Consider the following 115,343-nt stretch of genomic DNA (forward strand, 5'->3'; position numbering starts at 1 on the left):
ACTTTGCAGCATCGCATTCATATCCTGCATAGCGAGCTGTGGTACCTGATAATAACCGTGTTTATTTTGATATAGGAAAATCTCATAGCTCATTTCAATAAAGTTTGGCACACTGTCGGCAACAACGCGGCGCAGCACGGGGTTAGTCATTTCAAGCGCCGTCATGGCAAGCAGCGTCGCAAGCCCCTTTGTTTGTCCAAGCATATAAGCCGAAAGCCCTTTGTCAGCAAGCTCATTAACGGATTGGTTTGGCTTTTTCGGTTGTGACGGTGTGATACCATATACTACGTCATGTGTTTGGGTCATTTTATAGACTTGTGTGGAAACGGACGGCTTTTGGCCGGTACGGAAACTTTCCACGATGGTGTTGTACATTTGGGTAACAAAAGCGGTTTGTCTAGTCAGGATATCTTTTAGTGCAGGATCCTGGATGTGCTGTTCGTACATTTGGTATTGGTCGAGCATACTGATGATGCCGGCAATCACTTCATGTGCGTCGTATAACTCATGCCCACCGTGATTGGTAGAAGGGGTTTGTGTGCCAGCCATATTCATATTCATGTTAGGTGGCATCTGATTTTGATTCATATTTTGCCCTTGTTGGTTGGGTTGATTTTGCATCTTCTTCATCTCTCCTTAAAATGACATTCCCTCTTAGAATGAGCAAATTTGTCCCAAACATGTATGAAAACGAAGACGGAAAAATATACTTTCATTGGTGTACAGGAGTTTCTTCTTAGGCGGTGAATAGTAATGGTGGAGGGATAAAGATGATTGAAACCCTAAAGAAGGTGCTATTACTTGTAGCTATATTGGGGCAACTGGTCGGTGTTGCCCTGCTAGTCGTCAATATTTGGCTAGGCATACTGTTTTACATATTCTATGTGATTGCCATTATTGCACTTTTTATTGTATTGATTGCGGAGCGGGCCAAGGAAAAAGAGGAGGATGATAAAAATGATTATAGTGACTACTGAGTCTGTACCTGGGAAAAAGATTCTGGGCTTGAAGGGGTTTGTGAAAGGTAGCACGGTGCAGTCGAAGCATATCGGAAAGGATATTTTGGCGGGATTAAAGACGATTGTCGGCGGCGAGATTAAGGAATACTCCGAAATGATGCAGGAGGCGCGTCAAAAAGCAATCGGCCGGATGGTGGAGGATGCGAAGAGCAAAGGGGCGAACGCCATCATTTGTGTACGTCTCGAGACCTCGAGCGTAATGACGAATGCATCCGAGATTATCGCCTATGGAACGGCGGTAACGGTGGAATAGAAATAAAGGGAAAACGCTTGGCAGGCTACATAGCATAGCTAACCAAGCGCTTTTTTACGTTATCTTTATTTTACAACTTTCACAGTCTTTGCATCCTTGCTTTCCACTCCAGTATTGGAAACAGAGGTCACGCCATATGTGTAGCGTTTTCCTTCCTCTACAGTGTTGTCCACATAAGTGGTCACACCCTCTGTAGAATAAACAACATCCACGATATTCGCAGGGTTGTTATAATCTCCTTCTTTCATTCCGTCGAAACGGTAAATGACATATTTCCTTGCATCCGAATGCTTTTTATCATCAATTGTAAGAGTGATGCCTCCGTCTGTTTTGTTAGCTTTCACTGTATTTGGTTTTTGCGGAAGCTTATCTCCGTTCCACGGAGTTGCAGGAACGAGTGCAGGCTCCGTATAGATTTCGTTCGTCAATATGTCTGCATAACCAAGGTTATTTTTGATGATTTGTCTAAGGGAGAAATGCATCTGCCCCTGCGTGTTATCATCTTGGCGATTATCCAGAATCTGACCAGGTAGCTCGTATGGGTCATACCAGTTCTGGTCAAAGTTGTCTCCAACCTTGTAGTCCGCTGTTCCGATATACAGGTTCACCGGATGGTTATCAGCATATTCTTCGACTTCATTGCTCCACCAGTCAAGCAGGATGGAGTAGTCGGCTACTGCAAAACCGCGGGACCAGTAGATTTGCGGTGTAATATAGTCGATGCTGCCGTCCTTAATCCATTGTCTTGTATCGGCGTAAAGATCATCATAGTTTGTTTGGCCAGCTTGCGTTTTGCTTCCTGTCGGGTCCATCGCTATATTTCTCCACACACCAAATGGGGAGATTCCAAACTGTACCCAGCTCTTTGTTTCTTTAATCGTGTCATTGATGGCAGACACAAGGTTATTTACGTTATCGCGTCTCCAGTCCTCGATATTATCAAAGCCGCGCGGGTCTGCTTCATATTGGGCTTGATCGGGGAATTCCTCTCCAGCTCTGCGATATGGATAAAAGTAATCATCCATATGAACCGCTTCAATGTCATAGTTTGTTACAAGCTCCTCGACAGTTGAAAGTAGATAGTCCTGCACTCCTTGAATACCAGGATTTAAATAGTATTGCGGACCATATTTAACCACCCACTCTGGATGTTCTTTTGCGACATTCTCCTCTGATAGGCTTTCTAACGTTTCAAAAGGCATCGTCACACGGTATGGATTCACCCATGCGTGCACTTCAATGCCACGTGCATGAGATTCTTCGATCATGATTTGAAGGGGATCATATCCAGGATCCGTTCCTTGTGCTTTACCGGTCACATATTTAGACCAAGGATCAATTTCAGACGGATAAAAAGCATCTGCTGTAGGTTTTACTTGATAAATGATGGTGTTAAAGTTCTTACCTTTTAGAAAATCAAGCGTCTGTTCTACCCATGCTGTATAATCTGCTTCGTTCATGCCAGCTTTCACGTCAATGTTCTGAACAGTGGCAATCCAGGCTGCCCTCATTTCATGCTTTGGTTGCTGCGTCATTTCGGCACTCCCTTTCGTTGTAAAAAGAGGAAGAGTGAAGGAGAATAATAAGACGGTGATTATTATGTACTTACATGCTTGTCCAAATTTCATTTGTAGCCCCTCGCTTTCTGTTTCGTTTTTAGTAAACGCTTACAAAATAGTGAAATAAAATTTCAATAGTTTACATAAAAATTGAAATATTACTTCTGTTTTCATTATAAAAGCAATGACAAATATGGGATATAAGACCAAAGTATTAAAAAGCAGAATATTCAAACTTATAAGCTGGTTATTTTGACTTATTTTTTGAAAAAACCTATTTACCTTTACGCTACGTCAAGGTGTACACTATGTTTGTCAGGAGGTGATCAAAGGTGGAATACACTGTACAAAAGTTAGCAAAATTGGCTGGGGTGACAGGCAGGACGCTGCGTTATTATGATGAAATTGGAATTCTCAAGCCGGCGAGAATGACTGCTTCAGGGTATCGTATCTACGGGCAGGAGGAAGTGGATAGGCTGCAGCAAATCCTTTTTTACCGAGAGCTCGAACTAGATCTCGAAAGCATCCAAAAAATCATCAACGCTCCAGCCTTTAATGAAGTCGAGGCACTTAAAGAACACCGTGACAAGCTTCTGACAAAGCAAAAGCGGCTAGAGGGCCTTATCGAAAGTGTGGACCGGACCCTAGCTGCAAAGGAAGGGAGAATGGACATGAGTGACAAAGAGAAATTTGAAGCATTCAAGCAGAATAGAATAGATGAAAACGAAGCGAGATACGGCGAGGAAGTACGAGCAAAATACGGAAACGAGACAATCGATAAATCCAATGCCAAGTTGAAAGGCATGTCAAAGGATCAATACGAACAGGGCGAAAAGCTTGGGGAAGAGGTGCTGAAAGTTTTAAACGAAGCATTCAAAACCGGAGATCCTGCTGGAGAACTTGCACAAAAAGCGGCAGACTTGCACCGTCAGTGGTTAGGATTTTACTGGGATTCCTACTCTAAGGAAGCACACGCAGGGCTTGCCCAAATGTATGTCGATGACGAGCGATTTACTGCTTTCTATGATAAAGAACAGCCTGGTACTGCTGAGTTCCTGCGGGATGCCATCTACATTTACACAGGGATGAAAAAATAGTAACAAATACCCGATTCCGACTCCTTTCAAAGGGAGCCGGGATTTTCTATTAATCTACAGATATTGACTTTACAACGAAACTATAATAAAATTTTTCTTGATAGTTTATGAGTTTAAGCTATCGCTCTGATAAAGAGCTTATAATACTCCAAAGGGGAGTAGCTGACAGTTATGTCGTCAATCCGTGACAAGAAAAGTCACCGGCTTAACTGGCAACATGTTACATGTTGTTTGCGAGACCTTTGCCATTTAGGTATAGGTTCTATAAACTTTACAAACAAAACCTCTACCTGATTTTTGGGCGAGGTTTTTTTTTATTCGGATAGGGGGAGAGTTCTAATCTAAAATTATGTGGAATAGTTAAAGGTAAAGACAAAAAATATAAGTGAAATTTTTCGGAGGTGAATCCCTCTTTTGAGGGAAACAATTGGATATTGACAGTATATTAATCATTAACTTACTTTTAGTGGCTTTGTTAATCGGTTTGACAGCATTCTTCGTTGGTTCTGAATTCGCAGTGGTAAAAGTGCGTATGTCCCGTATTGATCAATTGATTACAGAAGGAAATAAGACAGCGGTAGTGGCAAAAAAGCTGATTGCCGATCTGGATTATTACTTGTCCGCGTGTCAGCTTGGTATTACGGTAACAGCATTAGGTCTTGGTTGGTTAGGAAAGCCAACCGTGGAAAGACTTTTATACCCTTTATTTGAAAACTTTGGGGTAGCAGAGTCCGTTGCTACTGTAGTCTCGTTTGTGATTGCATTCTCTATTGTAACGTTCTTGCACGTAGTAGTCGGCGAGCTTGCACCAAAAACGTTGGCGATTCAATTTGCAGAAAAAATGACTTTGCTTCTTGCTAGACCATTATACTGGTTCGGTAAGCTGATGTACCCATTAATCTGGACATTGAACGGTTCAGCTCGATTATTACTTCGCATGTTCGGGGTACAACCAGCAAGTCATGAGCAGGCCCACTCAGAAGAAGAGCTTAAAATCATTATGACGCAAAGCTTTGAAAGTGGAGAAATTAATCAAACAGAACTATCCTACATGGAAAATATATTCACTTTTGACGAAAGAGTCGCAAGGGACATTATGATTCCGCGTGTGCAAATCGTCACTTTATCTAATAGCATGTCCAGAGAAGAGATCATTAACGTATTGGATGAACACCAGTACACCCGATACCCTGTTACAGAGGTTGGGGATAAAGATAATATTCTCGGATTTGTGAACGTAAAGGAAATGCTTACAAACTTCGCTGCGGGTAGAGCAGGGGAGATGAAAGACTTCCTTCACGAGCTTCCGCTAATTCATGAGGTGACCTCCCTGCAAGATGCATTATTAAAAATGCAGGAAGAACAAGTTCATATCGCACTAGTCATTGATGAATACGGTGGTACTGCAGGTATCATTACGATGGAAGATATCCTTGAGGAAATAGTAGGGGAAATCCGTGATGAGTTCGATGCAGATGAAGTGCCAGATATTCAACAAATTGAAACAGACCTATATCATATAAATGGCCTTGTCCTGTTGACAGATATTGAACATCAATTCGGGGTAACATTTGATGAGAAGGAAGAAATTGATACTATCGGCGGCTGGATGCAGGTAATGCTGCAGGACCTTGAAGATGAAAACGATAAACATATAGAACATGGTGAAAACATTTGGACAGTACTTGAAATGGATAACCACCAGGTCAAGCAGGTTGGTCTTAAGTTAAATGCATTATCCAAGCATCAATCGTAATAAATAGTGAAAGGGTGCCGCTCTTCCTTAGTGAGAGTGCGGCACCCTTTTTTAGTTTATTTAGCTTTTTTCTTTACCTTCACTTGCTTAATGATATTATCATCCATCTTCAAAATGTCAAAGTGGAGGTGATGATACTCAAGGGAGTCACCCTCTGTTGGAATATGACCAAGCTCTTTGAAAAGAAACCCTGCAACCGTGTCCTCTTCTTCAGGTACCTTTGTTTTGAACACTTCATTAAAGCGTCGGATGGCAATTTTTCCGTGACAGATGATTTGAGTGTCCGTTAATTCTTCAATTAGAATTTCCCCGGATTCATCCGTCTCATCCTCAATTTCCTGCCCAATCATGGCTTCAATAATATCCTCATGGCTGATGATTCCTGTCGTTCCGCCATATTCATCAATAACAACCGCCATATGTTTTTTCTCTTTGAGCATCATCTTAAACACTTTTTCAATCGAAGTAGATTCTGCTACAAACAGTGGATTGGTGTCCATGAAGTCCTTAATCTCTAAGTCCGGTCTCAAAGACCAATTCAACAAAAATTTAGCATGAAACACGCCGATAATGTTATCCATATTATCCTTGTAGACAGGATAACGTGTATAACTGCTATCCATGACAAAGCTTCTCGCGTCTTCAAAAGTAATATCACAAGGCAACCCGTGAATCTCAATCCTCGGTGTCTTCAACGCATCACGGACATCCTTGGTATAAAAATCGATGGCACCGAGAATATGCTGCGATTCTTCCTCGTAAAATGTACCCTCCGTGCGGCCGATATCCACCATCGTTCTAAGCTCTTCCTTGGAAAGTGTCGCCTCTTGGACCATCCCTTTAGAAAGAAGGCGGATGATAAAGTTAGTCAGAATGGACAGTAAAAAAATCAGAGGCTTCAGAACAAAAAGAATGATGGAAATGACAGGCGCAACAATAAAAGCTACTTTATTGGCAAAAGTTGCTGCGATTGATTTCGGTAAAACCTCTGCAAATATAATTAAAACTACGGTCAAGACAGCAGTAGCCACCCCAACATTCCAATCATAACTAATGGCAATAAGTGTCACAAGTGTCGGCAACATGATGTTGGCAATGTTATTTCCGATTAAAATAGCGGTAATAAACTGGTCAGGGCGTTCAATCAGTTTCAACAGTTTTTGAGCAGCAAGATCCCCGTTTTCTGCTCGTATTTGAATTTTCATCCTGTTAACAGCTGTCAGGGCTGTTTCACTTCCCGACAAGAAAAAAGACATGAATAAGAAAAACGCAATAGCAATAAACAAAGTATGTATTCCTCCTAAGATAAGTTAGTACTAATTTCCCCTTTTTCCACCTTCACATGCATTATCCATAATTTTATGGATTGACCTTTATGTTTTTCTCTAATATGCTTTATAGGTTATTCTATTATTAGACATATCAGTAATTTAAATAATAATATAAACCATACAAAAAGAAAAAGTTTAAGTAGAGAATGGAGAGAAAACAGTGGAAAAAGACTATAAACCTCAGTTGGATACCACGTTGATTTTTCTTATGGGGATTATGGTAGTTGCAAGCCTTTTTGCTTTGAAGAGTGTAGAACCTACGCTGCCGCCAGTACTACAAAATATTAACTTCATGGAAAAACAGCTGATGTGGTTTGTCGTAGGAGCAATTGGCATCGGGGTTTCGTTGTTAATTCATTTTGACTACTTAAGAAACCTGGCTTGGATCACGTATGGCCTTGGAGTGGTATTGTTGCTGGGCCTAGAATTTAATGTCCCGTCTTCCCTTGTCAGTACGATAAAAGGTGCAACAAGTTGGTACACGTTGCCGGGTCTTGGTAATATCCAACCATCCGAATTGATGAAAATATCCATTATTTTAGTCTTGAGTAAAATCATTGCCGACCATCGAGCACAGTTTGAAGTAGCAACATTGCGCGACAGCTACATTTTACTTGGGAAAATAATCGCAGCATCAAGCATTCCGTTATTCTTAGTAGCAAAACAGCCGGATATGGGTACAACGCTTGTTTATTGTGCAATCATTGCTGCCATGATCCTGGTTTCTGGAATTAAATGGAGTATCATTCTCTCGCTTGTCGGTGCAGCGATAGGATTCATTGCATTATTCTTATATATTTTCATTGCCCACCCAACGTTCTTCCATACCTATCTCATCCCGGAATATCAATTGGACCGTTTCTACGGCTGGTTGAATCCCTATGAATACCAGGACGTTCAAGGCTTTCAGCTGGTCCGGTCCCTGCTTGCCATCGGGTCCGGTGAGTACACAGGCTCAGGATACGGCGAGATGAATGTCTACCTGCCAGAAGCACACACAGACTTTATCTTTGCTGCCATCGCCAGCCAATTTGGCTTTATGGGGGCCACGGTTGTTATCTCCCTGTTCTTCTTTCTGATCTATAAAATTACCTTCATCGCCATGGAATGCCACGATACATACGGCACCTATCTATGCGCGGGAGTAATCGGCATGCTGACCTTCCAAGTGTTCCAAAATATCGGCATGACCATCGGACTACTTCCGATTACAGGAATTCCATTGCCGTTTTTCAGTTACGGAGGGAGCTCGCTTCTAACGTATATGATCGCAGTCGGAATTGTGATGAACGTGCAGATGAGGACTAGGAAGTATTTTTTTGAATGATATAAATAAAGTGAAAAAGCAGGTGGGTGACTCCATCTGCTTTTTTTATGTTTATGAAATTAGACAATAATCGAATTTCGGGAGGGTCTTCAGGGTAATTCTTCATAGTCTGTATGAAGACCTCGGTGAAGAGGAAAAAGGAGTAGAGAAGTCCTCATGGTCGGTACGAAGACCTTGGTGACAACAAAATAGCCTTCATTCATAAGTATTTTGGGATAAAGCTAATATACTTCTAGTAAAGCTAGTAAAGCCTTTAAAGAAGACGCTCCATGAAAAAGTATGAATGATACTGGTTGTCTGATATATAATGGGAAGTAGAGAATAGAAACGGGGGTTCAGAGATGTATATATTTGGTTTGGTTTTATTTGCAATCAGTTTTGGTCTGATCGGATTCGGTGTGTTCACGACGCTTGTGAGATCTGAAAAGAAGAAAGGGCGCATTTCGCTTGTGGTTGGGACGGTGCTGCTCATAACTACGTTTGTGATGTACACGTATATCCCTTCGGCTTCAGGTGATGAGCGAATTACGGTGGAGAGCGTGGCGGTGACAGAGGATGAGAACGGTGCATATCGATGTTCGGTAACGGAACAGGATTATGATGGACTGACTTATCATTATGAAGCGGCGAGCGAAGAGGACGCAGAAACATTCTGTGGCCAGTTTGAGGTCGGAAAAGAGTATACGATTTCTTTTGAATATGATTTGGATACTGAGGAGTATACCTTAGTCGAGTTGAAAGACCAGGAGTGATGATGAACACCTAAGAAGGCGCTAGTCGCTGCACTTGGGTGTTTTTTTAAAAAAGTGGGCTTTTGGTAACTAGGTTTTATCTTTTTGGTTTACTCTAAAACACCAAAATCAAAATTCCCCATTGACCTTGTGGTGCACCACACAGTTTAAACTAAACAAAGGAGGGCAAGAAATGTACAAAGTCAGTGAATTTTCCGAGATGACCGGGCTCAGCAAGGAAACTCTTCGCTATTATGCGGAAGTGAAGCTGATCGAGCCCGCCTTTATCGATCCCAACAATAACTACCGGTACTACGACGATGGCAGTTATTTTCTGGCGCTGCTTTTAGTGAAACTTAGGAGCTTCGGATTCACCATCCAGGAGATGATTTCGGTTATGGAGGATGAATCTTTCCAACACCTTGAAGACCTACTTATTCAAAAGAAAGAGACCATACGGCTCCAAATGGAAGAGCTGCAACAAAAAACAGAAGAAATCGATGCCTTCTTGGCGTCAGGAAAGGAGACAAAAAACCAATGATTCAGTGGAAGGAAGAACGAGTAATATCTGTCCCTATTGAAAAAGTTTGGGAGCTGTTCCTAGACAAGAACATCACAAGAACCATGCCGAAAGTAGAGGAGCACACGCTGATAGAAAAAACAGAAACAGAGGCAGGTGCCAAACACCGGCAAACATATCGGGAAGGGAAGCGGGTGGAAACGTATATCGTGGAGACGCTGGCTTATGAGGACAAGCCCGACAGGAAACATAAACAAATAGCTTTTGTACTCGGAAAGGCATTTGAAATCAATTTGTCTTTTACGCTGGAAAAGGTAGATGAGACGCATACACGCTTCATTTATGCCGGTCATAATAAGGGTGTCAATTTTGTAGGGCGGGCGATGTTGAAGCTTGGCAGCGAGAAGAGCAACAACAAAGTTGTGCAGGAGTACATGGACCGTGTGGAAACGGAAGCGATGAAATAGAATGGGAGCTGACGCTATTAAAAACGCGCAGCTCCCAGTTTTATTTTGCAGAGGTGGATGTCCTCTTGATCTCGAAGAATAAAAATGCTCCGATTAATGCATACATGATAAGACTGCTGATCCATAGTTGATTTTCTGCCGATAAGTCGGTAAAGCCCATCAAATATTCCGGAACAATATAGATGACTGGTAGAACAATCGACACAATTGTCTTACTCCAAATAGATACCCCAATCAAAAACGAGATGGCCATACTTGCGACAATCAGGTTGCCGTAATACCCAAGAATAATGATCGGTGACTCGATATAATTTGGCAGGAACATTACTCCTAAGAACAATGCCATTGATAGAAAGCTCGCCAAACCAAAGAAAAAGAACTCCTTTGACTTGGAAAAGGTATGGCTAGCGATATGCCTGAGGGTCCCCATATAGGCCAGAATCAGGATGATACACACTAGCGGGTAACCAATCAGCTCCACCAGCGAGTATTGAAACCCGCCAAAGACGATGTCCTTTAGAACGATCCCGGAAAAAGCTCCAAGAATGATGATGGGAACATACTTAGCCCAGCCCCGTACATCAAAGGCCATTTCGCCTGAGATCTGCTCCATGTATTCTTTCGGAGAGCTTCCAATGATGTGATCGACACTCTTATTCTCTTTTTCCGCCTCGTATAGATGCACTTCTAGCTCATTGGTTATCTCATCAATTTCATTTGTCTTTTTGCCACAAGAAAAAAGGTAGATTCGTAAGTTTTCGATAAATGTCTGGCTCTTTTTAGATAAAGGTAATTGGTCCATTTGTTGTGCTCCTTTCTATTAATGGGTGTTGAATTGGCGTTGTATGAACTTTCCTGAAAGGATCAGCACAAGGCCTACGATTATAGCGATCCACCATACGATTTGCACGGATGGCCCGAAGTCAGGTTTTAACCAAGCTAGAAGCATAATAAGGGCAAAAGACCCGGCTCCATATAACCCTGCTTTCCAATAAGCCTTTTTGTGGCTTTTCTTTTCTTGAAAAAGGGTGGAGCGTATTAAGGCAAAGATGATTTTTATCCCAAGGGCAACGGACAAGAGGACGGGAATGAAAATCGTTAGTAAGCTACTAATAGAGATAGAATCTTTCACCTCAACGAATTGCGAAAGCACCAAGTAAACGAGCCCGACGTTAATAGCTCCCCAGCCCAACAAGTTCAAAAGAATTGTAGCGATAAATGGAATGGTGTCTCGCTTCTTTTCTCTTGGTAATCCGTCGATAATTTCATCTGCATATGCTTTTGGATCGTCACCGAACAAATCCTTTGCAGGCCTTCCCTCATGTTGTGCTTCTAGCATATGATCGAGTAGTTCCAGTAACAGTTCTTCTCCTTCATGTTCCGCCACTCTTAAGTCCGTACGGATATATAAGAGAAAATCCTCATACAATTCCAAATTATCATCACTCAACAGCTTTCGTTTTTGGTTATTCTCTTCAATCAACTTCTTTGTATCTCTCATTTGTTTTCCCCTCTTTGCAATAATTGACTTACAGGCCCTGCGATCAGCATCCATTCACTTGAGATTCGTTCCAATTCTTCTTTTCCCTCGTCTGTTAGAAAATAATACTTTCGGTTCGGTCCGGAAGCGGAAGGACGCATTTCCCCTATGATGAATCCGTTCTTTTGGAGTCGGAGCAGGACCGGATAGATGGTGCCTTCACTGATGTCCGGTAATCCGACTTTTTGCAGCTGCTGGGACAGTTCATACCCATAGACTGCTTTCTCCTCAACAATTGCCATCACGCAGGCATCGAGGATTCCTTTTAATAGCTGGCTTCTTGCTGCCATGTGTTCACCTACTTTGGTTTTGGTAAAGGTCATTTTTGTTTTGGTATCTTGTATAACAAGGTACTGGGGTAAAATGGAGCGACTATCTTGTATTACATGATACTTACCATTATATGTTCTGCTATCTTGTATTGCAAGGTATATTTGGAAAAATTTTAAAGGACTCTCTGCGATGTTTGTAGAATTTCTAAAATATAAGGAGAGGATTACAATGACTACACAAACTAACACTATCCATACATATGAAGAAGCTGTTGCTGTGATTAAAGAAGTGGGATTACTGCCGCTTGCGCCGTTATTTGATGATTATCCATCGCTAGGGGGCATGACGCCGAAAGAGGCATGGCATTCCGACACGGAGCAAGATCCGTGGATTTGGAGGACTCAATTTGCTGCAGATGGGGTGGCAGCTTATGGGAAATTCATTAAGAAAAAAGCGGTATTCATTTCAAAGGACATTCTTCCGATGATGCTTGCTGCACTTGCTAGTCAAGAAACCGTGGAGAAACGATATGAAAAAGGAGAAGTGTCCCGTGAAGCTTTAACCCTTTTCAGCCTCATTTCACAGAACCAAGGAATAGATACGAGAGTACTGCGAGCAAAAGCTGGAATGAAGGAAAAAGAAAAAAAGAAAGCTTTCGACCAGGCATTACTGGAGCTGCAAGGCAATCTTGACATTGTGGTATCGGGGATTAAAGAAAAGCAGGATGAAAATGGGGAAAAGAATGGGTGGAGCAGTACGGCCTATGAAACGATGAGGCATTGGTGTGATAGAAATCATATTGAACCATTGCGTTTAAAAAAAGAAGAGGCAACCGAAAAATTGATGAACCATTTTGAAAGTTTTACATCAGAAGCGGCGATGAAGAAGTTGAATAAGATTTTTTAGTCAAACGTTTGTTCAAAATGAGAAACGTGCAATTCATGGAACAACCAGAATTCACATAATATAAAGGCGGGAATGTTTGATGGGCAGCAGGATTAGTTTACTTTGGGTAAAACTCTGTTTTGTGTGCGCGATTTTTTTAATCATACCGATTTACTATTCGTTAACAGGCACGCTGTTGGCTGGGTATCTTTTGGCCGCGGGAATGTATTTGGGGCTTTATTTTTCTATGCCTGTTTGGAAGGCGAAATGGGTGGCGTATTTTTTGGCAAGTGGTGCGGTGGTATTGGTGCAACACTATATCCTGCAGCCTTTTGATGTGTTGCCTTGGCTATTAGTCTATTTTTTATTGATGGATGGAATGCAATCTTCCTCTACCAAACAGGCAGTTCTCAAGGCAATGGCTGTTCTTTTGCCGGTTATGTTCACCCTTAGCGTTCTGGCGGTTTCTGATCTATTTTTCTATCATTTGTTTCTTTTCATCATGTTGATCGGGGTGGGTGCGCTTATCCATCGATACTACCGTGATAATGAGAAGTTTGATCGAGAGTGGAAAAGCCTGTTGGTGGAGTATCGTGTATTAAAAAGGCAGGTTCTTGAAAATGAGGAGGTTGCCAGAGTCGAGGAGCGGAACCGGATTGCTAGAGATATTCATGATTCTGTGGGGCATCAGCTGACAGCACTCATGATGCAAACGGCAGTGGCGGAGCAGGCAGCAGGGGAAGAGAAGGTCGCTTCCATGGTGAAGCAGTCCAAGCAGTTGGCTCGTGAAAGCTTGGATGGGATGCGAAAAGCGGTGAGGGCCTTGCAGGGAGAAGAGGAGCAGGGAATCTCATCTGTCATTCATTTGATCAGAAAGTTAGAGGCGGAAAGTCAGATGAGGGTCCAGTTGACGACTAAGACAGGCGTGCTATCGCAACCTTTAAGCAACGAGCAAAACATTGCCTTGTACCGGTTTGTACAGGAGGGAATTACGAATGCAATGCGTCACGGGAGCTCGAAGGAAATCTCCATCACACTTGAGATCATCGGAGAGCACAGCTTTCAGGCGAACGTGGAAAATAAAGTGGAGACATTGAGGATGGTCGAAGAAGGATTTGGACTGCAAAATATGCGGAAGCGAATGGAAGGTCTGAACGGACGGATGGAGCGGGAAGTCATCGAGGGATATTTTACAGTGAAGGGAATTTTCCCTTTGAAGGGAGTTACATATTAAGTGATTAATATATTGCTAGCAGAGGACCAGTCGTTAGTTCGGCAAGGAATAAAAATGATGATTGAGCAGCATCCTTCGTTTCGGGTGGTGGCCGAGGTTGCAAACGGGAAGGAAGCAGTGGATGCTTATGAGAAGCACTTGGTGGACCTGGTGCTGATGGACGTGCGGATGCCTGTCATGACGGGAATTGAAGCGACAAAAGTCATCAGGCAGCGTGACCCGAAAGCGAAAGTGTTGATACTGACGACGTTTGCAGATGATGAGTATGCATTGGAAGCGCTGAAGCTTGGAGCACTGGGTTATCTTTTAAAAGATGCTGATGCGGCGAGTCTTTTGTCCTCGATTGAAAGCTGTTTGAATGGCGGGATTTCCATTGATGCCTCTGTGGCGGGGAAGGTGTTGCCGAGGTTGATTAACCGACGATTGGAATCCACCTGTGCGGAAATGTTGGAGTTGACCAGCAGGGAGCGGTCCATTTTACAGCTTGTCGGAGAGGGGAAAAATAACCAGGAGATTGCGGAAGCTTTGCATTTGTCGATCGGAACGGTCAAGAATCATGTGACGGTTATTTTACAAAAGCTTGGGCTGAGGGATCGAACGCAGATGGCGATTTTTGCGATTCGGAATGGGGTTGTTTAGGCACAGTAATGTCACTATGAAAAGGAGGAGGATAAATGGACTTACAACAATATGAGTTGGCAAATGGAGTGAAATTTAACCGTATCAAAGAGAGAGCGGGAAGTAGAAAGACAGGTCAGTCTGAAAGTGGAGAATGGAGAGGGTGGAAACAACAGATTGACATGTGAGGGATGGCGTGAAGTTGATGAGTCTACGAAAGGGTATGAAGCAACAGGGTACTTTAATGAAACAAGCTTAAAGCTCGAAAATCCATTCGGGCTTTTTGGACGTCTGAATACCTTTAGATTCTGTCTAATAGAAGGCTCTAACCGCCCGAATACCAGGTGAAGTCATGCGTTCTGTCTAATAGAAGACGTCTAACCGCCCGAATACCAGATGAAGTCATGCGTTCTGTCTAATAGACCGCGTCTAACCGCCCGAATACCAGGTGAAGTCATGTGTTCTGTCTAATAGAAGGCGTCTAACCGCCCGAATACCAAGGGAAGTCATGCGTTCTGTCTAATAGAAGGCGTCTAACCACCCGAATACCAGGTGAAGTCATGCTTTCTGTCTAATAGACCGCGTCTAACCGCCCGAATACCAGGTGAAGTCATGTGTTCTGTCTAATAGAAGGCGTCTAACCGCCCGAATACCAGATGAAGTCATGCGTTCTGTCTAATAGACCGCGTCTAACCGCCCGAATACCAGGTGAAGTCATGCGTTCTGTCTAATAGAAGGCTTCTAGCCGCCCGAATACCAAGGGAAGTCATGCGTTCTGTCTAATAGACCGCCTCTAAACGCTTGAAACCAGATGAAATCCACCAGTTCCATCTAATAGAACCCCAAAACGCCCCACACCACAAAAAGTGACTAAAGTCACCCGCACCCCCGCAAACTAATGACCTTCTTCAGGTTAACTTTCCCCTGGCCGATAGTATAGTAGAAGTAACAAAGGGGGCAAACAGTATGCTAGAAGCCATTCAACTAACCAAAACGTTTAAAAACTCGCAAGCCGTTAAAGGCGTCAACTTATATTTGGAAAAAGGGGAAACGGTCGGGCTGCTTGGGCCAAACGGAGCCGGCAAATCCACCACCATTTCCATGCTTTCCTCGCTCGTACACCCGACAAGCGGAGACGTGCTCCTCAAAGGGGAAAGTGTCACAGATCAGCCGCAGCACCTCAGAGAAATCTTAGGTGTGGTGCCGCAAGAGATTGCCGTATTCCCGGAGCTCACTGCCTATGAAAATATGAGCTTTTTCGGGAAGATTTACAAACTGCCAAAAAGCGAACTAAAGCAGAGAATAGAAGAAGTCCTGACGTTGGTCGGCCTTGAACAACGTCAAAAAGAACCAGTGAAGCAATTTTCCGGAGGGATGAAGCGTCGACTCAATATTGCAGTGGCACTGCTTCACAGACCCGAAATCTTAATCATGGATGAACCGACTGTCGGAATCGATCCGCAATCAAGAAATTACATCCTGGAAACGGTGAAAAAGCTAAATGAAGAAAAAGGGATTACGGTTCTTTACACAAGTCATTACATGGAGGAAGTGGAGTTTCTCTGTCAGCGCCTCTACATCATGGACCGCGGCGAAGTGATCGCCTCCGGGACAAAGGATGAAGTGAAAAATATCCTTTCCTCCGAGCATACCATCGAGGTCGAAGTGGAAAAGGTCAACCCGGCATTTATTGAAAAATTGGAGGGCATCCCGGCCATTTCATCCGTAACTACGCTTGATAAGAAAATAATTTTGCTTGCTCCAAAGAAAATCAACCTACTTGAAGATGTCTTTGATGTAGCCAAGCAAACAGACAGTCCGCTTAAAGGAATACAAATAAAAGCGCCGACACTTGAGGATGTTTTTTTGCATCTGACCGGTCGCAAGCTTCGGGATTAGGGGGAATCTAACGTGTTAAGTGCGTTTATCAAAAAGGATCTCCTTCACCTGCTGCGGGATAAAAAAGAAGTCCTGATACTGCTTGCAATGCCGTTTGTGTTAATTACGATTCTTGGATTTGCCTTAGGGGGGAACTCTGACGGTGAAGTAACTCTGAACGCTCAGGTCGCTGTACTTGATCAAGGAGATTTTCAAGCAGAGTTAGAGCAATTCGACGAATGGATGCAATCCGAAAATATTCCTGACCAAGGCAGAGCACCAATTCTTGAAGCGGCCGAACAGACTTCCTTGCCGGAGTTGCTCGTGGATACGGTAATGAAAGAGGAACTTCAAGATTTGCTAAAAGTAAAAGAAGAAACAGATCTGGAAGCGACTCTTGCCAATGATGAATACGCTGGAGTTCTCCAATTCCCGGAAGGCCTTCGTTTTGAAACGTGGAAAAGTCAATTCTTTAACCAGGACACAACAAAAGAATTGGAGCTCTACTTGAACGAGGGGAAGGGACTGGAAGCCAGTGTGATCTCAGATGTGGTTGAGAATTTTACTGAACATATGCGTCTGCAATCGGTGTTGACGCGGGAAGCTCAACAAACGAATCAGGCGTACCCTAGTTTCGAAAATGTAGCCCAGGTGACTGGTGAAACAGTAACGGTGGACGGCAAGGTACCGGTGGATTCCTTTGGTTATTTTGCCGTGGGAATGAGCACGATGTTTGCTTTGTATGTCGTGTCCTTTGTCGCCGGCTATGCTTATTATGAAAAAGCCACATTTGTGTATGACCGAATCCTGCTTACCAATACAAACCCCTGGATGTACGCGTCAAGTAAGTGGTTGTCAGCGGTGCTGATTTGCTTCCTTCAATTATGTGCGATTTACGGTTTGGCTGCTCTGATTTATCAAGTGATTTGGCCGGATTTAATAGCCTTCCTGTTGATTACACTCTTCTTCAGTTTTGTGGTCGGCTCCATGTCTGTATTAATCACCGCTTTGAATTACCGCTTTGAAACGCAACGGGTCTCCACGATGTTTTCGGGATTCCTTGTCAGTGTGTTTGCTTTCTTGGGTGGAAGCTTTGTGCCTTGGAATGAGGTTTCCGATACGATGTTTACGATCGCATCTTTCACACCGAACGGAGCTGCTCTGCAGGGGTATCTGAAAATATTAAGTGGCGGTGAGCTTGCAAGTGTGACGGGTAATCTTTTCCGCTTGGCCGTGGTGAGCATCGCCCTCCTCCTGATCGCCATTCCTATTTTTCCGAAAAGGAGGTTGATTTAAATGAGGGCAATTCTAATTAACCATTTTCAATACTTAAGAAGACAGCCATTTGCAGTGATCGGAATGATTGTACTGACTTTTGTATTCGCGATTGCCTTAGGGCAGGTGAATCAAGCGGAACCGGTAGAGGTCCCTGTTTATTCAACCACCCTAAATGAGGCAGAACAAGCAGAGCTGATTCAATCACTAAATATGAAAGCGGAGAATACCGTTTTCGTTTCTGAAAAGGAATCCTCCGTAAAAGAAAAACTCGAAAAAGGCACCATCGACATGGGGTTGCAATTGGAGAGGGATAGCTACAGACTTTATCTTAGCGCGACCACTCCAAACACCACGCTGATAGAGGCTCATGTAGCGAACGTGGTGCAGTCAGAGCGTACACTTTCCGACGCAGCTGAAAGACTAAACGCTACAACTGATGAACTGAGAGAAAAGGTAGAAGAAAGCAGCGGATTGTTTTCTGTGTCGGAAAAATCTTTCAAAGAGAGCGAATTCGTCTATGATGCTTCTCTGCAGGCTTTATTCGGATTCTCGCTTTTCTTTGTCATCTTCACAGTCACCTACACGGTAAGTACCATTTTGGAGCAAAAGAGAAATGGAATGTGGAACAGGATGATCTTGTCTCCGTTAACAAAAGTACAGCTGTATTTGGGGCATGTAAGTTTCAGCTTTTTACTGGGGTACGCCCAGCTGGCATTAGTTTTCTCCTTTTTTCACTTCGTTTTAGGAGTGGACTTAAGGGGAGGGTATCCGATGATCCTGCTTGTTGTTATTCCTTTTTTGTTTGCCATCGTGTCTCTTGGTGTTCTAATAAGCGCACTTGCCACCAATCCAAGGCAATTGGATGCTGTCATCCCGTTGATATCAGTGAGTATGGCCATGATTGGCGGCGCCTACTGGCCACTTGAAATCGTTCAGTCAGAGGCATTGCTTTTCTTGTCCAAACTGATTCCGATGACATATGGGATGGAAATGCTGAAAGGCGCAACACTGTTGGATTGGTCCTTGTCGCAATTTCTGCTTCCTGCTTCGGTACTATTTTGCATGGGTGTGCTCTTTATGGGGATTGGTTTGAATCTAATGGAACGGAAAGCAACGGAGTAAATTTTTTCAAGGAAATGTGTAAAGTTACCTTTACATATTTCCTTTTTTTGTTTATATTGTATGTAAAGATATCTTTACCTTTTATGGAGGGGACGCCCGTGGCAGTAATTAATCACATTAAGGAAATTCGGCAAAAGCGCGGAATTACCCAAATCAAGATGGCCGAAGATCTTCAAATCACCAGGCAAACGGTGAATGCCATTGAGAAAAATAAATACAACCCGAGCTTGGAATTGGCCCTCAAACTGATTGCCTATTTTGATGTGCCGATTGAAGAAATGTTTTATCTAGAGGAGAAGAAAGAGGGGGAGTAGGGGATGAAGAATAAAAAGAAATGGTTCTGGTTGACATTTGGAGTCATCTTAATCTGCATGCAGACTGGCGGAGCTTTGGGAATCTATATAATCGGCCGGGAGGAAGGGGTATTTGATTATAGCCTTCTACTATCCATGTTTCAAGGTACATTGGGAGGTCTTGTTTTGGTGCTCCTAATCATGTTTTTCCGTAAAAAGAGGAAGCCGAAATTACCGGAATTTGATGAGCGCAGTATGCTTTTGATGAAACGCTATTTCTTGGGAGCCCTGTATGTCGTGTTCATAGGAAGTGGGGCAATTGTCGTGACACTAGCACTTCTTGGCGTGGAAACAGTGGAAGTAGGAATGCTGGCAGTGTACCTGAGCATATTGTTTATCGTCGTTGGAATGGGAGCACTTGTGACAGCAAGGCTTTAATTAGGATTTCTAAAAATACTGACTTCTCCTTTATTTCTTAACATTTATCATACTATGTCGATAAAATGTTTATCTGTTAAAAATAAAGGAGATACATACATGTTCCAAACATTACGAGGCAAGCTGGTTTTTTCATTTTTGCTCCTTATCGTACTGATCATTGCCAGTGTCGGTGCTATTACATATAGCCAGGCAAAGGATAAAATTGATCATGAAGTCGTTGCAGACGCAGAAGCTGCAATGAGAGATCTTGAAAAAACAATTCATATTTATTTAGATAATTATTCTAAAATTCTTAGTTCCTATGGAAGTACTTCTTTAGTGGACGATTTCCTTGTAGAAGGATCTTCTGCAAATGAAGCGACCATGTTGGAAGGGTTCAATCAAGTATTAGGGAACTTCCCTGACATGCAGGTTATATACTTGGCAACCGCCGGGAAAGAGTTCTATTCTTCTCCTGCAATGGAACTCCCGTCAGATTTCGATCCAACTACTCGAGCGTGGTATATGCAGGCTATGCAAAGCCCAGGTGAAGTCATTTTTACTGATGTCTATATGGATGCAACTACAAACGAACCAGTCATCACCTTGGCAAAAGCGGTGACCGGCGAAGGAATTGTGCAGGGAGTACTTGCAACAGACATCAATATTACTTCCTTGGAAGAATTGGTTGCACAAAAAGAACTAGGCTATGGTGGATATAGTATTCTTTTGGACAATAATGGAGTGGCATTGGTGCATCCTACCTTAATAGGGGAGAACCTATTGGATCAAGACTTGGCGTTTATTGATAACATCTATAAAGAGGAAGCAGAAGGTGTCCAAAGATATACCTTTGACGGGGATAAAAGGGTGATGGCCTTTAACACGGTCGATGAAACTGGCTGGAAAATAGGCGGAGTCTTTTTGGAAAAAGACATGCTTCAATTGGCTAATGGCATTTTGAGAACAATTGTTATAGTTGGTCTGATCGCTATTGTGGTGGCAAGTATCTCAACCATTCTATTAGCGCGTTATATTACTAGGCCAATATTGAGATTGAATTCAGAAGTTACCAAAGTTGCTGATGGAGATTTAACAGGGGATATTGAGGTTGGTTCCAAAGACGAGGTCGGCGTGTTGGCAGCGTCTTTTAAAACAATGCTTGTGAATATGCGCGAGATGATTGGAACCGTGGCCGATTCTTCTCAAAAGGTGAAGGCATCTGTGGAAGATATGAGTGCCGTCACAGAAGAGGTTTCCGCAACAAGCGAAGAGATGAACCGCGCAATTGAGGAGCTATCAAAAGGTGCAGTCCAACAGGCAACCGATTTAGAGGGAACAAGCTCCCGCACCCAAAACCTGGCTGATAATATTGAAGATGTGTTATCCAAACAAGAGGATCTTCAGGCGCTCTCTGGACAGATAATTTCTGCAAATGAAACTGGTGTGCGAAAGCTTAGTGTGCTGCAGGGCCATACAAATGAGTCAACGGAAATTGTGATGAACCTTAATGGTTTGATGACTCAGTTCACGGAGAAGATTAAAAGTATTGAGGAAATCACGCATACCATCAACGAAATTTCCAATCAAACAAATCTGTTGGCGCTGAATGCAAGCATTGAAGCGGCACGTGCCGGCGAACATGGCCGTGGATTTGCCGTGGTGGCAACGGAAGTAAGAAAGCTAGCCGAGCAAACCGCCGACTCGACCCAGCACATTAAAGAGACCATCTCGAGCATTCAGGAAGAGTCAAATGTGATTTTGGAAGAGATGGAGAGAACGAATAAGATATCAGGCGAGCAAAGCCTAGCTGTCGCGGACACTGGCGAATCATTCGAAGAAATCGCCACCAATATCCGCTCTATCGTTGGATTTATCGAGGATATCATGAGCAACATGAATGCCATGAATGATTCGAAGGAAGAGGTGCTCGCTTCCGTCCAAAGCATCTCTGCCATTGCGGAACAGTCTGCTGCAGGTACGGAGGAAATTGCGGCATCGACCGACGAGCAGGTGAAGGCAATCAGCAGTATCGCTTACTCAGCTGAAGAGCTACTTGCAATGAGCGAGGATCTAAGTGAGTTGATTAAGAAGTTTAAGTTGTAGGATTTGTTGTGGGACCCCGGCCGGGTGCGAGAGTGGATGGCCGGGGTTATTGTATGGGGCAAGTTTGGAGGTTCGGGTGTCCGGAGGTGCTGGTTGGCTAGCCTGCCGGTGGTGTTTTCTTGATATATTGCTAGATTTCTTGATATATCTTGAATTTTCTTTATATGTGGGTGGATTTTCTTGAAATAATCCATATTTTCTTGATATATTCTAAAATTAATTGATATCTACTGGTTTTTTTGCCGGTGCTTATTTTCCTTCAGTGGATATAACCACGGTTACAATGGATAAACCGATTTTACAATGGATATATAGAATTTACGGTTGATATATTTATTTTATAATGGATAAATGGTCAGTTTGGATGGATATCCCTGCAAATTCAACTTCGTGACAAAAGCCGCATTCGAGAGATGATACAAAATACATTCGTTTGAGTAAATTTACTCAATAAAAACCCACTAAAATACAACGGTCATTACTATTTTCCCTACTTTTCGCCCCACCCTAATAATTACTGACTGCTTTACGAAATATCTCTGTGATTTCGACAAAATACTTCAAACAGAAGAATATATTGGTAGAAAACGAGGGGATTATGGTGGAAAGTCAGAATATTAGGTCTCGTAAAGAGAGAATTGAGACGCAAAAAAGGATCAACAAGGGGAAACGAGATAAGAAAATTGTTAGTTATGTCCTAGCTGGAACTCTTGCAGTTAGTGCGTTTATCACAGTTAATGCCAGAGGTGAAGTGCTGGCGAATGAAGCGGTACATCAAGTAAAACCTGGAGATACGCTATTTTCACTAGCTCAAAAGTATGGGGTGTCCATCAAGGAGTTAAAAGAGTTGAATGGTCTAAAGTCTGACATCATAAAAGTGGGCCAAGTTTTGCAACTGAGTGAATCTAGTTCTAAAGAAGCGGAAACTACAAATAACATGCACACAGTGTCATATGGAGATACACTATTTTCAATAGCGAAGAAATATGATCTTTCCGTTACGGAACTTAAAAAAGTAAATAACCTGAAAACCGACCTAATCAATGTGGGACAGGTCCTAAAGGTTGGAGGTGCAATCACTTCTTATAAAGTAATGGCTGGGGATACCCTTTTCTCTATTGGTGAAAAATTTAAAGTAACGGTTGGTTCCATCCAAAAGGAGAATAACCTCACAACGGATACTATTCGCATAGGACAACAGTTAATCATTCCTCCATCTAATCATCATGTGGTGGAAAAGGCTCAGGAAAAAGTGACAAAAGCATTTTACACAGTAGCACCCGGGGAAACGCTGTGGGGTATCGCTAAAAAGTTCAATATGTCCGCGCATAAAATAAAGAAAGATAATCACATGGCTTCGGAATATGTGCTAATAGGTCAGGAATTGAAAATCCAAACCGGCGGAATGATAAAAGCCAATGCTGTCATAACTGGAGTCGTAGATCGCAATTCAGTGGAGTTTCTGATAGAAGGAGAGAAGGAGCCGGTTGTCCTGAGGGTTGCTTACGGTACAGCACCTAATTATGACATTATCTCAGGAGCTGAACTGTCTATCATTTATAAAAAGGGAATCAGCCCTGTTTTAGTGGATCTTGTGTTTGCTAATGAGGAGTTTGGATATTAGTAATTGGGAGGGGAGGATCACTAGTGGTGGTCCTTTTCTTTTTTGACAAAGGAAAGAAACGAATTCTTTAATCAAACGTTCGTTCAAAAAGATTACACCCCGCAACCAAAAGAATTCCAATCACCCATCAAACGTTTGTTTAAACCCCAAACCCGTTGGTAGACCTGACCAAACCTCAATTAGTCAAACGTTTGTTTAACCAGCCCCCCCTCGTCAAAACAACCCCAAATCCCATTAATCAAACGTTTGTTCAATAAAAAACCCCCGCTCAATCACGCGGGGGTTCTAACTTACAACACATTAAAATACCTAGCCTCCGGATGTGCAAACACAATCGCTGACACCGATGCTTCCGGCTCCATCATGCAGCCGTCCGTCAGCTCCACCCCGATATCTTCCGGCTGAATCAACTTGAACAGCTTCTGTTGATCATCCAAATTCGGACATGCTGGATACCCGAACGAGAAACGCTGCCCTTGGTACTTAGCCGAAAAACGTTCCTTCATTGTAAAGCTGACAGGGTCCGGGAAGCCCCAGCGGTCGCGCATTTGCTGGTGGACGAGTTCTGCGAGGCCCTCAGCAGTTTCAAGTGCCAAAGCCTGCAGTGCATGGCTTTCCAAAAAGCGGCCTTCTTCCTTATAAGCTGCTCCTAACTCGCGAATTCCCCGTCCGGCCGTTACGGCAAACAGTCCCACATAATCCATGACGCCGCTGTCACGCGGCTTCACATAATCGGCCAAGCAAAGGTGAGGCGCTTTTACCTGCCTTGGAAAATCGAACTGCTCAATCACTCTACTCGTGTCCTCCGGGTCATAGATGAACAGGGTGTCGCCTTCTGACTGAGCCGGGAAGTATTGATACACGGCAGCTGGCGTGATGAGTTTATTCAGCTTGACTTCGGTCAGCAGCTGATCCACCACACCTTTCACTTGCAAGGTGCGCTCGTCTTTTTCAGCAACTAACTTTTCAATCTTTCCTTTCACCCCAAGATGGTGGCCAATCAACATTTGCATGTTAATGTACGGCTCGACATGGGAGACGGATATGTTACGAAGCAGGTGTCGCTTCGTATCACTTGGCGTAAATACACGTACATCCCGCGAGACATTGGAGCGAACTTTAACTGCCGTTGCCACAGCACGGCTGTCCTCGGCAATACCAGCCGCGCTCTCTGCAGCCACCGCTGCCTCACGCAACCTCTTCTGTTTATCCGCATGTTCATTCACCAGCACTTCAAACTCTTCAGGCGAGCGCAGCTGGTTGGCAAGTGACAAGCCGTTCATCGCATCCTTCGCGTACAGGACAAGCCCTTCATACTCTTTAGAAATCTTGTTGTCTGTGAACTTCCGAGACAACGCTGCCCCTCCTACTAAAATAGGAACGGAGATGTCGGACTGTTTCATATCCTGCGCCGTTAACACCATCTGCTGGGCAGACTTCACAAGCAGTCCGGATAGGCCGACGATATCCGGTTTTTCTTTTTTAATAGCCTGAATTAAATCGGTGGAGGTGACTTTGATTCCGAGATCGACTACATCGTATCCATTGTTGCTCAGGATGATGTCGACCAGGTTTTTCCCGATGTCATGTACATCGCCTTTAACAGTTGCGAGCAGAACTTTCCCTTTAGAAGAGGAGGTATCACTTGCTTCCATATATGGCTCTAGGAATGCAACGGACGCTTTCATGACCTCGGCACTTTGCAGGACTTCCGCAACGATCAGCTGGTTATCGTTGAACAGTCGCCCGACTTCCTTCATCCCGTTCATCAATGGACCGTTGATGATTTCGAGTGGTGTGGGGTAGGCGGCCAACGCAAGATCCAAATCAGGGAGGAGTCCTTCTTTTGTCCCTTCCACCACATAGTAGGCTAGTCGCTCGTCAAGCGGTAAATCCGGAATATTGGACTTTGCCTCTTTCTTTTTGCCGCGGTAAAAATCCGTAAACACTGCCAATGATTCATCGGTTGTTTCAAACAGCAATTTTTCCGCCATCTTGATCTCTTCTGCTGGGATGGATGCGAAACGCTCCAGTTTTTCCGTGTTTACGATCGCATAGTCTAGGCCGGCCTGTGTGCAGTGGTAGAGATATACCGCATTGAGCACTTCACGCCCGACAGGTGGGAGCCCGAATGAAACGTTGCTGACGCCAAGTATCGTCAGACAGGCAGGGAAGTGTTCTTTTATCAAGCGAATCCCTTCAACGGTTGCATTCGCCGACCCAATATACTGCTCGTCACCTGTACCGACAGGGAAAACAAGCGGGTCGAAAATGATGTCAGTAGGGGAGACCTTGTACTTGTTTACCAAAAGATCATAGGACCTCCTGGCAATCTCAAGCTTTCGTTCCGCGCTAACGCCCATTCCTTCTTCGTCAATGGTGCCGACGACAAGCGCCGCCCCGTATTTATGAACCAATGGAATAATCGCTTCAAAACGCTCCTCGCCATCCTCAAGGTTGATGGAATTGATAATCGCTTTTCCTTGCGAGTATTTCAACGCGGCCTCGATGACCTGTTCGTCGGTGGAGTCGATGACAAGCGGAACCTTCACTTTTTTCACGACTTCTTGTACGAAAGCTTTCATGTCCTCGAGCTCATCGCGGTCCGGGTCAGCAAGGCAGATGTCGATAACGTGGGCGCCGCCTTTTACTTGGGCACGCGCCACTTCTGCAGCCTCTTCAAATTTTTTCTCCGCAATCAGTCTCTTAAACTTACGGGAGCCGATGACATTGGTTCGCTCCCCGACCATGATTGGGCGAAGGGATGGGTCGTCATAGATGAACGATTCTATCCCGGAGACACTATGGTGTTCTGGAACAGAGGCAGAAGCGCGAGGCTTATATTCCTTCATCACTTCCGCAATCGCGCGAATATGGTCTGGAGTCGTCCCGCAACAGCCGCCCACGATGTTCAGCCAGCCCTGTTCGGCAAAACCGCCAAGCTTGGTCGCAAGGGACTGTGGTGTTTCATGGTAGTGGCCTTCTTCATCAGGCAAGCCGGCGTTCGGATAGCAGCTAACCGCACTTTTGGACAGGTTGGAAAGCGTCCGGATATGGTCCTGCATGAATTCCGGGCCGGTTGCGCAGTTCAAGCCTACTGCAAGAGGTTTCATATGCTCCACAGATACGTAAAACGCATCAATGGCCTGCCCGGCAAGGGTGGTTCCCATCGGTTCAATCGTTCCGGAGATGATGACAGGAACCGTGATACCAGTCCTTTCAAAAGCGCGCTGGATTCCCAAGAAGGCGCATTTTACGTTCAATAAATCTTGGCTCGTCTCTACTAAAAGACAGTCAGAACCGCCGTCCAATAATCCGCGGGCCTGCCCCTCATAGGAATCGGTCAGCGCGTCAAAAGTGGTTCCGCCTGTAACGCTCAATGTTTTGGTGGTCGGACCGATGGAGCCTGCGACAAAGCGGGGCCAATCCGGTGTGGAAACACGGGAGGTCGCACGCTTGGCAATTTCCGCGCCAAGTTTATTAATCTCGTAAGCCTTAAAACCAAGCTCATACTCATCAAGTACAAGATCTGTTCCGCCGAACGTATTCGTTTCCACAATATCGGCACCGGCGTTCAAATATTCCACATGGATGCGTTCGATGACATCGGGTGCTGTGATGTTCAGGTTCTCGTTACAGCCGTCATACTCTTCGCCGCCAAAGTCATCTGGCGTTAGGTTTGCCTGCTGCAGCATCGTTCCCATCGCGCCGTCCATGATCAATATTTTCTTTTGCAGTTGTTGTTCTAGTAGTGTGATAGATTTAGACATTTTGAACCCTCCTGGATGAATGGAACGGACCGTATTTTTTTGCATAGGTGGCAAGCTCGACTGTCAGTTCATAGCGCATGAATGGTGTGATCAGATAGATGCCGTTAAATAGTTCAAGTGCCGCATCCAGCAGCCCTTTGGCAATGTTCAATCCCTCGAGAGTTGCCTGCTGTGGATCATGTTGATGACGATTCATCGCCTCGAGCACCTTTGGAGTCAGCTTGATTCCCGGTACTTCGTGATGTAGGAAGTTAGCGTTCCTACTGCTTGTGAGCGGCATAATTCCGATATAGATAGGGGCATCTATATGCTTGGTAGCCTGATAGACTTCCAGTAATTTTTCTTCGGAAAAGACAGGCTGACTGATGAAATAATCGGCACCGGCTTCTATTTTTTTCTCCAGACGTTCGACCGCCTTATCGATGACGCGGACATTCGGGTTGAAGGCAGCTCCGACAGAGAAACTGGTGCGTTCGCCAAGTTCTTTTCCGGAAAGGGATACGCCTTGGTTGAATTGTTTGATCATATTGATGAGACCAAACGAGGTGACATCATAGACGGAGGAGGCACCAGGAAAATCACCGACCTTTGTTGGATCCCCAGTGACTGCCAACACGTCATGGATGCCAAGCTGATGGAGACCCATCAAGTGTGACTGCAAGCCGATCAGATTGCGGTCGCGGCAGGTGATATGGATCAGCGGGCGCAACCCGATATCCGTTTTAACGATGGATCCCAGCGCGGTGTTGCAGACCCTTGGGGAAGCAAGGGAGTTGTCTGCCAGAGTCAGTGCATCAATGCCTGCGTCCTTCAAGGCTTTCGCGCCAGTCATAAATTTATCTGTGTTCAGTTTGCGCGGTGGATCGAGTTCCACGATGATGGATTGTTGTTTTTTTGCTTTTTCAAAAAGTGGTGTTGGCACTTCCTTCTTCCGTGAAGGGATGATGATGGTTTTCTCTTTCCGCTTTACTTGTTTTTCCTTAACAGGAACCACGCCTTGAAGCGCCTCGGAGAAAGCCTGGATATGAGCCGGAGTCGTCCCGCAGCAACCGCCGAGTAACCGTACGCCCTGGTCGCGAAAGGCGAGAGCCGTTTCTTTAAAATAATCCGCGTCACTATCATACTCAAGCTTTCCGTCCACATAGGAAGGGAGACTTGCGTTCGGATAGGCCGAAAGGTAAGCAGTCTTTGGAATCGATACCTCTTCCAGTGTGGAAATCATATGATATGGGCCAAGGCGGCAGTTCAGTCCGACAATATCAGCACCAAGCGATTCCAAACGGTTCAGGGCGTCTGTGATGTGCACGCGGTTTTGCAAATAACCAACCTCTTGGAGCGACACTTGCGCAATGATTGGCAGGTTCGTTTCTTTTCTAGCAATCTGCAGGACCGTCTGCAGTTCTTCTAGGTCATAAAAAGTTTCTAGTAAAATACCATCGACCCCTTCAAGCAGCAAACAGTAGAGCTGCTCACGGAAGGTGCGTTTAATTTCCTCGAGTGGGATGGCTTCGGGCTTGATGGCACGGATCCCCCCGATGGTGCCGACCACATGGGCATCAGGATGATCCGCCACGGCCTTTCTCGCCAGCCTAACCGCCGCACTGTTTATTTCCTTCACTTGATCCTGCAACCCATAGCGCTCAAGCTTGTGGTAGTTGGCCGCATAGGTGTTGGTCTGGATGAGATTGGCGCCGGCATTCAAATATGCCTGGTGAATATTATAGATTTGGTTTGGTTGCGACAAATTCAATTCCTCAAAGCAACAATCAGAGCCGTAAGAATAAAGGAGGGTCCCCATCGCACCGTCTGCAATCAAAATTTTGTCTTGTTGTAAACTATCTAAGATTCCCATGATATACCCTCCGTTGTTCTTGGTTTCCGCTTGCTGCTGTAATGATATGTTGAAATGCCTGTTCAAAGTCTTCTATTAAATCTTCCGCACTTTCCAGTCCTACCGACAGGCGGAGTAGGGAGTTTGAGATGCCGCGTTTTAATCGTTCTGCTTCCGGCATTGCCGCATGAGACATTTTTGCCGGAAAGGAAAGGATGGATTCTACTGCTCCTAAACTAACAGCGAAAACCGGAATTTCGACCTTGCCGACAAACTTCCTTAAATCCTCCTCGCTGTGTAATTCAAAAGAAAGGACAGCTCCAGGTCCTTGCGCCTGACGATGTTGAAGCGTAAAGCCGGGGTGTGTCGTCAATCCTGGAAAATAAACCTTTTTAACGGCAGGATGTTTTTCTAGGTAACTGGCGATTTTATAAGCGGATTTTTGGGACTGCTCAAGCCTTACATGTAACGTTTTAATTCCTCTTAAGACCAGCCAGGCATCTTGGACACCAAGCACCGCGCCGAAAGAATTTTGCAAAAAGGCTAAACGGTCGGCAAGCGCAGGATCCTTCGCCACCGCAAGGCCTGCCACGACATCGCTGTGTCCGGAAAGAAACTTTGTTGCGCTATGCAGGACAAGGTCGGCGCCAAGCTCAAGCGGCTTTTGCAACGCTGGAGTTAAGAAAGTATTGTCGACGAATGTCCATGCGCTGATTGATTTGGCAAGTGTAGAAACCGCCGTGATGTCCGTTACTTTTAACAACGGATTGGAAGGTGTTTCTACATAAAACAGTTTGGTGTTGGCTTGGGTGGCCGCTTTCACTTTATCCAAATCCGTCATATCCACAAACGTATGCTCCACACCGTATCGGGTAAGAACTTCTGACACCATCCGATAGGTGCCGCCGTATACGTCTTCTGAGATCAAGACATGGTCACCTTGTGAAAGCAGCAAGAATGCAGTCGAGATAGCAGCCATACCGGATGAAAAGGCAAACCCCCGTGTTCCTTCTTCTAGGTGAGCGATTGTTTCCTCGAGAGCTTCCCTGGTCGGATTGGCAGAGCGTCCATAGTCATATTTACCAAAGGAATCGATGTCAGGTTGATGAAAGGTGGATGCATGCTGAATCGGTACGCTGACCGCCCCATTGCTTTTATCAAACTTATGGCGGTTGTGTAACAGCTTTGTTTGAAAAGAATGGCTCATGATAGGACCTCCTTTTGAATGGAAGCAGAAGCAGCCTTCAGCGCCGCCTCTAAGTCTTGGATCAAATCTTCTGCGTCTTCAATGCCGACCGAAAAACGCAGGAGCCTGTTGCATACGCCGGTTTCCAAGCGGATTTTTTCTGGAATGTCTGCATGTGTCTGGGTGGCAGGATACGTGATGAAGCTTTCCACACCCCCAAGGCTTTCGGCAAAAGTGATAAGGTTCAAGTTTTGAAGCAGGGGATTGACCCATGCCTCGTCTTGGATGCGGAAGGAGAGCATGCCTCCCCGTCCTGGATACAGTACGTCTGTGATGGAATCATGCTGATTTAAGTATTCGGCAATCCGTTTTGCATTCTTTTCGTGTCGCTCCATGCGAAGGGACAAGGTTTTCATACCGCGGATCAACAGCCAGGAGTCGAACGGACTGAGCACCGCACCTGCCGCATTATGGTGAAGACCAAGGGATTCACAAAGCTCCACGCCTTTTGCGACAATGAGCCCTGCAAGCACATCATTATGCCCGCCAAGGTATTTGGTCGCGCTGTGGATGACGATGTCCGCGCCGAGTTTTATGGGATTTAATAGGACAGGAGTGTAGAACGTATTGTCACAGATCAGAAGGAGGCCGTGCGCTTTCGCAAGTTGTGAAACGGCTTCGAGATCTGTTTCTACCATTAGGGGATTGGTTGGAGTCTCCACAAAAATGGCCTGTGTATGTGGAGTGATGCTGTCTTCGATTTGTGAAAGGTCTGTTGTGTCCACATAGCTACAACACAGTCCCCATTTTTTATAGCCTTCTTCAAAAAGTCGGTACGTGCCGCCGTACAAGTCCTTACAAACGATGAGGTGGTCGCCGGACTTAAAGAGGGAAAGGATGGTCAAAATTGCCGCCATTCCGGAGCTGCAGGCAAACCCTTGGTCGCCGCCCTCTAAATCTGCAATCGCCTTTTCCAACACATGACGCGTCGGATTTCCTGTTCTTGTATAGTCGTATCCCGTTGATTGCCCAATACCTTCGTGTCGATAGGCAGTGGAAAAATAAACAGGTGGATTGACAGTTCCAGTGGCAGTTTCTGAACGATTTCCAATTTGCGCAAGCTTTGTTTCCGTTTTATACATGAATGGGCCTCCTATATGGTAAGTGACAATCGTTTCTTCCAGAGGGATGGGCTTTAATGCTTTATCGGATAAAAAGAAAAAGCCTTCTATAAGAAGAAGACTTTTCTATCGAAAGTTCATTCTTCTCATCTCTGCAAGCATCACAACTTGCTGGAATTAGCACCTTTTCAACGTCCGTACTGTCGGACGCTGCTGGTTGCTGAGGTGTCTTCGGGCCATTCCCTCAACCTCTCTGGATAAGAAAGTTCACTATTTAATTTTCTGAAGAATTTAATTATTTTACTAATTTACAACAGGTCAGAAGGAAATGCAATGTTTTTTTCTGGATGAATTAATTTTATGCGGTGAAGGAGTGGGGTAGAAGTTAAGTGGGGAAAGATTTTTTTTGTCATAAAATGGTCAATCTCAAAAGAGGAAATTGCATGGAGCATGTTATATAATGTTAACTATAAAGTATGTGAATCTTTTCACTAACTCACTATTTCAATCCGATTTTCATTAACAGAAAAGAGGGATTCAACATAATGAAGGACTTAAAAAGTATCGCAAAATCACATAGAGGCACAAGGATGACCTTGATTTTGATTGCTGTTTTGACAGGAGCAACGGTTATCGGGCAGGCTTATTTTTTCGTCACTATTGTAGATCGAGTGTTCCTAAGGGGTCACACGTTCCAAGAAATCCTGCCATTCCTTGGGGGGCTTTTAGCGGTATTGGCTGCACGAGCGGCTTTAACCTATTGGAGCGGCCTCACAGGTGTGAAGCTTGCTGCCAAAGTAAAACGAGATTTCCGGACTGCGTTACTGCATAAATTTTCTAACAGTCCGGTTCAAGCTTCCTTGAAAGGACAGTCAGGTCAAAAGGTGAGCGTCATGATGGATGCGGTGGATGAGATCGATCCGTATTTCAGCAGGTATGTGCCACAGGTCATCCAATCGAGCATCATCCCGATCATGATCTTGATCGCTGCATTCAGCCAGCATGTGAATACAGGATTGATTATCCTGATCACGGCGCCGTTCATTCCCATCTTCATGATCGTGGTGGGCTTGAAAACAAAGAAAAAATCAGAAGAGCAGATGGATAAACTGAATGCTTTTTCTGGAACGTTCTTGGATACCTTGCAAGGGCTCACGACGTTAAAGCTGTTCGGCCGCTCAGCCAAGCAGCAGGAAACGATCGAAAACAGCAGCTTAAGCTTCCGGGATGCAACGATGGAAGTGCTGAGGATCGCATTTTTGTCATCGTTGATGCTGGAATTCATTTCGATGCTTGCTATTGGATTGATTGCGCTTGAAGTAGGTTTACAACTTGTTGTCTTTGAAAATGTTACGTTCTTTACAGCCTTTTTCGTATTAGTATTGGCACCTGAGTTCTACCTTTACTTGAAGGAGCTCGGAAGCGCCTTTCATACTGGACGCGGTAGTATGGGAGCCGCGAAAAAGGTGACAGATGAGCTGGCAGAGGAGGAGACTCCTATCGAATGGGGAGACGCATCTTTTGAAATGGAACAAGGTCCGCCCACTATACAATTGAAAGATCTTAGCTTCCGTTATGGGGAGCAAGGCTTTGCCATAAATAATGTTTCAGTGGATGTTCCGCCTCTTACACAGCTTGCTTTGGTTGGCAGAAGTGGTGCCGGAAAGTCGACACTGCTCAATCTGATGGCAGGGTTGATTCGCCCGTCAGAAGGGGAAGTATTGGTGGATGGAAAGCCATTATTTGATTTTGAGGAAAAAGCATGGTTTGACCGAGTCAGCTATATTTCGCAAAATCCGTATCTTTTTTCTGGAACGATTGCCGATAACGTTGCGATTGGCGGGAAGGCGGAAGCAACACTAGAGGAGATAAGAAGTGCTGCGGAGAAAGCGGGTATCCTTCCGTTGATTGAATCTTTACCAGAAGGTTTTGAAACGAAAATCGGCGAAGCAGGGAGAGGATTGTCGGGCGGCGAGAAGCAACGATTGGCGTTGGCGAGAGCCTTTTTGAAAAAGCCATCGGTCATTCTGTTTGACGAACCAACTACAGGACTCGACCTGCAGACCGAGCGGATTTTACAAGCTTCCATGAAGGAGCTGGCTAAAACGTCGACAGTGATCACCGTTGCGCACAGATTGCATACGATCAAACAGGCAGATACCATAATACTCTTAGAAGCGGGCCAGCTACTTGCTCAAGGAACACATGACGAACTGGTCGAAGCGGTACCGGCTTATCGTGAAATGGTGTCAGTCCAGCAAGGAGGGAGCGCAGGATGAAAGAGTTAGCACATGTAGTGAAACTGGTCATGTTGGAGAAAAAAGACATACTCTTGTCCATTTTGCTCGGATTCTCAGCAGGGATTACGGCCGTTGGGCTGTTTGCTTCAAGCGGCTATCTCATTTCCAAAGCGGCCTTGGCTCCGCCGATTTATACCTTGACGGTCATGATTGCGGTGTTGAAGCTCTTCGGTTTCGCGCGGGCATTCAGCCGTTATGGAGAGCGGCTGTATTCGCATAGGGCGACCTTTACGATCTTAAGTAATCTGCGGGTTTCTTTTTATAAAAAAATAGAGCCGCTTGCGCCGCAGATCTTTCAGAAATATCGCAGCGGTGATTTGCTTGCACGAATTGTGGGGGATGTGGAAAGCTTACAGAACTTCTTTCTACGTGTGTTCTACCCGCCAGTAGTGCTGGTACTCGTCTTTTTAAGCACGATTTTTTTCATTTCCTTTTTCTCTATTTATCTGGCAATGGTGATGTTTGTCGGATTGATTTTGACTGGATTTGTGGTGCCGGCGTACTTTGCGCTCGGGCAACGCCGATTGCAAAATCGTGTTCGAGAAGAGAGAGGAGCGCTTTCGACAGAGGTGACGGAACTGTTTTACGGATTCCGTGACTTGAAAATCTATCAGCAACTGGATGACAAAGAGAAGATGCTTGCTGATGCTGCCGGTTCTTATGTAGCCGAGCAGGAACGAGAAGGGATACAGGCAATGTTCAATCAATCGGTGAACACGTTTGTCACCTTACTTGTTTCATGGTCCTTGCTCGCACTTGGTGCATATTTGACGGTGGAAGGGCAGTTTGAAGGCTTGTTCCTCGCCATGCTTGTGATGATTTCCTTGACTGTTTTTGAAAATGCCGCTCCGATGGCGGTATTTCCAAATCATTATGAGGAGAGTAGACGGGCGGCAGTAAGGCTGGATGATGTCGTGGGCGGAGAGCCGGTTGTAGGTGTGGCATCTGCTGAGAAAACGGTGGAACTACCTGTGCGAAAGGCATTTTCTTTTGCGATGAAGGATGTCAGCTTCCGCTACCCAAGAGAATCCCGTTTGACGCTCGATGGGGTGGATATCAGTTTACCTGCGGGATCCAAAACGGCCATTGTTGGGCCAAGTGGTTCTGGGAAATCGACGTTATTGCAGTTGCTGTTGAAGATATATGAGGCAGAGGAAGGGATTGTCTCTTTAGATGAGTGGAAGTATGATGCAGTGGAACAGGAAGACTTGTGGAGCAAGGCGAATGTAGTCTTGCAGGAAAACCACTTTTTCTACGGCACTGTCCGTGAGAATCTCTCTCTTGCCAAAGATGGTTTGAGCGATGAGCAAATGTTGGAGGCATTGGGCGCGGTGAAGCTTGACGGGTTCTCCTTGGATGATGAGGTGCTCGAAAAAGGGGAGAACCTTTCCGGTGGGGAGAAACAACGGCTTGCCATTGCTCGTGCTTTGTTGAAGGCTGAACGATTGTGGCTCTTGGATGAACCGACTTCCTCCGTGGATGCTGTTACAGAAGCGGCGATTTTTAAGAAGCTTTTTGAGGTGGCGGCAGAGGATACATTGGTGCTGGTGAGTCACCGCTTGACGGGCCTTGAAAAGATGGATCAAATCATTGTCATGGAGAATGGCCGTGTCGTGGAGGCAGGGACATATGATGAGTTGATGAGGATGCAGGGGTATTTCTATGAGATGAAAGAGATTGAGAAGAGCGTGTTTATGTAGGTGAGTGTTTTAGCTTTGGCTTTGGCCGTCTTGGAGTGTTTGGTGATCTCTGGGCGGCTTTTTGATTTGGTGGATAGCCGACCTGGAGCAAATGTCCGAAGTTTTCGCAAAGTTGACCGAAGATTTCGCGAAGTTGACCAAAGAATTGGGAAAATTGACCGAAGTTTTCACGAATTTGACCGAACGAATTTTTCAAATGACTGAAGGCCCAAAATATTTGACTGAACATGCCCCTGTAAATGTCCGAACCCCCACCAAAATAGGTAATAAAATGTCTGAACCAATGGGGAAGTTGTCCGAATGGTTTTTCGCACCCAAAAAGTGACTCATTTTCTTCTCTTTTTACTCCAAAATCACTAAAAGCCCCAAACCCCAAACCCCTAATTTGCTAAAAACCTTTCCAAAAAACCCCTCACCGCCCCTCCAGAATCATAACGTCCCCCACACGCAAAAAAGCAGCCCCATCAAAGGACCGCCTCATCTAACCTATCTATCAGTCATCCCACTCCACATATAGCACTTTTCCTGTAATGGCATCAACATAGACCGTTACGTCGTCATCGTCGCCGTTTTGGTGGTTGTTGATTTCCACTTCATACACAAGTTTTCCGTTTTCGCGCTCAAGCTCAATATCTTCAAGCTCGCCCGGTACTTCCTTTTTCGCAATTCCCTTAGCTTCTCCAATGGAAATTACAGCTTCATCCGTAGTTGCGTTCTCTGTATTTCCGTTCTCACCAGTAGCTGCTTTTTGTCCGCGGCGCTCGCGGCGCTCTTCTCTTTTTTCCTTGATGATTTCGCCGTTCTCTGCGTCCACCTTGAATTCGAACTCATACTCTTCGTTTTCTACTTCCATTTCATAGACAAGGCGTCCGTTTTCACGATCCTTTTCTGCTTCGGTCAACACGCCATTTTCCACTTTCGCCAACACAATGTCTGTGGCCTCTTTTAATGTGACACTAGTCTTTTCTCCAGATGGATCAGCAACTTGAACCTGCTTTAACGTTTCTTTTGTATCCTCGTTTTTTAACGCTTCCGCTCCAACACTGATTCCTCCGATAAGGACTGCTCCTGCCATTACTGCTGTAAAGATCTTCATCATAAATTCCTCCTTGAAATATTGTTTGTTTCGCTTGCTATACTTACATCATAGCCAGCCAACATTAATAGAAAAGGAGGAAAACATTAAAAAATCTTAATGAAACTTCTGTTTATCTTAATCCCATGTCAAAGACAGTATTTCTCCTGTATAAGCATTGATGATGATGGTCGCTTCCGATTCTTCATCCACTTCCATTTCCACCTCATACACTTTGATGCCGTTCTCTTCATCCAACTCCACATCTTCCACTTTTCCTGGAACTTCCTTTAAGGCAATTTCAATGGCTTCGTCACGGGTAAGCATGCTCGGAGCCGGATCCTCTGTTACAGGTGGTTCAGGCTGTTCGCCTGCCTGCTCATCTGCAGGTTCCTGTTCTTCAGAGGAAGGGGCTTCACCGTTTCCTGTTTCTCCTTTGCGGTTCACCAGCTTTAAAGAGGTGATTTCATTAGTACGGCCGTCAACGGTGAGTTCATATTCCCCCATGTCATTTTCCATATATACTTCATACGATTCTTCTTTTTGCTCCAACGAGGTAATGATACTGCCCTTATATTGACTTTCCACCAGCTCCCGTACTTCCGTTTCCGTTGCCAGCGTTTCTGTTTTGTGAAAGAAAAGGTAGTAGATTGCAGCGCCTGAAAGTACTAGGAAAGCGCCGGTGCTTAGAATCATAAGAACTTGTTTATTTTTCATTCGCATTCACTGTCCTTTCCGTTCCCTTTGGCAAGGTCACTTTTACCGTGGTTCCTTGTCCTTCTTCACTTGTAAAATCGATGGTTCCTTGATGGGCGTCCACAATTTGCTTCGCAATGGAAAGACCGAGCCCTGCACCGCCGGAGTCGCGGTTTCTGGCTTTATCGACCCGGTAAAAGCGGTCATAGATTTTATCAAGGTCCTCTATTGGAATTCCTACTCCTTTATCACGGACAGAAAAATAGCAGGTGCCAGCCGTCTCGCCAAGCTCCAACTCGACTTCCGCCTCACTATATTTCCGCGCGTTATCCAACAGAATATAAAGTAACTGCTTTATTCTATTGGTGTCTGCCAAAACAGGAGATGTTAGTCCCAGGTCAACAAGCCGGATGTCCCTGTTAAAAGAAACCTCCATATTGTGTGCTGCTTGCTTGCAGAGGTCACGCAAATCCACTGTTTCTTTTTTCAACACCATATCATTCTCCGCATTTGCCAACTCTAGCATTTGCTCGGTCATTTCCTTCATCCGGATAGACTCAGAATAAATGGCGTCTACCGATTCCTCCAAAAGTTCCGGCTTCTTCATGCCCCATCGTTTCAGCATGCTCGCGTAACTTTCAATCACAGTCAGCGGAGTCTTTAATTCATGAGAGGCATCGGAAACAAACTGTTGTTGTTTTTGATAGTTTTTCTCTAGTATATCAATCATTTGGTTGAACGTATGGCCCATCGTATAAAGCTCATCCTTGGAGTTGCCCTGCAACTGAAGCTTCTGGTAATCCCCTGTCTGCTGGATTTGTTTCATCGTTTTGGTCATGGCTTGGATGGGAGTTAAAATGATTCCGCTTAACATATTGCCGAAAAATAAAGCGGGAATTAAGAGAAATAAAGATGCCAAAAGCAAAACGATAAGCAACGTGTCAATGGTGCGTTTGGAATCCTCGAGCTTTTCGGTAACCTCCAGCATAACGATGCTCCCGTCCGTCCAGATCAACGGGTAAGAAACAACTGCGTACGGCGTGCCTTCAATCGTACGGATGGCGGAAAACTGCTGGTTCTGGAACTTCGTGGGAACAAGCCTCATGTCATATTCTTTCGCACTGTTGGCAACAGAGGTATTCTCTTCTGTCACGATGCGGATCATCCCGTTAGGAGGAAGATATGCATTAAGCAGGGAGCTGAAGTCCGTTTCGTTCTCGCTAATCGCACGGTTCACCGCCTCTGTCACCGACTCGGCATGGTCCTTCACCCGGTTGAGGTCATTATCCAGGATGTTCTTTTGAAAAAGAAAATAGATCGCTCCGTTGACAAAAAGCAACATGATGACAAGCCAGACGCTTGAAAATAAGAGAATTTTACGTTTAATTTTCATTCCATGCTACTCCTTCAACCGGTATCCGACACCGCGGACAGTCAACAACACATCTGAGAGGTCCAGCTTTTTCCGGAGGTGTCTGACGTAAACGTCAACGATATTGGTGTCCCCGTAATAATCAAAGCCCCATACCCTGTTGAGGATTTGTTCGCGGTTCAGGGCCTGCCCCTTGTTTTCGATAAAATAAACAAGCAGATCGAACTCTTTTGGGGTAAGATCCACATGTTCCTCGCCACAAAGGACTTCGCGTGTTTTTTCATTCACCATCCAATCCTTAACAGTCAGGACACTGGAGTTCTCAAGGCTTGACTGGACTGTTCGAAGGGAAGCCCTGACCCTTGCCAAAAGTTCCTCTATTTCAAAAGGCTTTGTCACATAGTCATTTGCTCCAAGATCGAGGCCGCTCACCTTATCAGGAATGGAATTTCGGGCCGTCAGAAGGATAACTGGCGTGCTCGTATCTGTGGAACGGATTCTCCTTAACACCTCAAGGCCGCTCAATTCCGGCAGCATCACATCGAGCAACACCAAATCCCAATGTTGTTCTTTGAATTTTTCCAAGCCGCTCGTGCCAGTGAATGCAGCGTCCGTTTCATAGCCCTCATGCTCAAGCTCCAGTTGAAGGACACGGGCAATCTTTTTTTCGTCTTCAATGATCAATATGTTTGCCATCGCAGTTCTCCCACTCTCTACATAGGATTCTTTTGATTTCTTTATAACATAGGAAGGCACTTGTTTCCTAATATAATTGCATTGACGCGCATTGTGAAAGGATAGTATAGTAGAAGGTAAATGATAATGATTATCATTAGAGAAACGAAGGATAATTCATATACATAATTCATCAGAAAAGGGTGTGGAAGTATTGGTACGACGGTTTTTCTCGTATTATAAGCCATATAAGTGGCTGTTTATTTTGGATTTTTCCTGCGCCGTTTTGGTAGGGTTGCTGGAGCTTGCGTTTCCGATTGCCGTTAACCAGGTAATTGACAGACTCTTGCCGCAAGAAAATTGGACGGTCATCGTTTGGGCGTGCATCGGGCTGCTTGCCATCTATGCGATTAATACCGGACTGCACTACATTGTTACCTATTGGGGGCATATGCTCGGGATTAATATTGAGACCGATATGCGGAGAAAGCTTTTTCAGCACATGCAGAAGCTGTCATTCGGTTATTACGACAACAATAAAACAGGTCACTCCATCTCAAGGCTGACCAAGGACCTAGAAGAGATCGGAGAAGTGGCCCACCATGGACCTGAGGATGTGTTTGTGGCATTGATGACCCTGACTGGGGCATTTTTCATCATGCTCTCCATCAACTGGAAGCTTGCCATTTTATCATTCTTAGTCATTCCGCTATTAATGGTTCTCGCCATCTATTTTAATAAAAAAATGACACGCACGTTCCGCAGAATGTTCAGTGACGTGGCGGAAATCAATGCAAGAGTAGAGGACAGCATCGGTGGAATCCGCGTAGTGCAGGCTTTTGCCAATGAAAAGCACGAACAGAAGCAATTTGCGGTGAACAATGAAAGCTACCGTTCTACGAAACTTGCTTCCTATAAAATCATGGCTCAGAACGTTACGGCCAACTACATGCTGATGCGCCTTGTGACTTTATTTACCCTGTTATTCGGAACCTTTTTTGTTATCCGCGGGGAATTGAGCTACGGGGAGTTTGTCGCATTCATCCTTCTGTCCAATATTTTATTAGGACCGATTCAGAAAATAAATGCCGTAATAGAAAGCTATCCAAAGGGAATTGCCGGGTTCAAACGGTACACGGAAATTATGGATACGGAACCTGATATTGCAGATGCGCCAGATGCTGTCCATGCGGACCTTGAAGGAGAGATTCATTACCGTCATGTATCGTTCGGTTATGAAGGAAATGAGAAAGTATTGAAAAATATCAATCTCACCGTAAGAGCGGGGGAGACAGTAGCGATTGTTGGTCCATCAGGTGCAGGAAAAACAACCCTGTGCAGTCTTTTGCCTAGGTTCTATGAACTGGAGGAAGGCAGCATCCTCATTGACGGCTATGATACACGCGAATTGAAGCTCGAATCTTTGCGAAGCCAAATAGGCATCGTGCAGCAGGATGTATTTTTATTTTCCGGAACCATCCGGGAGAATATCGCGTACGGCAAACTTGATGCCTCAGATGAAGAGATCATGGAGGCGGCAAGACGTTCCCAGCTGGATGAATTCATTTCCACCCAGCCGCAGGGACTTGATACAGTCATTGGGGAACGCGGAGTGAAATTATCCGGCGGTCAAAAACAACGCCTTGCCATTTCGCGGATTTTCCTGAAGAATCCACCAATCCTTATTTTAGATGAAGCGACGTCCGCACTTGATACCGAAACGGAACGCGCTATCCAAGAGTCGTTGACGGAGCTGTCCAAAGACCGGACAACGCTTGTCATCGCCCACCGCCTTGCTACCATAAAAAATGCAGACCGTATCATGGTTGTGACGAAAGACGGTATCGCGGAGCAGGGCCGACATGAGGAACTGATTGAAGCAGAAGGAATCTACAGCAGACTGCATCATGCACAATTCGGATAAAATGTTAGGAAATTTCTGTAAGGGTGTTTCAACTGTTTCCACGGGGGAATGTAAAGAGAAAAGAGTTATCATTTTTCCTAGGAGGAAACAATTATGAAAAAGACAATATTAGGTGTATACGATACAGAGAAAAAAGCTAGAAATGTAGTGGAAGGATTAATTGTTCAAGGATATCAGGCAGAAGAGATTGTCATTGTGTCACTAGGTGATTCCCTTGGTTCTGATTTTCCGATGGGAACACGGGTTGAGAGGATTGTCCCAGAAGAGGATGAATCTGTGGTGGATAAAATCTTTTTGCCAGATGAAGCACAGGCACCAAAAGGAGTAGGAAATAAACTATTGAAGCTTGGCCTGTCAGACCGTGACGCTCCGATGTATGCCACAGATGTGGAAAACGGCAGGATCTTGGTGCTGACAAATGAAAAAGAGACTCAAGAAGCACGCGCCGTTGAACCTTGTGTGGTAGATCGCGAGCCAGTGGGCCTGAGACAGGTAGACAAATAAAATTAAAGGAACGCCTCCTATAGTTGGGGCGTTCCTCTTTTTATGTTTAAAAGTGTTATGATTCAATCCGTTTTAATGGCTTGGTTGCTGGCCCTTCCAATACATCTCCTTTATAGGAGAACCTTGATGCATGGCAAGGACAATCCCACGAACGTTCCGCATCATTCCACACGACATCGCACCCCATATGGGTACAGGTAGGCTTTACAAGGTGGCATGTGCCTTCCTTGTCCTTGTAGGCTCCAACTTTTTTACCATCAAGCTGGATGATCCCACCCGCATCATGTTTCAGTTCTTCGATGCTACGGGACTCTCTTTTTATTTTTCCCTTAATCAGTTCTTTTGCTACTGTTGCATTTTCCTTTACAAAAGTTTTGGTGTTGCTGTAATCCACTTCACTCCTACTAGGATGGAATAGATCCTTGTAAAGATTGTCCTTGTTGAGGATACTATCTTTCAGGATACAAGCAGCAATCGTACCGTTAGTCATCCCCCACTTCGCATATGCGGTAGCTATAAGCACATTTTCAGTCCCTTTCTTCACAGGGCCGATGTAAGGCAAGTTATCTAAAGAAAAAATATCCTGGGAAGACCAATGAAATGGGATATCCTCTATATCAAAATACTTGCTCCCGAAATGGGCCAGCTTCTCATAATGAGTAGAGGTGTCTCGGTCATTTTGTCCGGTAGGATGACCATGCCCTCCAAGAAGCAATAATTTCTTTCCATCAGGCCCAGTTGCAGAGCGGATCGAGTGTGTCGGTTTATCTGCGCTCAAGTACATGCCATCTGGTATGTTTCCTTCTTTTACTTTAGCCGCCAGAGCGTAAGAACGTTCCACATGTAATCTGGAAAATAAAAGGCCCTTCAAATCATTGAATGGGTAATGGGTGCTGACGATAATATGGTTGCTTTTCACCTTGCACCCGTTTTCCGTTTTTACAATCGATGAATCTGCCTGTATGTCGGTAGCTCTTGTATGCTCATACACTTTCCCGCCGAGTTTTGTAAAAGCCCGCAGCAGTCCGTTAAGATAGTTGACTGGATGAAACTGTGCCTGATCCCGCATCATCACGGCATTTTTTATAGAAAAGGGAAGGGCAAGATCTTCCGAATGAGCAAAGCCGCCATCTATACCAAGCTTGAGATAGGCATTCGCTTCTTCCTCCACTTTTTGCTCCATTTCCTTGCTTGTGGAGTAAATGAATGAAGGGAGGGTGCGGAAGTCACAATCTATCTTCAGATTGTTGATGCAGTCCTGAATGAAAGATAAGCCTTCTTGATTTGCCTCATAATAAAGAAGAGCTTTTTCTTGTCCATGTTGCTTTATTAAATCTTGATAAATCAACCCATGCTGAGAGGAAATTTTAGCAGTGGTAAACCCAGTGGTACCGCCAATGACTTTCCCTGCTTCAAGGAGAGTAACTTTCAACCCTTCCTTTGCAAGCAGATAAGCGGCGGTAATTCCGGTAATCCCTGCACCGATGATAGTCACATCTGCTGAGACATCCTCCGTAAGCAAGGAAAAGGTATTAGCTGAATTTTGCTCCATCCAGAGTGAAGCGGGATAGGAAGGTAATTTTGAAATATTAGGCATATTAGAACCTCCATTAAATAGCGTTACTAATTCCTACCCTAACCTGATGGGAAAATATCTTCCTGGAGAGTATTTTGAAAAGTGATAAGACAAATAGAATTTCATTTTGAAACAGAAGTTGTTTTAAGGTAATATACAAAGTGGAAGAGTTAGTAGAATTAGCTCGATAAAACATATACGCAAGGAGAGTACTCATGACAAAAGTTTTAGTACTAGGACATAAAAACCCAGATACAGATTCCATCTGCTCAAGCATCGCTTATGCAGAGTTGAAAAAGCAATTAGGCATGGACGCAGAGCCGGTTCGCCTAGGTGAATTGAACGGCGAAACCGAATATGCATTAAAAGAATTCAACAGTGAAGTGCCGCGTTTAGTGGAAACTGTTGCAAACGAAGTGAAGGAAGTAATCTTAGTTGACCACAACGAGCGCCAACAAAGCGTAAGTGATATCGATCAAGTTCGCGTACTTGAAGTAATTGATCACCACCGTATTGCAAACTTTGAAACAGCAGATCCTTTATACTACCGTGCAGAGCCTGTAGGTTGCACAGCCACGATCCTAAACAAGCTATACAAAGAAAATGGTGTGGAAATCTCCAAGCCAGTTGCAGGTTTGATGCTTTCTGCCATCATTTCTGATTCTCTATTGTTCAAATCCCCAACTTGCACAGAGCAAGATGTACAAGCTGCAAAAGAACTTGCGGAAATCGCGGGTGTAAATGCAGAAGAGTACGGCTTAGCGATGTTAAAAGCGGGAGCGGACATTAGCGACAAAACAGTAGAACAGCTTATCTCCCTTGACGCGAAAGAATTCCAAATGGGCGACTATAAAGTGGAAATCGCGCAAGTAAACACGGTTGATACAAACGACGTTCTTGTAAAACAAGCAGAGTTGGAAGCAGTAATCACTGCGAACGTTGCGGACAAGGATTTAGATTTGTTCTTACTTGTCGTGACGGATATTCTAGAGAATGATTCTGTTGCACTTGCATTAGGTTCCCAGGCACCAGTTGTGGAAAAAGCGTACAACGTGAAACTTGAAAACAATACTGCGTTATTAAAGGGTGTTGTGTCCCGTAAGAAACAGGTTGTACCTGTATTGACGGAAGCTTTAACAAAATAAGATAAAAGGACGCATGGAATAATTCTTTAAGTGAGTTAATTCATGCGTTTTTAATTTACCCCAAAAGTGATCCAAATCCACGTCCAAAACGTTAGGTTCCTAAAGAACCTAAACCCACCCTAAACATACCAACATTTTAAAGTATAAAAGGATAGTGTTATATATATAGATAGAGAGATTTGATAAAGAGAGAAGAGGGACGTCCATGATGAAGATAAGGTTACTGGCATTGTCATTATTGATCGTACTATTAATGGTCGCAGCTGGCTGCTCGAACACAAAAAGCGACAGCGCAGGAGAGGAACTAAAAGAAAAAGAATGGAGCGACATCACCGATCTTGCCGACGGCTCCAAGGTTCGTATATTCATGTGGGGCGGAGATGACGGAATCAACCGCTATATGGATGAGTGGGTCACGCCAACTCTTAAAGAAGCCCATAACATCGAATTAGAACGGGTCCCAATGGATACAAATGAAATCCTCCAAAAACTTTCCACGGAAAAACGTGCAAACAAAGAAGACGGTACCATCGACATCATCTGGATAAACGGGGAAAACTTCAAAAACGCCAAGGAGTTTGAGCTCCTCTACGGACCATTCAGTGAAAAACTGCCAAACTATCAGAACTATGTCGACACAGAAAGTCTGGACGTCCAATATGACTTCGGTACAGAAGTAGAGGGAATGGAGGCGCCATGGGGGAAAGTGCAATTCGTTTTCCAATACGATGAAGAAAAAATCCAGACCCCACCTGCCACATTTGAAGAACTAAAAGCCTGGATAAAAGAAAACCCGGGAAAGTTCACGTATCCTGATGCAAATGATTTTACAGGCAACGCGTTTTTGAGACATGTCCTATATGATGCTGTCGGCGGGCCGGAGAAATTATTGGAAAACGGCTACCAGGAAGAGGTTTTAGCAGAACACCAAGAAGACATGTGGAGCTATCTCCGTGAAATCCAACCATCCCTTTGGAGAAAAGGGGAAACCTACCCTGCGACCCTGACGGATTTGGATCGCCTCTACAGCCAAGGGGAAGTGTGGATGACGATGGGGTATAACGAAGCGAGGGCGGAAAGTCTCATCAAAGACGGCGTATTTCCTGAAACCACAAAATCCTTTGTTTTAGATTCAGGTTCCATTGGTAATACACACTTTCTGGCTATCCCTTTTAACAGTCCGAACAAAGCAGGAGCTATGGTGGCCATTGATTTCTTAATGTCCCCAGATGCCCAGCTTGCTAAATACGAGTCCACCTATTGGGGTGAAAATATGGCCCTTGATCCGACAAAGTTGCCAGAAGAGAGGAAAGAGAAATTGACTAAAATGGATCGAGGGGCTTCTGTCCTGCCACCGGAAAAATTAAGCGAAAGCCTGTTGCCTGAAGTAGATGCAGAATATGTGAATTGGTTGAAGGAGCACTGGGTAAATGAAGTGGTTCAAAAGCAATAGCTGGAGACTTGCACTCCTTCCGGCTTTTCTTTTTACATTTTGCCTTGTCGTGTACGGACTGTTTATGGCGGCACAGGAAAGTGTAACAACGTTGAATGGCTTTTCATTGGATGCATATAAAAAAATATTCGAAAACCAGGCTTTTCTGGATTCGTTAACATATAGTCTCAGGATTGCCTTTGTCTCCACGACGCTGTCTCTCATAGTAGGGCTTTTACTGACAAAATTTTTATTTGAAACCTTGAAAAATCAATTGGCGCGTACTGTTGTGTGGCTGCCAATGTTGTTTCCCCATTTTGTTTGGGGTTATATGATGATTTTGCTCTTTTCACAAACAGGCTGGTTTTCCACTTTGCTTCATGGGTTTTCTATCATAGATAGTCCAGATCAGTTTCCGGTGCTGACCAATGATCGATATGGGATTGGCATCATCATTACTTACACATTAAAAGAAATTCCCTTTGTCGTCCTTATGCTATTGCCAGTCTATGCGCAGCTCAACCGAGATCTGCCGAATGTGGTGGAGACACTTGGGGGCAACAAGTGGCATGTGTTCAAAACGGTGGAGTGGCCCTGGTTGTTTCCGGTGCTGATGGAATCGGGATTGATTGTATTTGCCTTTATTTTGGCGGCGTTCGAAGTGCCGTATCTTCTTGGTACGACCTATCCGAAAATGGTCTCGGTGCTTGCGTATGAGTGGTTTTATCAAGGAGATTGGAGCAAAAGGCCGGAATCTTTTGCGGTGATGATGACCGTAACTGCAATTATCTTATGCCTGCTCGTTCTCCTGTTGAGTATAGTGTCCAGATCACGGTATCGGATGATGAAAGGAAACGGGATGTAGATGAGAAAGAATGGAAACAGAAGCTTATTGTATATATTTTTCGCGTTCGTTCTCTTTCTCCCTGTCCTATTATTGCTAGTGAAGAGTGTTTCGTACGGTTGGCGATGGGGAGAAATCTTCCCAACCTCTTTTTCAGCAAGAGGATTTACCGTCCTCTTCCGTGATTCTCGCTTCTACTCGGCAATTGGGATGACGCTTTGGATTGGGATGTTGGTCATTTTTCTCAATCTATTCATCGCAATACCGGCTGCAAGAGCACTTGCCTTTCATTCTTTCAAGGGGAAAGCGATGATGGAAGTGATACTCCTTCTCCCAATTCTCATACCAAGTCTTGCGGTGGCGATGGGAATACATATCACCATGATACGATTGGGCTTGGCGGACCAGTGGTCAGGTGTTGTATTGGTCCATCTCATCCCCACCGTCCCATATTCTATCAAAATTCTACGGTCGGGCTTTGAGAGAATTGGGCAAAAGTGGGAGGATCAAGCAAGTTCCCTTGGCGGCACAAAAGGGACAATCCTCTACAGAATTTATTTGCCGCAGTTATTGCCAAGCTTCCGAAGCATGGTGTTCTTGATTTTTGTCATTTCCTTAAGTCAATATGCGCTAACCTCCATTATCGGTGGCGGAAACGTTTTGACATTGGCTATGTTGTATTTTCCGTTCCTATCGTCAGTGGACGAAGCTGTCATTGCTAGTTTTTCGATCGTGTTTGCACTGCTTCCTATTTGTGTGATGGTCGGGTTTGAACTGGTGTTTCGACTGGTTATTCCTTATCAGAAAAGGGTGTTCTTAAATTGAGTGAAAAAATAGTGTTGGAAAAAGTATTGAAAACGTATGGAGAAAAATGCATCATCCGGGACATGAATTTGACGATCAATCAAGGAGAAGTCATCAGCGTGGTCGGTCCTTCAGGGAGCGGAAAATCTACCTTATTAAAATGCCTTGCAGGACTAGAACCCGTTTCGGCTGGAACCATCAAAGTGGGGCAACAGGATATCACCCCTATGCAAGCCAATGAGCGTCCGATTGTCATGATGTTTCAACAGCCGCTATTGTTTCCGCATATGACGGTCTTAGAAAATGTCATGATTGGCTTAACTTTTAAAAGAAAAGGGACAAAAGCCAAGCGAAAAGAACGTGCCACCGATTTTTTGATGAAAGTCGGACTAGATGGATACGGAAAGAAGTATCCTTATGAACTTTCCGGCGGGCAGCAACAAAGGGTTGCGCTAGCTCGTGCATTGATCACCAATCCGCAACTTTTATTATTGGATGAGCCTTTTAGCAGCATCGATAACGAAAAAAGGGATGAATTACGATTGTGGGTGAAGAACTTATTGAAAGAGGAAGGTATTGCAAGCCTTTTTGTCACTCATGATATAGAAGAAGCAATGTTGATGGGGGATAGGGTCGTGGTATTTGCCGAACAGGAAATTCAGCAGATTGGCAAACCGATGGATGTGTATGAGGAGCCGGCAACATCTTTTGTGGCAAAATTTTATTCTGATGGTCTTCTAATAGGCAAGGATTCTTTTGTTCATTCTAAAAACTTGGAACTAGCAAAAGAACAGTCAGAAGAAGGCTATCAGTCCTATAAAGGTACAATTGTGCAGAAAAAAGTAAAACATGGCAGCCTTTTTTATGATATCCAGATAGAAACCCTCCATCAAAAACTCACCCTTCCTTCTGTGGAAAGCTTGGAACTATCTCAACAGGTATGGGTTACCGTGAAACAAGAACATGATTTGGTTCATTTCCATTCAGGGGCTGAACAATGAGTAGAAAAACCGGACTAAAGCTATTTGTGCTCGCAACGGTGATTGGTGTATTGCTAGTGATAAATTATCGGTATATTTCCATTTCTCCTTCCACCATAAGAGAGTGGATATTGAGCTTTGGTGTATGGGCGCCAATCATTTATATCATCCTATATACTGTAAGGCCGCTTGTTTTGTTTCCGGCTTCGGTTTTATCGCTAGGAGCAGGGCTTGCATTCGGAGCTCTTTGGGGGACTGTTTACACAATTATTGGTGCAACAAGTGGTGCAGCATTGTCCTTTTTGGTGGCAAGAAAGCTTGGTAAGAACTTGGCAAACACTTCATGGAAGGGAAAAGCAGCTTCCATCCAACAAAACATGGAGAAACAAGGCTTTATCTATATACTTATCCTTCGTTTATTACCGATATTCAATTTCGACCTTATCAGCTATGCTGCTGGAATTTCCAAAGTGCGGTTTGTCCATTTCCTTTTCGGAACAGTACTAGGAATCATTCCGGGTACCTTTGCCTACAATTTTCTCGGATCAAGCTTTGTTGCGGGTGACTATACGTATATTTTGGTGGCGGTAGTCGTATTTGCTCTAATTGCTATCATTCCTATATTTTTTAAAGATCGTCTCCAAAAATTCTTCAAATAAAGGAAGGTTTTTTATGCTAGATACGCATGCCCGAAAATATGTACAACCATTAATATCAAACACAGCAGAGCAATTGCTGAAATTCGGAATGACACCAAACCAGGTTACGATCCTTTCTTTTTGTATTGGGGTGTCGTCTGGAGCATTCTTCTATTTAGGCTTGCCAATCATAGCAGTAGTGGTGCTGTGGGTTTCGGGCTTTCTTGATGCGGTCGATGGCACCATGGCCCGCAAAACCAAGTCTTCTCCTTGGGGAACGGTGATGGACGTCACCTTTGACAGGTTGGTTGAAATCAGTGTCATCCTCGGGGTGGCATTTGTCTATCCCGACATACAGTGGGCATTGTTATTGTTGAGTGTTTCTATCATTTTTTCTATTACGGTTTTTTTGACGGTAGGAGCGGTGTCTGAAAAACAAGGCATGAAATCTTTTTATTATCAAGCGGGCCTTGCGGAGCGAACAGAGGGCTTTATCTTGCTTTCCTTAATGATGTTGATACCGGCATTTGTCCTGTGGACCACCTTAATTTTCCTGGCGGTTGAAATAATCACCGGTCTCCAGCGTTTTATCGAAGCAAAAAGAATACTGCAGTAAACACGCGGAAAGTGAAGCCATTTGCGGGAATCAACAGCGCTTTTCGTATGATCCTACCAAAAAAAGCTGGAAAGTTTCAGTGGCAACACTGATTCTTTCCAGCTTTTTTCTTTTTAATATATACCTACGGCCTTCTGCGGCCAGCGAATAGGTTAAAGACTAAAGCGATTAGTGCTAAAACAAGGATAATGTGAATAAGGTTTCCTGCGATATCAAAAGAGAATCCAAGTAACCATAGAATAAGTAATACTGCAAAGATTGTCCATAACATAGTGATATGCCTCCTAAACATCTGACGTAATAGCTGTATAGTTGGTATTCCCTTCAGCCACTTCTGTTACTCTTACTAATAATTGGCTAAAAGTTACCTTACGCCACGTCTTCTTCCAAATAGGTTAAATACGATAGCTAATACTGCAAGAACTAGAAGAATGTGAATAAGTCCTCCGCCAATTTCCATTGCGAAACCAAGTAACCATAAAACTAAAAGTACTGCAAAGATTGTCCATAACATGTGAATTTCCTCCTAATATAGTTTTGGTATTTTTTTCAACGTCTACACAGAAGGTAATTCCCTAGCATGTAAAATGTTAAACCAATATTTTTTTTAATTGTTTGGAGGAGAGTAGAATTAGGCCAAAAGTTTGAAAAAGCGTTTGTTCCCAAAATTAGGTTTTAAATTATGTAGAAGAGGAATGAAGTAACTAGTGACGAGCTATCAGATGTCACAAATTGAAGTGGGAGGTGAAGTTGATTATGAATCAGACAACCATGAAAGGTAAGTGGAACCAGATGAAAGGTGACGCTAAGAAGAAATGGGGAAATCTCACGGATGATGATCTTCAACAAATTGAAGGAGATCGTGATAAGCTGATAGGAAAAATTCAGGAACGCCACGGGAAGTCAAAAGAAGAGGCGGAACGTGAAGTAGACGGTTGGATGTAGGTCAGTACTTAAGCATCTTTTAAAATTACTTAAAGGAGAGGATTTAAGATGGCTAACAACAATAACAACAGTAATAATAGCAACAATAGTTCTAACAACTCGAACAACAACAGCTCGAACAACTCCACCATGACGTACGAGGAGCGCGGACGCAAGGGCGGAGAGAAGACAAAGCAGGAGCATGGCAAAGAGCACTTCGAGGAAATCGGCCGAAAAGGCGGAAACAACTCGAATTCTAACTCAGACTCAAACTCAAATTCAAATTAAACTGTGCCACAACCATAGATAAGGACCATAAGGGCAGCCGTGGAAAACAAGGGCTGCTCTTTATCTTTTGAAAATAAGCAAAGTTAATGATGTTTTCAGCTGTGGATTGGAGCAAATGGCGAAGACTCCTGCGGGGGAGAAGCGACAATGTTGAGACCCCCAAGCGTTGTGAGGAGGCTCAAGGTCGCCACGCGGAAAGCGAGCCATTTGCGGAAAGGAACAGCGGTGTTCTTAAAAATCTCTAATAGGAGTGGATAAAAATGAGTGAAGAACGATTTTATTCTGTACAAACAAATGGCCAACCGCCACAAGAACAAGGCAAACAACCAGGTGACGAAAACGACATGATTCCAGAACCTATCTGCGATAACCCTGATTATAAAGGAAGCGGCAAGCTGAAAGGGAAAAATGCCATCATCACGGGCGGGGACAGCGGAATTGGCCGGGCAGTGGCGATTGCTTATGCAAAAGAAGGTGCCAACGTCAGTATTGTCTACCTTGATGAACATGAGGATGCAAAAGAAACAAAACAAATGGTGGAACAATATGGTGCCAAATGTCTGTTGTATTCCGGTGATATCGGTCAAAAGGATTTTTGTACAGATGTAGTAAAACAAACAGCAGAAGAACTGGGAGGATTACATATTCTCGTGAACAATGCGGCTGAACAGCATGTGCAGGAAAAAATCGAGGACATTTCCGAAGAGCAGCTGCTTCGTACGTTCCAGACTAATATTTTTTCCTATTTTTATTTTATCCAGGCGGCAATGCCATATCTAGACAAAGGAAGTTCTATTATCAACACCGCCTCTGTGGTGGCCTATAAAGGAATGCCTGTTCTAATGGACTATTCCGCAACCAAAGGAGCCATTGTAGCGTTGACACGTTCCTTGTCAGAGAACATTGTTGGCAGCGGAATCAGGGTGAACGGTGTAGCACCTGGACCAATCTGGACTCCGCTCATTCCGGCATCCTTTGACGGAGAACAAGTGGAGGAATTCGGTACCGATTCTCCGATGGGACGCCCGGGCCAGCCGGCTGAATTGGCTCCGGCCTATGTTTATTTGGCATCAGAGGATTCCTCGTATGTCTCTGGACAAATGATTCATATTAACGGTGGTACGGTTGTGAACGGATAAGAATACTTGTTTTTGGTGGGGCAGTTTGTACTGTCCCTTTTTTCGTTGTTTTAAAAAAATAAAATAATGGAATAGTCTTCAGATTTATTCGTGTTCATTGGGATGAAGACCTTAGTGACGAGAAAAAAGGAGGAGAGAAGTCCTCATGGTCAGTATGAAGACCTGAGTGACGAGGAAAAAGGAGGAGGGAAGTCCTCATGGTCAGTATGAAGACCTGAGTGACGAGGAAAAAGGAGGAGGGAAGTCCTCATGGTCAGTATGAAGACCTGAGTGACGAGGAAAAAGGAGGAGAGAAGTCCTCATCACCGTGATGAAGACTTTAGTGACGAGGAAAAAGGAGGAGGGAAGTCCTCATGGTCAGTATGAAGACCTTAGTGACGAGAAAAAAGGAGGAGAGAAGTCCTTATCACCGTGATGAAGACCTTAGTGACGAGGAAAAAGGAAGAGAGAAGTCCTCATCACCAATATGAAGTCCTTGGTGACAATGAAATGGTCATTGCCAAGGCCAATATTTCAAAGAGAAACATCCCAAGAGATTAAAATCTTATTTGGGATGTTTTTCTTCATTCAGGAAAAGGATTTCCTCAGAATTTGTAGAAATTTAAGGGAAAGAAAGGAGTGGGGAATCCATGAGCCTGCAAACTTACATCTATTTACTAAGGTTACCTGAAAGATTATATGACCCGGAGCGGTGGACAGAAGAGGAAAAAACAATAGTATCCCGACATTTTTCCTACTTAAAAAAGAATGTGGAAAGTGGAGTGGTCATACTTGCGGGAAGGACCGAACAGACGGATGAAACCGGATTTGGAATTGTTATATTTATGGCACGTAACGAAACCGAAGCAGAAAGGTTTATGAATGACGATCCTGCGGAGGCAAGCGAAATCATGACAGGAGAATTGTCCCCTTACCGCCTTGCTTTAATGAATGAAAAGTTCACCATAGGTGTATAAAAAAAGGACAGTGGCACTTACGGTTCTACTGTCCTAATGCTGTTTACACGCCTGCAAACTGCTGGCTTTCTGTTTCAAATGCATTTTCTTCAATTTCAAACCCAAGGTCTTTGATCATTTGGTGATCTTGGTTTGATGCTTGGCCGCTAGTGGTCAAATAGTCACCGACGAAGATAGAGTTTGCCATGTATAGTCCCATGCTTTGAAGCGTGCGAAGATTGTATTCGCGGCCTCCGGAAATCCTGATTTCTTTTGTTGGATTCACAAAGCGGAACATGGCAAGGATCTTCAGGCATTTTAAAGGAGTCAAATCATCCATGCCGGCAAGCTTTGTCCCTTCTATTGGATGCAGGAAATTGACCGGGATGGAGTCGGCGCCTAATTCTTTTAGCGAAAATGCCATTTCTACGATATCCTCAAGCGTTTCACCCATTCCGCAAATCACACCAGAACAAGGGGAGATTCCTGCGTTTTTTAAAGTTTCGAGCGTGCGGATGCGATCCTCGTAATCATGGGTTGTGGTAATCTCGCTATGATGTCCTTTGCTTGTATTAATATTATGGTTGAAACGATCCACGCCGGCTTCTTTCAAGAGTTTGGCTTGAGCATCATTAACTAGCCCTAGACAGGCGCAGATTTTCATATGGTCGATATCTTTTTTTATATCCTGAACGGCCTGTACCACCGTGTCTACGTCTCGATTTGTCGGCTTGCGGCCACTCATGACGATGCAATAGGTGCCAATTTTATTTTTCTTAGCCTCTTTAGCTCCATCCACGATAACTTTTTTGCTGACAAGCGGATAGCTGTCAATTTCGGTGTCGGCTTTCATGGACTGGGAGCAGTAACCGCAATCTTCGGGGCATAAACCGCTTTTAGCGTTGATGATTAGGTTCAGTTTTACTTTTTTTCCGTAATAGTGTTTGCGGATATGAAAGGCTGCTTGTACAAGCTCCAATACGTTATCGTCGTCTTCGTTTAAAATGCGTAAAGTTTCCTCTGGTGTAATGAGATAGCCCTCTACCACTTTTTCTGCAAGTTGTTTCCAAGTCAAAGTAATCACTCCTGTTAGTTTTTACATGGACTGTTGAATTCCGTTCCAGGCGCTTCGCTTTCCACGGGCGGTCCGGGAGCCTCCTCACTTCGTTGCGGGGTCTCCCCTGTCCCTTCCTCCCGTAGGAGTCTGCGCGCCTTCCACTACAATCAACATGGGTATTATATATAATATTTTAATATGTAAACTAAAATATAATATAAGTTTACATTTGTGTTTCGTAGCTGACAAGGAAAAGAAGTAAATCTGATGGAAAATTGCAAATTGTTTTGTAAGCGGTTATAATTATTCTTCCGGCAAAAAAGAACAGAAAACCGTTGCGTACTTTGAAAAGGTTCCTTAAGGGATGGTTACCATGAATGGAGAAAAACTCTAGTTCATGGTTTTTTGCGTCTCTACAAAAACCTCGGGAGTGTGAAGAGTTTGGCAGAAATGAAGAAAAAGCATCCTGATTTCGATCAGGAAGCAGAACGGCTTATCTTTACCAAAAAGTATATGGACATAGTCATAAAAGCAACAGAGATGGACGAAGAAACGTTTAAATCAAGCTTTAAGGAAGCTCTGGATGGAACCGATTTTTCAGACAGTAGTTTAAGTTATTTGAACATGCTCACCAATGCAAACATGCTCCAGCGGACGACAGAAGAGATCCGCAGCCTCAAGAAAATCTACCATAAGCCCTACTTTGCGAGAATTGACTACAAGCGTGCCGGCAAAGAGGAAGAGGAGGTTCTTTATTTTGGGAAAGCCTCGCTCTTTGATAGGGAAACGCAAGACCCCATCATTGTGGATTGGCGTTCCCCGATAGCCAACCTTTACTATGACGGCAGACTAGGAGAGGTGGAGTACGAGGCAGAAGGGGAAACGTATGACGGCTATCTCTCCCTGAAACGTCAATATATTATGGAAGACGGCGAGCTACAAGACATAAGAGATGTTGACTTGACGACGACGGACGAACTTTTACAAGAGTCACTTTCCGGAAGCTCCAGCAACCGCCTGACCGATATTGTTTCTACCATTCAAGAAGAGCAGAACAGAATCATCAGGGCCGACCTGAATAAACCGATTATCGTTCAAGGGGCGGCAGGAAGCGGAAAGACGACCATCGCACTTCACAGAATTTCTTATTTTATCTATACCTACCAGGATCAATTCCGACCAGAACAACTCATGATTCTCGCACCCAATAACCTTTTTATCGATTACATTTCTGAAGTTCTCCCAGAGCTTGGGGTGGACCGGATCTTACAGACGACCTTTATTGATTTTGTCTTGAGCTGCATCGGTAAAAAGGTGAAATTGCGACCTCCGTCCGAGAAGTTGATGGGCTTCATTAACCACGAATATGAGGATCCTGAAATGGTCCAGTGGCTCGCTAGCTTCAAAGGTTCACTGGAATTCAAGGACATCATCGACCGCTATCTATCTGACATCTTAGAAACACTCATTCCAACAGGGGATTTTTATTTAACTGCTAAATTCAAACTCTACACCGCTGAAAAAATGGAAAACCTAATTCGCAATGAATATACCTACCTCCCGTATTACCGCAGAGTGGAAAAGGTGAAAAGTGTTCTGCAGAATTATGTGCGTACCGAGAAAAAAGTACTCTTGCATAAAGTGGAGAGATTCTACGACAACAAACTAGACAAAGCATTATTTAACATGAACCTGGACCCTGCCAAAAGGAAAAGCTATGTTACAAAAGCAATGGACAAAAAAGATGCGATGACAGAAGAGATAAAACGGGAGTCGAGAACCGCTGTTAACGCCTTTATCCGCAAACTGCCAAAGCATACGCTTTTTCACTATTTCAAGGAGCTGGTAACGGACCGCGATACCTTTGCGAAATATGCAAGTGATTATTTGGATGACTATCAGATCAAGTATTTTGTTGACTATCAAGTGAAATTACATAAACAGAAAAAATATGAGCTGGAAGACTTGGCGGCACTGCTCTATCTTCAGCATCATCTGTATGGAATCGATAAGGATTTGCGTGCTCGGAATGTGGTCATTGATGAGGCACAGGATTACAGCTATTTTCAGCTGGCGGCATTGAAGAGTGCGTTGGAAACAGATATGTTCACTATAGTAGGAGACCTGGCGCAAGGCATCCATTCTTATCGCGGCATTCAGGATTGGAACAAGGTGAAGGAGGCCATTTTCCCGAGGGCCGCCTACACAACCTTGCAAAAAAGTTATCGTACAACAGTGGAAATTATGGAAACGGCCAATGACATTTTAAAGCTATTACCATTTGAACTCCCTAAAGTGGAGCCTGTGGTGAGGCATGGTGTAAAGCCAGTTTTCCATCGCTGGTCTACCTCTGGTGGTGATGCGGTTAAAATGGCAGGCATGCTAGAGGCGGAAATTCAGAAGTTGTATGGAGAGGGTCGTAAAACAATCGCGGTAATTGGCAAAACCGAGAAGGAATGTAAGAAAATCGAGGAGATGCTAAGGAAGCATACAGACTTGAAGGTCCAATTCCTCTTGGAAAATGAAGAAATCAATCAGCAGGATGTCGTCATCGTCCATGCTCAGTTGGCGAAGGGGCTGGAATTTGACTGCGTGTTGTTATGTACACTGGATGAAGTGTTTACCCAGACTGAAATTGACGTAAAGTTGTTATACGTAGCAATGACAAGACCGCTGCATCATTTAAGCTTTTACGGAAATGATGCGGGAGACTTTTTGCTTGAGCATGTTTCGGACGGGAAGATTTTAATAGAAGAATAAAAGAGATGAGACAGAGCCTTTTTATTTTTAGTAGAGGCTCTGTTTTTGTTTTTTTAAGATAAGAAAGCAAATAATTCGGTTGATTTCATTCAACTTAGGTTTAAAAAACCTCCTAATCGAGTTACCTGAAAAAGCATTAACATATCTTGACGTAATTTCTAGCTGTGGATTGGAGCAAATGGTGGAGACTCCAGCGGGGGAGTAACGGTAGGTTGAGACCCCTGAAGCGTTGTGAGGAGGCTCAAGGCACCGTCCCGCGGAAAGCGAAGCCATTTGCGGAAAGGAGCAGCGGCGAATAACCAATTAGGTGAAATTTCCAAATTTAATTGCCTTGTCTTTCCCTGCTACTTCTTCAAACGGCCGCGCAGGACAAATACGATAACCCCAACCGCAACAAAAGCTAAGATTACCTTTCCTGCAGTATTCCACTGCAGTACCTGATACACGGAAATTGCTTCTAACATTAGGGCTGGAATCTTGCCGAACGTACTAGCGACCGCAAACCCGGCCAAGCCTATTTTACTTGTGGCGCCTGCCAATGTAACAAGTCCAGAAGGTGCAAATGGGAATAACCGCAAAGCCAGAACTAACAAAAATGCTTCCCGTCCACCTGTTTCCTGCAATTTCACCAGCCATTTATTTTTCATCAACGCATCCGGAGCGAACTTCTTGATGCCTTTTCGATACAACCAAAAACTTACGACCGCTCCAATCGATTCTCCTAAAAAAGAGATCAACGTTCCCCACCAGAAGCCAAAGAAAGCCAAGTTGGCAGCGGTAAGAAAGACACTCGGCAAAAAGGCAAGTATGCTTATGATGGTATTGAAAAGAATACTAAGTAGAATCGCAAAGGGACCTACAGCTACAAACCACTCTAACACTTGTTCTTTCCACATGATATAATCCCTCTTTTAAAATTATTGTAAAATTATAAAATCAATTTCTTTACATACCTTATAGGGGTATGTTACTTTATAAGAGATAGGAGGTCAAGAACGATGGAAAACCTTCCAGTAGAAGAAACTTTAAATGAAGATTGTTGCCATACCGAGAAAGGTGAACGTAAAAGTCACCACTCTGAAGAACAAAAAAAGGCGTTGATATCGCGCTTGAATCGTATCGAGGGTCAGGTGCGAGGGGTAAAGCGGTTGATTGAAGAAGACACCTATTGTGACGATGTTCTGACTCAAATCTCAGCTGTACAGTCCGCTTTGAACGGCCTTGGCAAGATGCTTTTAGAGGGACATATGAAATCCTGTATCGTAGAAAGAATTCAAGATGGCGATACAGAAGTGATAGATGAGTTGTTAGTAACAGTAAAAAGACTGATGAAATAAGGGGAGATTATCATGGAACAAGTAACATTAAAAGTAAACGGCATGAGTTGCGGACATTGTGTAAAAGCGGTAGAAGGAAGCGTTGGAGAATTGGACGGCGTGAATTCTGTTAAAGTGGATCTTGCAACAGGAACAGTAGCAGTAGAATTTAAAAGCGAGCAAGTAACAGTGGATAAAATTAAAGAAACAATTGATGAAGAAGGTTATGAAGTAGCATAACTCATCTAGTAAAATACGTGCTTTTCTTTCGGGAACAGCACGTTTTATTTGGAAGTTAATATACCCCCTGTGGGTATAAAGGAGGTCAACATGATGAGTGATCAACAGAATAAAGAAACCAGATTGCAGATAACGGGGATGACGTGTGCGGCTTGTTCCACAAGGGTGGAGAGAGGGTTGTATAAAATGGCCGGGGTGGAAACGGCCAATGTGAACCTTGCCCTTGAGAATGCATCCATCACCTATGATCCGCAACAGGTATCGGAAAAAGAAATAGAGAAGAAAATTCAGGATCTTGGTTATGATGTCGTGAAAGAGAAGGCCGAATTCCTCATTACCGGCATGACGTGTGCGGCTTGTTCAAGCCGAATTGAAAAAGTGCTGGGGAAAATGGATGGCGTTAATTCAGCCAATGTGAATCTTGCGTTGGAAAGCGGAACGGTAGAATATAACCCTTCTAAGCTAAAGCCGTCTGACATTATTGCCCGCATTGAAAAAGCAGGTTACGGTGCCACGGAAAAAATAGAGAAAAGTGAAAGTGCCGAGAACTTCCGTCAAAAGGAGCTGGAAAAACAACAAGGTAAATTTGTTTTCTCGTTAATTTTGACGATTCCGCTTCTATGGGCTATGGTGAGTCATTTTTCCTTTACATCTTTCCTTTATCTGCCTGATATGCTGATGAATCCTTGGGTACAGCTAGCACTTGCAACACCTGTTCAATTCTTTATTGGCTGGCAATTCTACACAGGTGCTTATAAAGCGCTGAAGAACAAAAGCGCGAATATGGACGTATTGGTTGCACTTGGAACAACAGCAGCATACGTGTACAGCTTGTATTTATCCATTGAATCGATTGGTTCTGGCGCCAATATGGTGGACCTTTATTTCGAGACAAGTGCAGTAATCATCACGCTTATTATTCTAGGAAAGCTTTTTGAAGTGAGAGCAAAAGGACGTTCATCCGAAGCAATAAAGAAACTGATGGGACTGCAGGCGAAAACAGCCCTTGTTTTACGAGATGCAAAAGAATTAGAGATCCCATTGGAAGAGGTGCTTGTAGGAGATATCGTTTCCGTGAAGCCGGGAGAAAAGGTTCCTGTTGATGGTGAAATTGTGGAAGGCCAATCAGCGGTGGATGAGTCCATGCTGACAGGAGAAAGCATTCCGGTCGACAAAAAAACAGGAGATGCTGTTTATGGTTCCACCATTAATAAGAACGGCTTCTTGAGAATGAAAGCAACAAAAGTCGGCAAAGAAACCGCCCTTGCCCAAATCATCCGGATCGTTGAGCAGGCACAAGGCTCCAAAGCGCCGATTCAGCGACTTGCAGATAAGATTTCCGGCATTTTTGTTCCTATCGTAGTAGGAATTGCGGTACTGACCTTTTTAGTTTGGTACTTTATCGTTGATCCAGGGAACTTTGCGCAAGCATTGGTGAACTTGATTGCAGTTCTGGTCATTGCCTGTCCGTGTGCGCTTGGGCTGGCGACTCCTACATCCATTATGGCGGGATCTGGCCGGGCAGCCGAGCTTGGGATTCTTTTTAAAGGTGGCGAACATTTGGAGCAAACGCACCGAATTACGACGGTTGTTTTAGATAAAACAGGCACGGTGACAAATGGAGCACCTGTGCTAACAGATGTACAGGTAGAGCCTGGTGTGGAGGAAGCTGCGATTCTTGCAATGGTCGGAGCGGCGGAGAAACAATCGGAACATCCTTTGGCGAAAGCAATCGTGGAAGGCATTCAAGCTAAAGGTATCAAGTTTGGTTCTGTGGAGTCATTTGAAGCGATACCCGGCTATGGGATTGAAGCGGTCGTAGGTGAAGACCGTGTGGTTGTAGGTACACGTAAATTAATGAACAAGCACCATGTAGCTGTCGAACATGCAGAAGAAGTAGTGCAGGAGCTTGAGATGAAAGGGAAAACGGCAATGCTCATCGCGGTGAATGGAGAGTACACAGGGATTATAGCTGTTGCAGATACCATCAAAGATACTTCCAAACAAGCAGTGAAACGATTAAAGGATATGGGCCTCGAAGTTGTTATGATGACAGGAGATAACGAGAGAACGGCAAAAGCGATTGCCGAGCATGCCGGAATCGACCAAGTCATTGCCGAAGTACTCCCGGAGCAGAAGGCCGAAGAGGTGGCAAAGCTTCAAAAACAAGGCAAGAAAGTGGCGATGGTGGGCGATGGCATCAATGACGCTCCGGCCTTGGTGACAGCGGATATCGGGATGGCCGTTGGAACAGGCACAGATGTTGCGATGGAAGCAGCAGACATCACGTTGATGCGCGGCGATTTGAATAGCATTGCAGATGCCATTGTGATGAGTAAAAAAACAATCACGAATATCAAGCAAAACCTATTCTGGGCATTTGCCTACAATTCCATGGGGATACCGATTGCTGCATTAGGATTCTTGGCACCGTGGGTAGCGGGGGCGGCGATGGCCTTCAGTTCCGTTTCCGTTGTATTAAATGCCCTAAGATTACAAAAAGTGAAACTCTAATAAGGTGGGAACACGATGAAAAAATGGATAGGATCTGCACTTGTTTATCTGTTGTTGGTTGTCGGAGGCTATACGGCTTATTCTTTTTATGCCGGGGAAGATGATGCAAAAGATAACGGAACACATGAAGAACACGCCAATACTAATGAGGAAACTCACGATGAGCACAGTGAACACGAAGAAGATGATCATGCGGATGGACATGGAGAGCACGGAGATCATGGTGGGGAGTCCGCAAGTGAAGTTCAAGCAGATGTTAAGCTTGAAGGAGAAGAGCTAACAATTACCCTAACAGACCTTGAAGGCAATTCAATGGATGATCTTGAAGTGAATCATGAAAAATTGATGCATCTAATTGTAATAAGTGACGACATGGAGGTATTCCAGCATCTACATCCAGAAAAGGTATCCACAGGTATTTTCACAGCGAAGGCAGATTTGGAAGAAGGTATGTACCAGGCGTTTGTGGATATCAAGCCTAGTGAACTGGAGTATGTAAATGAGGCACATCCAGTGATGGTAGGGGAACATGCTGGTCATGAAGGAGCGCATGTTCATTTAGAACCAGAATCACAATGGACGAAGGAACAAGGTGACTATTCTGTAACGCTTGATGTGAATAACTTTTCGGTAAAAGAAAATGTAGTGCTAACTTTTGAAATAGAAGGTGCAGAGCCTGAGGATTATCTGGGTGCCCTAGGACACGTGGTCGTTGTGGATGAAGGGCTAGAAGAATTTATCCATGTACACCCTCGCGAAGGAGAGGAACCTGTGTTTGAAGCCCACTTTAGCAAGCCTGGTATGTATAAACTATGGGCCGAATTTAAACTGGACGGGAAAGTGTATGCCTTCCCTTATGTGTTAGAGATCACAGAATAAAGGGGATTGGTTGCGATGGGAGAAAAACTGATCAAGCTCGCGGTGAACGGTGGCATTGACTTTGGGGCTAAATTGAATGGCAAACAGCTATTGATGCTTGCCCACTACATGGGAGAGGACCAGGAGTTAGAGGTCACCACCTTTCAACAATTGTATGTGGATGTTCCGGAAAGTAGATTGGAAGAAGCAAAGATTGACTTTACAAGCGTCGGTTTGAGCTGCTACCCTGTCGGCAATTTTGTGAAAAGCCTTCGTACCTGCAATTTTTGTAAGGGAGAGCTAGAAGAAGGGATGCCCGTGGCAAAAGAAATCAACCGACGCATTGCCGGGAGAGCAGTTCCATTCACCTTTAAGCCTGCCTATACGGGATGTCCTGTAGGCTGCGGGGAACCGCTGGTCAACGATATCGGTGTGATCAAGCAGCACGGTGAACGATTCGACCTCTATGTCGGCGGCAAAGCGAAGGGGTTGGATGCCAGAACCGGCGTATTATTTGCAGGTGGTTTAGAGGAAGACATGCTATATGGAATGATTGATAGATTGATAGATCTTTACGCTGCAGAAGGCAAGAAGCGCGAGCAGTTTGCTAAGTTTGTCGGGCGATACGGGCTTGATGAGCTGAAGGAGAAGGTAATGATATAGTAAGTTGAATGGTGCTCGGGGAGCCAGCGGATGAGTTTGAATATCTGCTGGCTTTTTGTTTGTTATTTTCCTTCCTCCGATGTAACTTTTTAACAACTGCCTCGTCTAACGGTATAAAAGGGGGCATTTGCATGCAAAGAAAGGTAATTATCTTTTCTTCATTATTACTAGGCGTGGCCATCATCTTCGCGTTTTTCTATCAATCCAGCGAACCTTTTGCGGTGAACGGTACTGGCAACCCCACCTCAGAAAAAGATACCCAAACGGTACTATCCGATAAAAAATGGTTGCTGACTTTTACAAAAGAGTTCAAGCAGGACAGCATCAAGGAAGATGAATCCATCTATGTGACAGATAAGGACGGCAACAGGGTGGAAGCAAATCTTGATGTTTCAAAGGACTTCGTCACAGTCTCTCCTCCAGAAGGCGGCTATGACCCTTCCAAAGGGCCGTATGAGCTTCATATCAGCGGGGAAATTGAATCGGTGGACGGAAAAACGTTAGGAAAACAAAAGAGCATTAAGTTTACAGCAATGAAACAATTGCCTACCGTCACTTCCAAAAAAGAGCTCAATTCATTGTTCAGCGCTCGTTTGGAACAAATGAAACAAGAGCGGGGAGAAAGTAAATCGTTGTTTGGCTTTGGTAGGGAGGAGTCGACAACAGGCTCTGATGACAGTGCAAGTAGCGGGGCTGCAGATGCAGATATGGCTACCAGCGAAAGCGAATCCAGCGGCAGTTCAGCTGGCCATTCAGAAACGAACGTTCAGGTTCAAGGAGTGGATGAAGCGGATATAGTAAAAACAGATGGCGACTTCATCTATCAAGCAACCGATCAAAAGTTAAAAATCACAAAGGCAGAACCTGTAGATGAAATGACTGTCCTGACAGAGCTCCGATATAAAGACTTTAATCCCCATCAGTTATTCTTGGATGGCAATCAGCTAGTGGTCATCGGTCATTATTGGGATGAAAAGATGATGTACGGGGAAACAAAAAGTAGTGAAGGCGATATGATCATGCCGATGTATGAAGCGACCAAGGCCATCATTTATGATATTACGGACCGATCCAACCCTGTTGTCCAGAAAACAGTCACCATGGAAGGGTTTTATGTTTCAAGCAGGAAGATTGATAATCATGTTTACTTGATTACGAATAAGTACGCAGATTTTTGGACGCTTGAGGAGCACCCTGAGGCAGATTTGAGGCCGCGAGTATCGGACACGCAGGGGGAGGAAGAAGGGGATTTGAAGGGTGTTCCATATGAAGATATCCGTTATTTCCCTGATTCCACGGAAGATAATTTTATGACAATTGCCACACTTGATCTGAACCAACTACAAGAAGATGCATCTATTACAACGTATGTAGGCAGCGGAAATCAGATTTACATGTCAAAAGAAAACCTATATGTAGCGGTACCAAACTACGGATATGGGCCACATTGGGCAAATAATGAGAGTACGGAAATCTATAAATTTGCCGTCAATGGAACTACTGTGGAATTTCAGGCCAATGGAGCCATTCCTGGTCATCTATTAAATCAATTTTCCATGGATGAATATAAGGGACATTTCCGAGTGGCAGCAACCAAAGGGCAAGCGTGGGATGAAAAATCGCCTTCAAGCAATCACCTTTTTATTTTGGATGAAGGAATGAATGTTCTCAGCAGCGTGGAGGATTTGGCAAGGGGCGAGCGCATATATTCTGTCCGCTTCATGCAGGATAAAGCGTATGTGGTTACGTTTAAGGAAGTGGATCCGCTTTTCGTATTTGATTTAAGTAACCCAGCTGATCCGAAAGTGCTTGGAGAATTAAAGATACCTGGTTTCAGTAATTACCTGCATCCGTATGATGAAAATCACCTGATTGGTTTTGGTTATGATACAAAACTGGAAAAAGATCAATGGGGAACAAGGGTGATGACGAACGGGGTTAAAATTTCCTTGTTTGATGTGAGTGACCCGACAAATCCTTTGGAGAAACATACGGAAATTATCGGAGGCCAATCCACACATTCACCTTTAAATCACGATCATAAAGCACTTCTTTTCAACAAGGATAAAGATATATTCGCTTTCCCAATCACGAAGTATGATGAAAACCAAAAAGATGGAAGCTACCGCCTGAATTTTGAAGGTGCCATGGTATATGGAATCGACCCGGAAAAAGGATTCACCTTGCATACCAAAATAACACATCAAAAAGAGAATACGCTTTACGAAGACTGGGAGAACATGGTCCAACGTATACTCTATATCGATGACCATCTTTACACCGTCACACCAAAAGAAGTAAAGGCAACAAAAATCACATGGTAGGTTAACTTCAAGAGAGCGGATCAATCACACCCGCTCTCTCTTTTTACGAAAAAGCAGGAAATAATGACAATAATCGCCGGCGTTTTATTTCCTAGGAAAGAAACCTGTCGAAAATAATCTAGGCATTTAGGTTTGCCCTCTACACCACAGTGGAATGACATTCATATATTAAGGAAAAAGATTTTATCTTTTCCACCTACTTAAATAGACGAAGCAGTTTCGAATTCTTGTATGTAGGTGCTATAATGAAATAATTGAAGTAAAGACATAAAGGCTAAGAAACTAAAATATAAACAGATCATCTCTTGAGGGGGAACACAATATGAAAACAAAATTGCATTTATTATACGGCGGGAAATCAGCGGAACACCAAGTTTCCTTGCAAACAGCATTAGCTGTGACAAAGGCTTTAGATACAGATAAGTTTGAAGTATATCCGTTATACATAACGGAATCAGGCGAATGGAAGCGCGGCAGCTTATTAGAAGGACCGGCAGATAGCGTCCACCAACTGAAGTTAGAAGATGGAGGAACCACAATCGCTCCCCTTGCATTGACGAATGAAGAAGAAACGGAAGAAGCGCCAACAGTCGTTTTCCCTCTATTACATGGTCCGAACGGGGAAGATGGGACAGTTCAAGGAATGTTGGAACTTTTAAATCTCCCTTATGTAGGAAACGGTGTGTTAGCATCCTCTGCAGGGATGGATAAAGTTATCATGAAAAACCTTTTCGACCAAGCAGGACTTCCACAAGTTGGGTATGCACACTTCCTTCGCTCTGAATGGGAAAAGGCTGCAGATGCAACCTATGAAAAGGTAGAATCAGAGCTTGGGTATCCTTGCTTTGTAAAGCCTGCTAACCTGGGTTCAAGTGTTGGAATCAGTAAGGCGAAGAACCGTGAAGAACTTGAGGCAGCTTTCCGTGAAGCGTTTGATTTTGACCGCAAAATCATCGTGGAACAAGGATTGGAAGGTGCTCGAGAAATCGAGATTGGCGTACTAGGCAACGATGAGCCAGAATGTTCAGTTATCGGTGAAATCGCGCCTAAGACAGAGTTTTATGACTACAAAGCAAAATATGAAGATGGCGATACTGCGATGATTATTCCTGCGGAGATCAGTGATGAAATCTATGAGCAAGTTAAAGAAATGGCCATCACTGCTTTCAAAGCAATTGATGGGGCAGGCCTTGTGCGTGCAGATTTCTTTTTAACAAAAGAGGGTAAACTATATATCAATGAAGTAAACACGATGCCAGGATTCACCCCGTTCAGCATGTTCCCGTTATTATGGCAGCATACTGATGTGTCCTATCCAAAACTAATTGAAAAACTAGTAGGATACGCACAAGAACGCCACGCAGAAAAACAAAAGATTAAGCATACATTTTAATAAAAAGATTTCCACCTGGAACGGAAATTTACAGGGAGTTAAATGAAACACACAATATGCAGATAAACAGGCAGGGGTTGGGTCATCACGGGAAACGTTCCATAATACGTGATGTCAGCCCCTTCTCTGTGTATAAAGAATAGGAGGGACAACCAAAATGATAAAAAGGTCACTAAAAGAAATACAAGAAATGGCGAATGGCCAGCCAATCTCTTCAGAATACAGCGCCATCGTAGTAGAAGGTGTTTCCAAAGATACCCGTGAGGATATGAGCGGGAAATTGTACATACCAATTATCGGAGAAAATTTCAACGGCCATGCATTTGTCCGTGATGCTATCGAGAAAAAGGGAGCAGTTGCGTCCTTCTGGCAAAAAGATCAACCTGAGCCGCCAGCAGATCTGAACCTGATTTTTGTAGATGACACGATCGAAGCACTGCAGCATCTTGCAAGCAGTTATCGTAATGAAATCGGTATGAAGGTTGTGGGGATTACCGGAAGTAACGGAAAAACCACCACCAAAGATATGGTTACTTCTGTATTGGAGACAACATTCCGTGTGCATAAGACAGCAGGGAACTATAACAATCATATTGGCTTGCCGTTAACGATTCTATCCATGAAAGAGGATACGGAAGTCGCAGTGTTGGAAATGGGCATGAGCGGCCGGGGAGAAATCGAGTTGCTTTCTACTATCGCTAAGCCGGATGCTGCCGTCATCACCAATATCGGGGAGTCTCATATGCAAGACCTTGGTTCGCGTGAAGGGATTGCGGAAGCTAAGCTTGAAATTGCGAGCGGCCTGAAAGAAAACGGAAAGTTGATCATCAATGGTGATGAGCCGCTTTTGACGGAGAGAGTTGGAGGTAACGCGAACGTTATTCCATTCGGTTTAAAGGCTAACAATAACTACCAGGCAAGAGACATCACGTTAAAAGGGAGAGGCACTTATTTTATAATAGAAGAAACAGAGTACTTTATCCCGGTACTTGGTGCCCACAATGTGACAAATGCCCTTGCTGCCATCATTGTCGGAGAGCTTTTTGGTGTATCAGAAGAAAACCGCAAAAAGGGCTTGGAGCAACTGGTCATTACTGGTATGAGAAACGAAGTGGTGGAGACCTCTGGCGGGTGGACGGTCATTAATGATGCTTACAACGCAAGTCCCACTTCCATGAGAGCAGCATTGGATTTACTGGAAAGCCTGGACGGGTATGGGAAAAAGATTGCCGTGCTTGGAGACATGCTTGAACTTGGAGATATGGAAAAGACTTTTCACCATGAAATCGGTCAATATGTAAAAGGGAAGAAGGTGGATTATGTGTTCACATTCGGTGCTCTCGGCATGGAGATCGCAAAAGGTGCCCAGGAAGTAATGGAGCCTTCCCGTGTCAAACCGTTCATGAACAAACAAGAATTAACCCGCCGACTGCTACCTATTTTAGAGTCCGGTGATGTGGTAATGGTTAAAGGCTCACGGGGCATGAAGCTAGAAGAGGTTATTGAAGCGATTAAGTAATTCTTTCTTTTCAAAGGAATACAAAGTTCTACTTATGAGAAAATTAAAAGTAAGCGTTTTGCATTGCAAAGAATGGTATGGAGAGAAAAATATTTTACCGATTTATTCGGCAGAGGAGCGCGGTTGAAAGCGTAACCTCCTATAAGTTGGCATTAACCTTTATTGCTATTTAGTAACCAAAGTGTTATGATAACAGGTAATGTGTTTAATATGTCTACTTATAAAGATTAGGCAAGCGCCAAGACGCGTGCCTAATTTATTAATTTGTATAGATAAAGGAGTAGGAATAATTTGGCGTTATTTAAAGAATTAGGTTTATCAGAAGAAATCATGAAGTCAATCGACAAAATGGGGTTTGAAGAAGCTACCCCTATCCAATCGGAAACGATTCCTGTTGCATTAACTGGTAAAGATGTTATCGGTCAAGCTCAAACAGGTACAGGTAAAACGATTGCATTCGGTCTTCCATTGCTTGAAAATGTAGATGTGACAAACGACTCCATCCAAGGTATCGTTATCGCACCGACTCGTGAATTAGCTATCCAGGTTGCTGAAGAAATTTATAAAGCTTCTTACCATAAACGTGCTCGTGTTCTTTCCGTATTCGGTGGCCAGGACATCAGCAGACAGATTCGTTCATTGAAAAAGAACCCTCACATCGTAGTTGGTACTCCAGGTCGTTTACTTGACCATATCAACCGTAAGACTCTTCGTCTTCAAAGTGTGAACACGGTTGTTCTTGATGAGGCAGATGAAATGTTGAACATGGGATTCATCGAGGATATCGAAAAAATCCTTGCTGAAACACCAGAAAAGAAACAAACATTACTTTTCTCTGCTACAATGCCTGCACCAATCCGTGCAATCGCTGAGCGTTTCATGAGCGAGCCTGTAAGTGTAAAGGTACAAGCGAAAGAACTAACAATATCCAACATCCAACAATTCTACGTGGAAGTTCCCGAAAAGAAGAAGTTTGACACATTGACTCGTCTTCTTGACATCCAGTCTCCAGAGCTTGCTATCATCTTCGGCCGTACAAAGCGCCGTGTAGATGAGCTATCTGACGCATTGAACGTGCGCGGATACTCTGCAGAAGGAATTCACGGTGACCTTTCTCAAGCGAAGCGTATGAGTGTACTTCGCAAGTTTAAAGAAGGTTCCATCGACGTACTTGTTGCAACAGACGTAGCTGCTCGTGGACTTGATATTTCTGGTGTAACACACGTTTATAACTTTGACATCCCGCAAGATCCTGAAAGCTATGTTCACCGTATTGGACGTACAGGTCGCGCTGGTAAGAGCGGATTGGCGATCACATTCGTCAGCCCTCGTGAAGTTAGCTACTTGCACCATGTAGAACGTGTAACAAAACGTAAAATGGATAAATTGAAGGCGCCAACTCTAGACGAAGCACTAGAAGGCCAACAAAAAATGTCCATGGAAAAATTAACGCAAGCGGTTGAATCGCAAAACCTTGGTTTCTACCGTAACGCAGCGGAACAATTACTTGAAGAGCACGATGCAGTAACACTTGTATCTGCAGCTTTGAAATTGTTCACAAAAGAGCCGGATGAAACTCCAATCCGTCTTACTGAAGAAGCACCTATGCACTCTAGAAGAGGCGGCGGCGGTGGTGGTGGCCGTGGCGGCGACCGCAACCGTAGTGGTGGAAAAAGTTCTAGCGGCGGTGGAAAAGGCGGCTGGAACAAGCGTTCCGACAGCCGTGGCGGCAAGCCAGGCGGCGGTTCTGGTTCAAGAGACGCAAGCGCTAAGCGCCAAGGCTACAAACGTTCTTCTCGCAAAGAGCGCGTATAATTAACATTTCATTTGCAGAAGCTCGAGAACTGACTGGGATACCAGTTAGTTTTCGGGCTTTTTTATTGTGGGGGAGGCAGGGGTTTAAGCTCTCTACAATCGGAGTTTATGTAAAAAAATGGGTTCTCTGTGCCCGACCGGCCGGCCACGGGATCGAGGTGAAATGTCCAATAGACCGGTTCTCTACACCCGACCGGCCATGGGATCGAGGTAAAATGTCCAATAGAACGGTTCTCTATGCCCGACTGTCCACGGAATCGAGGTGAACTGTCCAATAGACCTGTTCTCTACGCCCGACCGTCCACGGGATCGAGGTGAAATGTCCAATAGAACGGTTCTCTATGCCCGACCGGCCATTGAATCGAGGTAAAATGTCCAATAGAACGGTTCTCTATGCCCGACCGGCCATGGGATCGAGGTGAAATGTCCAATAGACCTGTTCTCTACGCCCGACCGGCCATTGAATCGAGGTAAAATGTCCAATAGACCGGTTCTCTACGCCCGAACGACCAGGGATCGAGGTGAACTGTCCAATAGACCGGTTCTCTACGCCCGACCGACCATCAAATCCGAGTAAGCTGTCCAATAGAACCCAGATAAATACCAGTTCCCCCTATTTTTAAATCAAAACCGTCCCACCTCCCCAGAGCCCCCCTTAAAAAGAACAAAACTCGGGCATACTACTTCTAAACATTTCCCAACCAAAAGGAGGTCCCACACCTACCATGACCATAGTAAAACTCGGTTACGTCGCCATGAGCGTGCAGCTCACCAATGCCTCACCGTCCAAAACGATGACCTTTGCCCAGTTCAGCAAAATCAAGGATCGGGAAGCGGCCATTGAGAAGCTTGAGCGTATATCAATCGAGAACCTAGAGAACTGTCTGAGACTACTCAGGCACAATATCGCAAACGACATTCGGTTTTTTCGGTTTAGTTCCAAGTTGATCCCACTTGCAAACCATGAAGAAGTGAAAGACTGGAAGTTCATGCGGCCTCTCAAAGACATCTTGTCCGAAATAGGGGATTATATCGATGAAAACCCGATGCGTGTGGATTTTCACCCGGATCATTTTGTGCTACTGAACTCTAAGAAAAAAGAAATCATCAACCAGACCATTAAGACACTCAGTATGCACCGCTCTCTTCTAAAAGGAATGCGGGTTCCGACCGAGCATCGGTGTGTCTTGCATATTGGCGGGGGATATGATGACCGGGAGTTGGCGCTGGAGCAGTTTATCCATAACTTTGCGCTGGTTCCGCAGCCTATCCAGGAAATGCTGATTCTCGAAAATGATGATACGACATTCCACTTGCGAGATGCTTTATATGTTTGTGAAAAACTGAATGTACCGCTCGTTTTTGATTACCATCATCACCTTGCCCATTTTGAGGAGGAAGCAGAAGGATGGAAGCAGGATTGGGAGCGGGTAGTGCAAACATGGGAGCATTCCCCGCTGCCTGTAAAAATGCATATTTCGAGCCCGAGGGACGAAAAGAATTTCCGGGCCCATGCGGATTATGTGGATTCTAAAATGTTTATGGATTTCCTCCAAGGCATCAGAGGAAGCGTACCGGAGATCCATTGTATGATTGAAGCAAAGAAAAAAGATGAAGCGCTTTTTCAGCTGATGAAAGAGATGAAAAATTATACTGAGATAGAAATCATTGATGGAGCCTCTTTCAAAATTAAATAGAATTTTCCAACTGCGGACATCCATAGTATACTAGGAAAAGCGACAACTAGAATGTTTTTTTTGGGGGGAGAGCACATGAGGCCGGAGCCTAAACAAATGATAGATAGAAAAGCACTTTCGGTATGGAGAATCTCCGCCGCACTGAATTCATTATTTTACGTCCTGCTTTTTGGGGGATTTTGGTTTATACAACGTTCGTTTGAATTTCCATGGTGGACACTGCTGATTGCGGGATTGCTTTTTGTAATCATCTTCTTATTTACAGTTGTAATTTTCCCGACGATGCAGTGGAAACGTTGGAGGTTTGACGTGCATGAGCATGAAATTGACTTGCAACATGGCATTTTTATCAAAAAGAGGACCTTGGTGCCGATGGTTCGTGTGCAGCACGTTGATACACGGCAGGGGCCGATTTTGAAAAAGTTCCACCTCTCCACGGTGCTCATTTCAACTGCGGCGACGATTCATGAAATACCGGCTCTCGATGAAGAGCAGGCGGACCAAGTCAGGGATTACATATCCAGGCTTGCGAGGGTGACAGAAGATGATGTCTGAGAAAAAGAGGATGCATCCTGCCGCAATCGTAGTAGCTTTTTTCAAACAACTGCGTGAACTCTTGTTTCCAATTATTATTTTCGTATTCTTTGGTAGCAGTTCTGGAGAAGGATTCTTCGGGATTATTTACATAATGGTGATGGTCTTGTGGCTGGCAGGCTTGATTGGAGTCGGGGTCATTTCTTGGTATCGATTTTACTATTGGATCGAAGACGGGGAGCTGCGGATGGAATACGGTGTTTTCGTAAGAAAGCGCCGCTTCATTCCGCAAGAAAGAATTCAGACGCTGGATACCTCTGAAGGGATAATACAGCGGATGTTTGGTCTGGTGAAGGTGCAAATCGAAACAGCTGGTGGCGGAGCGGAAGCAGAAGCAAGTTTAACTGCGGTTACAAAAGAAGAAGCAAGCAGGCTGAGGGAAGCTTTGTTGTATCACAAAAATAAAGCGGAGACAGTTGAGGAAGGTTTTGAGTTGTATGGACCACGATTACCTATTCAACAGGAACCTGACATCCAACCAACAGAAAAGCCAACTTACCATGCATCATGGAAAACACTATTCATTGTCGGGACAACCTCAGGAGGGATAGGTGTCGTCCTATCAGCAGTCATTGCATTCACTTCCCAGTTCGATCAGTTTGTCCCATATGATGATATTGTCGATCGTTTCGGGATGGTTTTGCAGACTAGTGTGTACTTGATAGCTTCGATTATTTTTATTGTTTTGTTTCTGTCATGGCTCATTTCGATCGTGATGACCATGTTTAAATACGGAAATTTCACCGTCGTCAAACAGGACGAGGAGCTGTTGATCTCCAGGGGGATTATTGAAAAGCGGCAACTGACCATTTCGCTGAAAAGAATTCAAGCGATAAGAATCTCGCAAAATTTATTAAGGCAACCTTTCGGATATGCCACCGTTTATGTGGAGAGTGCAGGAAGTTCTGGAGGAAAGGAATCTGATTTTTCCACGATTCTTTTTCCGTTACTGAAGGTATCTGAGGTGGAAGCTCACTTGAAGGAGTTTGTTCCGTCGTATCTTCTTTCGCCAGCGGTTCAGGGTCTTCCGAGACGATCGATGGCACGCTATCTGATCAGAATGATGGTACCAGCCACCCTTCTTTCTATCCCATTCGCCTATTTTTTTCAACCATATGGATATCTTGCTTTTCTTTCCGTTGCGATAGCAGGATTGTTGGGTTATAGCCAATACAAGGCTGCGGGATGGGCAGTTGGCAAAGAGCAATTGCAACTTTCCTACCGCCATTTGAGTAAAAATACGGTCCTTGTTCGGAAAAAAAGGATTCAATCCTTTGAGCTGAGGGAGTCGTTTTTTCAAGGGAAAAGAAAGCTTTTTACGATTAAAGCTGCCATTAAAACTGGTCTTGGAGGCAAAAACTTTCAAGTGGTGGACGTGGAACAGAATGACGGAGAACGGATTTATGAATGGTATTCTTATGAAAAAAAGCAAGGGGATGTCATGTAAACCGACAACCCTTGCTTTTGTTTTTCGTTAATAACTTCATATAAACCTTGAAAGTATCCCAAATAGCACTAGTGCAATTAAGACAATCCATACTATATTCTGTTTTCCGCTTCTCGGTGCGCTTGGTCTGCCGATGTTAGGGAAGATTGCGCGCAAGGTCCTTGGGGAGCTCGCTCGCCCTCTTCCCAGGAAGAATGGTGCTAAGACCGTTCCGGCAAAAAATCCGAATAAGTGGGCGACCACATTGATATTGGAGTTCAGGAATGTCATGACAAGCCCAACTGCCAAAATCGTCAGGATTACTTGGGAGTTCGCTCGATCTAATAGGTCTGGGCGTAAGAAAACCATGTAAAAATAGAGCCCGAAAATTGCAAAGATGGCACCAGAAGCACCGAGATGACTGTACAGATCATGTTTTAATAGTAAGGTGGCGACGTTGGCAAGGATTCCGCCGAGCAAATAGAAAATAATGAATTTCACTTTACCGAGCATCCGTTCTACAGCGGGACCGAACAGGACAAGGGAAAGCGAATTGAATAAGAAGTGAGTCAAGCTGGCGTGCAGGAAAATCGGGGTAACTAGCCGCCACCACTCTCCTTGCCAGATAAGTAAATTGAATCCGACTGTAAGATTTAGGATGGTTCCGGAAAATTGGACAACCAGCCAGAGGATAAGATGGATAGCAACGATTGTGGTAATAATAGGATATACTCTTGTAAAAGTACGAAAGTTTTCCGTTCGGACGAACATCCGCTTCACCCCTTGTTCTTTTCATTAGTTCTTTTTAGAGTACCATGTTAACACCCAAAAGTCTTTTGAGGAGAATCAGAATATATATCATTATTATATGAAAGAGGTTGGTCCAAGTATGATTATCGGAACTGGAATAGACATTGTGGAGCTTGCCCGCATAGGAAAATTGATGGATCGTCAGCCTAACTTTGTGGACCGCATTCTCACATTGCCGGAGAAAGAGAAGTTCCTATCGCTTAGCGCGAAACGAAAAGTGGAATTCCTCGCAGGGCGTTTTGCGGCAAAAGAAGCCTTTTCCAAAGCAAAAGGAACCGGTATAGGCAAAGAGTTGAGCTTTCAAGACATGACGATCGTCTCGACAGATAAAGGAAAGCCTTATTTTGAGGCACCTTCCATGGAGAAGGAAAGGGTGCACCTGTCCATATCCCATAGTGATCAGTACGCCATTGCACAAGTAATTATCGAAAGCTTGTCAAGCTAGTCTGCATATTCCCTGAAACAGGCTCATATACATAGTTCAGAAAGGAGACAAGGTGTACAAGTAAGAGGTGCAGCCAACCAGCAATACTGCGTTAAGAAGCGGCGGGCCTGTAGTCTCTACACTCTCACTTTTCTCTAAACTAATCATGTAATGAAGGCAAAGGGGATGAATAATTTGAGAAAAGCATGGCTATTGTTAGTGGTTGGCCTTGTGAGTATCCTTGTTCTCGCAGGGTGCGGTACAAAATCAAAAGAAGATGTAACAGCTTCTCTTAGTTCCAAAGTGGAAGAAATGAAGGGGTATGAATCCAATGCGAAGATGACCCTTCAAACAGGCGCGGAGCCACAAGTGTATGAAGTGCAAATCGGGCACAACAAACCGAACTATTACAAAGTGAATTTGAAAAACGCGGAAAAGGATCAAAGTCAGATCATCATCCGTAATGATGAAGGTGTATTCGTCTTGACGCCGGCGCTGAACAAGAGCTTCCGCTTCCACAGTGAGTGGCCGCAAAACAGCAGCCAAGCCTATCTGTTCGAATCGCTTGTAAATGACATCAAAAACGATCCGGAAGCAACATTCACTGCGACGGAAGAACACTATGTATTCGAAACGAAAACAAACTATCAAAATAATAAGCTTCTCCCGACTCAGGAAATCACGCTGAGCAAGAAAGACTTGTCACCGGTTTCCGTAAAAGTGATGGATCCCGATAAAAAGCCATTGGTTCTAGTCGAGTTCTCTGACTTCAAATTTGATGCAAGCTTTGATGCGGATGCATTTGATGTGAAAAAGAATATGACTGGAGCACGTGCAAGCCTAGAGTTGCCTGCATCCGGACCTGTTACAGAAGAGTCGGATGAGTTTTCGGCCATGACACCGCTTGATACGCCTGCCGGTACAGACCTTAAAGAAGAAACGGTTGTGGAAACAGCGAATGGAAAACGTGTGGTCATGACATATGAAGGCACGAAAACCTTCACATTGATCCAAGAAAAAGCGCGTAACTCGGAAGTGCCGACATCCCAGCTTGTAAACGGTAACCCGGCAGACCTTGGCTTCACCGTCGGAGCCATGACAGAAAACAGCCTAACATGGACCTACCAAGGCGTAGACTTCACCCTTGCATCCAAAGACCTCACCCAAGAAGAAATGCTCATGGTCGCCCGCTCCGTCCAAGGCGCAGCCATCAAATAATAAAGCACCAATCAGCAGGCCCGTTGGAGACGGGCCTGTATTTTTTTGTGGAAAAGGGTCAGACCCCCAAAGGATTTTCGCTCATCGTGTCGAAGGGGCTTTCTTCACATGACTTTGGGGGATTTTTTCGTTATGATAGGTACATATTAGTTTGAGGTTGTAGATTGGTAAAGGAAGTGCTAGGTAGATGTCGAGCTTTCATCGGGACACGTGGGTTGAAGTGGATTTGGATTGTATATATGAGAATGTAAGAGCGATACAGGAACATGTCACGAAGGATGTGACGGTGATTGCGGTCGTTAAGGCGAACGCTTACGGCCATGGAGATGCGCAAGTTGCGAATGTGGCGTTGGAAGCGGGTGCAAAGTATCTTGCTGTTTCCTTTTTGGACGAGGCGATGTCATTAAGGCAGCAAGGAATAACAGCTCCTATCCTTGTGCTGGGTGCTTCAAGGGTTTCGGATTTGCCGCTTGTTGCGAAAGAAGGTATTACCCTCACTGTTTTCCGAAAAGAATGGGTAGAGGAAGCGTGTACTGCATATCATGGGTCGGAAGTGGTTAAACTTCATCTGAAACTTGATACTGGCATGGGACGTATTGGGGCAAGAACACAAGAAGAAGTCGGGCAAATACTAGATCAGATAGAAAAAGCCCCTAACCTGCAAATAGAAGGGATTTATACGCATTTTGCCACGGCGGATGAATTGCAATCAGAATATGTGGAACAACAGTTTCAAAGGTTTCACACATTAGTCAATGAGATAACCAATCACTACGCAATTCCGATGATCCATTGCGGAAACAGTGCCACGACTCTTCGGTTTCCAACAAGGATCTTTAACGCGGTGCGTGTTGGGATCGCTATGTACGGATTGACACCGTCGCCGGAAATGGAACCAGAACTTCCTTTTCCGTTAAAAGAGGCATTTTCCCTTCATACTAAACTCGTTCATGTGAAGAAACTCTCCATCGGAGAAAGTGTGAGTTACGGAGCAACCTACACGACGAAAGAAGAAGAGTGGATTGGGACAGTGCCTGTTGGCTATGCGGATGGTTGGATTAGAAAACTGCAAGGAATGAACATTCTCGTAGATGGAAAGCTCGCTCCAATTGTTGGAAGGATCTGTATGGATCAGTTTATGATTAAATTGCCTCATGAACTTCCAATTGGGACCAAGGTGACGCTCATTGGAAAACAGGGTGGCAAGAAAATCAGTTCGAACGATGTGGCTGCAAAGCTTGACACCATCAACTATGAGGTGCCGTGCATGATCAGTTACCGCGTACCCCGCATGTTTTTACGGAATGGGAGTATAATGGAAGTGAGAAACTATCTGCAAGACAAACCATTAGAATAGTAAATGGTAATTTTCTGCATAAAAAAGGGCTTATATAGTGATAATAGAGAAGAATTCACTAAATGGACTTTGCATTTATCAGCAATGATGGTATTATGGAATATGGAATAGTATTATGTGTCTGTAGTTCTTGGAGGTGTATGCTGTGTCTGAATCCAGCGCAACAACTGAAATCTTGATTCGATTACCTCAAAACTTAGTGTCGGAATTAGATGGTTTGGTAAAACAAGAAAACGGCAATCGAAATGAATTAATCTTTCAAGCAACAAAGATGTATCTTCGCGAGCGCAAAAAGCGTCAGATTCGCGAGTCCATGAGACGTGGCTACATGGAAATGTCTAAAATCAATCTAAACATTGCATCTGAAGCTTTCTTGGCTGAATACGAGGCGGAGCATACGGTTGAACGCTTAGTTAGCGGGGGGTAATCATTTGATTGTCAAACGCGGTGACGTTTATTTTGCTGATTTATCCCCGGTTGTTGGGTCTGAGCAAGGAGGCGTTCGACCAGTACTTGTCATACAAAATGATATCGGAAATCGATTTAGCCCGACCGTTATAGTAGCTGCCATTACTGCTCAAATCCAAAAAGCCAAACTCCCAACACATGTAGAAATCGATGCGAAGCGTTATGGTTTTGAACGTGACTCTGTTATCCTGCTCGAACAAATTCGAACGATTGATAAACAAAGATTGACGGACAAAATCACTCATCTTGACGAAGAGATGATGGACAAAGTGGATGAGGCGCTTCAAATAAGTTTAGGACTTATTGACTTTTAATATGTTGAATCCGTTTTATCGATAAGAAGCTATTCACAAGCGCGTGAGTAGCTTTTTTATTTTGCGGAAATCAACAGAGGTGTTACACTAATTGGACTCCTCATTTCTAAAAAGATACCACCATAATTAGGTAAATAAACCACAATTATGGGTGAAATGGGATTAAACATATTTGACTTTTAAAACAATTAAAATTTATAGTTGTATTAGTATAGCTAAAATTATTGTCGAGTTTTTTAAATATATCTATTACCGAAAAAGGAGCCGGGATAATGAATCATGAGATAATTAATTACATTGAGGAAAATCGTGAAACAATCTTCAATCAATGGATAGCAGGAATGGACGAAATCGGAGAAAAGAAAGAATTCAAAGCGATCTCTGATAAGGTCTATTTGAGTACAAGCCGTGAATACATTAACCTGCTGTTAAATAATATCAGCAAAAATTCGGATGACCTATCAAATGTGTTGACGGACTTTGCTGAGAAGATTGTTCGATTTGGCTGGCCGCTTATATATGTAACAGAAGGTTTATCGCTTTTTGGAAAAATCGTATATGAAGGAATGACAAATGAGGTGGATGACAGCCGCAAAGTCTCCTTAATTTACGATTTTGAACAATGGTTACGCCCGGTAAACAATGAAATCTTACAATCGTATACAGGTTCTTGGGAACATACGGTTTCCATGCAGAAAATTGCTTTACAAGAATTGGCTGCTCCTCTTATCCCGGTGTTTGATGGTATTTCCGTCATGCCGCTAGTCGGTACGATTGATACAGAACGTGCAAGACAAATCATGGAAAACCTTTTGCAAGGTGTCGTAAAGCATCGTGCGGAAGTTGTACTAATAGATATTACAGGTGTACCTGTTGTCGATACAATGGTAGCGCACCATATTATCCAGGCTGCTGAAGCGGTACGCCTTGTCGGCGCGAAATGCTTGTTAGTAGGCATTCGTCCTGAAATTGCTCAAACTATTGTCAATTTAGGTATTAACCTAGATCAAATCATTACGAAGAACTCCCTGAAAAAAGGGATTGCGACAGCGCTTGAAATGACGAACAGACAAATTGTGACTGCGGGGGATCCAGAGTGAGAATACCTATATTAAAGCTTCACAATTGCCTTTTAATCTCGATTCAATGGGAATTAGATGATCAAACTGCGTTGCAATTTCAAGAAGATCTACTAAATAGAATACATGAAACAGGAGCTAATGGAGTCGTCATTGATTTGACCTCTGTTGATATGATTGATTCATTTATTGCAAAAGTGCTTGGAGATGTAATCAGCATGTCGAAACTTATGGGAGCGCAAGTCGTTCTGACTGGGATTCAGCCTGCTGTAGCCATCACTTTAGTCGAACTTGGAATCCAATTGGATGAAGTGTTCACAGCACTAGATTTGGAAAAGGGTCTAGAGAAATTACAACAGGAACTGGGGGAGTAAATGATGACTGTCCAATCCTGTGTAAAAATAAGAAATGAATGGGACATAGTAGCTGCCCGGCAAATGGGTAGGAATGTTGCCAAGGATCTGGGTTTCGGCACAGTAGACCAAGCGAGGATAACTACTGCCATTTCAGAGTTGGCTCGAAATATTTATTTGTATGCAGGTACAGGTCAAATATGTATAGAAGAAATGGATGAGTACGGAAAAAGAGGCCTGAAAGTGGTTGCCACAGATGATGGCCCAGGTATTTCCGACATCCGACAGGTAATGGAAGACGGCTTTTCCACATCCGGAGGCCTTGGAGCCGGATTGCCTGGAGTTAAGCGGTTGATGGACTCGTTCCAGATTGATTCATCTTCTGGGGAAGGGACGACAATCCACGCCGTAAAGTGGGTTCGCTAGAAGGGGGGATAACCCATGAATTACGAAAAATTAGAGTCAGAATATAAAGAAATACTCTCTGCCTATCTGAACCGCCAGTCGGAGGAAGCTCTGTACAAAGGGCAGGAATTCAGTCGCAGATTACTTGCGGAAAAAGTTTCTCCCGAAGAAATTATCAGTGTGCATAAAGCAATGCTGCAAGATCTTTCTCCTGAGATACCGGACAATATTCTGCATTCTTTAGACTTCCTGCTTGAAGTGATGATCGGGTATGGGATTGCATACAGGGAGCACCAAAGTTTGCGCCACAGACAACAGGAGATTCAGACGGAGATCGAAATAGCAGTAAACGTCCAGCAGACGTTGTTGGAGACAAAGATCCCTGAAACAGACTCAGTGGAGATCGGTGCAATAAGCGTCCCTGCTAAACTTATGAGCGGTGACTATTACCATTTTGTTCATAGCGAGAAAGATTCATTTAGTGTTGCCATTGCGGATGTCATCGGGAAAGGCATCCCGGCTGCCATGTGTATGAGCATGATTAAATACGCAATGGATAGTTTGCCAGATACTAGAGTTGCCCCAAGCTATGTGCTTGGCAACTTAAATAGAGTGGTGGAGCAGAACGTAGATGCCAGCATGTTCATCACCATGTTCTACGGAATGTATGACCTTCACAAACACCTCTTCTCATTCTCTTCTGCGGGGCACGAACCACCGTTGTATTTTGATGCGAAGAAAAATGAATTCTATGAGCTTGATGCCAGAGGTCTTGTCCTTGGAATCGACAGACTCGCAACCTATCAACAGTATGAAAAGCGAATAGAAGTTGATGACATGGTGATCCTTTTCTCTGATGGAGTAACAGAATGCCGAACAGAGGAAGGATTTATCGAGGTTGATAAAATAATAGATTTAATCAGGTCTTATATACACTTACCGCCTCAAGCCATCGTGGAGCTTGTTTATAGAGACTTGGAGAAAATCCAGGACTTTCAGCTCAGGGATGACTTTACTTTAATTATTTTGAAAAGAAAGGTTTAAATGTTTGAGAAGCGGGTATTTAGTATTGGGATGACCTAAAAATGGAATTCTAATTCATGTTTGAGGTGACGAAAGAATGAATATGGACATTCAAATAAAAGAAGAATTAAATCAGACGCTTGTCGTCCTAGAAGGGGAAATAGACGCCTATACTGCACCAAAGGTAAAGGAAAAGGTTGCCCCGTTATTAGAAGGTTTCACTGGAGAACTAGTTTTTGATTTATCCAACGTAAATTATATGGACAGCACAGGCTTAGGGATGTTTGTAGGATTCTTTAAAACCGTAAAAGCAAACAACGGTGTCTTTCGTCTGGTAGGGTTATCGGATCGTTTGAAGAGATTGTTTGACATTACTGGTCTAGCAGGAATCATGGAAATAAAATAGGCTCTTATAGGAGCCGTTAAATAAGTTCACTTAAAGGTGGGGGAACAATGAACCGGGCTTATGATTATATAGAAATGTCGTTTCCAGCGAAGGCGGAGTACGTAGGCGTTATCCGACTTACCTTATCTGGAATTGCGAATCGTATGGGATTTTCATACGATGAAATTGAAGATATCAAAATAGCGTTAAGTGAAGCTTGCACCAATGCGGTCGAGCATGCTTATAAGCAGGACGAAAAAGGGAATATTCGAATCGGATTCGGTATTTACAGAGACCGACTCGAGTTAGTGGTAGCTGACAATGGACAAAGTTTTGATTTTGACAAAGTAAGAGAAGAATTAGGTCCATACACCGAGTCGCAACCAGTAGAAACTTTGCCAGAAGGAGGGTTAGGATTATTCTTAATCCAAACGCTGATGGATGATGTGAAGGTGCACAGCAATCAGGGCGTTACAGTCTTCATGACAAAGTATGTACAAGGAGAGCAGGTGGAAAGGGATGCGGAGTCAATCTCAGTCCAGTAAGCTGGATGTTAATATGCTGTTAGAGCGGTACCAACAAGACGGTTGTGAAGTATCGCAGTTGCAATTAGTAGAGAATTATACTGCACTTGTTGAATCCATCGCTCGCAAGTATTCAAGAGGCAAAGCCTTTCATGAAGACCTTTCCCAAGTAGGGATGATCGGATTGCTCGGTGCCATGAAGCGTTTTGATGCAAGCTTTGGCCGAAGTTTTGAAGCATTTGCCGTTCCGACGATCATCGGAGAAATTAAACGATTCCTTCGAGATAAAACATGGAGCGTTCATGTTCCACGCAGAATCAAGGAAATCGGTCCAAAGATAAAGTCCGCTGTGGAAGAACTGACAAATGAACTTCAGCGTTCACCAAAAGTATTCGAAATTGCCGATTACTTGGAAGTAACCGAAGAAGAAGTGTTAGAAGCGATGGAGATGAGCCAGAACTATCAAGCTCTTTCTGTCGATAATGCCATTGAGGCCGACTCCGATGGAAGTACAGTCACCATTCTAGACATCGTAGGGAATCAGGATGCCGGTTTCGATCAAGTGGATCAGCAGCTTCTATTACAAAAAATATTCCATGTGCTTTCAGAAAGAGAAAAACAAATTATTGAATGCACATTTTTTAGTAATATGAGTCAAAAAGAAACAGGGGAAAAGCTGGGTATTTCGCAAATGCACGTTTCAAGACTGCAACGTAAAGCGCTAACCAAGCTGAAACAAGCATTCATGGAAGATAATGCAAATACGGAGATTTTCTCATGATCGAACAATTTAAACATGGAAAAGCGAACGTACATGCCTACCAGAATGCGAAAAACGGAATGTATTTCTGTGGGGACAGCTACTACGTAAGTACAACTGATGACTACTTTTTATGTGTAGTGGCAGATGGCTTAGGTAGCGGAGAATTTGCGCACGATGCTTCACAAGCAGTTATTTCCGCTGCCAAAGACCATGAGACAGAAGACGTTGCCGTCATCATGAAAGCATGTAACGAAGCGATGAAAAATAAGCGCGGGGCAGCGGTATCTGTGCTGAAAGTCAATTATGACCAGCAAGAAGTTGTGTATAGCTGCGTTGGGAATATTCGCTTTTTCTTATATCCTCCTACACAAAAGCTTATCTACCCACTTCCGGTCAAAGGCTACTTATCTGGAAAACCCCAAACTCTTAAAACTCATCGTTTTCCCTACAGTTCCAACATGAAATTTTTCATTCATTCTGATGGGCTGAACATTCCATCTGTAAAAAAATACATCAAAGATATCCCATCCGCCACATCCCTGCTAGAAATCGCAGCGATGTTCACAGGCAACGGAATGGACGATGTAACCATCATCTCAGGAGAGCTCCACTAGGGAGACCGTATTTGGCAACCTAGTTGATTGTAGTGGAAGGCACGAAGACTCCTATGGGAGGAAGGGTAAGGGAAGAGACCCCACAGGCTAGCCGAGGAGGCTTCCGGACCGCCCATGGAAAGCGAAGTGCCTGGAATGAAAATCAACAGTTAGATAATGTTTTAAAAATATTAGGGTTTTCAATTAAGCAAAGACTGACATTTTCATGTTAGTCTTTTTTCTTTGTCCGAATAATTTGCTAAAATAGAAGACGGGTTAAAATGTTGGGAGGCTGCAAAAGTGGAATGGAATGATAAAAACGAACAGTTGGTCAACCTATTAGTGAAAGACGTAGAAGTGACAAAAGGACAAGCCAAAAAAGTGATAGCACTTTTAGAAGAAGGCAATACCGTCCCTTTTATCGCCAGATACCGTAAAGAACAAACCGGCTCTCTAGACGAAGTTCAAATCAGAGCGGTCATGGAGAAATGGCAGTACATACAAAACCTTGAAAACAGAAAAGAAGAAGTTACTCGCCTGATCGAGGAACAAGGGAAACTCACACCAGAACTGAAAGCTAGCATTTTAAAATCAACCAAACTACAACAGGTGGAGGATCTTTACCGTCCATACAAACAAAAACGCCGTACAAAAGCGACAGTTGCAAAAGAAAAAGGATTGGAACCTTATGCTGAATGGCTTCTTACATTCCCGTCTTCGCCTTCACTTGAAGAAAAAGCTGCAGGTTTTCTCTCGGAAGAAAAAGAAGTGGCTACGGTGGAAGAGGTGTTAGAAGGAGCGAAGGATATTCTTGCGGAAACCTTTTCCGATGAACCAACTTATCGCCAATATATTCGCGATGTTACTTATAAGCAAGGCAAGGTAGTTTCAGCTGTTAAGAAGGCAGAAAAAGATGAAAAAGAAGTCTTTGCCATGTATTACGAGTATGAAGAGGCGATCTCGAAGATCCTACCGCATCGTATTTTAGCCGTAAATCGTGGAGAAAAAGAAGAGATCTTACGAATCTCCATTGCTGCACCGACTGAAAGGATCGTAGAATACCTTAATCGTCAAGTGATTAAACGAGAATCTTCTATTGCTACATCTCTTATAAAAGAAGCAATCGAGGATGGATACAAGAGATTGATTGAACCTGCGATAGAACGCGAGATCAGAAAAGAACTAACGGAAAAAGCGGAAGAACAGGCAATCCACATTTTCTCGGAGAACTTAAGAAACCTCCTTCTTCAACCACCGCTTAAAGGGCGAGTGGTGCTAGGTGTGGACCCTGCTTATCGAACAGGTTGCAAACTTGCAGTTGTCGATGAAACAGGCAAAGTTCTTCATATAAGTGTCATCTACCCGCACACATCTGGGGAGAAGAAAAAAGAAGAGTCCATTAGAAAATTATTGGATGTCCTGTCCACCTTTGATATCGAAGTGGTGGCGATAGGGAATGGGACGGCATCAAGGGAGACGGAGCAATTACTCGCAGATGTTATCCAACAAAGCGGAAAAAGCATCTCTTACTTGATCGTAAATGAAGCTGGAGCGAGTGTGTATTCGGCATCTGATTTGGCGAGAGAAGAATTTCCTGATCTGCAAGTAGAAGAAAGAAGCGCTGTCTCTATTGCCCGAAGACTGCAAGACCCGTTGGCAGAGCTTGTGAAAATTGATCCCAAATCGGTGGGTGTCGGTCAATACCAACACGACGTTACGCAAAAGCGCTTAGCAGAGTCCTTGAATTTCGTCGTGGAAACAGTCGTAAACCAAGTGGGAGTGAACGTAAACACTGCTTCCTCTTCTCTATTGCAATATGTAGCAGGGTTATCAAAAACGGTTGCAACCAATATTGTGAAGAAGCGGGAAGAAGAAGGGAAGTTCGCTAGCAGGTCAGATCTAAAAGGTATTCCGAGGCTAGGGGCAAAAACCTATGAACAATGTATCGGCTTTTTAAGAATTATAGATGGAAAACAACCATTGGACAGAACGGGAATCCATCCGGAAACCTATTCGGATGTTAAAAAACTATTAAAGCAGCTGGGAACATCTGAAAAAGACATTGGCACCGAAAAATTGCAGCAGGCTCTGAAAGATATAGATGTTGCCACGCTTGCCAAAGATTTGAATATAGGGCCAATCACCCTTCAAGATATCATCGATTCTCTTATCAGACCGGAAAGAGACCCTCGTGATGATATGCCTACCCCGCTTCTTAAGCAGGATGTTTTGAAAATGGAAGACTTGCAAAAAGGAATGGAACTAGAAGGAACGGTCCGAAACGTCGTGGACTTCGGTGCCTTTGTTGATATCGGAGTAAAGCAGGACGGCCTTGTCCATATTTCTAAACTAAGCAATCGTTTTGTAAAACATCCGCTCGATGTTGTCTCTGTCGGTGATATTGTCACTGTTTGGGTCGACGGTGTGGAAGTGAACAAAGGACGGGTCTCTTTGACCATGCTCCAACCGGAAAAGCAAGAAGTATAAGAAGATAAAACAGCCCCCGAACTGCCATAACTAGGCTGTCGGGGGTTTTCCTTATCAGCTATTCTTTTTATAATAGAAAAACCAACACTGATTCAACATCTTTATCTGATATCGATCCTTCTCCAGGTATGCGCGTTGCATCTGCTTCCTAAACCAAGATGGCATCTTCTCGTTACCCCCTTCAACCAATTTACTTGAAGGCTCATAATGAGGGGCTGTTTAGCTAAAGATTGTTTAAAGTTTAAAATAGTGAGAGTGCGAGTGGATTGGAGCGGAAGGCACTCGACTCCGGCGGGATGTAGCGGTAGACTTGAGACCCCTGAAGCGTTGTGAGGAGGCTCAAGCACCGCCCCGCGGAAAGCGAGTGCCTGCAGCGCAAAGGAACGGCAATACTTCAAAGAGAATTACAACAATCTCATACAAAACAGCCAAACATAATGACTTATTTTTTTCTATACTATGCAGTATAATGGGGAGGGTTCGAATGAAAGGAGGAGGACAAATGGACGACAAAGATCTACAGAAGTTAATAGAAGAAATTTCACTAGTGCATTTCAACAGACCCTTCCTTCACGAAGCCTCCTTTAATCACCGCCTAAAAACAACCGGAGGAAGATACCTCACTTCCACAAGTAACATTGAAATCAATAAGAAGTATTACGATGCACTAGGCATGGACGAACTAGTTGGTATCATCAAACATGAACTATGTCATTACCACCTTCATATACTAGGCAAAGGGTACAAGCACCGAGATGCCGATTTCCGCTTCTTATTGAAAAAGGTGGGTGCCCCAAGGTTCTGTACACCAATCCATGCACCAACATCCAAGCCGAAAAGTTATCGTATATATGAATGTGTAGACTGCCACCTGCAATATAAAAGAGTAAGAAGAGTGAATACAAACAAGTATAGATGTGGAAAATGTAGAGGGAAGTTAAGAGAACTAGAAAATCGTGTTGACATTCAGTCATGAAATATGATAATTTATTCTAGTCGCTGTTTTAAACAAACATTCGATGGCTACTATGATAATATAACTTTTAGTTCTAAAAAAACTTGACTTTTTAGTACAAGATTATTAAAATAAAAACAGTCGGTTGCGACGAATTACAACGTAAACTGACATACCGTAGCATTATTCCACCATAGCTCAGCGGTAGAGCATTCGGCTGTTAACCGAAGGGTCGTAGGTTCGAATCCTACTGGTGGAGCCATATGGAGAAGTACTCAAGTGGCTGAAGAGGCGCCCCTGCTAAGGGTGTAGGTCGTGTAAGCGGCGCGAGGGTTCAAATCCCTCCTTCTCCGCCATATTCAAGGCCCGTTGGTCAAGCGGTTAAGACACCGCCCTTTCACGGCGGTAACACGGGTTCGAATCCCGTACGGGTCACTATTAAGTGGGATGCAAAACATTCTTGTTTTGTTTCCCATTTCTATCCTGGAGGATTAGCTCAGCTGGGAGAGCACCTGCCTTACAAGCAGGGGGTCGGCGGTTCGATCCCGTCATCCTCCACCAGAAGGACTTATTATTTCACCATCTTCGATGGGCTATAGCCAAGCGGTAAGGCATCGCACTTTGACTGCGACATGCGTTGGTTCGAATCCAGCTAGCCCAGCCAACTTTATATGATGTATGCGGGTGTGGCGGAATTGGCAGACGCGCTAGACTTAGGATCTAGTGTCTTTGACGTGGGGGTTCGAGTCCCTTCACCCGCACCATACATTTTCACTAGCCATTCATATTCGCGGTCGTGGCGGAATGGCAGACGCGCTAGGTTGAGGGCCTAGTGGGGGCAACCCCGTGGAAGTTCGACTCTTCTCGGCCGCACCAAAAACACTGAAAAAATATTTTCGAAAAAGTGTTGACGCGAAATGCTAGATTTGATATTATAGTTAAGTCGCCTCTGAGAGGGACATCAAATAAACAACTTATCGTAAAGCGCCCGTAGCTCAATTGGATAGAGCGTTTGACTACGGATCAAAAGGTTAGGGGTTCGAGTCCTCTCGGGCGCGCCATTACTTTTAAAGTAAACGGGGAGTAGCTCAGCTTGGTAGAGCACTTGGTTTGGGACCAAGGGGTCGCAGGTTCGAATCCTGTCTTCCCGATTTTGAATATCGCGGGTGTAGTTTAATGGTAAAACCTCAGCCTTCCAAGCTGATGTCGTGGGTTCGATTCCCATCACCCGCTCCATAATATTGAATGATCTTTGAAAACTAAACAAAACAACAGCGTCATAACGTCGGTTCTACGGAACACGACAAAATGATTTTAAGTAACACAAGCTAGCAAATTTTGAGCAAAAGCTCAGACTCTTTATTGGAGAGTTTGATCCTGGCTCAGGACGAACGCTGGCGGCGTGCCTAATACATGCAAGTCGAGCGGACCTTTTAAAAGCTTGCTTTTGAAAGGTCAGCGGCGGACGGGTGAGTAACACGTGGGCAACCTGCCTGTAAGACTGGGATAACTTCGGGAAACCGGAGCTAATACCGGATAATATAAAGAACCTCCTGGTTCTTTATTGAAAGATGGTTTCGGCTATCACTTGCAGATGGGCCCGCGGCGCATTAGCTAGTTGGTGAGGTAACGGCTCACCAAGGCGACGATGCGTAGCCGACCTGAGAGGGTGATCGGCCACACTGGGACTGAGACACGGCCCAGACTCCTACGGGAGGCAGCAGTAGGGAATCTTCCACAATGGACGAAAGTCTGATGGAGCAACGCCGCGTGAGCGATGAAGGCCTTCGGGTCGTAAAGCTCTGTTGTTAGGGAAGAACAAGTGCGAGAGTAACTGCTCGCACCTTGACGGTACCTAACCAGAAAGCCACGGCTAACTACGTGCCAGCAGCCGCGGTAATACGTAGGTGGCAAGCGTTGTCCGGAATTATTGGGCGTAAAGCGCGCGCAGGTGGTCCTTTAAGTCTGATGTGAAAGCCCACGGCTCAACCGTGGAGGGTCATTGGAAACTGGGGGACTTGAGTGCAGAAGAGGAAAGTGGAATTCCAAGTGTAGCGGTGAAATGCGTAGAGATTTGGAGGAACACCAGTGGCGAAGGCGACTTTCTGGTCTGTAACTGACACTGAGGCGCGAAAGCGTGGGGAGCAAACAGGATTAGATACCCTGGTAGTCCACGCCGTAAACGATGAGTGCTAAGTGTTAGAGGGTTTCCGCCCTTTAGTGCTGCAGCTAACGCATTAAGCACTCCGCCTGGGGAGTACGGTCGCAAGACTGAAACTCAAAGGAATTGACGGGGGCCCGCACAAGCGGTGGAGCATGTGGTTTAATTCGAAGCAACGCGAAGAACCTTACCAGGTCTTGACATCCTCTGACACTCCTAGAGATAGGACGTTCCCCTTCGGGGGACAGAGTGACAGGTGGTGCATGGTTGTCGTCAGCTCGTGTCGTGAGATGTTGGGTTAAGTCCCGCAACGAGCGCAACCCTTGATCTTAGTTGCCAGCATTCAGTTGGGCACTCTAAGGTGACTGCCGGTGACAAACCGGAGGAAGGTGGGGATGACGTCAAATCATCATGCCCCTTATGACCTGGGCTACACACGTGCTACAATGGACGGTACAAAGGGCAGCAAAACCGCGAGGTCGAGCCAATCCCATAAAACCGTTCTCAGTTCGGATTGCAGGCTGCAACTCGCCTGCATGAAGCCGGAATCGCTAGTAATCGCGGATCAGCATGCCGCGGTGAATACGTTCCCGGGCCTTGTACACACCGCCCGTCACACCACGAGAGTTTGTAACACCCGAAGTCGGTGGGGTAACCTTTTGGAGCCAGCCGCCTAAGGTGGGACAGATGATTGGGGTGAAGTCGTAACAAGGTAGCCGTATCGGAAGGTGCGGCTGGATCACCTCCTTTCTAAGGAATGTACGCTTGTTGTTTTGTTTAGTTTTGAGAGAGCATTCTCTCATATTTGATAAGTCTTCGGATTTATCCTTAGACAATTCTTGCGAATTGTCATAGTTGTTCCTTGAAAACTAGATAATGTAACTAATATCAAGATATTCACAGAATATCGTTCATCTTAGTAATTTTCTTTATAGATATCATCGCTGATATCGACACATGACCATATTGGTCAACGGTTAAGTTATTAAGGGCGCACGGTGGATGCCTTGGCACTAGGAGCCGATGAAGGACGGGACTAACACCGATATGCTTCGGGGAGCTGTAAGTAAGCTTTGATCCGGAGATTTCCGAATGGGGAAACCCACTGTTCGTAATGGAACAGTATCCTTATCTGAATACATAGGGTATGGAAGGCAGACCCGGGGAACTGAAACATCTTAGTACCCGGAGGAAGAGAAAGCAAATGCGATTTCCTGAGTAGCGGCGAGCGAAACGGAATTAGCCCAAACCAAGAGGCTTGCCTCTTGGGGTTGTAGGACACTCAACATGGAGTTACAAAGGAACGGGGTAAATGAAGCGACCTGGAAAGGTCCGTCATAGAAGGTAAAAACCCTGTAGTTGAAACTTCGTTCCCTCCTGAGTGGATCCTGAGTACGGCGGGACACGAGAAATCCCGTCGGAAGCAGGGAGGACCATCTCCCAAGGCTAAATACTCCCTAGTGACCGATAGTGAACCAGTACCGTGAGGGAAAGGTGAAAAGCACCCCGGAAGGGGAGTGAAATAGATCCTGAAACCGTGTGCCTACAAGTAGTTAGAGCCCGTTAATGGGTGATAGCGTGCCTTTTGTAGAATGAACCGGCGAGTTACGATTACGTGCAAGGTTAAGTCGATGAGACGGAGCCGTAGCGAAAGCGAGTCTGAATAGGGCGAATGAGTACGTGGTCGTAGACCCGAAACCAGGTGATCTACCCATGTCCAGGGTGAAGTTCAGGTAACACTGAATGGAGGCCCGAACCGACTCACGTTGAAAAGTGAGCGGATGAGGTGTGGGTAGGGGTGAAATGCCAATCGAACCTGGAGATAGCTGGTTCTCTCCGAAATAGCTTTAGGGCTAGCCTCATGTGTTAGAGTCTTGGAGGTAGAGCACTGATTGGACTAGGGGTCCTCATCGGATTACCGAATTCAGTCAAACTCCGAATGCCAAAGACTTATCCATGGGAGTCAGACTGCGAGTGATAAGATCCGTAGTCAAGAGGGAAACAGCCCAGACCGCCAGCTAAGGTCCCCAAGTATACGTTAAGTGGAAAAGGATGTGGAGTTGCTTAGACAACCAGGATGTTGGCTTAGAAGCAGCCACCATTTAAAGAGTGCGTAATAGCTCACTGGTCGAGTGACTCTGCGCCGAAAATGTACCGGGGCTAAACGTATCACCGAAGCTGCGGACTGTTCTTACGAACAGTGGTAGGAGAGCGTTCTAAGGGCGTTGAAGCTAGACCGTAAGGACTGGTGGAGCGCTTAGAAGTGAGAATGCCGGTATGAGTAGCGAAAGAAGGGTGAGAATCCCTTCCACCGAATGCCTAAGGTTTCCTGAGGAAGGCTCGTCCGCTCAGGGTTAGTCGGGACCTAAGCCGAGGCCGAAAGGCGTAGGCGATGGATAACAGGTTGATATTCCTGTACCACCTCCACTCCGTTTGAGCAATGGGGGGACGCAGAAGGATAGGGTAAGCGCGCTGTTGGATATGCGCGTCTAAGCAGCAAGGCTGAGAAGTAGGCAAATCCGCTTCTTATTAAGGCTGAGCTGTGATAGCGAGGGAAATATAGTACCGAAGTTCCTGATTTCACACTGCCAAGAAAAGCCTCTAGCGAGGAGTATGGTGCCCGTACCGCAAACCGACACAGGTAGGCGAGGAGAGAATCCTAAGGTGAGCGAGAGAACTCTGGTTAAGGAACTCGGCAAAATGACCCCGTAACTTCGGGAGAAGGGGTGCTCTGTTAGGGTGTTAAAGCCCGAGAGAGCCGCAGTGAATAGGCCCAGGCGACTGTTTAGCAAAAACACAGGTCTCTGCGAAGCCGTAAGGCGAAGTATAGGGGCTGACGCCTGCCCGGTGCTGGAAGGTTAAGGGGAGAGGTTAGCGCAAGCGAAGCTTTGAACCGAAGCCCCAGTAAACGGCGGCCGTAACTATAACGGTCCTAAGGTAGCGAAATTCCTTGTCGGGTAAGTTCCGACCCGCACGAAAGGCGTAACGATCTGGGCACTGTCTCAACCAGAGACTCGGTGAAATTATAGTACCTGTGAAGATGCAGGTTACCCGCGACAGGACGGAAAGACCCCGTGGAGCTTTACTGTAGCCTGATATTGAATTTTGGTACAGCTTGTACAGGATAGGTAGGAGCCTGAGAAGCCGGAGCGCTAGCTTCGGTGGAGGCGTCGGTGGGATACTACCCTGGCTGTATTGAAATTCTAACCCGCAGCCCTTATCGGGCTGGGAGACAGTGTCAGGTGGGCAGTTTGACTGGGGCGGTCGCCTCCTAAAGAGTAACGGAGGCGCCCAAAGGTTCCCTCAGAATGGTTGGAAATCATTCGCAGAGTGTAAAGGCACAAGGGAGCTTGACTGCGAGACCTACAAGTCGAGCAGGGACGAAAGTCGGGCTTAGTGATCCGGTGGTTCCGCATGGAAGGGCCATCGCTCAACGGATAAAAGCTACCCCGGGGATAACAGGCTTATCTCCCCCAAGAGTCCACATCGACGGGGAGGTTTGGCACCTCGATGTCGGCTCATCGCATCCTGGGGCTGTAGTCGGTCCCAAGGGTTGGGCTGTTCGCCCATTAAAGCGGTACGCGAGCTGGGTTCAGAACGTCGTGAGACAGTTCGGTCCCTATCCGTCGTGGGCGCAGGAAATTTGAGAGGAGCTGTCCTTAGTACGAGAGGACCGGGATGGACGCACCGCTGGTGTACCAGTTGTCTTGCCAAAGGCATAGCTGGGTAGCTACGTGCGGACGGGATAAGTGCTGAAAGCATCTAAGCATGAAGCCCCCCTCAAGATGAGATTTCCTTTTGCTTCGGCAAGTAAGATCCCTGAAAGATGATCAGGTAGATAGGTTCGAAGTGGAAGCGTGGCGACACGTGCAGCTGACGAATACTAATCGATCGAGGACTTAACCCAAATAAGTATCGAAATAAGTGAATGATATGAATTTCTTGATATGAACACATTATCTAGTTTTGAAGGAACAAGAAAGTTGAAAAACTTCTTGATTTTTCCTACAAGTTATATTATAATAGTAATTGTCTGGTAATGATGGCGAAGAGGTCACACCCGTTCCCATACCGAACACGGAAGTTAAGCTCTTCAGCGCCGATGGTAGTTGGGGGATCTCCCCCTGTGAGAGTAGGACGTTGCCAGGCAAGTGCTTTTATAAAATAGCATATATTATTATCGCGGGGTGGAGCAGTTCGGTAGCTCGTCGGGCTCATAACCCGAAGGTCGCAGGTTCAAATCCTGTCCCCGCAACCAATAAGGTCCCGTGGTGTAGCGGTTAACATGCCTGCCTGTCACGCAGGAGATCGCCGGTTCGATCCCGGTCGGGACCGCCATTCTTTTAAAATGCGAAACTAGGTTTCGTTATTTTTTTTGTCTTTTTTTAGTTCAAGTCACGATTTTATAAGCCGAGTATGCAATTTATAAGCGAACTTTTCGTTTTATAAGCCACTTTTTCAATTTATAAGCGAACTTTTCGTTTTATAAGCCACTTTGCCTTATATAAATGCCATTCGACAAAAACTCACAAAAAATGCGTACCAGCAATTGACTGCCCAACCACCTTCCCAACTACACCAACTAAACAAAACCAAAACAAAAAAGAATGGAACCCCTTTTCAAGGCCCCATCCCATCCATCTACCTACTATTAATTATAGTTCGCTTTATGTGCTTCCAAAATTTCTTCAGAAGTAGCAGCAGACCAGTCTTCAATGGATGCCCCTTCATTTGCGTTCACGAAGGATTGCAGCATTTTATAGCTTTCGCTGTAGCCATATTGACTTGGTAGTCCGTTTCTTCCGCCTTTGAAGATTTCTTGTGTCTTTTTATCGTCTTCTTTTTCAAGCTCGCCTTCGATTCTTGCCCAAAGGTCTTTGTTGTATTCTTCGTCTACCGGTGCTACATCGATGTTAGGATAAACGAGTTTTTGGAACATGGTTCCTTTTCCTTCGATTACGAGGTTATCTAAAACCGTAAATGATTCGCCGTTAAAGTGGTTATCAACCCAGTAGCTGTGGTGGTATTTATTAGCGATACCTGCTTTTAGCAACTTGTCTGTTGTATTTCGATCGTAGAATACGACCAGTTTACCAACACCTGCAGTGACGAAAGTAGCCGGGGCGTTGTTGTCTGTCGGGAATACACATACTGTTGTTGTGCTTCCTTCGATAGGAAGTTCATTGGATGATTTAGTTAATGCGTCTTTAATGGCAGCATTAATTTTTTGTGAATCCATTCTTTTCAGGTTATCTTGAACCGCGATTCTATTTTTTGGTGGAGCAAGAGCATAATCCGCTTTTTGTTCAAACTCGCCACCTTTATAGCATTTATCTGCAACCTCATCAAGGATGCTTGAAGTGTACAGTGCAGTTGCCTCTTCCCCTTTTAGGCCTTCTTCATAGAATGCCTCGTACAACTGGTACACGTGGATTATCTCAAATTCTTGTCCATTATTTTCGAAGGCGTATTCTAAGCCGATTGCTTCCTCGGCATCCGCTTCCGTTCCTCCGTTGTTACAACCTGTTAATGCTACAGCCATGATGAGAAAAAAGAAAAAACTAGTAAACCGCATTGTATTCCCTCCTGTGATAGTATTTGCCCCCTATATAGATATATCGGCAACCAAGTTTAAATATTCTATAAATTATGACAAATTCCTTCTTTTTTATTATATTTTAATCAAGGAAATTTTACCCATAAAAAAACCACCCCATGAGGGCGGGTGGCAATGTATGCTTTACAGCTATAAGTATCAAGTTATTATAGACTAGTACTATTAATCTACTAGTTTGACGAGCATGTGAGCGAGTTTGTGACGCTCGTCCTTATCTCCAACTTTCCATAATTCCTGAAGAAGCTTTTCTTCACTGTTTCTAGGCTCTTCATGCTTTGCTAAGTAATCTGCCACTTTTTCCGCGGCCATTGCAAGCTGCTCTTCCCCAAGGCCAATACTTTTTCCTTTGGAGACTTTGTCACTTAAATAGCTCTTGAAGGTATCGAAGTCGGCCAGGATCTGTTCTTTCTTGCCAGGGTCCATATTTTCTACTTTACGTTCTACTCTGTCTTGAGTAGCTTCACGGTCTGTGTATGCCATTTCTTTTATTCCTCCTCTAAATTTAAGCGTTCTCTTGTCCATATCCTTTTTATGGGAGTGTTAAACCTAATGGAGCTTTTCTTTTTCTGAAGTCCTTGCTTTTATCGGGGGAATTATTTTCTTTATGAGGGTCATTTCGCTATAATAGTGGATAGCAGTCGGAAGTAGAGGAGTGATGTGCTTGTCCATTTCAGATGAGTTTGCTTTTATTAAGGATATTCAGCCTGAGCAATTGTTCCATGCACAAAAGGTGGTCGGGATCGGAGACGATGCTGCGATCATTGATGTGGAAGAAGGCTTTGAAAAAATAGTATGTGTGGATACGATGGTGGAGGATGTTCATTTTACTAGAAAAACGATGAGTCCGTTTGACATTGGATATAAGGCACTCGCAGCTAATATCAGTGATGTGGCGGCAATGGGTGGATATCCGATGTACTATCTTGTGTCCATCACCATCCCAAAGAGCTGGACGCAGGAAGAACTAAAGTCTATCTATGATGGCATGAAGTCGCTTGGGGAGCAATATGAAATGGACCTGATTGGCGGTGACACGACTTCCGGCAAAACGATGGTGCTGAGTGTGTTTGTGATCGGCAAGGTGGAAATGGGCAAAAGGCTGCTTCGTTCCAATGCGAGAGATGGAGATGTGGTGTTTGTCTCTGGGACCGTTGGGGATTCGGCTGGTGGTTTGGACATTCTTTTACATAATAAGGCTGCCGCTAAGTTTGAGACATTAGTTGCGTCTCACCAGCATCCAAAGCCTCAGGTGGCGCTTGGAAGGATCTTAAGCAAGTTTGAGCGTGTTTCACTTAACGATGTGAGTGACGGCTTGGCCAGTGAGCTTCTGGAGATTGCAGAGGCGAGCCAGGTAGATATTTTAATAATTAAGGAAACAATACCTATTAGTGAGGATTTACAGCGTTATAATGCGAAGAATGCCATCCAGTGGGCTTTGACGGGTGGAGAAGACTTCGAATTGGTCGGTTCCATTCCTGAGATGCACTGGACTAAGTTGCAGGAAGAGTGCCGGACAGCCGGAATTAAGATAACGAAAATTGGGACTGTCTCTCGTGGTGAAGGACAAGCGTTCTTGAAGTCTCATGACGGTGTGCAGAAATTGAAAAAAGAAGGATATAATCATTTTAATAGAGGTTAGGAGTAGGATGATATGTTGCAAGTGGAGCTTATGACACATTCAGCCGAGGAGACGATGGCGAAGTCCGAGGCGCTTGGCAAGTTGATGAAAGGCGGAGAGGTTCTGTTGTTGGAAGGGGATCTTGGTGCAGGAAAGACGACGTTCACAAAAGGCTTGGCCAAGGGGCTGGAGATTAAGAGGAATGTAAACAGCCCGACCTTTACCATCATCAAGGAGTATCAAGGCCGCCTTCCGCTTTTTCATATGGATGTGTACCGCTTGGCTGACAGTGAAGAAGACCTCGGATTTGATGATTATTTTGAAGGAGAGGGCGTAACGGTAGTGGAGTGGGCCCATCTGATTGAAGAATTTTTACCAAGTGAACGGTTGGAAATCTATATCTATCACCATGGCGACGATGAGCGAAAAGTCGTGCTCACGCCAAAAGGGGAAAGATATGAAGCCATATGTAAGGAGTTAATGGAATGACCAAAGTACTGGCGATTGATACGTCCACGTATGTGTTGGGCGTTGCTATAGTAGATGAGGATAAAGTGATCGGGGAACTGGTCACAAATGTGAAAAAGAACCATTCGCTGCGCGCGATGCCGGCAGTGGAAAAGTTGATGCAAGATTGCGATGTGAAACCAGCAGATCTTGAGCGAATTGTGGTCGGTAAAGGCCCTGGGTCTTATACCGGAGTAAGGATCGGTGTGACGCTTGCGAAGACGCTTGCGTGGTCATTGAACATTCCGCTTGTTGGCGTTTCGAGCTTGGAGCTAGTGGCAGCGAACGGCCGTTATTTTGGCGGAAGCATTTGTGCTCTCCAGGATGCGAGACGCGGTCAGGTGTACACGGGGCTGTACCGTTTTAACGAGGACGAACTGGTGACAGAGATCGAGGACGTGAACATCCTGATGACTGACTGGCTGCAGGCGTTAAAAGACAGGCAGGAACCTGTGCTGTTCATCGGAAATGATGTGCACCTCCATAAGGAAACCATCATAGAGTACCTTGGGGAACTGGCACATTTTGCACAAGTCAGCGAAAACAATCCGAGACCAAGCGAGCTGGCTTTTCTTGGGGTGAAAAGGGACGCAGAGGATGCTCATTCCTTCGTGCCGAATTACACAAGGCTTGCGGAAGCTGAGGCGAAATGGCTGGAAAGTAAAGAAAAATAGGTGAGCGGGATGAATTCATTGATAGGAATTTCAAAAATGACGGTTTACGATATTGAAGGAGTGCACCGTGTGGAACTGCAGTCGTTTGCCACACCTTGGACAAAGGATGCCTTCTATTATGAACTGACCAACAATCCATATGCGCATTATCTCGTGATGAAAGAAGACGAACGGGTCATTGGGTATTGCGGAATTTGGATTGTAATGGGGGAAGCGCAGATTACGAACATTGCCGTTGACCCCGCATGTCGCGGCAGGAAGCTTGGCGACCTTTTATTAGGAAAAGCGATGGAATATTGTAAAATGGTTGGAACAACGACGGTTTCGCTTGAGGTAAGGGTTTCAAATATAGTGGCACAGGCGCTCTATCGCAAACACGGCTTCCAAAACGGCGGAATCCGGAAAAAATACTATGTGGATAACAATGAAGATGCACTAGTAATGTGGGTGAATATATGAAAATGAATGAAGCAAAAGACGAACTAATATTAGGCATTGAAACGAGTTGTGATGAGACGGCGGTAGCCATTATTAAAAATGGCAAAGAGATTGTGGCGAATATCGTCTCCTCGCAGATTGAAAGTCACCAGCGTTTTGGCGGAGTGGTACCAGAAATCGCTTCCCGTCATCATGTCGAGCAGATGACAGTGGTATTGGAGGAAGCGTTAGAACAGGGCGGCGTGACCATGGCAGACATAGATGCCATTGCTGTGACAGAAGGACCAGGGCTTGTTGGTGCACTGTTGATCGGGGTAAACGCGGCTAAGGCGTTGGCATTCGCTCACCAGAAGCCACTTGTCGGTGTTCATCACATCGCCGGCCATATTTATGCCAATCAGCTTGTAGCAGACCTTGACTTCCCGCTGCTTGCGCTCGTTGTGTCCGGTGGGCACACAGAGCTTGTGTACATGAAAGAGCATGGTTCCTTTGAGGTAATCGGAGAAACGCGTGATGACGCTGTAGGTGAGGCCTATGATAAAGTGGCGCGCACGCTTCAATTGCCATATCCAGGCGGACCTCACATTGACCGCATGGCTGCAGAGGGGACTCCTTCCATTAAGCTACCAAGAGCGTGGCTTGAAGAAGGCTCCTATGATTTCAGTTTTTCAGGCTTGAAGTCAGCAGTTATCAACACGCTTCACAACGCCAAGCAAAAAGGGGAAGAAATTGTGGCGGCGGACCTTGCCGCAAGCTTCCAAGAGAGCGTCATTGAAGTGCTGGTTGGGAAGACGATTCGTGCAATGAAGGAATACGGCGTCAATCAGGTGTTGCTCGCAGGTGGTGTAGCCGCAAACAGAGGGCTGCGTGCGGCATTGCAGGATGCAGTGGATAAGGAAGGAAAGAACCTGGTGATTCCACCGTTATCCTTGTGTACGGACAATGCAGCGATGATTGCGACTGTGGGTAGTGTGATGTACCGATTAGGAAAACGATCTGGGATGGATTTAAATGCGAACCCGGGATTGGATATCGAGAAGCCTTTTAACTGACTTTAGTTAGTTGAGAGGCTTTTTTCTTTTGTGGATTTTGCGGTGGGGAATGGAAAGGGCTTTCAAGCTGGGAAAAGGTTATCCACACACCTGTGGATTAAATGTGGATAGATACCCGAATATCCACTAAAATAAACCTCCAAAATGTGAATAAATTATGTGGATAACTTTGATGTTTTTTGTGGATAGTGTGGATATTTATCTTGATAACTTATAAAACAAGGGTGGATATGTGCATAAACCTGTGGGTAAGTGCAGTTAATCGACAAGCTTCAGCAGGATACCTTTTTTGTTCGACAAAAAGTGCGTAAGCGGGGAGGAGTGAGTTGGTAGCTTTAGATTTAGGGTGGGTTGTGGATAGGTCTATTGGACAAAGGGGTGGTTTTAGCGGGGGGTTGGTTGAATAGAAGGGTTCTATTGGACAAAAAGGCAGCATGGCAAGGGGGTTTGGTTGAATAGAAGGGTTCTATCAGACAAAAGGGTAGCTAAGCAAGGAGGTTTGGTCGAATAGAAGGGCTCTATTAGACAAAAGGGCAGCTAGGCAAGGAGGTTCGGTCGAATAGACCGCTTCTATTAGACACTTTAATAGCTCAGGTCGTTGCTACGGGCAAATAGAACACTTCAAAGCTACTTGACTTTTAATTGTGTGGCTTGTTTAACGATTATCAACGCCCGAAACGAAACGGATGCCACTGATCTAAAAAGGTAGGAGAGAGGCCCTCTCAATGCCCAAAGTAGTTCTGCTGAGTCAAGAACGGTAGCAGAGAACCCACCTCAATGCCCAAAGTTGTTCTGTTTCCCCAAGTTTGGTAACAGACGCCCCTGTCACTAAATTATATATAACTTATTTTGTAAAAACTGCTAATTACTCCATTGACTTTTAATTGCTTAGCTTATATAGTTAGTTACATAACTAATTAACCAAATAACATAAAAGCTAAAACAACAGTCAACCCAAAGTAGGTGAAATCAAAATCGTGGAAATCAACCTTAAGAGTGACATTCCCATCTTCCAGCAGGTGGCCGAACTGATTGAGAGCGGTATTTTAGAGGGCAGCATGCAGGAGGGAGAGCGGGTACCGTCTACGAACGAATTTGCAAAATATTATCAGATCAACCCGGCAACCGCGGCCAAGGGAATCAATCAGTTGGTCGATCAGGAAATCCTATATAAAAAAAGGGGAGTAGGAATGTTTGTGGCAGAGGGAGCAAAGCAAATCATCCTTACAAAAAGAAAAGCTGCCTTTTTTAAAGACTATATCGTTCCGTTAAAAAAGGAAGCAAGCAAGCTTGGCATAACGGAAGCAGAATTAGCGACATTGATCGGCAGGGGGGGAGAGCAATGAAAATAGAGGTAAAGAATGTATCCAAAATCTATGGAAACAAAAAAGCTGTGGATAACATGTCTGTAACGCTTGAGGAAAACAAAATTTATGGATTGCTTGGACGAAACGGTGCAGGTAAAACGACGCTAATGCAAATGCTAGCAGGCCATGCGCTTCCTTCATCAGGACAAATCCTCATCAACGGTCAGAACCCATTTAACAATAGAGATATCACCAAAGATATCTGCCTTGTAAATGAGAGCAACAACTTCATCAAACGCCTTAAAATCAAGGATATCTTAAAAGTGGCATCGCTTTTTTACCCGAACTGGTCATGGGAAACGGCTAATGTGCTGCTTACCGCCTTCAACATGAATCCGACCCTTAAAACAAAAGGCTTATCAAAAGGGATGGAATCCTCGCTTGGTATTATCATTGGACTTGCAAGCAGAGCGAAAATAACGATCCTAGATGAACCGTACATCGGACTTGATGCGGCTGCCAGGTTTAAATTTTATGAAGTGCTCTTGGAAGAATACGAAGAATACCCGCGGACGATCATCTTATCCACACATCTGATTGATGAGGTGAGTAACCTGTTTGAAGAAGTTGTCCTGATGAGAAGTGGTCAGTTGGTTTTCCATAAGTCCACAGAAGAACTTCTAGATTCAAGCATCACGGTGTCTGGGAAAAAAGAGGCGGTGGATGAATTCGCACAAGGCAAGCGCGTGTTGCATGAGTCCGTTTTGGCAGGAAGAAAAACTGCGACTTTATACGGTGAAGGGCTGACGGTGGAAAAAGCAGCTGCACACAACTTGGATGCAGACCGGAGCTCCATTCAGCAACTAATGGTATATATGACAGAAGAAGAGTTAAAGGGAGGGAAGCAACATGCTTAAGGATATGAAAGCAGTACTGTATTACTTGGCTGTGGATATGCGGTTTTCGTTCATGGTGTTTTGGTCCATTCTGTTGCTCAGTTTGACTGCCATGTTCTTTATTGTCCTGACCTTTGACACGACGATGGTTGTGTCCACAAGCATGGCCATCTATATCTTTTGTGGTATCGCAGGCTTTTTGACGACAAGGGAAACCTTTCCTTATTGCATTAAGCTTGGTGCGACAAGAAACCAGTACCTGTTTAATGTTTTGATCTATTGCGCGGTTGTGGCAACGGTGTTTTCCGCCATTCATGTTATTGTTCAAAGCATGTTCGGGGGACTTGTGAAACTTTCAGGAAGTGAGCAGTTCATAATTTTTCATTCCGTGGAATCAACAACATTGGCAAACACGTGGTATAACCAATTGTTTGTGGATATGGTCATCTGTTTCCTTCTTTTATCACTTGGCTTTTTGCTTGGTACCATCTTTTACCGTCTTGGTTTGATAGGAGGATTTGGGGCATTGGCGCTGTTCGCTATTATGTTACTGCTTCCTACGACAAGGAATTTCTTGCTGGATGCGTTGGTGGATATGGACGGATGGAAGATGAGACTTAATTACGTTATGCTCCTCATTGTGTCGCTTTTAGCCTTCCTTCCGAATTGGGGAATGCTGAGAAATGCTTCTACTTTGTCCAGTGCGACAAGATAAGAATATAAAAACCGCCCAGTCACTGTTTTGGCTGGGCGGTTTTGTTGCTAGTTACGCTGTCTTTTCTTTTGGAAAAATAAATAGTAAATCCCAATGCCCAACCCTGCAAGGTTGATGGCCAGCATGACGAAATAATACGCTTCAATCGGGCCGGTAAAAATATAGTAAAAGTATCTGATGGTGTTAATAATAATGACCATTAATAAAACAATCGAGAAAAATCTATTCATCCATATCCCCCTAAAATCCATGAATCTACTTAGACAAGCTCTTCCCATTCCTCCATCAACACAAGAAGCCTTTCCTGATAGGCTTCGTTCGCAGTGTTCAGTTCGAGCACTTTCTCGTGGTCCTGATAGACTTCCGGCAAACAGAGCTCGCTTTCGTTATGCTCGATTTTTTGTTCAAGCTCTTCCATTTCTTTTTCGATCTCTTCCACGCGACGTTTGCGCTGGCGTTCGAGGCGCTTTGCCTCTTTTTCCTGTTCGTAGCTCATTTTCTCAGGTGCCTCAGTAACCATGGTTGAAGGGGCCTTTTTAGATGAGGCAGTCTCCGCTTCCAATCGCTCAAGCTCCAACGCCTCTTCTTTTTTCTCGACATAATAGTCATAGTCGCCCAGGTACTCTGTGGCGCCAACCGTACTCAGCTCATAAACCTTCGTTGCCAACCGGTTGATGAAATAACGGTCATGGGAAACGAAAAGGATCGTGCCTGGATAATCTATGAGAGCATTCTCGAGGATCTCCTTGCTGTCCAAGTCCAAGTGGTTGGTCGGCTCATCCAAAATCAGGACATTTGAGCGTTCCATCATCAGCTTGGAAAGGGCAAGTCGCGCCTTTTCGCCACCACTCAACGTGGATACCGGCTTCAAGACGTCATCGCCTGAAAATAAAAAGTTTCCAAGAACGGTCCGGATCTCCTTCTCCATTTTCTGAGGGTATTCATCCCAAAGCTCCGCTAGAACGGTTTTGTTGGAGGTGAGATCTGCCTGTTGCTGATCGTAATAGCTGATCGACACATTGGCGCCAAAGGAGAAGGTCCCGTCCAGTGGCTTTAATTTTCCAACAAGCGTCTTTAATAAGGTAGACTTTCCGATTCCGTTTGGCCCGACAAGTGCCACACTGTCACCGCGGCTCATGGAAAAGTCGACATGGCGGAAAACAGGATTCGAATCATAGGAAACAGACAAATCTTTCGCCTTCAGGACATCGTTGCCACTTTGGCGGTCGATATCAAACATGATGGAGGCAGACTTTTCATCGCCTTTCGGACGGTCCATCACGTCCATCTTCTCGAGCTGCCTGCGACGGCTTTGGGCACGCTTGGTCGTAGAAGCCCTGGCAAGGTTCTTTGCGACAAAATCTTGCAGTTTGGCAATCTCGCCCTGTTGTTTTTCAAACATCTTCATTTCGCGTTCGTACTGCTCGGCCTTCTGGTCTAAGTACTTGCTGTAGTTACCGATGAACTTTGCGGATTGCTTACGAGAAATTTCATAAACAATGTTCACGACCTTGTCCAAGAAATAGCGGTCATGCGAAACAATCAGCAGGGCACCAGGGTATCCTTGAAGGTAGTTTTCCAGCCAAGAAAGCGTGTCGATGTCCAAGTGATTGGTCGGCTCATCCAGGATCAAGAGGTCCGGCTTGGTCAAAAGCAGTTTCGCCAGTGCTAAGCGGGTCCGTTGTCCGCCACTGAGCGTTTCAATCGGTGTTTCATAATCATATTCGGAAAAGCGCAGTCCGTGCAGGACGGAGCGGATATCTGCTTCATATTGAAAGCCGCCTTTTTGCTTGAAGGCTTCTTGCACCTCGTCATATTCTTTGAGAATGCGAGCATATTGCGTCTCATCTTCAAAGTAAGCGGGATCTCCCATTTTCGCTTCCAATGTGCGCATCTGTGTTTCGAGTTCGCGCAGGCCGGCGAACACGGTCAGCATCTCATCCCAGATCGAGCGCTCAGTCTGCAAGCCTGTGTCCTGTGCAAGATAGCCGATCGACACGCCTTTAGGTTTAATCAGGTCCCCTGAATCAAAGGAAAGCTGATTGGATATGATTTTTAATAATGTGGATTTTCCAGCCCCGTTGCGTCCTACTAGGGCAATTCTATCTTTGGATTGTACTTCTAGTTTTATATTCGATAAAATAAGGTCAGCGCCAAAATATTTGGTCAACTGATTAACTTGTAAAATAATCATCATCTTCACCTCGAGTAATTCTAAATTAAGTGTATCTTTCTTTAGGGTTTACATCAAGATTTTGGGTATCTTGCTTTTGATAGAGGGGCTGGTTTTGGGCGAATCGCCCGTAAATTGAGATTATCGCCGGTATTTTTTTATTTTCGCCCGATTCGAGTCGAAAATCGCCCGTAAATTTGAAAAGTCGCCCGTAATTTCAAAATATCGCCCGTAAATCCAGATTTTCGCCCGATTCCGCACTGGGCCCAACGTGAGGGAAAATAGTATAGAGATAGAAATGTAATCGTTTTCGTTCCGTGTTAAAATAGAAGGGCAAACAGGTTCGACAAATGGGGGAGTAGAATGAATAGCGAACAAATGAAAATTCCACAGGCAACGGCAAAGCGCCTGCCGTTATACTATCGTTTCATCCAGAACTTGCATTCGTCTGGCAAGCAGCGCGTGTCATCGGCAGAGCTTAGTGAAGCGGTTAAGGTGGACAGCGCCACGATCCGCCGGGACTTCAGTTACTTTGGTGCGTTGGGGAAAAAGGGATATGGATATAATGTTCAATATTTGTTAACTTTTTTCAGGAAAACGCTCGACCAAGATGAATTGACATATGTTACTCTAATAGGTGTAGGTAATTTAGGAACCGCCTTCCTACATTATAATTTTATGAAAAACAATAATACGAAAATAGTGATGGCCTTTGATGTGGACGAGTCCAAGATCGGCTCGGAAATCGGAGGAGTCCCTGTTTATCATTTAGACGATATTGAAGAGCAAATGCCAGAGAATGTTACGGTAGCCATCTTGACGGTTCCGGCTCCGGTAGCGCAGCCAATAGCGGATAGACTTGTAGAAAAGGGAGTAAAGGGCATACTGAACTTTACACCGGCACGTATCAATGTTCCAGAAGAGATACGCATCCATCATATTGATTTGGCGGTGGAACTGCAGTCATTGGTATATTTTCTCAAGCACTATCCAAGCGAGTAAAAAAGATGTAGAATAAGAATATTTCGAGGAGGTGTCAAATATGGGTTCATTAGGAATGGGAAGCCTCTTACTTATTGTATTTGCAGCACTACTTATTTTCGGTCCAAGCAAGTTGCCTCAACTTGGGAAAGCAGCAGGGAACACGTTGCGCGAATTCAAAAACGCAACAAAAGGATTGGCTGATGACGACGACGTTAAAGAGAAAAAAGAAGAAACGAAGTAATGTAAGGATGAACATATATGCTAGATAGAGAAATGTCGGTGTATGACCATATAGGCGAGCTCCGAAAAAGAATCATCATCACAGCATCCTTCTTTTTCGTTTCGGCAATCGGCGGCTTCTTCTTGGCCGAACCGATCATTGTCTATTTACAGCAAACAGATGAAGCGAAAGAGCTGACGATGAACGCCTTTCGTATGACAGACCCGATCAAGATCTTTATGCAATTCGCCTTTCTAATTGCATTTATCATAACGTTCCCTATCACGCTCTATCAGCTTTGGGCCTTCATCAGCCCAGGCTTGTTGGAAAAAGAGCGGAGAGTTACGTTAAGCTATATACCAATTTCCATTTTCCTGTTTTTAAGCGGACTAGCTTTCTCTTACTTCATTTTATTCCCGTTTGTTGTGGATTTCATGGGTAGACTTGCAGACCGGTTGGAAATCAACCAGGTAATCGGAATCAATGAATACTTTCAATTCTTGTTTCAGCTGACCCTCCCGTTTGGGATACTGTTTCAAATGCCGGTAATTGTGATGTTCTTAACAAGACTTGGCCTCATAACCCCAAGCTTCTTGGTGGAAATCCGTAAGTTCGCTTACTTTTCCCTGCTTGTGGTTGGTGGGTTGATCACCCCGCCAGAACTGATCTCGCATTTGATGGTAACTGTCCCGCTGTTCATACTTTATGAAATCAGCATTGTGATTTCTCGCGTTTCATATAGAAAAGCGCAGAAAGCGGCAGCGTTGATGGAGCAGGAAGAGAAGATGAATAATTAGATGTAAGCAGGCTCATCCCTTTTTGAGAAGGGGGCGGGCTTGTTTTTGGTTTTGGAGGAGGTTGCGGGGGATATTTAGATGGGGTGTCGAGACAGGAGCACGGGAGCGATGGACTGGATCAGTGGGTCAAAGGGACAGATGACAGGGCCAATCGTGTCAAATGTCCGAAGATTTTCGAAAGTTGGCCGAAGTTTCCCCGAAAGTGACCAAAGATTTGGCAAAGTTGACCGAAGTTTTTACGAATTTGACCGAACGAAAATGTGAGATGTCCAAAGGTCGTTGAAAGTTGACCGAACAACACCTTCAAATGTCCGAACCCCCTGCTAAAAACCGAGGAAATTGTCCGAACACCTGAACGAATTGACCGAACCCTCCCAGAGCGCCTCAAAACGAGTGATTTCCCACTGTTTTTCTTCAAAATAGGTAACATTCCAAAAGCATCCGCGCCCCAACCCAAAAAGCACAAACCCTAATTACCCAAAACCACTTTTAGTAAAAACCAACCCAAAACATCCCCCAGTAAGTGCTAACCCCAAGTTGATTGCAGTGAAAGGCGCGAAGACGCCCGCAGGCAAGCGAAGCGCCTGAAACGGAAATCAACTGGATCCCCAGACTCCCCCAAATAAAAAAACCCGCACCCACAAACAGGTACGAGTCTCCAATCACTTTTTCTTCTCTTGTATCTCTTTAATCTTCTGATGCAGCAGATAAGACCGAATGGCAACGCCAAAATCAAAGGTGGCGATGAGCATCAGCAGGATGGTGTGCCAGTGCCAGATGGTGTCCTTCACAGAAACAATCGCCAGGTACAAGAACAAGCTGCCCATGATGGCATAGAAGAAAACCATTCGTAATGGTGTTATTTTCATGTGCAAATCCTCCAGGTAAGTTCAGCTCTAACGGAGAGCTGTTTAAAAGAGCGAAATGAAATTCGGTAAGTTCTGTTGCATTTCTTCCATTTGACGCATCATGTCTTCAATATCATCCCGGAACACATATTGCACGATAACCACAAACGAGTTCATGGCAACGTGGGCGATGATCGGAACGATAATGCGGTTTGTTTTGACATATAGGAAAGCAAAAATGCCTCCCATGACAAAGTATATGAGCAGATGCTTGAAATCTTGATGGACCACGGCAAAAAGCAGCGAACTCACCGTCAATGCGATGGCAAAGTTGAATTTCTTATAGATGGCACCGAAAATGATCTTCCGGAAAATGATTTCCTCTAAGATCGGTCCAGCGACAGCGACGGCAAAAATCATGACAGGAAATGCGGTGACAAACCCCATAATCTGCTGCGTGTTCTCAGATCCAGGCTGAATGCCGAAAAGCTGCATTTGAATTTGTGCGGCAAGCGCCTGCCCGATCAATGCCATTGGAAAGCCGACCACCGACCAGAGTACTGTTTTTGGGACGGAAGCTGTTTCGCCTCGGAAGTCCCCTTTTGTCCATTCGTTGCGGAGTATCCAGGCAACGATGGCCAATCCAATAGTAAAACTGATAAATGCCCAGACGCCGATGAGATAGGGCTCTCTGGTTGCGCGCTCCATGCCTTCCCCGACGCCAAGCCAGATCAACAGCGGGTAACCAAGTAATCCGGACAGCTGCATCAGGACATATGTAATAATGACGTACCAATAGTTTTTTGTCATAATAAGCTCCTCTTTTATAAGGCTGTTTTCGTATTAGTTGTGGTTTTATCGTATAAATAAAATGCTCGTTATACTCCATACTGTCGTGCTCTTTTCGTTTCAAATCAGAAAAGATTACACAGAAATATATAGTAGCTAAGCGGTAAAAAGTCCAATTGCCGACTTTTTACTAGAGTATATCAACTACCTTTGTGAAAAGAGCCTTATGCATTATTCACTTTTCGTATTGTACCATATAATCTATATGTCCTTATAACGATAAGGTTTCCCTTAATGCGCCGATTTTACGAAAACTTATATGTTTAAAACACGGAGGGCATGAAGATAATGAAAAGGGTTGCAAGTCGAAAATTTTTTAGGTAAAGATACTTGCAAAACAGAAGCAGATTCATTATTATAATAATTGTGTTAGCACTCAAGTGATAAGAGTGCTAATAAAAAAATATTACATATGAAACCAAGGAGGTTGTTTTCATGTTAAAGCCATTAGGCGATCGCATTGTAATTGAACTTGTTCAATCAGAGGAAAAAACGGCAAGTGGTATCGTATTACCGGACTCTGCGAAAGAAAAACCTCAAGAGGGTAAAGTAGTAGCAGTAGGAACTGGCCGCGTACTAGAAAGCGGAGAGCGTGTAGCACTTGAAGTAGCAGAAGGCGACAACGTAATCTTCTCTAAATACGCAGGAACTGAAGTGAAATTCGAAGGAAGAGAACTTCTAATCCTAAAAGAAACAGACGTACTTGCAGTAGTAAGCAAATAATCATCTAGCGGACAGAGAGTTGCCGCATTACCTATAAAAATTAAAATTTCCTAAGGAGGTCTATCTATCATGGCAAAAGAAATTAAGTTCAGTGAAGAAGCCCGTCGCTCCATGCTTCGCGGTGTAGACAAACTAGCTGATGCAGTGAAAGTAACATTAGGACCAAAAGGACGTAACGTAGTACTTGAAAAGAAATTCGGTTCTCCACTAATCACGAACGACGGTGTGACCATCGCGAAAGAAATCGAATTAGAAGATGCATTCGAAAACATGGGTGCAAAACTTGTAGCGGAAGTTGCAAGCAAAACTAACGATGTTGCCGGTGACGGTACTACAACTGCAACGGTTCTTGCGCAAGCAATGATCCGTGAAGGATTAAAGAACGTGACAGCTGGAGCGAACCCAATGGGCGTTCGTAAAGGAATCGAAAAAGCGGTTGCGGTTGCAATCGAAGAATTAAAAACAATCTCTAAACCAATCGAAGGCAAAGCTTCTATCGCACAAGTTGCAGCTATCTCTGCAGCGGACGAAGAAGTTGGTCAATTGATCGCTGAAGCAATGGAGCGCGTTGGTAACGACGGCGTTATCACGCTTGAAGAGTCCAAAGGCTTCACTACAGAGCTTGAAGTAGTAGAAGGTATGCAATTCGACCGTGGATATGCATCACCATACATGGTAACAGACTCCGACAAAATGGAAGCCGTTCTTGAAAACCCTTATGTGTTAATCACAGATAAGAAAATCACGAACATCCAAGAAATCCTTCCAGTTCTTGAGCAAGTAGTACAACAAGGCAAGCCGTTGTTATTGATTGCAGAAGACGTAGAAGGCGAAGCGTTGGCTACATTAGTAGTGAACAAATTACGTGGAACATTCAATGCAGTAGCAGTTAAAGCTCCTGGATTCGGTGACCGTCGTAAAGCAATGCTTCAAGACATCGCAGTACTGACTGGCGGAGAAGTGATCACAGAAGAACTAGGTCTTGAACTAAAAACTGCGAACATCAGCCAATTAGGACGCGCTGACAAAATCGTTGTTACTAAAGAAAACACGACAGTTGTTAACGGACACGGCAACACAGACGAAATCCAAGCTCGCGTTGGCCAAATCCGTGCACAATTAGAAGATACAACTTCTGAATTCGACCGTGAAAAATTACAAGAGCGCCTAGCTAAAATCGCTGGCGGCGTAGCTGTAATCAAAGTTGGAGCGGCAACAGAAACAGAACTTAAAGAGCGCAAACTTCGCATTGAAGATGCTCTTAACTCCACACGTGCTGCTGTAGAAGAAGGAATCGTAGCCGGTGGTGGTACAGCATTCGTGAACATCTACAACAAAGTAGCACAAATCCAAGCAGAAGGCGACGAAGCAACTGGTATCAACATCGTACTACGTGCAATGGAAGAACCAGTACGCCAAATCGCGCACAACGCTGGTCTAGAAGGATCTGTTATCGTAGATCGTCTAAAGAAAGAAGAAATCGGAATTGGATTCAACGCAGCAACAGGCGAGTGGGTAAACATGCTTGAAGTTGGTATCGTTGACCCAACCAAAGTAACTCGTTCTGCACTACAAAACGCAGCATCCGTATCTGCGATGTTCCTAACTACCGAAGCAGTAGTAGCAGACATCCCAGAAGAGGGTGGCGGCGGAATGCCTGACATGGGCGGCATGGGTGGAATGGGCGGAATGATGTAATTCGCTCCTCAAAACCCTTGGTTTAGAAGGATTTGATAGTAAGGTGAGAGTGAAATGCTAACATTTTGCTAACATAGAGGTAGATTAACGGAGGCTTCTCATGAGTTCAGCGAACTTTTGAGAGGCTTCTTTTTTCATTTCTTTGTGTATGTGGAGATGCATATTCTGGCATCCTTTTGGAACTAGGAAATTGAAGTAAGGAATTAATCTCCGCTACTTTTTCCAGTCAAAATCAAATATAATTACTTGAAAAAGTACATTGAAGTAAGGTGATAACATGATACATACATATTCAGGAGAAACCATCCATTTTGAGATAAAATACAAAAATCGCAAATCCATTGCAATTCGTATGGACGTTTATGGAAATGTGGAAGTCCAGGCTCCTAAAGGTACAGAGGATGAAAAAGTGATTCAATTGCTGGAGGAAAGGTGGGAACTGATTCAAGAAAAATCAAAGGAGATGAAGGACAGACTGCTTGGGGAGCAGGAGAAGGAATACAGTCAGGAGGAGAGGGTTCTTTATTTAGGAAACTCCTATCCTGTGAAGGTTTATCAAGATATCACTATTGAACAAGATTATGTCGTGTTTGATGAAAAACAGTTAAGTGTATATGTGAAACAGGTGGAGGACGGAAAGATAAAACAAGCTTTAAAGAGATTTTATTATCAGCAATGCAAAGCAATAGTGGAGAAGAGTGTAAGATCCTATCAAAGTAACTTTAAAGTAAAACCACGGTCTATCCGTATATCTGATAGTAAAACTACATGGGGAACCTGTGATTCCCAATTACAGTTAACTTTCAATTGGAAGTTGGCCATGGCTCCAATGAAAGTAATTGATTATGTAGTAGTACACGAAATGTGCCATATGATTCATCTTAATCACGACCGATCCTTCTGGCGACTTGTAGGGAAAATATCGCCTAATTATAAAGAGCAGGAAAATTGGTTGGCGCTGTCAAGTTGGAAGATGACTATTTAGGGAGGAGAGGCTTGCCATTAGTTGATAAGTGGAGAGCCTCTTTTATTTATGAATAGATAATAGATATTAAGTTTTTTATTTCTTTGGTTAAATTTAGATTCACATTTTTCGTGATTCATGATCATTATGAGTGAGCCGACCCATGATTTGTTCAAGTGAGATGAGAGGATGTTCAAAGAGAAAATTATTGCAGAATGAAGTTAATCAGTTAATCAGTTAATTATTAATTTGAAGAAAGCACTGTCCTTGTATCACGGATACATATAAAAGTATTTTGTACGAACTAACAAAGCAGACCCCACCGGATCTGCTTTTATTTATGTTGGATTTGTAGACCATAATCCAGCTGTTTTAATGAATACTCTTGGATTAAATTTCAAACTAGCCACGACTAATTCTGCAAGATCTTCTGGGTGCATCACGTTTTCTTCATTACCTTTAACAAGATTTGTATCAATCGCTAAATCTGTAACGACCGTACTTGGTGTTAAAGCAGTGACACGGACATTATGTTTTCTTACTTCTAGCATTAGTGATTCTGTTAGTCCTAAAACAGCGAATTTAGAAGCACTGTAGGCACTTGTAACAGGAGCACCTTTTTGGCCAGCAGATGAAGAGATATTGATGATATCTCCTGATTTTCTTTCGATCATTCCTGGTAATACTGCTCTTGTTACATTATACACACCCATTAAATTGACTTGGATGATTTTTTCCCATTCTTGTGGTGTTAGATCAAGGAACCCACCAAATTTAGCAACACCAGCATTGTTGATAAGGATATCAATTGGGCCTAAGTCTGATTTGATATGTTCAACAGCATGGGTAACGGATTCAAGATCGGTCACATCTGCTGTTGCTGCAGAAACCTTAACATCAAATTGTGCTAGTTCAGCAGCTACCTTTTCTAGATTAGACATATTTAAGCCGATTAGGCCTAAATGAACGCCTTCTTTGGCTAAGGCGATAGCAGTAGCACGGCCAATACCTCTTCCTGCGCCAGTAACTATTGCAGTTTTTCCATTTAAAGAAATCATTTTATCACTCCTAAAATTATTATAAATAGTAGTTCATTGTAGCAGAAAGACCGCAAACTTGCTTATATACAGCTTGCGGTCTTTCCTATTTAGAACTTGAGGATTAATATATTTATTCTAAGTTAGCATGTTTACCGTACATTTTATTGGTATCCAAACCTTTTTTCTCCATGAAGCGAAGAATCACAGCGTCGTAAAATAGTAAAAGTGTTTGCTCAAATAATGAGCCCATTGGTTGAATCGTCTTAAAATCACTCTCCGACTGATCTTTAGGTGAGCCAGGCAACTTAATAGTGATATCCGCTAATTGTCCAATAGTGGACTCAGGGAAAATCGTTACAGCTGCAATAGTCCCACCGATGCTTTTTGCCTTCTCGGCCATGGAAACTAAACCTTTCGTTTCTCCTGAACCTGATCCAATGATTAAGATGTCACCTTTTTCAAAGTTAGGGGTTACTGTTTCGCCAATCACATAGGCATCTATCCCCATGTGCATCATTCGCATGGCGAATGATTTGGCCATAAATCCAGATCTACCTGCACCAGCAACAAAGATTTTTTTTGATTCAAGAATCCCATTAACTAATTTTTCAGCTTCATCATTGGAAATTAAATCTAGGAAGCGAATTAACTCTTTTATGATTCTAGCTAGGTATTGAGTTGTATTCATGATTTGAATTACCCTTGATTAATCATTTGTTGCATTTTTGCAGCAGCAGCTTTTTTATCAGCTTGTCCAGTAATCCCGCCACCTACAATGACAAGGTCTGGTTGTACGTTGATGACTTCTGGAAGTGTGTCTAATTTAATACCACCTGCGATTGCAGTCTTAGCATTTTTTACAACACCTTTGATGGTTTGTAAATCTTCAAAAGAGTTCTTTCCAACTGCTTGAAGATCATAGCCAGTATGAACACAAATATAATCAACGCCCATAGCGTCCACTTCTTTTGCACGTCCAGCAAGATCTTTAACAGCAATCATATCAACAAGGATTTTTTTACCTTGTTTTTTCGCTTCTTCAACAGCACCTTTAATGGACATATCTTCAGCAGTTCCAAGAATTGTCACGATATCAGCACCAGCTTCAGAAGCTTTCATCACTTCATAACCAGCTGCATCCATGATTTTCAGGTCTGCTAATACCTTTAAGTTAGGGAATGCTTCTTTTACTGCTTTTACTGCATGAAGTCCTTCATTGATTACAACCGGTGTACCGATTTCAACGATATCAATGTGATCCTCCACTTCTTTAACTAACTCAATTGCTTCTGGAATGTTTACTAAATCTAATGCTAATTGTAATTCCATCTATATTCACTCCTATAATTTTTTTTTATTGTTGTACAGTGCAATAAGGAATATCATGGCCTCTCACTGAACAATTGCAAGTATACAACGTATGTTTTAATATTAATAGTACGCACTTTTATTTTACATAGTGTTAAAAAGTATACTATGGGCTATAATAAATATGGAGGTGATGATAAATGTCGCGAATGCAGGAAAAGATGTTTAATTGTGAAAAAGAATTAACACTTTCCGTTATCGGTGGTAAATGGAAGATGCTTATACTATGGCATCTAGGGAAAGAGGGAACGAAGCGATTTGGTGAATTGAAAGCTCTTATGCCAGGGATCACGCAGAGAATGCTAGTTAATCAATTGCGAGAACTGGAAGAAGACTTGATTGTAAAACGCGAAGTCTATCCCGTGGTTCCTCCAAAAGTAGAATACTCCCTTACTGAACAAGGAAGAAGCTTGATGCCGATTCTCGATGCTATGTATACCTGGGGAAAAGATTATATGGAAACTGCTGGGTTGAATCCTTTAGTAAGATAAAAGTCAATTAAGTGAATTTTAACTGGTGATTTATGGTTGGCTCCGGTCGAGGTGGTCAACCTCTTTTTTAATTACTGCTAAAAATTAGTATAAATGTAAATAATCGTTTCATTGACTTTTTAAACTGTATTAATTAATATTACAGTACAGATGCCAAGAGGAAGTGAAATCCATGAATAGTGAATTTACGATAGCCGTTCATAGCTTAGTTCTTTTAGCGCATTTGCCTGATCATATGGCAAGTAGTCAAAAGATTGCAGACAATGTTTCCACAAATCCAGCAAGAATTCGTAAAATAATGAGTTGTTTGCGTAACCATGGATTTGTACGAACAAAGGAAGGAATAGGAGGAGGCTACATTCTTCAAAGAGATCCTGATGAAATTACATTGGGGCAAATCTATCGCTCAGTGTCAAGTGCAACGATTAAACCCAATTGGTGCTCCGGAGATCCTGAAGAGGAATGTGTGGTTGCTTCTAATATTCAACTTGTGATGGATGAGGTCTTTGAGGAAACCGATCAATATTTTTCAGCGTACCTCGATCGTATTTCCATTGCATCCATCTTAAAGAAAATAAAACAATATAAATAAGTTGTTTTATTTTTGATCTAAATGTAATGTTTTTTGTTACAGATAATAAATGCTATTTAGTTAGATGGTTTAAGTTTCTTTTTGTGTAAACTGTAACTATTTTAAGTTCAGTTGACTTCGATAAATCTTATGAGGTTTCATTCAATAAAATAAAGAAAGGTATGATAAATGTATGGTTATGTCAAATGCAAAACATAGACACGTTTGTGACAAATGCCTAACGATAACGAAAGAAATTGGTGATTGTCCTAAATGTGGCCATTCCGAATTACGACCATTCATGTTTTTTTTACAGAGTGGGGGCAAATATCATGTCGCAAATCAACATTCAGTGAAGCAAGAAACTGCATAATTAACAGGGAAGTTCACTTATTCACACAGGAAGACTGATAGGTTAGTTATGAAAAGGGAGAGTTTAAAAAGTATGAATAAATTTGAAAAGCACAAAGGTTATTCACGCACATTTCAAGAAAACAAACTTTCACTTGGGTTATTCTTTCCTTTAGAAGCATATAAGGGAAGTATCCCAGTCATGGATTTAAAGCATCAGATAGATCTTGCTCGAATAGCTGAGCAGGCTAATTTCGCTTCTTTATTTGTTAGAGATGTTCCGTTGAATGACCCGTCCTTTGGTGATGTTGGTCAAATATATGATCCTTGGGTATTTCTAGGTTACTTAGCAGCTCAAACAAAAGAGATTGCATTAGGGACAGGGAGCATTGTGACGACACTACGTCATCCACTTGATCTAGCGAAAGCCGCTGCATCTGTAGATCAAATATCCAATCAAAGGCTTCTTTTGGGTATTGCAACTGGAGACCGACCTATTGAATTTTCAGCATATAAAGTTAACCGAGAAGAACGAAACGAATTATTTCAAGAGTCATTATTTGTTATGAAAGAGGCATGGAAACAGTCGTTCCCACTGATCAACTCACAAAGAGTTGGATTAGAACAAGGAGACCTCTTGCCAAAACCAGTTTTATCAGATATTCCAGTTTTCGTGACAGGTCGTTCAGGACAGTCACTAGAGTGGATAGCAAAAAACAGTGACGGTTGGATTAGTTACCCGCGAAATATTGATGTACAAGCTAAACTCATTAATGATTGGCGTTCTTTAACGTATGATTTCCAGCCATTTTCTCAATCACTTTATATTGATTTAGCAAAAGATCCGGATGAAGGTCCTATTCCTATTCACCTTGGGTTTAGGAGCGGATACAAATTTTTAATTGAATTTCTGAATCGCTTACAAGAAATTGGAGTTAATCATGTTATTCTGAATTTAAAATATGGCCAACGTCCGGCAGAGGATGTCATTAATGAATTAGGAGAAAAGGTAGCACCTCAGTTTCCTGCATTTAAGTAACATTTAATTGAATAAGAGATAGAAAGGTGGTGAGAGATATGAAGAAAAAACCAGAAAATACAAGAGTAGTAGTCGGTATGTCTGGAGGTGTTGATTCATCGG

Annotated in this window: 111 protein-coding genes, 12 tRNA genes, 3 rRNA genes and 1 riboswitch (2 of these 127 cut by a window edge); of the genes, 96 read left to right on the forward strand and 30 right to left on the reverse strand. The window is 44.1% G+C overall.

The genetic code is table 11. The features are described from left to right. A protein-coding gene (locus tag LG307_RS01205; RefSeq protein WP_404447098.1) for a spore coat protein crosses the window boundary here: on the reverse strand, nt 1–621 show its 5' portion. 39 nt of this gene lie to the left of the window's left edge; 621 of the gene's 660 nt are visible here — the first part of the coding sequence; it begins with the start codon at nt 619–621; its stop codon lies beyond the left edge, outside the window. Between the two features lie 149 nt (nt 622–770). Between LG307_RS01205 and LG307_RS01210 the strand changes: the two genes are divergently transcribed. Both LG307_RS01210 and LG307_RS01215 read left to right on the forward strand, forming a co-directional pair. Beyond that, on the forward strand, nt 771–977 hold the full coding sequence (locus LG307_RS01210) for a hypothetical protein (RefSeq protein ID WP_404447101.1): 207 nt from the start codon (nt 771–773) through the stop codon (nt 975–977). Further along, nucleotides 958–1,272 carry a YbjQ family protein gene (locus LG307_RS01215; RefSeq protein WP_404447103.1) on the forward strand — a complete coding sequence of 105 codons (315 nt, stop codon included), beginning with the start codon at nt 958–960 and terminating at the stop codon, nt 1,270–1,272. The genes LG307_RS01210 and LG307_RS01215 overlap by 20 nt, the downstream gene beginning before the upstream one ends. 65 nt (nt 1,273–1,337) lie before the next feature. On the opposite strand, the gene LG307_RS01220 is transcribed toward LG307_RS01215, so the two are convergent. Further along, entirely contained in the window at nt 1,338–2,900 is a 1,563-nt protein-coding gene (locus tag LG307_RS01220; protein WP_404447106.1) for a glycoside hydrolase family 10 protein, read from the reverse strand. Between the two features lie 263 nt (nt 2,901–3,163). Here LG307_RS01220 and LG307_RS01225 point away from each other — a divergent pair, with 263 nt between their 5' ends. Together LG307_RS01225 and LG307_RS01230 are read left to right on the forward strand one after the other, a co-directional pair. Next, nucleotides 3,164–3,928: a MerR family transcriptional regulator gene (locus LG307_RS01225; protein ID WP_404447108.1), complete on the forward strand. Its 765-nt coding sequence runs from the start codon at nt 3,164–3,166 to the stop codon at nt 3,926–3,928. A 433-nt stretch (nt 3,929–4,361) separates the two neighbouring features. Further along, the gene (locus tag LG307_RS01230) at nt 4,362–5,684 is read left to right on the forward strand and encodes a hemolysin family protein (protein ID WP_404450348.1); all 1,323 of its coding nucleotides are present in this window, start codon (nt 4,362–4,364) and stop codon (nt 5,682–5,684) included. A gap of 56 nt (nt 5,685–5,740) precedes the next feature. Here the strand turns inward: LG307_RS01230 and LG307_RS01235 are convergent, their stop codons facing one another. Beyond that, nucleotides 5,741–6,970, reverse strand: coding sequence for a hemolysin family protein (locus LG307_RS01235; RefSeq protein ID WP_404447111.1), 1,230 nt, complete (start codon nt 6,968–6,970; stop codon nt 5,741–5,743). A 205-nt stretch (nt 6,971–7,175) separates the two neighbouring features. Here LG307_RS01235 and LG307_RS01240 point away from each other — a divergent pair, with 205 nt between their 5' ends. The 4 genes from LG307_RS01240 to LG307_RS01255 all read left to right on the forward strand — a co-directional run bounded on the left by LG307_RS01240 (nt 7,176) and on the right by LG307_RS01255 (nt 10,060). Continuing rightward, nucleotides 7,176–8,342: an FtsW/RodA/SpoVE family cell cycle protein gene (locus LG307_RS01240; RefSeq protein WP_404447113.1), complete on the forward strand. Its 1,167-nt coding sequence runs from the start codon at nt 7,176–7,178 to the stop codon at nt 8,340–8,342. Between the two features lie 341 nt (nt 8,343–8,683). After that, nucleotides 8,684–9,094 (forward strand): hypothetical protein, encoded by a 411-nt coding sequence (locus LG307_RS01245; RefSeq protein WP_404447116.1) that lies wholly within the window; start codon nt 8,684–8,686, stop codon nt 9,092–9,094. A 172-nt stretch (nt 9,095–9,266) separates the two neighbouring features. Next, complete coding sequence (locus tag LG307_RS01250) at nt 9,267–9,614, forward strand: MerR family transcriptional regulator (protein WP_404447118.1); 348 nt, start codon at nt 9,267–9,269, stop codon at nt 9,612–9,614. After that, entirely contained in the window at nt 9,611–10,060 is a 450-nt protein-coding gene (locus LG307_RS01255; protein WP_404447121.1) for an SRPBCC family protein, read from the forward strand. The genes LG307_RS01250 and LG307_RS01255 overlap by 4 nt, the downstream gene beginning before the upstream one ends. A 40-nt stretch (nt 10,061–10,100) precedes the next feature. Here the strand turns inward: LG307_RS01255 and LG307_RS01260 are convergent, their stop codons facing one another. From LG307_RS01260 to LG307_RS01270, 3 genes are read right to left on the reverse strand one after another with little or no spacing between them, the layout of a single operon-like run. Continuing rightward, nucleotides 10,101–10,862: an HAAS domain-containing protein gene (locus tag LG307_RS01260; RefSeq protein WP_404447123.1), complete on the reverse strand. Its 762-nt coding sequence runs from the start codon at nt 10,860–10,862 to the stop codon at nt 10,101–10,103. Nucleotides 10,863–10,880: 18 nt separating this feature from the next. Beyond that, a complete protein-coding gene (locus tag LG307_RS01265) occupies nt 10,881–11,561 on the reverse strand; it encodes a DUF1129 family protein (RefSeq protein ID WP_404447126.1) in 681 nt (226 codons plus the stop codon). Then, the gene (locus LG307_RS01270) at nt 11,558–11,890 is read right to left on the reverse strand and encodes a PadR family transcriptional regulator (RefSeq protein ID WP_404447128.1); all 333 of its coding nucleotides are present in this window, start codon (nt 11,888–11,890) and stop codon (nt 11,558–11,560) included. The genes LG307_RS01265 and LG307_RS01270 overlap by 4 nt, the downstream gene beginning before the upstream one ends. A 211-nt stretch (nt 11,891–12,101) precedes the next feature. Between LG307_RS01270 and LG307_RS01275 the strand changes: the two genes are divergently transcribed. The 11 genes from LG307_RS01275 to LG307_RS01325 all read left to right on the forward strand — a co-directional run bounded on the left by LG307_RS01275 (nt 12,102) and on the right by LG307_RS01325 (nt 23,331). Beyond that, nucleotides 12,102–12,779 (forward strand): hypothetical protein, encoded by a 678-nt coding sequence (locus tag LG307_RS01275; protein WP_404447131.1) that lies wholly within the window; start codon nt 12,102–12,104, stop codon nt 12,777–12,779. Nucleotides 12,780–12,858: 79 nt separating this feature from the next. After that, nucleotides 12,859–13,992, forward strand: coding sequence for a sensor histidine kinase (locus LG307_RS01280; protein ID WP_404447133.1), 1,134 nt, complete (start codon nt 12,859–12,861; stop codon nt 13,990–13,992). Beyond that, on the forward strand, nt 13,993–14,631 hold the full coding sequence (locus LG307_RS01285) for a response regulator (RefSeq protein WP_404447135.1): 639 nt from the start codon (nt 13,993–13,995) through the stop codon (nt 14,629–14,631). It abuts the gene before it with no gap. A gap of 35 nt (nt 14,632–14,666) precedes the next feature. Beyond that, entirely contained in the window at nt 14,667–14,798 is a 132-nt protein-coding gene (locus LG307_RS01290; protein ID WP_404447138.1) for a hypothetical protein, read from the forward strand. A 778-nt stretch (nt 14,799–15,576) separates the two neighbouring features. Beyond that, complete coding sequence (locus LG307_RS01295; RefSeq protein ID WP_404447140.1) at nt 15,577–16,509, forward strand: ABC transporter ATP-binding protein; 933 nt, start codon at nt 15,577–15,579, stop codon at nt 16,507–16,509. A 12-nt stretch (nt 16,510–16,521) separates the two neighbouring features. Beyond that, nucleotides 16,522–17,784: an ABC transporter permease gene (locus tag LG307_RS01300; RefSeq protein ID WP_404447143.1), complete on the forward strand. Its 1,263-nt coding sequence runs from the start codon at nt 16,522–16,524 to the stop codon at nt 17,782–17,784. Further along, nucleotides 17,785–18,888, forward strand: a complete 1,104-nt coding sequence (locus LG307_RS01305) for an ABC transporter permease (RefSeq protein ID WP_404447145.1) — start codon at nt 17,785–17,787, stop codon at nt 18,886–18,888. It begins immediately after the preceding gene. 98 nt (nt 18,889–18,986) lie between these two features. Beyond that, nucleotides 18,987–19,202: a helix-turn-helix transcriptional regulator gene (locus LG307_RS01310; protein WP_404447148.1), complete on the forward strand. Its 216-nt coding sequence runs from the start codon at nt 18,987–18,989 to the stop codon at nt 19,200–19,202. A gap of 3 nt (nt 19,203–19,205) precedes the next feature. Next, complete coding sequence (locus LG307_RS01315; RefSeq protein ID WP_404447151.1) at nt 19,206–19,619, forward strand: hypothetical protein; 414 nt, start codon at nt 19,206–19,208, stop codon at nt 19,617–19,619. Nucleotides 19,620–19,718: 99 nt separating this feature from the next. Further along, nucleotides 19,719–21,707, forward strand: a complete 1,989-nt coding sequence (locus tag LG307_RS01320) for a methyl-accepting chemotaxis protein (RefSeq protein WP_404447153.1) — start codon at nt 19,719–19,721, stop codon at nt 21,705–21,707. Between the two features lie 577 nt (nt 21,708–22,284). After that, nucleotides 22,285–23,331: a LysM peptidoglycan-binding domain-containing protein gene (locus tag LG307_RS01325; RefSeq protein ID WP_404447156.1), complete on the forward strand. Its 1,047-nt coding sequence runs from the start codon at nt 22,285–22,287 to the stop codon at nt 23,329–23,331. 290 nt (nt 23,332–23,621) lie between these two features. Here the strand turns inward: LG307_RS01325 and metH are convergent, their stop codons facing one another. Genes metH through LG307_RS01345 form a run of 4 tightly spaced genes read right to left on the reverse strand, consistent with a single transcriptional unit; the run spans nt 23,622 to nt 31,260 of the window. Then, nucleotides 23,622–27,101: a methionine synthase gene (gene metH / locus LG307_RS01330; protein ID WP_404447159.1), complete on the reverse strand. Its 3,480-nt coding sequence runs from the start codon at nt 27,099–27,101 to the stop codon at nt 23,622–23,624. Continuing rightward, nucleotides 27,094–28,953, reverse strand: a complete 1,860-nt coding sequence (locus LG307_RS01335) for a bifunctional homocysteine S-methyltransferase/methylenetetrahydrofolate reductase (protein ID WP_404447161.1) — start codon at nt 28,951–28,953, stop codon at nt 27,094–27,096. The genes metH and LG307_RS01335 overlap by 8 nt, the downstream gene beginning before the upstream one ends. Continuing rightward, a complete protein-coding gene (metC, locus tag LG307_RS01340) occupies nt 28,937–30,139 on the reverse strand; it encodes a cystathionine beta-lyase (RefSeq protein ID WP_404447164.1) in 1,203 nt (400 codons plus the stop codon). The genes LG307_RS01335 and metC overlap by 17 nt, the downstream gene beginning before the upstream one ends. Continuing rightward, nucleotides 30,136–31,260, reverse strand: a complete 1,125-nt coding sequence (locus LG307_RS01345; RefSeq protein ID WP_404447166.1) for a methionine biosynthesis PLP-dependent protein — start codon at nt 31,258–31,260, stop codon at nt 30,136–30,138. The genes metC and LG307_RS01345 overlap by 4 nt, the downstream gene beginning before the upstream one ends. A gap of 122 nt (nt 31,261–31,382) precedes the next feature. After that, nucleotides 31,383–31,503: riboswitch (SAM riboswitch) on the reverse strand. Nucleotides 31,504–31,784: 281 nt separating this feature from the next. On the opposite strand from LG307_RS01345, the gene cydD reads away from it, so the two are divergent. Further along, nucleotides 31,785–33,518, forward strand: a complete 1,734-nt coding sequence (gene cydD / locus LG307_RS01350) for a thiol reductant ABC exporter subunit CydD (RefSeq protein WP_404447169.1) — start codon at nt 31,785–31,787, stop codon at nt 33,516–33,518. After that, nucleotides 33,515–35,239, forward strand: coding sequence for a thiol reductant ABC exporter subunit CydC (gene cydC / locus LG307_RS01355; RefSeq protein ID WP_404447172.1), 1,725 nt, complete (start codon nt 33,515–33,517; stop codon nt 35,237–35,239). The genes cydD and cydC overlap by 4 nt, the downstream gene beginning before the upstream one ends. A 493-nt stretch (nt 35,240–35,732) precedes the next feature. On the opposite strand, the gene LG307_RS01360 is transcribed toward cydC, so the two are convergent. The 4 genes from LG307_RS01360 to LG307_RS01375 all read right to left on the reverse strand — a co-directional run bounded on the left by LG307_RS01360 (nt 35,733) and on the right by LG307_RS01375 (nt 39,078). Next, on the reverse strand, nt 35,733–36,338 hold the full coding sequence (locus LG307_RS01360) for a PepSY domain-containing protein (RefSeq protein WP_404447175.1): 606 nt from the start codon (nt 36,336–36,338) through the stop codon (nt 35,733–35,735). A gap of 114 nt (nt 36,339–36,452) precedes the next feature. Then, nucleotides 36,453–37,031, reverse strand: coding sequence for a PepSY domain-containing protein (locus LG307_RS01365; protein ID WP_404447176.1), 579 nt, complete (start codon nt 37,029–37,031; stop codon nt 36,453–36,455). Further along, the gene (locus LG307_RS01370; protein WP_404447179.1) at nt 37,021–38,403 is read right to left on the reverse strand and encodes an ATP-binding protein; all 1,383 of its coding nucleotides are present in this window, start codon (nt 38,401–38,403) and stop codon (nt 37,021–37,023) included. The genes LG307_RS01365 and LG307_RS01370 overlap by 11 nt, the downstream gene beginning before the upstream one ends. A gap of 6 nt (nt 38,404–38,409) precedes the next feature. After that, nucleotides 38,410–39,078 carry a response regulator transcription factor gene (locus tag LG307_RS01375; RefSeq protein ID WP_404447182.1) on the reverse strand — a complete coding sequence of 223 codons (669 nt, stop codon included), beginning with the start codon at nt 39,076–39,078 and terminating at the stop codon, nt 38,410–38,412. Between the two features lie 193 nt (nt 39,079–39,271). On the opposite strand from LG307_RS01375, the gene LG307_RS01380 reads away from it, so the two are divergent. Next, nucleotides 39,272–40,981 carry an ABC transporter ATP-binding protein gene (locus LG307_RS01380; RefSeq protein WP_404447185.1) on the forward strand — a complete coding sequence of 570 codons (1,710 nt, stop codon included), beginning with the start codon at nt 39,272–39,274 and terminating at the stop codon, nt 40,979–40,981. A gap of 93 nt (nt 40,982–41,074) precedes the next feature. Further along, nucleotides 41,075–41,485, forward strand: coding sequence for a general stress protein (locus LG307_RS01385; protein ID WP_404447188.1), 411 nt, complete (start codon nt 41,075–41,077; stop codon nt 41,483–41,485). Between the two features lie 55 nt (nt 41,486–41,540). Here LG307_RS01385 and LG307_RS01390 read toward each other — a convergent pair whose 3' ends face one another. After that, on the reverse strand, nt 41,541–43,082 hold the full coding sequence (locus LG307_RS01390) for an FAD-dependent oxidoreductase (RefSeq protein ID WP_404447191.1): 1,542 nt from the start codon (nt 43,080–43,082) through the stop codon (nt 41,541–41,543). A 194-nt stretch (nt 43,083–43,276) separates the two neighbouring features. Between LG307_RS01390 and LG307_RS01395 the strand changes: the two genes are divergently transcribed. The 7 genes from LG307_RS01395 (at nt 43,277) to LG307_RS01425 (ending at nt 49,520) form a co-directional block, all read left to right on the forward strand. Further along, nucleotides 43,277–44,206 (forward strand): manganese-dependent inorganic pyrophosphatase, encoded by a 930-nt coding sequence (locus LG307_RS01395; RefSeq protein WP_404447193.1) that lies wholly within the window; start codon nt 43,277–43,279, stop codon nt 44,204–44,206. A 205-nt stretch (nt 44,207–44,411) separates the two neighbouring features. After that, nucleotides 44,412–45,659, forward strand: a complete 1,248-nt coding sequence (locus LG307_RS01400) for an ABC transporter substrate-binding protein (protein WP_404447196.1) — start codon at nt 44,412–44,414, stop codon at nt 45,657–45,659. Then, complete coding sequence (locus LG307_RS01405; RefSeq protein ID WP_404447199.1) at nt 45,637–46,503, forward strand: ABC transporter permease; 867 nt, start codon at nt 45,637–45,639, stop codon at nt 46,501–46,503. The genes LG307_RS01400 and LG307_RS01405 overlap by 23 nt, the downstream gene beginning before the upstream one ends. Further along, a complete protein-coding gene (locus LG307_RS01410) occupies nt 46,504–47,307 on the forward strand; it encodes an ABC transporter permease (protein WP_404447202.1) in 804 nt (267 codons plus the stop codon). Further along, nucleotides 47,304–48,287 carry an ABC transporter ATP-binding protein gene (locus tag LG307_RS01415; RefSeq protein ID WP_404447205.1) on the forward strand — a complete coding sequence of 328 codons (984 nt, stop codon included), beginning with the start codon at nt 47,304–47,306 and terminating at the stop codon, nt 48,285–48,287. Before LG307_RS01410 ends, LG307_RS01415 begins: the two co-directional genes overlap by 4 nt. Further along, nucleotides 48,284–48,925 (forward strand): TVP38/TMEM64 family protein, encoded by a 642-nt coding sequence (locus LG307_RS01420; protein ID WP_404447208.1) that lies wholly within the window; start codon nt 48,284–48,286, stop codon nt 48,923–48,925. Before LG307_RS01415 ends, LG307_RS01420 begins: the two co-directional genes overlap by 4 nt. A gap of 13 nt (nt 48,926–48,938) precedes the next feature. Further along, complete coding sequence (locus LG307_RS01425) at nt 48,939–49,520, forward strand: CDP-alcohol phosphatidyltransferase family protein (protein WP_404447211.1); 582 nt, start codon at nt 48,939–48,941, stop codon at nt 49,518–49,520. A gap of 124 nt (nt 49,521–49,644) precedes the next feature. On the opposite strand, the gene LG307_RS01430 is transcribed toward LG307_RS01425, so the two are convergent. Continuing rightward, a complete protein-coding gene (locus LG307_RS01430) occupies nt 49,645–49,791 on the reverse strand; it encodes a lmo0937 family membrane protein (RefSeq protein WP_010195114.1) in 147 nt (48 codons plus the stop codon). A 93-nt stretch (nt 49,792–49,884) separates the two neighbouring features. Then, on the reverse strand, nt 49,885–50,034 hold the full coding sequence (locus LG307_RS01435) for a lmo0937 family membrane protein (RefSeq protein ID WP_404447214.1): 150 nt from the start codon (nt 50,032–50,034) through the stop codon (nt 49,885–49,887). Between the two features lie 242 nt (nt 50,035–50,276). Here LG307_RS01435 and LG307_RS01440 point away from each other — a divergent pair, with 242 nt between their 5' ends. From LG307_RS01440 to LG307_RS01460, 5 genes are all read left to right on the forward strand, one after another. Continuing rightward, on the forward strand, nt 50,277–50,465 hold the full coding sequence (locus LG307_RS01440; RefSeq protein ID WP_404447217.1) for a CsbD family protein: 189 nt from the start codon (nt 50,277–50,279) through the stop codon (nt 50,463–50,465). Between the two features lie 48 nt (nt 50,466–50,513). After that, a complete protein-coding gene (locus LG307_RS01445; protein WP_404447219.1) occupies nt 50,514–50,732 on the forward strand; it encodes a stress-induced protein, KGG, repeat-containing protein in 219 nt (72 codons plus the stop codon). 260 nt (nt 50,733–50,992) lie between these two features. Next, nucleotides 50,993–51,871: an SDR family oxidoreductase gene (locus tag LG307_RS01450; RefSeq protein ID WP_404447221.1), complete on the forward strand. Its 879-nt coding sequence runs from the start codon at nt 50,993–50,995 to the stop codon at nt 51,869–51,871. A gap of 411 nt (nt 51,872–52,282) precedes the next feature. Further along, the gene (locus LG307_RS01455; RefSeq protein ID WP_404447224.1) at nt 52,283–52,411 is read left to right on the forward strand and encodes a hypothetical protein; all 129 of its coding nucleotides are present in this window, start codon (nt 52,283–52,285) and stop codon (nt 52,409–52,411) included. A gap of 89 nt (nt 52,412–52,500) precedes the next feature. Continuing rightward, nucleotides 52,501–52,827, forward strand: coding sequence for a YciI family protein (locus LG307_RS01460; RefSeq protein ID WP_404447226.1), 327 nt, complete (start codon nt 52,501–52,503; stop codon nt 52,825–52,827). A gap of 43 nt (nt 52,828–52,870) precedes the next feature. Here LG307_RS01460 and bioB read toward each other — a convergent pair whose 3' ends face one another. Continuing rightward, the gene (gene bioB / locus LG307_RS01465; RefSeq protein ID WP_404447229.1) at nt 52,871–53,881 is read right to left on the reverse strand and encodes a biotin synthase BioB; all 1,011 of its coding nucleotides are present in this window, start codon (nt 53,879–53,881) and stop codon (nt 52,871–52,873) included. Between the two features lie 432 nt (nt 53,882–54,313). On the opposite strand from bioB, the gene helD reads away from it, so the two are divergent. Then, a complete protein-coding gene (helD, locus tag LG307_RS01470) occupies nt 54,314–56,623 on the forward strand; it encodes an RNA polymerase recycling motor HelD (RefSeq protein ID WP_404450349.1) in 2,310 nt (769 codons plus the stop codon). Nucleotides 56,624–56,967: 344 nt separating this feature from the next. Here the strand turns inward: helD and LG307_RS01475 are convergent, their stop codons facing one another. Beyond that, nucleotides 56,968–57,519, reverse strand: coding sequence for a TVP38/TMEM64 family protein (locus LG307_RS01475; RefSeq protein WP_404447232.1), 552 nt, complete (start codon nt 57,517–57,519; stop codon nt 56,968–56,970). Nucleotides 57,520–57,621: 102 nt separating this feature from the next. Between LG307_RS01475 and LG307_RS01480 the strand changes: the two genes are divergently transcribed. The 12 genes from LG307_RS01480 to LG307_RS01535 all read left to right on the forward strand — a co-directional run bounded on the left by LG307_RS01480 (nt 57,622) and on the right by LG307_RS01535 (nt 73,003). Further along, nucleotides 57,622–57,960, forward strand: a complete 339-nt coding sequence (locus tag LG307_RS01480; protein ID WP_404447236.1) for a metal-sensitive transcriptional regulator — start codon at nt 57,622–57,624, stop codon at nt 57,958–57,960. A 12-nt stretch (nt 57,961–57,972) separates the two neighbouring features. After that, entirely contained in the window at nt 57,973–58,179 is a 207-nt protein-coding gene (gene copZ / locus LG307_RS01485) for a copper chaperone CopZ (RefSeq protein WP_404447239.1), read from the forward strand. A gap of 93 nt (nt 58,180–58,272) precedes the next feature. Further along, on the forward strand, nt 58,273–60,693 hold the full coding sequence (locus LG307_RS01490; protein ID WP_404450350.1) for a heavy metal translocating P-type ATPase: 2,421 nt from the start codon (nt 58,273–58,275) through the stop codon (nt 60,691–60,693). Between the two features lie 15 nt (nt 60,694–60,708). Continuing rightward, nucleotides 60,709–61,572: a hypothetical protein gene (locus tag LG307_RS01495; protein ID WP_404447242.1), complete on the forward strand. Its 864-nt coding sequence runs from the start codon at nt 60,709–60,711 to the stop codon at nt 61,570–61,572. A gap of 15 nt (nt 61,573–61,587) precedes the next feature. Continuing rightward, nucleotides 61,588–62,214, forward strand: coding sequence for a nitrite reductase (locus LG307_RS01500; protein ID WP_404447245.1), 627 nt, complete (start codon nt 61,588–61,590; stop codon nt 62,212–62,214). Between the two features lie 131 nt (nt 62,215–62,345). Then, nucleotides 62,346–64,538 (forward strand): beta-propeller domain-containing protein, encoded by a 2,193-nt coding sequence (locus tag LG307_RS01505; RefSeq protein WP_404447247.1) that lies wholly within the window; start codon nt 62,346–62,348, stop codon nt 64,536–64,538. Nucleotides 64,539–64,860: 322 nt separating this feature from the next. Beyond that, the gene (locus LG307_RS01510) at nt 64,861–65,931 is read left to right on the forward strand and encodes a D-alanine--D-alanine ligase (RefSeq protein WP_404447250.1); all 1,071 of its coding nucleotides are present in this window, start codon (nt 64,861–64,863) and stop codon (nt 65,929–65,931) included. Between the two features lie 157 nt (nt 65,932–66,088). Then, the gene (gene murF, locus LG307_RS01515; protein WP_404447253.1) at nt 66,089–67,450 is read left to right on the forward strand and encodes a UDP-N-acetylmuramoyl-tripeptide--D-alanyl-D-alanine ligase; all 1,362 of its coding nucleotides are present in this window, start codon (nt 66,089–66,091) and stop codon (nt 67,448–67,450) included. 330 nt (nt 67,451–67,780) lie between these two features. Continuing rightward, entirely contained in the window at nt 67,781–69,265 is a 1,485-nt protein-coding gene (locus tag LG307_RS01520; protein ID WP_404450351.1) for a DEAD/DEAH box helicase, read from the forward strand. 725 nt (nt 69,266–69,990) lie between these two features. Continuing rightward, nucleotides 69,991–70,962, forward strand: a complete 972-nt coding sequence (gene uvsE / locus LG307_RS01525; RefSeq protein ID WP_404447256.1) for a UV DNA damage repair endonuclease UvsE — start codon at nt 69,991–69,993, stop codon at nt 70,960–70,962. Nucleotides 70,963–71,037: 75 nt separating this feature from the next. Then, nucleotides 71,038–71,517, forward strand: a complete 480-nt coding sequence (locus LG307_RS01530) for a PH domain-containing protein (protein ID WP_404447259.1) — start codon at nt 71,038–71,040, stop codon at nt 71,515–71,517. Continuing rightward, nucleotides 71,507–73,003, forward strand: a complete 1,497-nt coding sequence (locus LG307_RS01535) for a PH domain-containing protein (RefSeq protein WP_404447262.1) — start codon at nt 71,507–71,509, stop codon at nt 73,001–73,003. Before LG307_RS01530 ends, LG307_RS01535 begins: the two co-directional genes overlap by 11 nt. A 36-nt stretch (nt 73,004–73,039) precedes the next feature. On the opposite strand, the gene LG307_RS01540 is transcribed toward LG307_RS01535, so the two are convergent. Beyond that, nucleotides 73,040–73,753: a rhomboid family intramembrane serine protease gene (locus tag LG307_RS01540; RefSeq protein ID WP_404447265.1), complete on the reverse strand. Its 714-nt coding sequence runs from the start codon at nt 73,751–73,753 to the stop codon at nt 73,040–73,042. Between the two features lie 118 nt (nt 73,754–73,871). Here LG307_RS01540 and acpS point away from each other — a divergent pair, with 118 nt between their 5' ends. The 14 genes from acpS to LG307_RS01610 all read left to right on the forward strand — a co-directional run bounded on the left by acpS (nt 73,872) and on the right by LG307_RS01610 (nt 85,185). Next, nucleotides 73,872–74,237 (forward strand): holo-ACP synthase, encoded by a 366-nt coding sequence (acpS, locus tag LG307_RS01545; RefSeq protein WP_404447268.1) that lies wholly within the window; start codon nt 73,872–73,874, stop codon nt 74,235–74,237. 174 nt (nt 74,238–74,411) lie between these two features. Continuing rightward, complete coding sequence (locus LG307_RS01550) at nt 74,412–75,434, forward strand: outer membrane lipoprotein carrier protein LolA (protein WP_404447271.1); 1,023 nt, start codon at nt 74,412–74,414, stop codon at nt 75,432–75,434. A gap of 187 nt (nt 75,435–75,621) precedes the next feature. Next, nucleotides 75,622–76,791: an alanine racemase gene (gene alr / locus LG307_RS01555; protein WP_404447274.1), complete on the forward strand. Its 1,170-nt coding sequence runs from the start codon at nt 75,622–75,624 to the stop codon at nt 76,789–76,791. Between the two features lie 145 nt (nt 76,792–76,936). Beyond that, nucleotides 76,937–77,218, forward strand: coding sequence for a CopG family ribbon-helix-helix protein (locus LG307_RS01560; RefSeq protein WP_010195162.1), 282 nt, complete (start codon nt 76,937–76,939; stop codon nt 77,216–77,218). 4 nt (nt 77,219–77,222) lie between these two features. Next, complete coding sequence (gene ndoA / locus LG307_RS01565; protein ID WP_010195163.1) at nt 77,223–77,573, forward strand: type II toxin-antitoxin system endoribonuclease NdoA; 351 nt, start codon at nt 77,223–77,225, stop codon at nt 77,571–77,573. Between the two features lie 272 nt (nt 77,574–77,845). Beyond that, complete coding sequence (locus tag LG307_RS01570; RefSeq protein ID WP_404447277.1) at nt 77,846–78,673, forward strand: RsbT co-antagonist protein RsbRA; 828 nt, start codon at nt 77,846–77,848, stop codon at nt 78,671–78,673. Beyond that, complete coding sequence (locus LG307_RS01575; RefSeq protein WP_010195165.1) at nt 78,670–79,026, forward strand: STAS domain-containing protein; 357 nt, start codon at nt 78,670–78,672, stop codon at nt 79,024–79,026. The genes LG307_RS01570 and LG307_RS01575 overlap by 4 nt, the downstream gene beginning before the upstream one ends. Nucleotides 79,027–79,029: 3 nt before the next feature. After that, nucleotides 79,030–79,431 carry an anti-sigma regulatory factor gene (locus LG307_RS01580; RefSeq protein WP_226683768.1) on the forward strand — a complete coding sequence of 134 codons (402 nt, stop codon included), beginning with the start codon at nt 79,030–79,032 and terminating at the stop codon, nt 79,429–79,431. Between the two features lie 15 nt (nt 79,432–79,446). Further along, entirely contained in the window at nt 79,447–80,454 is a 1,008-nt protein-coding gene (locus LG307_RS01585) for a PP2C family protein-serine/threonine phosphatase (RefSeq protein WP_404447280.1), read from the forward strand. Nucleotides 80,455–80,530: 76 nt separating this feature from the next. Beyond that, nucleotides 80,531–80,839 (forward strand): STAS domain-containing protein, encoded by a 309-nt coding sequence (locus LG307_RS01590; protein WP_060666173.1) that lies wholly within the window; start codon nt 80,531–80,533, stop codon nt 80,837–80,839. Between the two features lie 47 nt (nt 80,840–80,886). Then, nucleotides 80,887–81,363 (forward strand): anti-sigma B factor RsbW, encoded by a 477-nt coding sequence (gene rsbW, locus LG307_RS01595; RefSeq protein WP_404447283.1) that lies wholly within the window; start codon nt 80,887–80,889, stop codon nt 81,361–81,363. Next, nucleotides 81,338–82,123, forward strand: a complete 786-nt coding sequence (gene sigB / locus LG307_RS01600) for an RNA polymerase sigma factor SigB (RefSeq protein WP_404447286.1) — start codon at nt 81,338–81,340, stop codon at nt 82,121–82,123. Before rsbW ends, sigB begins: the two co-directional genes overlap by 26 nt. Further along, entirely contained in the window at nt 82,120–82,719 is a 600-nt protein-coding gene (locus LG307_RS01605; RefSeq protein ID WP_404447289.1) for a PP2C family serine/threonine-protein phosphatase, read from the forward strand. The genes sigB and LG307_RS01605 overlap by 4 nt, the downstream gene beginning before the upstream one ends. Before the next feature lie 279 nt (nt 82,720–82,998). Beyond that, on the forward strand, nt 82,999–85,185 hold the full coding sequence (locus tag LG307_RS01610) for a Tex family protein (RefSeq protein ID WP_404447292.1): 2,187 nt from the start codon (nt 82,999–83,001) through the stop codon (nt 85,183–85,185). Nucleotides 85,186–85,239: 54 nt separating this feature from the next. Here LG307_RS01610 and cmpA read toward each other — a convergent pair whose 3' ends face one another. After that, nucleotides 85,240–85,350 (reverse strand): cortex morphogenetic protein CmpA, encoded by a 111-nt coding sequence (cmpA, locus tag LG307_RS01615; RefSeq protein ID WP_404447295.1) that lies wholly within the window; start codon nt 85,348–85,350, stop codon nt 85,240–85,242. Between the two features lie 337 nt (nt 85,351–85,687). Here cmpA and LG307_RS01620 point away from each other — a divergent pair, with 337 nt between their 5' ends. The 16 genes from LG307_RS01620 (at nt 85,688) to LG307_RS01695 (ending at nt 92,639) form a co-directional block, all read left to right on the forward strand. Next, complete coding sequence (locus LG307_RS01620; protein ID WP_404447297.1) at nt 85,688–86,161, forward strand: SprT family protein; 474 nt, start codon at nt 85,688–85,690, stop codon at nt 86,159–86,161. 166 nt (nt 86,162–86,327) lie between these two features. Then, a tRNA-Asn gene (locus LG307_RS01625) sits at nt 86,328–86,402 on the forward strand. A gap of 3 nt (nt 86,403–86,405) precedes the next feature. Beyond that, nucleotides 86,406–86,496, forward strand: a tRNA-Ser gene (locus LG307_RS01630). Between the two features lie 7 nt (nt 86,497–86,503). Continuing rightward, a tRNA-Glu gene (locus LG307_RS01635) sits at nt 86,504–86,575 on the forward strand. Nucleotides 86,576–86,625: 50 nt separating this feature from the next. Then, a tRNA-Val gene (locus LG307_RS01640) sits at nt 86,626–86,701 on the forward strand. Nucleotides 86,702–86,729: 28 nt separating this feature from the next. Beyond that, nucleotides 86,730–86,804 (forward strand) — tRNA-Gln (locus tag LG307_RS01645). A 16-nt stretch (nt 86,805–86,820) separates the two neighbouring features. Beyond that, a tRNA-Leu gene (locus LG307_RS01650) sits at nt 86,821–86,904 on the forward strand. 26 nt (nt 86,905–86,930) lie between these two features. After that, nucleotides 86,931–87,016: transfer RNA gene (locus LG307_RS01655), tRNA-Leu, on the forward strand. Between the two features lie 108 nt (nt 87,017–87,124). Further along, a tRNA-Arg gene (locus LG307_RS01660) sits at nt 87,125–87,201 on the forward strand. 16 nt (nt 87,202–87,217) lie between these two features. After that, nucleotides 87,218–87,291 (forward strand) — tRNA-Pro (locus LG307_RS01665). An 11-nt stretch (nt 87,292–87,302) separates the two neighbouring features. Next, nucleotides 87,303–87,376 (forward strand) — tRNA-Gly (locus LG307_RS01670). A gap of 123 nt (nt 87,377–87,499) precedes the next feature. Continuing rightward, nucleotides 87,500–89,051 (forward strand): 16S ribosomal RNA (locus tag LG307_RS01675). Between the two features lie 225 nt (nt 89,052–89,276). Further along, nucleotides 89,277–92,208: ribosomal RNA gene (locus tag LG307_RS01680) — 23S ribosomal RNA — on the forward strand. A 125-nt stretch (nt 92,209–92,333) separates the two neighbouring features. Continuing rightward, nucleotides 92,334–92,450 (forward strand): 5S ribosomal RNA (gene rrf, locus LG307_RS01685). The 16S, 23S and 5S rRNA genes sit together here with 12 tRNA genes alongside, the layout of an rRNA operon. 32 nt (nt 92,451–92,482) lie before the next feature. Next, a tRNA-Met gene (locus LG307_RS01690) sits at nt 92,483–92,559 on the forward strand. Between the two features lie 4 nt (nt 92,560–92,563). Beyond that, nucleotides 92,564–92,639: transfer RNA gene (locus LG307_RS01695), tRNA-Asp, on the forward strand. Between the two features lie 313 nt (nt 92,640–92,952). Here the strand turns inward: LG307_RS01695 and LG307_RS01700 are convergent. Next, nucleotides 92,953–93,876, reverse strand: a complete 924-nt coding sequence (locus tag LG307_RS01700) for a DUF2268 domain-containing putative Zn-dependent protease (RefSeq protein WP_404447300.1) — start codon at nt 93,874–93,876, stop codon at nt 92,953–92,955. A 204-nt stretch (nt 93,877–94,080) separates the two neighbouring features. After that, nucleotides 94,081–94,341 carry a DUF3243 domain-containing protein gene (locus tag LG307_RS01705; protein ID WP_404450352.1) on the reverse strand — a complete coding sequence of 87 codons (261 nt, stop codon included), beginning with the start codon at nt 94,339–94,341 and terminating at the stop codon, nt 94,081–94,083. A 232-nt stretch (nt 94,342–94,573) separates the two neighbouring features. Here LG307_RS01705 and thiL point away from each other — a divergent pair, with 232 nt between their 5' ends. The 8 genes from thiL to LG307_RS01745 all read left to right on the forward strand — a co-directional run bounded on the left by thiL (nt 94,574) and on the right by LG307_RS01745 (nt 101,125). Then, nucleotides 94,574–95,557: a thiamine-phosphate kinase gene (gene thiL, locus LG307_RS01710; RefSeq protein WP_404447303.1), complete on the forward strand. Its 984-nt coding sequence runs from the start codon at nt 94,574–94,576 to the stop codon at nt 95,555–95,557. Nucleotides 95,558–95,569: 12 nt separating this feature from the next. Further along, nucleotides 95,570–96,025: a tRNA (adenosine(37)-N6)-threonylcarbamoyltransferase complex ATPase subunit type 1 TsaE gene (gene tsaE / locus LG307_RS01715; RefSeq protein ID WP_404447306.1), complete on the forward strand. Its 456-nt coding sequence runs from the start codon at nt 95,570–95,572 to the stop codon at nt 96,023–96,025. Continuing rightward, nucleotides 96,022–96,717, forward strand: a complete 696-nt coding sequence (gene tsaB / locus LG307_RS01720) for a tRNA (adenosine(37)-N6)-threonylcarbamoyltransferase complex dimerization subunit type 1 TsaB (protein WP_404447309.1) — start codon at nt 96,022–96,024, stop codon at nt 96,715–96,717. Before tsaE ends, tsaB begins: the two co-directional genes overlap by 4 nt. Nucleotides 96,718–96,726: 9 nt before the next feature. Beyond that, nucleotides 96,727–97,176, forward strand: a complete 450-nt coding sequence (gene rimI, locus LG307_RS01725) for a ribosomal protein S18-alanine N-acetyltransferase (protein WP_404447312.1) — start codon at nt 96,727–96,729, stop codon at nt 97,174–97,176. Continuing rightward, on the forward strand, nt 97,173–98,207 hold the full coding sequence (gene tsaD, locus LG307_RS01730; RefSeq protein WP_404447314.1) for a tRNA (adenosine(37)-N6)-threonylcarbamoyltransferase complex transferase subunit TsaD: 1,035 nt from the start codon (nt 97,173–97,175) through the stop codon (nt 98,205–98,207). The genes rimI and tsaD overlap by 4 nt, the downstream gene beginning before the upstream one ends. Before the next feature lie 977 nt (nt 98,208–99,184). Beyond that, nucleotides 99,185–99,553 (forward strand): GntR family transcriptional regulator, encoded by a 369-nt coding sequence (locus LG307_RS01735; RefSeq protein WP_404447317.1) that lies wholly within the window; start codon nt 99,185–99,187, stop codon nt 99,551–99,553. Beyond that, nucleotides 99,550–100,431 (forward strand): ABC transporter ATP-binding protein, encoded by an 882-nt coding sequence (locus LG307_RS01740; RefSeq protein WP_404447320.1) that lies wholly within the window; start codon nt 99,550–99,552, stop codon nt 100,429–100,431. Before LG307_RS01735 ends, LG307_RS01740 begins: the two co-directional genes overlap by 4 nt. After that, complete coding sequence (locus LG307_RS01745) at nt 100,424–101,125, forward strand: hypothetical protein (RefSeq protein WP_404447323.1); 702 nt, start codon at nt 100,424–100,426, stop codon at nt 101,123–101,125. The genes LG307_RS01740 and LG307_RS01745 overlap by 8 nt, the downstream gene beginning before the upstream one ends. Nucleotides 101,126–101,172: 47 nt before the next feature. On the opposite strand, the gene LG307_RS01750 is transcribed toward LG307_RS01745, so the two are convergent. Both LG307_RS01750 and LG307_RS01755 read right to left on the reverse strand, forming a co-directional pair. Further along, a complete protein-coding gene (locus LG307_RS01750) occupies nt 101,173–101,355 on the reverse strand; it encodes a hypothetical protein (protein ID WP_404447326.1) in 183 nt (60 codons plus the stop codon). Between the two features lie 29 nt (nt 101,356–101,384). Beyond that, nucleotides 101,385–103,319, reverse strand: coding sequence for an ABC-F family ATP-binding cassette domain-containing protein (locus LG307_RS01755; protein ID WP_404450353.1), 1,935 nt, complete (start codon nt 103,317–103,319; stop codon nt 101,385–101,387). A gap of 342 nt (nt 103,320–103,661) precedes the next feature. Here LG307_RS01755 and LG307_RS01760 point away from each other — a divergent pair, with 342 nt between their 5' ends. From LG307_RS01760 to tatC, 3 genes are read left to right on the forward strand one after another with little or no spacing between them, the layout of a single operon-like run. Beyond that, nucleotides 103,662–104,300 (forward strand): redox-sensing transcriptional repressor Rex, encoded by a 639-nt coding sequence (locus tag LG307_RS01760; RefSeq protein WP_404349029.1) that lies wholly within the window; start codon nt 103,662–103,664, stop codon nt 104,298–104,300. Between the two features lie 40 nt (nt 104,301–104,340). Then, on the forward strand, nt 104,341–104,523 hold the full coding sequence (locus LG307_RS01765) for a twin-arginine translocase TatA/TatE family subunit (RefSeq protein WP_404447329.1): 183 nt from the start codon (nt 104,341–104,343) through the stop codon (nt 104,521–104,523). Nucleotides 104,524–104,540: 17 nt separating this feature from the next. Then, nucleotides 104,541–105,299: a twin-arginine translocase subunit TatC gene (gene tatC, locus LG307_RS01770; RefSeq protein ID WP_404447333.1), complete on the forward strand. Its 759-nt coding sequence runs from the start codon at nt 104,541–104,543 to the stop codon at nt 105,297–105,299. A gap of 662 nt (nt 105,300–105,961) precedes the next feature. On the opposite strand, the gene LG307_RS01775 is transcribed toward tatC, so the two are convergent. Both LG307_RS01775 and LG307_RS01780 read right to left on the reverse strand, forming a co-directional pair. Further along, on the reverse strand, nt 105,962–106,168 hold the full coding sequence (locus LG307_RS01775; RefSeq protein WP_404447336.1) for a YdiK family protein: 207 nt from the start codon (nt 106,166–106,168) through the stop codon (nt 105,962–105,964). A 42-nt stretch (nt 106,169–106,210) separates the two neighbouring features. Beyond that, nucleotides 106,211–106,957: a lysostaphin resistance A-like protein gene (locus tag LG307_RS01780; RefSeq protein ID WP_404447339.1), complete on the reverse strand. Its 747-nt coding sequence runs from the start codon at nt 106,955–106,957 to the stop codon at nt 106,211–106,213. 474 nt (nt 106,958–107,431) lie between these two features. On the opposite strand from LG307_RS01780, the gene groES reads away from it, so the two are divergent. The 3 genes from groES to LG307_RS01795 all read left to right on the forward strand — a co-directional run bounded on the left by groES (nt 107,432) and on the right by LG307_RS01795 (nt 110,402). After that, the gene (groES, locus tag LG307_RS01785; protein ID WP_404447342.1) at nt 107,432–107,719 is read left to right on the forward strand and encodes a co-chaperone GroES; all 288 of its coding nucleotides are present in this window, start codon (nt 107,432–107,434) and stop codon (nt 107,717–107,719) included. A gap of 69 nt (nt 107,720–107,788) precedes the next feature. Continuing rightward, nucleotides 107,789–109,417 (forward strand): chaperonin GroEL, encoded by a 1,629-nt coding sequence (groL, locus tag LG307_RS01790; RefSeq protein ID WP_404447345.1) that lies wholly within the window; start codon nt 107,789–107,791, stop codon nt 109,415–109,417. Nucleotides 109,418–109,694: 277 nt separating this feature from the next. After that, complete coding sequence (locus LG307_RS01795) at nt 109,695–110,402, forward strand: M48 family metallopeptidase (protein WP_404447348.1); 708 nt, start codon at nt 109,695–109,697, stop codon at nt 110,400–110,402. Between the two features lie 317 nt (nt 110,403–110,719). Here LG307_RS01795 and LG307_RS01800 read toward each other — a convergent pair whose 3' ends face one another. From LG307_RS01800 to hxlA, 3 genes are all read right to left on the reverse strand, one after another. Further along, on the reverse strand, nt 110,720–111,439 hold the full coding sequence (locus LG307_RS01800; protein ID WP_404447350.1) for a 3-ketoacyl-ACP reductase: 720 nt from the start codon (nt 111,437–111,439) through the stop codon (nt 110,720–110,722). A 112-nt stretch (nt 111,440–111,551) separates the two neighbouring features. Further along, on the reverse strand, nt 111,552–112,109 hold the full coding sequence (gene hxlB / locus LG307_RS01805) for a 6-phospho-3-hexuloisomerase (protein ID WP_404447353.1): 558 nt from the start codon (nt 112,107–112,109) through the stop codon (nt 111,552–111,554). Nucleotides 112,110–112,117: 8 nt separating this feature from the next. After that, nucleotides 112,118–112,750, reverse strand: coding sequence for a 3-hexulose-6-phosphate synthase (hxlA, locus tag LG307_RS01810; protein ID WP_404447355.1), 633 nt, complete (start codon nt 112,748–112,750; stop codon nt 112,118–112,120). A gap of 179 nt (nt 112,751–112,929) precedes the next feature. Here hxlA and LG307_RS01815 point away from each other — a divergent pair, with 179 nt between their 5' ends. The 4 genes from LG307_RS01815 to mnmA all read left to right on the forward strand — a co-directional run. Next, a complete protein-coding gene (locus tag LG307_RS01815) occupies nt 112,930–113,280 on the forward strand; it encodes a winged helix-turn-helix transcriptional regulator (RefSeq protein ID WP_404447358.1) in 351 nt (116 codons plus the stop codon). A gap of 172 nt (nt 113,281–113,452) precedes the next feature. Then, nucleotides 113,453–113,872, forward strand: a complete 420-nt coding sequence (locus LG307_RS01820) for an Rrf2 family transcriptional regulator (RefSeq protein WP_404447360.1) — start codon at nt 113,453–113,455, stop codon at nt 113,870–113,872. A gap of 424 nt (nt 113,873–114,296) precedes the next feature. Beyond that, nucleotides 114,297–115,241, forward strand: a complete 945-nt coding sequence (locus tag LG307_RS01825; RefSeq protein ID WP_404447362.1) for an LLM class oxidoreductase — start codon at nt 114,297–114,299, stop codon at nt 115,239–115,241. Between the two features lie 38 nt (nt 115,242–115,279). After that, nucleotides 115,280–115,343 carry the beginning of a tRNA 2-thiouridine(34) synthase MnmA gene (mnmA, locus tag LG307_RS01830; RefSeq protein ID WP_404447365.1) on the forward strand. It continues 1,082 nt past the right edge of the window, so 64 of the gene's 1,146 nt are visible here — the first part of the coding sequence; the start codon lies at nt 115,280–115,282; its stop codon lies beyond the right edge, outside the window.

This window comes from Sutcliffiella horikoshii (assembly GCF_044809035.1).
Lineage (GTDB): Bacteria > Bacillota > Bacilli > Bacillales > Bacillaceae_I > Sutcliffiella_A > Sutcliffiella_A horikoshii_G.

Excerpts from the sequence above, each read along its gene's own strand:
- LG307_RS01815 (WP_404447358.1), top strand. The coding sequence starts at position 112,930 with ATGTCGCGAATGCAGGAAAAGATGTTTAATTGTGAAAAAGAATTAACA.
- LG307_RS01305 (WP_404447145.1), top strand. The coding sequence starts at position 17,785 with ATGAGGGCAATTCTAATTAACCATTTTCAATACTTAAGAAGACAGCCA.
- LG307_RS01260 (WP_404447123.1), bottom strand. The coding sequence starts at position 10,862 with ATGGACCAATTACCTTTATCTAAAAAGAGCCAGACATTTATCGAAAAC.
- LG307_RS01495 (WP_404447242.1), top strand. The coding sequence starts at position 60,709 with ATGAAAAAATGGATAGGATCTGCACTTGTTTATCTGTTGTTGGTTGTC.
- LG307_RS01450 (WP_404447221.1), top strand. The coding sequence starts at position 50,993 with ATGAGTGAAGAACGATTTTATTCTGTACAAACAAATGGCCAACCGCCA.
- copZ (WP_404447239.1), top strand. The coding sequence starts at position 57,973 with ATGGAACAAGTAACATTAAAAGTAAACGGCATGAGTTGCGGACATTGT.
- LG307_RS01480 (WP_404447236.1), top strand. The coding sequence starts at position 57,622 with ATGGAAAACCTTCCAGTAGAAGAAACTTTAAATGAAGATTGTTGCCAT.
- groL (WP_404447345.1), top strand. The coding sequence starts at position 107,789 with ATGGCAAAAGAAATTAAGTTCAGTGAAGAAGCCCGTCGCTCCATGCTT.
- LG307_RS01315 (WP_404447151.1), top strand. The coding sequence starts at position 19,206 with ATGAAGAATAAAAAGAAATGGTTCTGGTTGACATTTGGAGTCATCTTA.
- LG307_RS01395 (WP_404447193.1), top strand. The coding sequence starts at position 43,277 with ATGACAAAAGTTTTAGTACTAGGACATAAAAACCCAGATACAGATTCC.
- LG307_RS01585 (WP_404447280.1), top strand. The coding sequence starts at position 79,447 with ATGAATTACGAAAAATTAGAGTCAGAATATAAAGAAATACTCTCTGCC.
- LG307_RS01535 (WP_404447262.1), top strand. The coding sequence starts at position 71,507 with ATGATGTCTGAGAAAAAGAGGATGCATCCTGCCGCAATCGTAGTAGCT.
- LG307_RS01570 (WP_404447277.1), top strand. The coding sequence starts at position 77,846 with ATGAATCATGAGATAATTAATTACATTGAGGAAAATCGTGAAACAATC.
- LG307_RS01365 (WP_404447176.1), bottom strand. The coding sequence starts at position 37,031 with ATGAAAAATAAACAAGTTCTTATGATTCTAAGCACCGGCGCTTTCCTA.
- LG307_RS01390 (WP_404447191.1), bottom strand. The coding sequence starts at position 43,082 with ATGCCTAATATTTCAAAATTACCTTCCTATCCCGCTTCACTCTGGATG.
- LG307_RS01275 (WP_404447131.1), top strand. The coding sequence starts at position 12,102 with ATGACTACACAAACTAACACTATCCATACATATGAAGAAGCTGTTGCT.
- tatC (WP_404447333.1), top strand. The coding sequence starts at position 104,541 with ATGCTAGATAGAGAAATGTCGGTGTATGACCATATAGGCGAGCTCCGA.
- LG307_RS01215 (WP_404447103.1), top strand. The coding sequence starts at position 958 with ATGATTATAGTGACTACTGAGTCTGTACCTGGGAAAAAGATTCTGGGC.
- LG307_RS01795 (WP_404447348.1), top strand. The coding sequence starts at position 109,695 with ATGATACATACATATTCAGGAGAAACCATCCATTTTGAGATAAAATAC.
- LG307_RS01375 (WP_404447182.1), bottom strand. The coding sequence starts at position 39,078 with ATGGCAAACATATTGATCATTGAAGACGAAAAAAAGATTGCCCGTGTC.
- LG307_RS01820 (WP_404447360.1), top strand. The coding sequence starts at position 113,453 with ATGAATAGTGAATTTACGATAGCCGTTCATAGCTTAGTTCTTTTAGCG.
- LG307_RS01245 (WP_404447116.1), top strand. The coding sequence starts at position 8,684 with ATGTATATATTTGGTTTGGTTTTATTTGCAATCAGTTTTGGTCTGATC.
- LG307_RS01765 (WP_404447329.1), top strand. The coding sequence starts at position 104,341 with ATGGGTTCATTAGGAATGGGAAGCCTCTTACTTATTGTATTTGCAGCA.
- LG307_RS01430 (WP_010195114.1), bottom strand. The coding sequence starts at position 49,791 with ATGTTATGGACAATCTTTGCAGTATTACTTATTCTATGGTTACTTGGA.
- LG307_RS01775 (WP_404447336.1), bottom strand. The coding sequence starts at position 106,168 with ATGAAAATAACACCATTACGAATGGTTTTCTTCTATGCCATCATGGGC.
- LG307_RS01505 (WP_404447247.1), top strand. The coding sequence starts at position 62,346 with ATGCAAAGAAAGGTAATTATCTTTTCTTCATTATTACTAGGCGTGGCC.
- LG307_RS01270 (WP_404447128.1), bottom strand. The coding sequence starts at position 11,890 with ATGGCAGCAAGAAGCCAGCTATTAAAAGGAATCCTCGATGCCTGCGTG.
- LG307_RS01400 (WP_404447196.1), top strand. The coding sequence starts at position 44,412 with ATGATGAAGATAAGGTTACTGGCATTGTCATTATTGATCGTACTATTA.
- LG307_RS01520 (WP_404450351.1), top strand. The coding sequence starts at position 67,781 with ATGAAGTCAATCGACAAAATGGGGTTTGAAGAAGCTACCCCTATCCAA.
- LG307_RS01345 (WP_404447166.1), bottom strand. The coding sequence starts at position 31,260 with ATGTATAAAACGGAAACAAAGCTTGCGCAAATTGGAAATCGTTCAGAA.
- helD (WP_404450349.1), top strand. The coding sequence starts at position 54,314 with ATGAAGAAAAAGCATCCTGATTTCGATCAGGAAGCAGAACGGCTTATC.
- LG307_RS01755 (WP_404450353.1), bottom strand. The coding sequence starts at position 103,319 with ATGATTATTTTACAAGTTAATCAGTTGACCAAATATTTTGGCGCTGAC.
- LG307_RS01800 (WP_404447350.1), bottom strand. The coding sequence starts at position 111,439 with ATGATTTCTTTAAATGGAAAAACTGCAATAGTTACTGGCGCAGGAAGA.
- LG307_RS01280 (WP_404447133.1), top strand. The coding sequence starts at position 12,859 with ATGGGCAGCAGGATTAGTTTACTTTGGGTAAAACTCTGTTTTGTGTGC.
- groES (WP_404447342.1), top strand. The coding sequence starts at position 107,432 with ATGTTAAAGCCATTAGGCGATCGCATTGTAATTGAACTTGTTCAATCA.
- murF (WP_404447253.1), top strand. The coding sequence starts at position 66,089 with ATGATAAAAAGGTCACTAAAAGAAATACAAGAAATGGCGAATGGCCAG.
- LG307_RS01760 (WP_404349029.1), top strand. The coding sequence starts at position 103,662 with ATGAATAGCGAACAAATGAAAATTCCACAGGCAACGGCAAAGCGCCTG.
- cydD (WP_404447169.1), top strand. The coding sequence starts at position 31,785 with ATGAAGGACTTAAAAAGTATCGCAAAATCACATAGAGGCACAAGGATG.
- LG307_RS01265 (WP_404447126.1), bottom strand. The coding sequence starts at position 11,561 with ATGAGAGATACAAAGAAGTTGATTGAAGAGAATAACCAAAAACGAAAG.
- hxlB (WP_404447353.1), bottom strand. The coding sequence starts at position 112,109 with ATGAATACAACTCAATACCTAGCTAGAATCATAAAAGAGTTAATTCGC.
- LG307_RS01490 (WP_404450350.1), top strand. The coding sequence starts at position 58,273 with ATGAGTGATCAACAGAATAAAGAAACCAGATTGCAGATAACGGGGATG.
- LG307_RS01750 (WP_404447326.1), bottom strand. The coding sequence starts at position 101,355 with ATGAATAGATTTTTCTCGATTGTTTTATTAATGGTCATTATTATTAAC.
- hxlA (WP_404447355.1), bottom strand. The coding sequence starts at position 112,750 with ATGGAATTACAATTAGCATTAGATTTAGTAAACATTCCAGAAGCAATT.
- LG307_RS01335 (WP_404447161.1), bottom strand. The coding sequence starts at position 28,953 with ATGGGAATCTTAGATAGTTTACAACAAGACAAAATTTTGATTGCAGAC.
- LG307_RS01745 (WP_404447323.1), top strand. The coding sequence starts at position 100,424 with ATGCTTAAGGATATGAAAGCAGTACTGTATTACTTGGCTGTGGATATG.
- LG307_RS01590 (WP_060666173.1), top strand. The coding sequence starts at position 80,531 with ATGAATATGGACATTCAAATAAAAGAAGAATTAAATCAGACGCTTGTC.
- cmpA (WP_404447295.1), bottom strand. The coding sequence starts at position 85,350 with ATGCCATCTTGGTTTAGGAAGCAGATGCAACGCGCATACCTGGAGAAG.
- LG307_RS01700 (WP_404447300.1), bottom strand. The coding sequence starts at position 93,876 with ATGCGGTTTACTAGTTTTTTCTTTTTTCTCATCATGGCTGTAGCATTA.
- LG307_RS01440 (WP_404447217.1), top strand. The coding sequence starts at position 50,277 with ATGAATCAGACAACCATGAAAGGTAAGTGGAACCAGATGAAAGGTGAC.
- LG307_RS01475 (WP_404447232.1), bottom strand. The coding sequence starts at position 57,519 with ATGTGGAAAGAACAAGTGTTAGAGTGGTTTGTAGCTGTAGGTCCCTTT.
- tsaD (WP_404447314.1), top strand. The coding sequence starts at position 97,173 with ATGAAAATGAATGAAGCAAAAGACGAACTAATATTAGGCATTGAAACG.
- LG307_RS01425 (WP_404447211.1), top strand. The coding sequence starts at position 48,939 with ATGCTAGATACGCATGCCCGAAAATATGTACAACCATTAATATCAAAC.
- LG307_RS01825 (WP_404447362.1), top strand. The coding sequence starts at position 114,297 with ATGAATAAATTTGAAAAGCACAAAGGTTATTCACGCACATTTCAAGAA.
- LG307_RS01420 (WP_404447208.1), top strand. The coding sequence starts at position 48,284 with ATGAGTAGAAAAACCGGACTAAAGCTATTTGTGCTCGCAACGGTGATT.
- rimI (WP_404447312.1), top strand. The coding sequence starts at position 96,727 with ATGAATTCATTGATAGGAATTTCAAAAATGACGGTTTACGATATTGAA.
- LG307_RS01510 (WP_404447250.1), top strand. The coding sequence starts at position 64,861 with ATGAAAACAAAATTGCATTTATTATACGGCGGGAAATCAGCGGAACAC.
- cydC (WP_404447172.1), top strand. The coding sequence starts at position 33,515 with ATGAAAGAGTTAGCACATGTAGTGAAACTGGTCATGTTGGAGAAAAAA.
- LG307_RS01460 (WP_404447226.1), top strand. The coding sequence starts at position 52,501 with ATGAGCCTGCAAACTTACATCTATTTACTAAGGTTACCTGAAAGATTA.
- LG307_RS01255 (WP_404447121.1), top strand. The coding sequence starts at position 9,611 with ATGATTCAGTGGAAGGAAGAACGAGTAATATCTGTCCCTATTGAAAAA.
- LG307_RS01435 (WP_404447214.1), bottom strand. The coding sequence starts at position 50,034 with ATGTTATGGACAATCTTTGCAGTACTTTTAGTTTTATGGTTACTTGGT.
- alr (WP_404447274.1), top strand. The coding sequence starts at position 75,622 with ATGTCGAGCTTTCATCGGGACACGTGGGTTGAAGTGGATTTGGATTGT.
- acpS (WP_404447268.1), top strand. The coding sequence starts at position 73,872 with ATGATTATCGGAACTGGAATAGACATTGTGGAGCTTGCCCGCATAGGA.
- LG307_RS01530 (WP_404447259.1), top strand. The coding sequence starts at position 71,038 with ATGAGGCCGGAGCCTAAACAAATGATAGATAGAAAAGCACTTTCGGTA.
- LG307_RS01385 (WP_404447188.1), top strand. The coding sequence starts at position 41,075 with ATGAAAAAGACAATATTAGGTGTATACGATACAGAGAAAAAAGCTAGA.
- LG307_RS01210 (WP_404447101.1), top strand. The coding sequence starts at position 771 with ATGATTGAAACCCTAAAGAAGGTGCTATTACTTGTAGCTATATTGGGG.
- LG307_RS01705 (WP_404450352.1), bottom strand. The coding sequence starts at position 94,341 with ATGGACCCTGGCAAGAAAGAACAGATCCTGGCCGACTTCGATACCTTC.
- LG307_RS01250 (WP_404447118.1), top strand. The coding sequence starts at position 9,267 with ATGTACAAAGTCAGTGAATTTTCCGAGATGACCGGGCTCAGCAAGGAA.
- LG307_RS01740 (WP_404447320.1), top strand. The coding sequence starts at position 99,550 with ATGAAAATAGAGGTAAAGAATGTATCCAAAATCTATGGAAACAAAAAA.
- metH (WP_404447159.1), bottom strand. The coding sequence starts at position 27,101 with ATGTCTAAATCTATCACACTACTAGAACAACAACTGCAAAAGAAAATA.
- LG307_RS01220 (WP_404447106.1), bottom strand. The coding sequence starts at position 2,900 with ATGAAATTTGGACAAGCATGTAAGTACATAATAATCACCGTCTTATTA.
- LG307_RS01290 (WP_404447138.1), top strand. The coding sequence starts at position 14,667 with ATGGACTTACAACAATATGAGTTGGCAAATGGAGTGAAATTTAACCGT.
- LG307_RS01780 (WP_404447339.1), bottom strand. The coding sequence starts at position 106,957 with ATGACAAAAAACTATTGGTACGTCATTATTACATATGTCCTGATGCAG.
- LG307_RS01405 (WP_404447199.1), top strand. The coding sequence starts at position 45,637 with ATGAAGTGGTTCAAAAGCAATAGCTGGAGACTTGCACTCCTTCCGGCT.
- LG307_RS01370 (WP_404447179.1), bottom strand. The coding sequence starts at position 38,403 with ATGAAAATTAAACGTAAAATTCTCTTATTTTCAAGCGTCTGGCTTGTC.
- sigB (WP_404447286.1), top strand. The coding sequence starts at position 81,338 with ATGCGGAGTCAATCTCAGTCCAGTAAGCTGGATGTTAATATGCTGTTA.
- metC (WP_404447164.1), bottom strand. The coding sequence starts at position 30,139 with ATGAGCCATTCTTTTCAAACAAAGCTGTTACACAACCGCCATAAGTTT.
- tsaB (WP_404447309.1), top strand. The coding sequence starts at position 96,022 with ATGACCAAAGTACTGGCGATTGATACGTCCACGTATGTGTTGGGCGTT.
- thiL (WP_404447303.1), top strand. The coding sequence starts at position 94,574 with ATGTGCTTGTCCATTTCAGATGAGTTTGCTTTTATTAAGGATATTCAG.
- LG307_RS01360 (WP_404447175.1), bottom strand. The coding sequence starts at position 36,338 with ATGATGAAGATCTTTACAGCAGTAATGGCAGGAGCAGTCCTTATCGGA.
- LG307_RS01320 (WP_404447153.1), top strand. The coding sequence starts at position 19,719 with ATGTTCCAAACATTACGAGGCAAGCTGGTTTTTTCATTTTTGCTCCTT.
- LG307_RS01620 (WP_404447297.1), top strand. The coding sequence starts at position 85,688 with ATGGACGACAAAGATCTACAGAAGTTAATAGAAGAAATTTCACTAGTG.
- LG307_RS01580 (WP_226683768.1), top strand. The coding sequence starts at position 79,030 with ATGACTGTCCAATCCTGTGTAAAAATAAGAAATGAATGGGACATAGTA.
- LG307_RS01445 (WP_404447219.1), top strand. The coding sequence starts at position 50,514 with ATGGCTAACAACAATAACAACAGTAATAATAGCAACAATAGTTCTAAC.
- LG307_RS01410 (WP_404447202.1), top strand. The coding sequence starts at position 46,504 with ATGAGAAAGAATGGAAACAGAAGCTTATTGTATATATTTTTCGCGTTC.
- LG307_RS01500 (WP_404447245.1), top strand. The coding sequence starts at position 61,588 with ATGGGAGAAAAACTGATCAAGCTCGCGGTGAACGGTGGCATTGACTTT.
- LG307_RS01605 (WP_404447289.1), top strand. The coding sequence starts at position 82,120 with ATGATCGAACAATTTAAACATGGAAAAGCGAACGTACATGCCTACCAG.
- uvsE (WP_404447256.1), top strand. The coding sequence starts at position 69,991 with ATGACCATAGTAAAACTCGGTTACGTCGCCATGAGCGTGCAGCTCACC.
- tsaE (WP_404447306.1), top strand. The coding sequence starts at position 95,570 with ATGTTGCAAGTGGAGCTTATGACACATTCAGCCGAGGAGACGATGGCG.
- LG307_RS01295 (WP_404447140.1), top strand. The coding sequence starts at position 15,577 with ATGCTAGAAGCCATTCAACTAACCAAAACGTTTAAAAACTCGCAAGCC.
- rsbW (WP_404447283.1), top strand. The coding sequence starts at position 80,887 with ATGAACCGGGCTTATGATTATATAGAAATGTCGTTTCCAGCGAAGGCG.
- LG307_RS01540 (WP_404447265.1), bottom strand. The coding sequence starts at position 73,753 with ATGTTCGTCCGAACGGAAAACTTTCGTACTTTTACAAGAGTATATCCT.